This is a genomic window from Azospirillaceae bacterium, assembly GCA_028283825.1.
In the GTDB taxonomy this organism is placed as follows: domain Bacteria; phylum Pseudomonadota; class Alphaproteobacteria; order Azospirillales; family Azospirillaceae; genus Nitrospirillum.
Genome location: JAPWJW010000005.1, coordinates 461372 through 576714, shown reverse-complemented (window position 1 = coordinate 576714; position 115343 = coordinate 461372). Strand labels below are relative to the sequence as shown.

The 115343-nt window shown below is 67.2% G+C and carries 75 protein-coding genes (2 of these 75 running past the window's edge); 26 read left to right on the top strand and 49 right to left on the bottom strand.

What is annotated here, in order from left to right; all coding sequences use genetic code 11:
* Positions 1-16: the start of a DUF3775 domain-containing protein gene (locus tag PW843_29030; protein ID MDE1150613.1), read on the bottom strand. 431 nt of this gene lie to the left of the window's left edge; 16 of the gene's 447 nt are visible here — the first part of the coding sequence; the start codon lies at positions 14-16; the stop codon falls past the left edge of the window.
* Positions 17-82: 66 nt separating this feature from the next.
* Positions 83-925, bottom strand: a complete 843-nt coding sequence (locus tag PW843_29025; protein MDE1150612.1) for an oxidoreductase — start codon at positions 923-925, stop codon at positions 83-85.
* Positions 926-1199: 274 nt separating this feature from the next.
* Between PW843_29025 and PW843_29020 the strand changes: the two genes are divergently transcribed.
* On the top strand, positions 1200-2114 hold the full coding sequence (locus PW843_29020; protein MDE1150611.1) for a LysR family transcriptional regulator: 915 nt from the start codon (positions 1200-1202) through the stop codon (positions 2112-2114).
* A 105-nt stretch (positions 2115-2219) separates the two neighbouring features.
* Entirely contained in the window at positions 2220-2801 is a 582-nt protein-coding gene (locus PW843_29015) for a DUF4865 family protein (protein MDE1150610.1), read from the top strand.
* Positions 2802-2804: 3 nt separating this feature from the next.
* Here the strand turns inward: PW843_29015 and PW843_29010 are convergent, their stop codons facing one another.
* The 23 genes from PW843_29010 to PW843_28900 form a co-directional block, all read right to left on the bottom strand.
* Positions 2805-3230: a hypothetical protein gene (locus tag PW843_29010; GenBank protein MDE1150609.1), complete on the bottom strand. Its 426-nt coding sequence runs from the start codon at positions 3228-3230 to the stop codon at positions 2805-2807.
* Positions 3227-4177, bottom strand: coding sequence for a hypothetical protein (locus PW843_29005; GenBank protein ID MDE1150608.1), 951 nt, complete (start codon positions 4175-4177; stop codon positions 3227-3229). Before PW843_29005 ends, PW843_29010 begins: the two co-directional genes overlap by 4 nt.
* 226 nt (positions 4178-4403) lie before the next feature.
* Positions 4404-4850 (bottom strand): hypothetical protein, encoded by a 447-nt coding sequence (locus PW843_29000; GenBank protein MDE1150607.1) that lies wholly within the window; start codon positions 4848-4850, stop codon positions 4404-4406.
* Positions 4843-5307: a hypothetical protein gene (locus tag PW843_28995; GenBank protein ID MDE1150606.1), complete on the bottom strand. Its 465-nt coding sequence runs from the start codon at positions 5305-5307 to the stop codon at positions 4843-4845. The genes PW843_29000 and PW843_28995 overlap by 8 nt, the downstream gene beginning before the upstream one ends.
* 108 nt (positions 5308-5415) lie before the next feature.
* Entirely contained in the window at positions 5416-5892 is a 477-nt protein-coding gene (locus PW843_28990) for a type VI secretion system tube protein Hcp (protein MDE1150605.1), read from the bottom strand.
* 117 nt (positions 5893-6009) lie between these two features.
* Positions 6010-8664 (bottom strand): type VI secretion system ATPase TssH, encoded by a 2655-nt coding sequence (gene tssH, locus PW843_28985; protein ID MDE1150604.1) that lies wholly within the window; start codon positions 8662-8664, stop codon positions 6010-6012.
* Positions 8665-8878: 214 nt separating this feature from the next.
* Positions 8879-9970 (bottom strand): type VI secretion system baseplate subunit TssG, encoded by a 1092-nt coding sequence (tssG, locus tag PW843_28980; protein MDE1150603.1) that lies wholly within the window; start codon positions 9968-9970, stop codon positions 8879-8881.
* Entirely contained in the window at positions 9967-11790 is a 1824-nt protein-coding gene (gene tssF, locus PW843_28975) for a type VI secretion system baseplate subunit TssF (protein ID MDE1150602.1), read from the bottom strand. The genes tssG and tssF overlap by 4 nt, the downstream gene beginning before the upstream one ends.
* Positions 11783-12274 carry a type VI secretion system baseplate subunit TssE gene (tssE, locus tag PW843_28970; GenBank protein MDE1150601.1) on the bottom strand — a complete coding sequence of 164 codons (492 nt, stop codon included), beginning with the start codon at positions 12272-12274 and terminating at the stop codon, positions 11783-11785. Before tssE ends, tssF begins: the two co-directional genes overlap by 8 nt.
* Before the next feature lie 3 nt (positions 12275-12277).
* Complete coding sequence (locus PW843_28965) at positions 12278-13096, bottom strand: type VI secretion system accessory protein TagJ (GenBank protein MDE1150600.1); 819 nt, start codon at positions 13094-13096, stop codon at positions 12278-12280.
* Positions 13097-13112: 16 nt separating this feature from the next.
* Positions 13113-14564, bottom strand: a complete 1452-nt coding sequence (gene tssC / locus PW843_28960; GenBank protein ID MDE1150599.1) for a type VI secretion system contractile sheath large subunit — start codon at positions 14562-14564, stop codon at positions 13113-13115.
* Positions 14564-16051 carry a type VI secretion system contractile sheath large subunit gene (gene tssC, locus PW843_28955; protein MDE1150598.1) on the bottom strand — a complete coding sequence of 496 codons (1488 nt, stop codon included), beginning with the start codon at positions 16049-16051 and terminating at the stop codon, positions 14564-14566. The genes tssC (PW843_28960) and tssC (PW843_28955) overlap by 1 nt, the downstream gene beginning before the upstream one ends.
* Complete coding sequence (tssB, locus tag PW843_28950) at positions 16051-16560, bottom strand: type VI secretion system contractile sheath small subunit (protein MDE1150597.1); 510 nt, start codon at positions 16558-16560, stop codon at positions 16051-16053. Before tssB ends, tssC (PW843_28955) begins: the two co-directional genes overlap by 1 nt.
* A 77-nt stretch (positions 16561-16637) precedes the next feature.
* Positions 16638-17774 (bottom strand): type VI secretion system protein TssA, encoded by a 1137-nt coding sequence (gene tssA / locus PW843_28945; protein MDE1150596.1) that lies wholly within the window; start codon positions 17772-17774, stop codon positions 16638-16640.
* On the bottom strand, positions 17774-19075 hold the full coding sequence (locus tag PW843_28940; protein ID MDE1150595.1) for a serine/threonine-protein kinase: 1302 nt from the start codon (positions 19073-19075) through the stop codon (positions 17774-17776). The genes tssA and PW843_28940 overlap by 1 nt, the downstream gene beginning before the upstream one ends.
* Positions 19072-20676, bottom strand: coding sequence for a type VI secretion system-associated protein TagF (tagF, locus tag PW843_28935; protein ID MDE1150594.1), 1605 nt, complete (start codon positions 20674-20676; stop codon positions 19072-19074). Before tagF ends, PW843_28940 begins: the two co-directional genes overlap by 4 nt.
* On the bottom strand, positions 20658-24203 hold the full coding sequence (gene tssM / locus PW843_28930) for a type VI secretion system membrane subunit TssM (GenBank protein MDE1150593.1): 3546 nt from the start codon (positions 24201-24203) through the stop codon (positions 20658-20660). Before tssM ends, tagF begins: the two co-directional genes overlap by 19 nt.
* Positions 24200-25141, bottom strand: coding sequence for a type VI secretion system protein TssL, long form (tssL, locus tag PW843_28925; GenBank protein ID MDE1150592.1), 942 nt, complete (start codon positions 25139-25141; stop codon positions 24200-24202). The genes tssM and tssL overlap by 4 nt, the downstream gene beginning before the upstream one ends.
* A complete protein-coding gene (gene icmH, locus PW843_28920; GenBank protein ID MDE1150591.1) occupies positions 25032-25568 on the bottom strand; it encodes a type IVB secretion system protein IcmH/DotU in 537 nt (178 codons plus the stop codon). Before icmH ends, tssL begins: the two co-directional genes overlap by 110 nt.
* The gene (gene tssK, locus PW843_28915; GenBank protein ID MDE1150590.1) at positions 25568-26911 is read right to left on the bottom strand and encodes a type VI secretion system baseplate subunit TssK; all 1344 of its coding nucleotides are present in this window, start codon (positions 26909-26911) and stop codon (positions 25568-25570) included. Before tssK ends, icmH begins: the two co-directional genes overlap by 1 nt.
* Before the next feature lie 10 nt (positions 26912-26921).
* Positions 26922-27467 (bottom strand): type VI secretion system lipoprotein TssJ, encoded by a 546-nt coding sequence (gene tssJ, locus PW843_28910; GenBank protein MDE1150589.1) that lies wholly within the window; start codon positions 27465-27467, stop codon positions 26922-26924.
* Between the two features lie 78 nt (positions 27468-27545).
* Positions 27546-28157, bottom strand: a complete 612-nt coding sequence (gene tagH, locus PW843_28905) for a type VI secretion system-associated FHA domain protein TagH (GenBank protein ID MDE1150588.1) — start codon at positions 28155-28157, stop codon at positions 27546-27548.
* Complete coding sequence (locus tag PW843_28900; GenBank protein MDE1150587.1) at positions 28099-29148, bottom strand: FHA domain-containing protein; 1050 nt, start codon at positions 29146-29148, stop codon at positions 28099-28101. Before PW843_28900 ends, tagH begins: the two co-directional genes overlap by 59 nt.
* Before the next feature lie 976 nt (positions 29149-30124).
* On the opposite strand from PW843_28900, the gene tssI (PW843_28895) reads away from it, so the two are divergent.
* The 7 genes from tssI (PW843_28895) to PW843_28865 all read left to right on the top strand — a co-directional run bounded on the left by tssI (PW843_28895) (position 30125) and on the right by PW843_28865 (position 41940).
* On the top strand, positions 30125-32584 hold the full coding sequence (gene tssI, locus PW843_28895) for a type VI secretion system tip protein TssI/VgrG (GenBank protein MDE1150586.1): 2460 nt from the start codon (positions 30125-30127) through the stop codon (positions 32582-32584).
* A 77-nt stretch (positions 32585-32661) separates the two neighbouring features.
* Entirely contained in the window at positions 32662-34140 is a 1479-nt protein-coding gene (locus tag PW843_28890; GenBank protein ID MDE1150585.1) for a hypothetical protein, read from the top strand.
* A gap of 50 nt (positions 34141-34190) precedes the next feature.
* Positions 34191-35909: a type VI secretion system tip protein TssI/VgrG gene (gene tssI, locus PW843_28885; GenBank protein MDE1150584.1), complete on the top strand. Its 1719-nt coding sequence runs from the start codon at positions 34191-34193 to the stop codon at positions 35907-35909.
* 46 nt (positions 35910-35955) lie between these two features.
* Complete coding sequence (locus PW843_28880; GenBank protein ID MDE1150583.1) at positions 35956-36636, top strand: hypothetical protein; 681 nt, start codon at positions 35956-35958, stop codon at positions 36634-36636.
* 12 nt (positions 36637-36648) lie between these two features.
* A complete protein-coding gene (locus PW843_28875; protein ID MDE1150582.1) occupies positions 36649-37095 on the top strand; it encodes a DcrB-related protein in 447 nt (148 codons plus the stop codon).
* Between the two features lie 77 nt (positions 37096-37172).
* Positions 37173-41516: a DUF6531 domain-containing protein gene (locus tag PW843_28870; protein MDE1150581.1), complete on the top strand. Its 4344-nt coding sequence runs from the start codon at positions 37173-37175 to the stop codon at positions 41514-41516.
* A gap of 4 nt (positions 41517-41520) precedes the next feature.
* Positions 41521-41940 (top strand): hypothetical protein, encoded by a 420-nt coding sequence (locus PW843_28865; GenBank protein ID MDE1150580.1) that lies wholly within the window; start codon positions 41521-41523, stop codon positions 41938-41940.
* A gap of 166 nt (positions 41941-42106) precedes the next feature.
* Here the strand turns inward: PW843_28865 and PW843_28860 are convergent, their stop codons facing one another.
* Positions 42107-42928 carry an IS5 family transposase gene (locus PW843_28860; GenBank protein MDE1150579.1) on the bottom strand — a complete coding sequence of 274 codons (822 nt, stop codon included), beginning with the start codon at positions 42926-42928 and terminating at the stop codon, positions 42107-42109.
* 45 nt (positions 42929-42973) lie between these two features.
* On the opposite strand from PW843_28860, the gene PW843_28855 reads away from it, so the two are divergent.
* Entirely contained in the window at positions 42974-44605 is a 1632-nt protein-coding gene (locus PW843_28855; GenBank protein ID MDE1150578.1) for an RHS domain-containing protein, read from the top strand.
* Positions 44606-45799: 1194 nt separating this feature from the next.
* Positions 45800-46138: a hypothetical protein gene (locus tag PW843_28850; GenBank protein ID MDE1150577.1), complete on the top strand. Its 339-nt coding sequence runs from the start codon at positions 45800-45802 to the stop codon at positions 46136-46138.
* Between the two features lie 3 nt (positions 46139-46141).
* Here PW843_28850 and PW843_28845 read toward each other — a convergent pair whose 3' ends face one another.
* Positions 46142-47287 carry a crosslink repair DNA glycosylase YcaQ family protein gene (locus PW843_28845; protein ID MDE1150576.1) on the bottom strand — a complete coding sequence of 382 codons (1146 nt, stop codon included), beginning with the start codon at positions 47285-47287 and terminating at the stop codon, positions 46142-46144.
* 76 nt (positions 47288-47363) lie between these two features.
* On the bottom strand, positions 47364-47870 hold the full coding sequence (locus PW843_28840) for a flavin reductase family protein (protein MDE1150575.1): 507 nt from the start codon (positions 47868-47870) through the stop codon (positions 47364-47366).
* 626 nt (positions 47871-48496) lie between these two features.
* Here PW843_28840 and PW843_28835 point away from each other — a divergent pair.
* The 4 genes from PW843_28835 (at position 48497) to PW843_28820 (ending at position 71707) form a co-directional block, all read left to right on the top strand.
* On the top strand, positions 48497-69157 hold the full coding sequence (locus PW843_28835) for a hypothetical protein (protein MDE1150574.1): 20661 nt from the start codon (positions 48497-48499) through the stop codon (positions 69155-69157).
* Positions 69158-69336: 179 nt separating this feature from the next.
* The gene (locus PW843_28830; GenBank protein MDE1150573.1) at positions 69337-70332 is read left to right on the top strand and encodes an aldo/keto reductase; all 996 of its coding nucleotides are present in this window, start codon (positions 69337-69339) and stop codon (positions 70330-70332) included.
* Positions 70333-70463: 131 nt separating this feature from the next.
* Positions 70464-71102 (top strand): MFS transporter, encoded by a 639-nt coding sequence (locus tag PW843_28825; protein MDE1150572.1) that lies wholly within the window; start codon positions 70464-70466, stop codon positions 71100-71102.
* The gene (locus PW843_28820) at positions 70985-71707 is read left to right on the top strand and encodes a hypothetical protein (protein MDE1150571.1); all 723 of its coding nucleotides are present in this window, start codon (positions 70985-70987) and stop codon (positions 71705-71707) included. The genes PW843_28825 and PW843_28820 overlap by 118 nt, the downstream gene beginning before the upstream one ends.
* Here PW843_28820 and PW843_28815 read toward each other — a convergent pair.
* Both PW843_28815 and PW843_28810 read right to left on the bottom strand, forming a co-directional pair.
* Positions 71698-72687 (bottom strand): aldo/keto reductase, encoded by a 990-nt coding sequence (locus PW843_28815; protein ID MDE1150570.1) that lies wholly within the window; start codon positions 72685-72687, stop codon positions 71698-71700. The two genes, PW843_28820 and PW843_28815, sit on opposite strands and share 10 nt — an antisense overlap.
* A gap of 12 nt (positions 72688-72699) precedes the next feature.
* Positions 72700-73089: a cupin domain-containing protein gene (locus tag PW843_28810; GenBank protein MDE1150569.1), complete on the bottom strand. Its 390-nt coding sequence runs from the start codon at positions 73087-73089 to the stop codon at positions 72700-72702.
* Positions 73090-73213: 124 nt separating this feature from the next.
* On the opposite strand from PW843_28810, the gene PW843_28805 reads away from it, so the two are divergent.
* Positions 73214-74107, top strand: coding sequence for a LysR family transcriptional regulator (locus PW843_28805; GenBank protein ID MDE1150568.1), 894 nt, complete (start codon positions 73214-73216; stop codon positions 74105-74107).
* 14 nt (positions 74108-74121) lie between these two features.
* Here PW843_28805 and PW843_28800 read toward each other — a convergent pair whose 3' ends face one another.
* The 11 genes from PW843_28800 to PW843_28750 form a co-directional block, all read right to left on the bottom strand.
* Positions 74122-74580, bottom strand: a complete 459-nt coding sequence (locus PW843_28800; GenBank protein MDE1150567.1) for a VOC family protein — start codon at positions 74578-74580, stop codon at positions 74122-74124.
* 68 nt (positions 74581-74648) lie between these two features.
* Entirely contained in the window at positions 74649-74987 is a 339-nt protein-coding gene (locus PW843_28795) for an L-rhamnose mutarotase (protein MDE1150566.1), read from the bottom strand.
* A 10-nt stretch (positions 74988-74997) separates the two neighbouring features.
* Positions 74998-77304, bottom strand: a complete 2307-nt coding sequence (locus PW843_28790; protein ID MDE1150565.1) for a GH92 family glycosyl hydrolase — start codon at positions 77302-77304, stop codon at positions 74998-75000.
* Between the two features lie 154 nt (positions 77305-77458).
* Positions 77459-78895, bottom strand: a complete 1437-nt coding sequence (locus PW843_28785; GenBank protein MDE1150564.1) for a glycoside hydrolase family 125 protein — start codon at positions 78893-78895, stop codon at positions 77459-77461.
* An 8-nt stretch (positions 78896-78903) separates the two neighbouring features.
* Positions 78904-81516: a glycoside hydrolase family 3 C-terminal domain-containing protein gene (locus PW843_28780; protein MDE1150563.1), complete on the bottom strand. Its 2613-nt coding sequence runs from the start codon at positions 81514-81516 to the stop codon at positions 78904-78906.
* Positions 81513-84152: a glycoside hydrolase family 2 protein gene (locus PW843_28775; GenBank protein MDE1150562.1), complete on the bottom strand. Its 2640-nt coding sequence runs from the start codon at positions 84150-84152 to the stop codon at positions 81513-81515. Before PW843_28775 ends, PW843_28780 begins: the two co-directional genes overlap by 4 nt.
* Before the next feature lie 32 nt (positions 84153-84184).
* Positions 84185-86485: a family 20 glycosylhydrolase gene (locus PW843_28770; GenBank protein ID MDE1150561.1), complete on the bottom strand. Its 2301-nt coding sequence runs from the start codon at positions 86483-86485 to the stop codon at positions 84185-84187.
* A 116-nt stretch (positions 86486-86601) separates the two neighbouring features.
* Positions 86602-87669 carry a glycosyl hydrolase family 18 protein gene (locus PW843_28765; protein MDE1150560.1) on the bottom strand — a complete coding sequence of 356 codons (1068 nt, stop codon included), beginning with the start codon at positions 87667-87669 and terminating at the stop codon, positions 86602-86604.
* Between the two features lie 71 nt (positions 87670-87740).
* Complete coding sequence (locus PW843_28760; GenBank protein ID MDE1150559.1) at positions 87741-89387, bottom strand: alpha-L-fucosidase; 1647 nt, start codon at positions 89385-89387, stop codon at positions 87741-87743.
* Entirely contained in the window at positions 89384-91564 is a 2181-nt protein-coding gene (locus PW843_28755; GenBank protein MDE1150558.1) for a glycoside hydrolase family 2 TIM barrel-domain containing protein, read from the bottom strand. The genes PW843_28760 and PW843_28755 overlap by 4 nt, the downstream gene beginning before the upstream one ends.
* Positions 91565-91673: 109 nt before the next feature.
* Positions 91674-94238 (bottom strand): TonB-dependent receptor, encoded by a 2565-nt coding sequence (locus PW843_28750; GenBank protein MDE1150557.1) that lies wholly within the window; start codon positions 94236-94238, stop codon positions 91674-91676.
* Between the two features lie 344 nt (positions 94239-94582).
* Here PW843_28750 and PW843_28745 point away from each other — a divergent pair, with 344 nt between their 5' ends.
* From PW843_28745 to PW843_28720, 6 genes are all read left to right on the top strand, one after another.
* On the top strand, positions 94583-95887 hold the full coding sequence (locus PW843_28745; protein ID MDE1150556.1) for a sugar MFS transporter: 1305 nt from the start codon (positions 94583-94585) through the stop codon (positions 95885-95887).
* Positions 95884-96210: a BadF/BadG/BcrA/BcrD ATPase family protein gene (locus tag PW843_28740; protein ID MDE1150555.1), complete on the top strand. Its 327-nt coding sequence runs from the start codon at positions 95884-95886 to the stop codon at positions 96208-96210. Before PW843_28745 ends, PW843_28740 begins: the two co-directional genes overlap by 4 nt.
* The gene (locus PW843_28735) at positions 96176-96874 is read left to right on the top strand and encodes a BadF/BadG/BcrA/BcrD ATPase family protein (protein MDE1150554.1); all 699 of its coding nucleotides are present in this window, start codon (positions 96176-96178) and stop codon (positions 96872-96874) included. Before PW843_28740 ends, PW843_28735 begins: the two co-directional genes overlap by 35 nt.
* A 127-nt stretch (positions 96875-97001) precedes the next feature.
* A complete protein-coding gene (locus tag PW843_28730; protein MDE1150553.1) occupies positions 97002-98258 on the top strand; it encodes an ROK family transcriptional regulator in 1257 nt (418 codons plus the stop codon).
* A 214-nt stretch (positions 98259-98472) separates the two neighbouring features.
* On the top strand, positions 98473-99369 hold the full coding sequence (locus tag PW843_28725) for an ROK family protein (GenBank protein ID MDE1150552.1): 897 nt from the start codon (positions 98473-98475) through the stop codon (positions 99367-99369).
* A gap of 7 nt (positions 99370-99376) precedes the next feature.
* Positions 99377-101755, top strand: a complete 2379-nt coding sequence (locus tag PW843_28720) for a hypothetical protein (GenBank protein ID MDE1150551.1) — start codon at positions 99377-99379, stop codon at positions 101753-101755.
* A gap of 12 nt (positions 101756-101767) precedes the next feature.
* Here PW843_28720 and PW843_28715 read toward each other — a convergent pair whose 3' ends face one another.
* The 8 genes from PW843_28715 to PW843_28680 all read right to left on the bottom strand — a co-directional run bounded on the left by PW843_28715 (position 101768) and on the right by PW843_28680 (position 110908).
* Positions 101768-103882, bottom strand: coding sequence for an alpha-L-fucosidase (locus PW843_28715; GenBank protein ID MDE1150550.1), 2115 nt, complete (start codon positions 103880-103882; stop codon positions 101768-101770).
* Between the two features lie 69 nt (positions 103883-103951).
* Positions 103952-105412, bottom strand: a complete 1461-nt coding sequence (locus tag PW843_28710; GenBank protein MDE1150549.1) for a peptidase S10 — start codon at positions 105410-105412, stop codon at positions 103952-103954.
* Positions 105413-105543: 131 nt separating this feature from the next.
* The gene (locus PW843_28705; GenBank protein MDE1150548.1) at positions 105544-106215 is read right to left on the bottom strand and encodes a DUF3313 domain-containing protein; all 672 of its coding nucleotides are present in this window, start codon (positions 106213-106215) and stop codon (positions 105544-105546) included.
* Positions 106216-106417: 202 nt separating this feature from the next.
* The gene (locus PW843_28700) at positions 106418-107011 is read right to left on the bottom strand and encodes a TetR/AcrR family transcriptional regulator (protein MDE1150547.1); all 594 of its coding nucleotides are present in this window, start codon (positions 107009-107011) and stop codon (positions 106418-106420) included.
* Positions 107012-107208: 197 nt separating this feature from the next.
* A complete protein-coding gene (locus tag PW843_28695; protein ID MDE1150546.1) occupies positions 107209-108246 on the bottom strand; it encodes an amidohydrolase family protein in 1038 nt (345 codons plus the stop codon).
* On the bottom strand, positions 108243-109133 hold the full coding sequence (locus tag PW843_28690) for a DUF1932 domain-containing protein (protein MDE1150545.1): 891 nt from the start codon (positions 109131-109133) through the stop codon (positions 108243-108245). The genes PW843_28695 and PW843_28690 overlap by 4 nt, the downstream gene beginning before the upstream one ends.
* Positions 109130-110218 carry a 4-oxalomesaconate tautomerase gene (locus PW843_28685; protein MDE1150544.1) on the bottom strand — a complete coding sequence of 363 codons (1089 nt, stop codon included), beginning with the start codon at positions 110216-110218 and terminating at the stop codon, positions 109130-109132. Before PW843_28685 ends, PW843_28690 begins: the two co-directional genes overlap by 4 nt.
* Before the next feature lie 3 nt (positions 110219-110221).
* Entirely contained in the window at positions 110222-110908 is a 687-nt protein-coding gene (locus PW843_28680) for a 4-carboxy-4-hydroxy-2-oxoadipate aldolase/oxaloacetate decarboxylase (GenBank protein MDE1150543.1), read from the bottom strand.
* 107 nt (positions 110909-111015) lie between these two features.
* On the opposite strand from PW843_28680, the gene PW843_28675 reads away from it, so the two are divergent.
* The 4 genes from PW843_28675 to PW843_28660 all read left to right on the top strand — a co-directional run.
* The gene (locus PW843_28675; protein MDE1150542.1) at positions 111016-112236 is read left to right on the top strand and encodes a LysR family transcriptional regulator; all 1221 of its coding nucleotides are present in this window, start codon (positions 111016-111018) and stop codon (positions 112234-112236) included.
* Positions 112237-112391: 155 nt separating this feature from the next.
* Positions 112392-112709, top strand: coding sequence for a 2Fe-2S iron-sulfur cluster-binding protein (locus PW843_28670; GenBank protein MDE1150541.1), 318 nt, complete (start codon positions 112392-112394; stop codon positions 112707-112709).
* A 223-nt stretch (positions 112710-112932) separates the two neighbouring features.
* A complete protein-coding gene (locus PW843_28665; GenBank protein MDE1150540.1) occupies positions 112933-113823 on the top strand; it encodes an amidohydrolase family protein in 891 nt (296 codons plus the stop codon).
* A 151-nt stretch (positions 113824-113974) separates the two neighbouring features.
* Positions 113975-115343, top strand: partial view of a thiamine pyrophosphate-binding protein gene (locus tag PW843_28660; GenBank protein MDE1150539.1) — the 5' portion only. Its footprint extends 347 nt past the window's final position; only the first 1369 of its 1716 coding nucleotides appear in the window; it begins with the start codon at positions 113975-113977; its stop codon lies beyond the right edge, outside the window.

Here is a 115343-nt window from a genome sequence, read left to right as displayed (position 1 = left end):
CCTGGGTGTTGGACATCTGGACACACCTTTTTGATAAAGACAGGTCCAGGGGAAACCAAGGCCTTCCGGCCAAAGTTCCGCTTCAGGAAAAGTCGGTCGAGCGGGTCAGATCCTCCCACGCGTCGATTTCCGCCTGCATGTCCGCCAGCTTGGCCCGCACCAGACCCAGGGCGTCGGTGCCTAACAGCAGGTGCACGGGCGGGGCATCGGCCGCCACCAGCGTTAGCAGCGCCTGCGCCGCCTTGGCCGGATCGCCCGCCTGGCGGCCGCTCTTGTCCTGCCGCGCCTGGCGGATGGGATCGAACAGGCTGTCATAGTCGGGAATGCTGCGGTCGGATCGCACCATGGAACGGCCGGCCCAATCGGTGCGGAACGATCCGGGCGCCACCGCCGTCACGCGTATGCCCAGGTGCCGCACCTCCTTGGCCAGCACCTCGGTGATGCCTTCCAGCGCGAACTTGCTACCGCAGTAATAGGCGATGCCCGGCATGGTGATGAAACCGCCCATGGAGGTGATGGTGACGATGTGGCCAGCGCGACGCTGCCGCATGAAGGGCAGCACGGCCTTGATGGTGGCGACCGCGCCGAAGACGTTGACCTCGAACTGCTGGCGCATCTCCGCCAACGGCGATTCCTCAAGGAGGCCTTCGTGCCCGTAGCCGGCGTTGACCACCAGCACGTCGACGGCGCCGATATCGCGCTCGATGGCGGCCACCGCCGGCGCGATGGCGTCGGTCTCGGTCACATCCAGCAGCACGGCGTGCGCCCGGCTGGGATGGAGATCACGGAAGGCGGCCTGCGCGGCGGGATCGCGCACCGTGCCCACCACGGTGTGGCCGGCGGTCAGGGCGGCCTCGGCGAAGGCCCGGCCGAAACCGGAACTGGTGCCGGTGATCAGGAAAGTTTTTTGTTTGCTGTCGGTCATGGCTTTGGAAACCTCGATTGCGGTTGCCCTCATCTAGCCACCATCTGCCGTTCTGCACTATGCTACATAAATCGGATACGTCTGTTAGATTTAAGGGCATAATCTCGGCGGCATGAGAAGCGGCTCGTGCCGCCCTAGACCCCGACCGGGGGCGCCGGAAGTTTTCGGGGAACGAAGTGGACTGGAAACTGAGGACAAGCCAAGCCGGTGGATACCGGCGCCCGGCGATTGAGGGACGGCATTTGATCGGTCACGATCAGATGCCGCGCGTATGATGCGAGGCCATGAATTCGCTGACCTGCGGGCATTCGCCATGATCGCGGAACACGGCAACTTCTCCCGCGCCGCCGCCCAGTTGCGGGTGACGCCCTCGGCCCTCAGCCAGACCATCCGCGACCTGGAGGAAAGGCTGGGCGTCAGCCTGTTCCACCGCACCACCCGCAGCACCGCCCTGACCGAGGCCGGCGCCCGCCTGCTGGCGGGGTTCAAGCCGGCGATGGACCAGATGCAGGCGGCGGTGGAGGATGTCAGCAGCCTGCGCGCCACGCCGGCCGGCACGGTGCGCCTGCACCTGCCCCGCCTGGCGGCCGCCAGCCTGGTGGAACCGGTGCTGGGCCGCTTCCATGCCGCATACCCCGACATCATCCTGGAACTGGCGATCAACGACGCGGTGGTGGACATCGTCGGCGCCGGCTTCGACGTGGGCATCACCCTGGGCGAATTGCTGGACCAGGACATGGTGGCGGTGAAGCTGGGCCCCGACCTGCACCAGGTGGCCGTGGCCTCCCCCGACTATATCGCCCGCCATGGCCGGCCCCAGGTGCCGGCCGACCTGCACGGCCACCGCTGCATCAACTGGCGCAAGCCCGGCAGCGGCAAGCTGTACAATTGGGAATTCCAGACCGACGGCCGCTGGTTTTCCGTGGCGGTGGAAGGACCGCTGGTGGTGTCCCATCGCGACACCGCCTTGCAGGCGGCGGCACAGGGCGTGGGCATCGCCTTCGCCTATTGGTCGGACCGCTGGATGCGACCGCTGATCGACCAGGGCGCCCTGGTGCCGCTGCTGCAGGAATTCTCCCCACCCTTCCCCGGCTGGTTCCTCTATTACCCCAAGCAGCGCTATACCCCGCCGGCGGTGCGCGCCCTGGCGGACTTCCTGCGGCGGACCGCGAATGATGGCATCGGTTGACCACCATCATTGCAATCTGAAATCTCTGAAATATTCATTCAGCTGATTATGAAATCATAGGCGCGCCGCTATCCTCCGGGCATCCCCACCTCGGAGAACCGCGTCATGCTGATCGCCCATTACACCCACCGCCTTCCGGCCGATTACGACCTGGAAATCCTGCGCCGGCGCGCGGCCCAGCGCGGCCCGCTCTGGGACAACAAGGCGGAGCTTTACTTCAAGGCCTTCGTCCTGCGGGCCGCCGGGCAGGACGGCGCCATCGCCAACAGCTATTCCGCCTTCTATCTGTGGCGCCAGGCGGCGGCCCTGCACGACTTCATCGCGGACGGCACCTTCCGGTCGGTCACCGACAGCTTCGGCCGGCCCGTCCTGAACCTGCGCATCGCGGTGGACGCGCGCAAGGGGCCCGCGGCCGGGGCACCGGCCCGGTTCCTGGCGGTGGAGCATGTCGCCCTTCCCCTGGACGCCGACCTGCCCGCCGAATTGGCGGCGGAGACGGCACGCAACCGCCAGGCGGCCCAGGACGGTGACACTGTGGCCGCGACGTCTGGCCTGGACACCGCCGCCTGGACGCTGACCCGCCTGCGCCTGACGGCCGAAGCGCCGGCATCGGCTGGCGACACCTATCAGGTGTTGTACCTGGCGCGGCCCCTGCTGGAGACGCTGCCGCTCAGCGGCGATCGCTGACGCTCACTCCTGCCGGTGGCGGATCAGCCAGACGATGGTCGAGATCTGGCACAGCACCCCCGCCAGGGTGAACACGGTCACCAGAACGCTGCCCGGCCCGGTGAACAGCAGGGCCAGGGCGGCGACGGCGCACACGATCTCCACCGCGAAAATGCCGATGAGAACCGTGCGGACCAGGTGCTGGCCCGGCGCCGGCACCTTGCCCCAGAAAATCAGGCGGAAGCCGAACACCAGCAGCCAGCTGAACAGGAAAGCCACCAGGCCGGCGCCGTCCATGGCGTCCATGGGATCGGCGCCCGCCCGCAGTTTCAACGAACCATCCAGCCCGATGGCCAGGAAGGTGATGCCCACCGCCGCCAGCGCGAAATGGAACAGATATCCTGGCGACGGCCGGCGCCAGGCGGGGGCCGGCTGGGTGTCAGTGATCATTTATGCACCGCGACGCTGTGGACATGAAGGCGGCGGGCGATTTCATGCAGCAGGGATTCCTCGCCCAACACTTCCTCCCGTATCATCAGCACACCAGACCCGACGCCGGCGACACGGGGGGCGACCTCCAGCGTCATGCCGGCGCGGATCTGTTGCGCGCGCAATTGTGACCGCAAATGAGCCCGCTCCGCAATCTGCGCGTATCGTTCCGCGCGGGAGGCATTGGCGGTACGGGCGCCCAGCGTCTCAGCGGACCGGGCGGTCGTCATGTCCGCCTCCAGCAACTCCCTGGCCTCGGCCAATTCCTTGATGGCCTTGGGCCCGCCGACCACGATGTCGGGCAGGGTCATCACCGTGGCGATGATGCGGTACTTCTCGGTGTGCTGCTTGAAGGCCTCGGCCTGTTCGTCGTTGCCGGCCAGTTCCATGCCATAGGCGGTGCCGTCCGCGACCAGCAGGAAGGAGCCGCCCACCAGTCCCGCCACGCCCAGGACACCCAGCCCCGTGGGGATCAAGGCGATGGAGGCCGCGACGCACAGGATGTCCAGCGCCACGCCCAGGGCATCATCCTGGTGCGAGGTGAACATGCGGTTGAAGACCCGGCCCATCGCCTGGCTCATCGCCATGTCGGCCTGGCTCTGGGCGATGGCCGCCTTGCCTTCCGCCTCCATACAGCGTTCGATGAAGGACCGGACGCGATGCCAGAAGCCCGGCGCCACCGCCGCCTTGGGCGGGGGCACCGGGATGTGGTCCCACTGGAAGACGAAGATGTCACCGAACCCGCCGGCATCCCGCGTCGGTCCGCGCAAGGGATAGACGTACCCGTTGGTCGCCCAGGATATGCCGACGCCGGGCCCGCAAACCTTATCGACATAGGCGCACAGGCAGGCCGCCGCCTCGGTCTCGTTGCGATAGGGCCCCCAATCGCTGTTCAATGTTGGTGGCAAAATTCCCTCCCTTAAGCTTGCCCCATAGACCGCCCGAGGCTTGGCATTTCCGTTCCGGAAAACGCGCCAGCTTCTTCATGTACGGCGAATGTTTGGCAGAATTAGACGCGAACTGAATTCGGTAATTAGCATCAGAATTCAAATTCATTAAGAGATCGATGACCGATCAGCATGAATACATGCCACAATCCAATAAATTTATTATTCTCAACGGGCGCGACCAGTGTCACTCCGCTTTGGTGGCGGCACGCGCCAAATCATGGCACAGCGCGGCGGCATCGGCGGGGCAAGAACTCCCCGAAAGAGCCTTGATCTTTTCCAGATCAGCCGTATCCAGGGTGCCATCGATATGATGGATGACGAAGGTTTTCAGGGTGGGGCTGCCTTTGATCAGCGCATTAAGTTGGGGCAACGTATTCCACTGATCCACCAGCAACCGTGCCACCGCCTCCGAGTTTCCTTCCGCGATTTCACCATCATCACAGTGACCATACTTCTTATAAGCGATATTGACTTGAGCCCAGCTGTCCAGATGATCGACCATTTCGTCGGCTTTGGCCGCTTCATCGGGCGTACAGACTTTGGCACTCGCCAGCGATGCCCAGAGCACCATCGAGATGACAAGCGCACCCGTCCCAAACAAGCGCGCCCGCTTGGTTTCAGCGTTAAGCATATTTACGCCCCTGAAGGCTTTCATAAAAATTCCGTTCGGATGCAACGTGGGCGCCCACGCCATCATTGTTGAATACTTCAATTGTCGTCAGTGCGTCTTGGCCCATCACTCCCACGATGGAACCCATCGCCTCATCCGATGTCCTGATACAGCCCATGGTCGGGTGTTCAGGCCCAGGCAAATGCCGCGCTGCCGCCCGGCCAGAATGCACACCGATCCCAGGATGTCCCGGAACATTGAAACGAATGATGCCATGCAATCCATACGGCCCGTTCGCGGAAGCCGCGTGCGGATGCGGCGCCCTCGTATCCAGGATAATGTAAGTGCCGTTTTGGACGTGCCGAATTGTCGCATGACTATCGACATTATTATAGGCTGCCCACGTTCCCACCGAAGTTCCGGCCGCGTTGACAAGCGTGATTTGGTGCGCCTGCCCGTCGAATTGCAGCTTTGACATCGCCCGTACCCCTATTTCAAGAGACAAAGAAGATACCGATGAAGCCGTGGAGTAAATGAAGGGAGATCCGTGGGGCGCACCGAAGCGCGCCCCACGCACCGCATGGCATCAAGCCGACTTGGTGGTGGCCAAATCGTAGGACGCAATGATCGGGGACTGCGGGTTGTGCTGGCTGTCGTACGGGGTGTACTTCATCTCCACCTTCGTGAAGTTCAGCACGACCTGCTCTTCCGGGCGGTCGGCGGAAGCGGAGATGTTGTAGGACGAGATCAGGGTGTTGGTCAGGTTGAACTCGATATAGGTGTCACCGGGGTTGCCGCTGGTGACGATATGGATCTTGGCGTTCACGCCGGAACGGCCGCTGCAGGCCTGCGAGAACAGCTTCACCGACGAACTGTCGCTGGTCTTGGTCAGGATCACTTCGCGGATGCTGGGCTCCGACCCTTCGCGGTTGGCGGTGGCGCCCGCCAGGGTATTCATGGAGCGGCTGACACCCCATTGCAGGGTCTTGATGTCCGTCCACTGGGTGTGGTTCTGCTGGGTGGCGTCACCGGCGATGCCGTCGATCTGCAGGTAGATGGGCATGATAACTCCTTGGTTACGTTGACGTTGCGTTTGGTTGGGTGGTTGTGGAAAGCATGCGCGGGCGGGGTGACTCTGCGGCCGGCCCTTCCGCCCTCGCCTTGGGAACGGCGCCCTTCGTCAGTCGGCTGCGGACTCCACGGCCGTTTCAGGGATCGGCCTTTCGGCCAAGGGCACCGTTTGGATGTCGATCCGGAAGTCCCCGGCCTCGTCATCCCAATCGACGGTCGCGGCGGCGACGGTGCGCCGGGCGGCCAAAACTTCCAGAAGGCGGCGCGACAGGGCCGGCATCAGGCCACGCGACAGCACGTGGTCGATGGCCCGGGCACCCATGTCGCCCTCGTCACAGCGCGCCACCAGCCGGTCCACCACCGCCGGCGACACCGACAATGCCGCGCCATAGGTCTGGTCCACCCGCTGGCGCAGGCGGCCCAGTTGCAGGCCCACGATGTCGCGCAGGCGGTCCGCCGTCAGCGGCAGGTAGGGCACCACCGTGATACGACCCAGGAAGGCCGCCTTGTAGTGTTTCAGCAGTTCCGGGTGCAGCGCCGCCGCCAGCCCGGCCATGTCCGGCAGCGTCTCCCGGTCCGCGCCCAGGGCGGTCAGCAGGTCCGACCCGGCGTTGGACGCCATCAGGATGGTGGTGTTGCGGAAGTCGATGTCGCGGCCTTCGCCGTCGCGCAGCACGCCCTTGTCGAACACCTGGTAGAAGATGTCCTGCACGCCGGGGTGCGCCTTTTCCATCTCATCCAACAGCAGCACGCCGTAGGGCCGGCGGCGCACCGCCTCGGTCAGCACCCCGCCCTCGCCATAACCGACATAACCGGGCGGTGAGCCCATGAGGAGGGAGACCTTATGCTCCTCCTTGAACTCCGACATGTTGATGACCGTCAGGCTCTGCTCGCCGCCATACATCAGCTCGGCCAGCGACAGCGCCGTCTCGGTCTTGCCCACGCCGCTGGGGCCCGCCAGCAGGAAGATGGCCGGCGGCTTGCGCGGGTCGGCAATGCCGGCGCGGGCCGTGTGCAGCACGTCGGCGATCAGGTGCAGGGCGCCGTCCTGGCCCACCACCCGCTGGCCCAGCCGCCATTCCAGGCCCAGCACGGTGTCGATCTCGCTGGACAGCATGCGGCCCACCGGGATGCCGGTCCAGCGCGCCACCACCTCCGCCACCGCCTGGGCGGTGACGTCCTGGTGCAGCATGGGCCGCTCGCCCTGGAAATCCGTCAGGTCCTGGTGCAGGCGGACATGGCGGCCCCGCAGGGCCGCGGCATCGGTATCGCCGACCGCCGTCGCCAGCCCGTCGCGCACGCCCACGATCTCATCGACCAGGCGGCGTTCCTCGCCCCAGCGCCAGTTGATCTCATCCTGGCGGCGCTGGGCGTCGGCCAGCTTGTCCTCCAGCACCGCCAGCGCCGCATCGTGGTCGGCGCCCAGCGCCGCCTCCCGCAGCAGGCCGGCCTTCTCCGCCTCCAGCGTGCGGGTCTCCTGCGCCACGGCGTCCAGCGCCTCCGGCCGGCCGGCATGGCTCATGGCCACCATGGCGGCGGCGGTGTCCAGCAGGCTGACGCACTTGTCAGGCAGCTGGCGGCCGCTGATGTAGCGGTGGGACAGGCGCACCGACGCCCGCACCGCCTCATCCAGGATGCGCACGCCGTGGTGCTTTTCCAGGGTGGGCACCAGGCCGCGCATCATGGCGATGGCCGTCGCCTCATCCGGTTCGTCCACCTTCACCGTCTGGAAGCGGCGGACCAGGGCCGCGTCACGTTCCACATAGCGCTTGTATTCCGCCCAGGTGGTGGCGGCCACCATGCGCAGGGCGCCGCGGGCCAGGTCGGGCTTCAGCAGGTTGGCGGCGTCGCCCTGTCCCGCCTGCCCGCCGGCGCCGATCAGGGTGTGCGCCTCATCCACGAACAGGATGACGGGCTTGGGTGAGGCCTTGACCTCATCGATCACGCCCTTCAGGCGGTTCTCGAACTCCCCCTTCACGCCGGCGCCGGCCTGCAACAGGCCCAGATCCAGGGTGCGGATGGAAACGTCCTTCAGGGCCGGGGGCACCTCCCCCGCCGCGACGCGCAGGGCCAGGCTTTCCACCACCGCCGTTTTGCCCACGCCGGCCTCGCCCACCAGGATGGGGTTGTTCTGGCGGCGGCGGGTCAGGATGTCGATCACCTGCCGCACCTCGGCATCACGGCCGATGATGGGGTCGATGCGCCCGCTGGCGGCCTCCGCCGTCAGGTCGATGGTGTAGGCGTCCAGGTTGGGCGTGCGGCCGCCGACCTTGCGGGCGCCTTGCGCGGCCGGTCCGGCTTCGGCCGATGGCGCTTCCGCCTCGATGGCGGTGTCCAGCGCGGCCTCGTCGATGTTCTCCAGCGCTGCCGCCAAGTCGGCGAAGGCCAGCGCGCCGTTCTTGTCGCGCACCAGGGCCGCCAGCAGGTGCAGCGGCGAAACCTTGCCCGCCTTGAAACGCAGGGTGGCCAGGAACCAGGCCTCACGCATCAGCGAGACGACGCGGGGGGAGAAGGCCGGCGCCCGGCTGCTGCCGGTGCGGCAGCGGGCCAGCGCGCGATCCAGCGCCCGTTCCAGCGTCTCCGGCGCCAGGCCCAGGGGGCCCAAGGCCGTGCGCAAGCCCACCTCCGGCCGGTCAGCCAAGGCCAGCAGCCAGTGTTCGATCTCGATCTCATAATGCGTCTTGGCCATGGCGCTGCCGGCCGCGGCTTCCAGCGCCCGCCGGGCCACGGCATCCAGCCCATCGACCAGCGTCCTTAGATCCATCGAGTCCATCGTCATGACCTGCGCTTCGGGTTGACATCGCCCTGCCAACGGCCACGTCCCACATGGGCGTGACAGGAGTGCAAAATAATCCTGGAAATCAAAATGGAACTTGCCCAATAGTTATAGAGTCTAATTTGCCATCTGTTATTATGATGTTCACGTAACAATACATTAACACAAAGTCGCTTTTGATATTTTATATTGTAAATATACTCTAATCAATACCTTTTATATCAATAATGGTGTCTTTAGGGTCGTTCAGCATGGGTAGCGCCGCCAGCCAGGTGTCATACCCCAGCCGCGGACCGCACTCGGCATGGCTGTCCAGCACGCAGCCCGGCACCTCTTCCCGGTGCAGCACCAGCTGGATATCGAATCCGAACTCCGGCCCCACATACAGGCGGGCCAGTTCCACCAGGCGTTTCAGCGCCGGCCGGCCCGGCAAATGGTCCAGGAACTGCCGTCGCGTCAGGGGCCCCAGCACGATGCGGAACTGCCCCTGCACGTCCCACATGCGGGCCCCCACCACCGTATCCACGCCCAGGCGATTATAGGCCGGCGCCTTGCCACCGACACGCAAACAGCTTTGCTCCTCCGCCGGGATGGCGATCCAGCGGCCGGCGAACTGCTCCACCCGCGCCGGCAGGCCGGCGGCATCGGCCAGCATGCGTTCCAGCGAGATGGCCGCCCGCGGCTGCTGGCTGAACAGCCCGGCGTAGAACAGCATGACCTCATCGGGCATCGACAGCCGCCCGCGCAGATGGCCGGTGCCGAAACCGGCGATGCCGAACAGGGCCGCCGTGGCGCTATCGCCCCCCGCCAGGCCGCGCAGTTCATACAGCGCCGGCAGGCGATAGCGCCGCCACGCCCGGAACAGCAGGGTGGCGATGCGGTCGTTGAAGATGTCCAGGAAGGCGGCGAAGCCTGGCGTGCGGTCGCGCAGGCTGCGGATGGCCGTCTCGGTATAGGCCTGGGGCAGCGCCGACAGGGGCCCGGTCAGGGTCAGGACGTTCAGATCGACGCGCGCCAGGACGGACGCCCCGTCCCCTGGCCCGTCCGGTTCGTCCTCGACCGGGGCGCCGGGCAGGTGCGGCAGATCCAGGCGTTGGATCTCATGCGCCGGGAAGGACAGCGACTGATTGGCGGCGAAGCGGAGCGGCAGATCATCGTCCCCCACCTCGCCCCCGAACTGCCGCTCCAGCAACTGGATGGCGCGGAACAGGTCGAAGCGGAACGGCTCAAACCGCAGCAGGTCGATCAGGGCATTCGGCATGGTGATCGTCGCGGCCGGGGCGATGGCGTTCATGCCGTCACCTTCTCGCCGATGCGGGCACCCCAGCGCACCAGCGCCTCCTTCCGCCCCTTGGCCCGCAGGGTCAGGCGGGTGAAGGAATTGATGGAGGCGTAGAGCGCGAAGAAGCGTTCCAGCACCGCCGCCGGCAGGAAGATGCCCATGGCGCCCGCCCGTTCCGGATCCAGCACCAGATCGATGTCCACGCCCCGGCACAGGGCGGCGAAGTCGGCATGCGGCGCCCGGGCCGTGGCGCGGCGGTTGTCGACGCTGGTCACCGCCTCGATGATGGCGCGGGTCTCCGGCGTGTCCTTCAGGTCGTACAGCTTCAGCAGTTCACGCAAGGCCGCCGCCCCACTGCCGTCAGCACCGTCGATCAGCGACAGGTGGTTGAGGTTGAGGTGGGAGATCAGGCGCCAGCGGGCCCCATCCCCCATCTGCGGCCGCACCACCGCCGTGGGCGGCGTCAGACAGGCCACACCGGACACCGGGCCGCCGTCGGTCAGGTGGAAGCGGGGATGGCCGCCGCCGAAGGGCAGTTGCGCCGGCAGGTCGCGGTTGAAGCACACCGTCTCAATGCTGACGGTCCAGTCCGGCGGGGCGTTGGGGTTCAGGCCCAGATCGACCAGGGAGATGAACAACTCGCTGCTGCGATCCCGCGCCCCGCGCTGGCGCCGCATGGTGTGCCAGAAATGCTGATGGCGGGCCGGATCGGTGCCATGGTGGTTGCCGTAGAGCGGCAGGAATTCCACCTTCTCCCCCCGGGGGGAAGAAGCGCGCACCCGTTCGATGGCGTAGATCTCACGCGCCTCCGGCCGGCGGGCGTCGGCCTGCACCAAGTACTCGGTGGCGTCATGGCCCAGGATGATGGGCTCCGCCGACTGACGGAACAGATTGACCACCGGGGCGCAGCCCAGGGCGAACACCTGGGGCCGCACCAGGCGCTCCCCCTCCGGCCAGGCGCGGTCCAGGTAGATGTAGATTTCGGCATGCTGGCCCACGCCGCGCAGCGTGCGGGCGCTGAGGCCGTGCAGGTCCACGAACAGGAACTTTTCCGGAAAGGCGAACAGCTCGCTCAGCAGGCGATAGCCCACGAAGGACTGGGCGCCGTAGGGCACCATGCCGTCCTCGGGCTCGAAACCCACGGATTTCAGATGGTCGGGCCCCAGTTCCACCGGATGGGGGTCGTTCACATCCTCCACCACCGCCATGCCGACCACGTTGTTCAGCAGCAGCTCATGCAGGGTGTAGGACAGCTCCGGCGGACCGGACAGGAAGAAACGCAGGCGGTCCACGCCCAGATCGGTCAGGCCCATGCCTTGCGCGGTGGAACTGATCTTCAGCCGCAGGACGGCCTTGGCGGTGCGCGCCGCGTTGACCAGCGGGGCCGCCGCCGGTAGGGCGGCCAGGCTGGCGGCCGTCACCTCCACCGGCCAAACCTCCGCCGGCATGGTGGTCTGGAAGCGGCAGGGCTCTCCCCGCACGGCTTCCGTCTCCAGCGCCGCCCCGCGCGGCACGGTGAAACAGCCGGTCAGCTCGGGGGCCGCCTTCATCTGCACGATGGACATGGACGGCAGCGGCGTCATCAGGTGGGGGTACAGCACCCCCAGCATGGCGTCGGTCAGTTCCGGGAAATCGTCATCCAGCTTCTGCCGCACCCGCGCCGTCAGATAGGCGAAGGATTCGATCAGGCGGGCGACGTGGGGGTCGTCCACCGTCGTCGGGCTGATGCGCAGATGGCCCGCCACCTTGGGATGCTCACCCGCGAAGCGCGTCGCCGCCCGCCGGATGGCCGCCAGTTCCTGGTTGTAAAGGGACAGGAAGGTATCAGGCATGGACATCGCCCTTGATGGAGAAGGTCTGGCTGACGGGGTCCAGCACGGATTCGAAGACGATGGGCTCGGGCGACGGCTCGACCCGGATCACCGCCTCCACCCGGAAACGCAGGGTGCGGTCCAGGCCGCTGTCGCTGTTCAGCAGGGTCACGGCCACGCCGCTGAGGCGCGGTTCGAAATCACGGATGGCGGTTTCCAGCGCCTGGCCGAAGGCGGCCTGCCGTTCCTTGGCCGCCATGTTCAGGGCGGTGAAGTCGGGGATGCCGTACCGCAAGGGCGACCGCAGCAGTTCCGCCACGTCCCGGCCCAGCTTGCCCGGCCGCCGGCGGGTGTTCAGCATCGCCTCCAGATCCCGGCGGATGGACTGCTTCAGCTGGGTGACGGCAGCGTTCCAGCCGGGCTGGCGCGCGCTAGGCCCCTCCACCGGCTGCAACAGCCGGTCCAGCACGGACGGGACGATGGTGGCGGGCGACGGGGCCGGCATGGCTTACGCGGCCTCCTCATCCGACAGCGCCTCGGTGAAGCGCAGGCTGGTCAGGTCCAAGAGCCCAACGGCCTCATCCCCCACCAGGAAGCAGCGCTGCCCCCGGCCCAGGACGGCACCGTCGCGTTCCACCCAGTCGGTGACGCGGCCCAGACGCTCCTGGTCCGTCTCCGGCGTCACGCCGGCATAGACCAGGGGCACGTAGACGGTGCCGGCGGTGCCATCGCGCAGGGTCAGGCGCGCCGGCCGCCACAGCAGTTCCGACAAACGCTTGGGTGGCTGGAAGTCCAGGCCGCCGACATCGTCCAGTGCCACCCAGAAATACTTGCCATCGGCGCTAAGCACCTCCAGCAGGCCGCCGCAGGCATCGTCCAGGTCGCGGAAGTCGGCGAAGACGGCATCCTTGTGCCGGCCGGCGTGCGGACGGCGCAGGCTTTCGGCCTCGCCCCAAGACTGTGCCGCCCCCTGCCCGTCGCCGTCCCGGGCCTTCACCCCGGCCTCCAGGTGCAGGCGGGCGGCGGGCGGCACCTCCGTCAGGAATTCCGGCGGGCGGCCGGCGCGGTGCCAATCCTGGCGCGCCGTCTCCGCCCGAATCAACTGGCGGAGCAGCGACACCGGCACCATGGAACCGGGATCCTGGTTCAGCACCACGGTCAGCTGGGTGTCGGCGCGTTCCAGCTGCCCCGCCGCGCACAGCAATTCCGCCAGCAGATAACGGGCGCCGGTGTCGGTGGGCGCCTTCTGCACCTGGGCGGTGGCGGCGGCGATGGCGCCCGTCAGGTCACCGGCCTCGAGAAGGTTGGAAACGGCGTCTTGGCTCATGATCGGGACCCTTCCCTCAGACCTGGGGGCCGACGAGTTCCGTGACCAGGCGGAAGCTGGTCTGGACATCGTCGAGCTGGAAATGCGGTTTCAGGTGGATGACGCAGCCGAAGGCGCCCGGCCGGCCAACAATGTCGCGGACCTGCACCTCGGCCTCACGCAGCGGATAGCGCGCCTTGAAGCTGTTGCTGGCGTCGTCGTTGCCCAGGCAATAGCCGCGCAGCCAATCGCGCAAATGCGCCTCGAAATCCTGCGCCGTGGCGAAGGAGCCGATCTTGTCCCGACCGATCATCTTGATGTAGTGCGCGAAGCGCGAGGCGCAGAGCACGTACTGCAGCATGGCCGACAGCCGCGCGTTGGACGAGGCGGTGGCGCGGTCATAGACCTTGGGCGCGTGCAGCGACTGGCTGCTGTAGAAGACGCAGGCGTCCAGGTAGCTGACCCGTGACATGGGCACGATGCCCAGGTCGCTCAGCTGCTTTTCCTGCCGGTCGGACAGGTAGACGTCCATGGGGGCCGCCGCCGGCGACGCCCGTCCCATACTGGCGAAGGCATGGCCGGGGAAGTCGTCCACTAGGCCGCCACCGCCCAGATCGTCCGGCGCGCCGCGGATGTCGGCGAACCAACCGTACTGCTGGAAGGCGCGCATCACCACGGTGGCGAAGGCGAAGGCGGCGTTGCCCCACAGGTAATCAGCAGCACCCGGCCGCCCCGCCCGCTCGGCGAAGCGGAAACCGTCCACCCGGTTGGGGTCGCGGCCATAGGGCTGGCGCATCAGCACGTGCGGCAGGGCGATGCCGACGAAACGGGCGTCGTCCGCCTCCCGCAGGGCCCGCCAGCGGATGAACTCATGCCCCTCGAACGAGCGGCCGAGGTCCACCGTGTTGGACAGGTCGGCGAAGCTGTCCAGGCCGAACAGGGCCGGCGAACAGCTGGTGACGAAGGGGCAGAAGGCGGCGGCCGCCACCGCCGCGATGGCCTTCAGCGTGCCCACGTCGTCGGTGGGGTGGTCGGCGGCCCGCTGGTGCTGGACGTAATAGTCGCCGATCAACAGCCCGAAGGGCTCCCCGCCCGGCGTGCCGAACTCATCGCTGTAGACCTTGCCGAACAGCTGGCTCTGGTCGAACTCGATGGCGCGTTCGAAGTCGCGGCACAGTTCGCGCCAGGACACGTCCAGCACGCGGATCTTGACGGCGCGGGTGGTCGCCGACGCTTCGGTGAGCTGAAGCAGCCCGCGCCACGACGCTTCCAATTGCTGGAAGCGTGGATGGTGCAGGATCGCGTTGACCTGGGCCGTGAGCAGGGCATCGATCGACGCGATCAGCTGGTCGATGACCAGGCGCTTGTCCGGGTGGCGGCTGAGGTCCAGCCGCCAAACCCGGGGCGCTTCGGGCCGGACGGGCCGGCCTTCCACGACGTCGATCTTACGCTCCACCCCCGGGGCTGCCGCCTCAAGGGTCTGCTGCATCAGAGCTTGCTCGGTATCCGCGCCACCATGCGCAGGGAGGTCGTCAGCTCTTCCATCTGCAGCCAGGGCCGCAGCCAGGCGATGGCGTTGTATGAGCCGGGCTTGCCCGGGATCTCCTTCACCGTGATCTTGGCCTCACGCAAGGGATAGGCGGCCTTCATTTCCTGGCCCGCCCCTTCGTTGGCGTTCACGTAGTTGTTGATCCAGCGGTTCAGCCAGGCCTCGCAATCCTCGACCTCCAGGAAGGAACCGATCTTGTCGCGCGCCATCACCTTCAGGTAATGGGCGAAACGCGAGGTCGCCATCATGTAGGGCAGACGGGCGGAGATGGCGGCGTTGGCCGTGGCGTCCGGGCGGTCGTACTTCTTGGGCTTCTGCGCCGTCTGGGCCCCGAAGAACACGGCGTAGTCGGTGTTCTTGTAATGGCACAGCGGCAGGAAACCCATCTTGCCCAGTTCGGCGTCGCGGCGGTCGGTGATGCCGATCTCCGTCGGGCACTTCTGGTCGGGATCGCCGTCATCGCTGACGAAGACGTGGGTGGGCAGGTTCTCCACCTTGCCGCCCCCTTCGGCGCCACGGATGGCGGTGCACCAGCCGTATTTGGAGAAGGCCTCGGTGGCGCGCGCGCCCAGGACGTAGGAGGCGTTCATCCAGCAATATTCGGAATGGTCCAGGGCCTGGGCCTTGCCGGCGCCATCCATCGGACCTTCCTCGTAATTGAAGTCGTCCACCGTCAGGGTGCCGCTGCCGTAGGGCAGACGGGCCAGGACGCGCGGCAAGGTCAGGGTGACGAAACGGCTGTCCTCGCTGTCGCGGAAGCCGCGCCACTGGGTGTATTCGGCGGAATCGAAAATCTTCTCCAGGTCGCGGGGCTTGGCCAGTTCCTGATAGTCCTGGAAGCCGAACAGCTTGGGGCTGGCCGCGGTGACGAAGGGGGCGAACGCCGCCGCCGAGATGCTGGAGATGCTGGTCAGCATCTGCACATCCTCGGGGTGGTTGGTGAACTCATAGTCGCCGATCAGCATGCCGTAAGGCTCACCGCCCGGCGTGCCGAACTCGTTCTCGTACAGCTTCTTGAACAGTTCGCTCTGGTCGAACTCCACCGCCTTGGACAGGTCCTTCATCAGTTCGCGCTTGCGCACGTTCAGGACGCGGACCTTCAGATTGGCGCTGGTTTCGGTGTTCATCACCAGGTGGTGCAGGCCCCGCCAGCTGCCTTCCAGCTTCAGGAACTCCGGGTGGTGCATGATGGCCGCCAGCTGCTTGGACAGCTTGGCGTCGATGGCCTTCACCGCCTCCGTCAGGGTCAGCGTCAGGTTGCGGCTGTAGGTCACCGTGCCGGACAGCGCCTCTTCCGTCAGGGTGCGCAGCAGTTCCTGCACCCGGGCCGGCTCCGTCTGCTTGGTGGCGCCGATGGCCTGGTCCAGCAGCGAGACGCTGTCGAGGGTGGCGGCTTCGTCGCGGGATACGGTCAGCGTGTCGGTCATCACTTCACCTCCTCGGTGGCGACACCCAACTGCTGCGACAGTTTGCGCAGCTGGGCGTCATCCTGAAGAATGGATTCCAGCAGGTCTTCCAGCTGGGTCGAGCGGTCGGCCTTGGTCAGCAGGTCGCGCAGCTGGTTGCGCGTCTCCAACAGCTTGCGCAGGGCCGGCACCTGGCGGACGATCTGGCCGGGCTCCATGTCCTCCAGGGAGGAGAAGCTCAACTCCACCGCCATCTCGCTGTCGTCGTCCTCCAGCTCATTGCGCACCCGCAAGGCCAGGGACGGCTTCATGCGCGCCAGGATCTCGTTGAAGTTGTCGCGGTCGATCTGGATGAACTTGCGGTCCTTCAGCGGCTTCAAATCCTCCGTCGGATCGCCGGAGAAGTCGCCCAGGACGCCGACCACGAAGGGCAGCTCCTTCTCGACCATCGCGCCATCGGTCTCGACCTCGTACTTGATGTGCACGCGCGGCTTGCGAACCCGCTCGAGCTTGTCATGAACACTGGCCATTTTAAGTTCTCCTACCCACGGGTTGCTTGGTGTCGTACGCGGTTCGCAGCGACGAAAAGTGATTTGGTTTCAATCGTCTATTGTCCTGAATTCTGGACCGGCCGGATGCCGGCGGCGGTCAGCAGGCTGTTGCGGGCGCCGGCGTCCTGCAGCAGTTCCGCCAGCAGGTCGGGCAAGGGCATGCGCCCGCGCCGGACCAGGTCCGCGATGGTGTAGGACAGCGGCGAATGCGGTTCCGTCCGCCGGAAATACTGTCCGATCTCATCCAGCAGGCTCAGCGCCTCTTCCCGGCTGGTGATGCCCTTGGCCGGGCGGCGGGGGCCGTCATGCCCCTGATCCTCGGCGGCAGCGTCGGCCTTGGGAGTGGCGGCGGCCTCGGCGGCCGGCGCCGCCTCCTCCTCGGCCAAGCCGGTCAGGAACACGACGGCATCCTCCACCTCCTCCAGGATGTTGGCGATGGTGGAGGTGGGCGGCGCCTCGCCGCCGCAGCGCTCCGTCAACAGCCGGTCCAGGTCGCGGAAGGCCTGGCGGCAGGCGCGCACCTCGGTCAGGGTGCGGCGCTTGGCGGCCACCGGCGCCTGGGCCGCGCGCTGGCGCAACTCGTCCAGCGTGGGCGGCGGCTTGCGGCCCGGGCGGTTGCGGGTGTCCGGCGTCTGGCTGGCCCGCTGCGCCAGGGCGTAGTGCCAATAGGCGAAGCCGGCGTCGCCGTCCTCCGGCACCAGCGGCACCTTGCGGATGGGCTGGATCAGGGTGCCTTCCGCCCCATGGCCGTTCAGGCCGCCGATGGGGGACAGGCGCACGGCGATGCCGTCCTCATCCGGCTGGGGGAAGACGCCGTCCCAATAGCGCTCCACCAGGCCGGCGATCAGGCGGAAGCCATCGCGCAGGCCGCCGAAGCCGTCCAGGCGCACGGCGGCCTCGGTCATCCACACCGCGATTTCCAGATCCTTGGTGCGGTCGCGCAGGGCGACCGTGCCCAACTGGTGGATGCGCTGCCATTCCGCCAGCGAGGACTGGGCCTCATCATCGGAATCCGCCCGCCGCTCGATGGCGCGGGCGGCGGCGCGCAAATCCTTCAGCTGGAAATAGACGGCATCGCCGCCGGCATGCTCGCGCAGATCCAGCCCGCAGGGAGCATCGCCCGGCAGCGGCGCCAGCAGCGCGTCCAGATCCAGGATGGAGGTGGCGGCAGGCGCCACGGTCACGGTATCCATCACGCCCCCTTTCCCAGGATGGGACGCAGCCAGCCCATGAATCCACCCTTGCGGGCGGGGGCGCTGGCGGTGTCCAGGGCGCGCAGCAACTGGGCCAGGTCGGCCGGGCGGCGCTTCGGGTCGGGTTGCAGCATGGCCTGCACCAGGCCGCGCAGGCGGTCGGGCACGGCGTCCAGCGCCGGCACGTGCCGGCGGGCCGCCGTCGCCTCCTCCACCGTCTGGCCCATGGGCAGCTTTTCCCCCCGCGCGGCGGCGAGGATGACCAGGCCCAGGCTGTAGATGTCGGACGCCACGCCGATGGCGCCGCCGTGCATGCCCAACTGTTCCGGCGAGGCGAAGGAGAACTTGCCGGCGAAGTCCAGGCCATCGCGCGGCGTGGCGCCGTTGCGCATCTCCCGTGCCACGCCGAAATCGATGATCTTGGCGGCGGCCGGGTTGTCGCCCGGCAGCAGGATGTTGTCCGGCGACACGTCGCGATGCACCAGGCCGACGGCGTGGATGGCCGCCAGCCCGGCGCCCAGGCGGCGCAGCAAGGCCTCCAGCGCCGTCAGGCCCAGGGGGCCACGCCGCAGGAAATAGGACAGCGACGGCCCGTCGACATATTCCAGCACCAGCATGGACCGGCCGTCGGCGTCGCGGAACAGGCCGCCGCAGCTGACCACGGCGTCATGGCGCACCCGTTGCAACAGGCGGCCTTCCTCATGGAACAGGCTCACGATCTTCGCGTCGTCGCGATATTCGGGGATGATGACCTTGACCGCGTGGTCGGTCTTCAGGTCGCGATGGCGGACCCGGTAGATCTCCCCCATGCCGCCACGGGCCAGCAGGGTGCGCACGACGAAGGTGTTCAGCAAGGTGGCGCCCGGCACCACCGAGGACGCGGTGGGGTTGGCCTTGGGCGCCTCCGGCTCATCCTCCCACGGGCGCTGGGCCGACTGGATATAGCGATCCAGCATGCCACGGGCGTTGCCCAGCAGGTCCATGGACCCGACCTCGTCCAGGCCGGCGCGGCGCGCCTCCGCCAGGACGTTGGCGATCAGGCCGGCCATCTGGGTTTCGACCACGTCACGGGTCGGCACCTTCGGCAGGGCCGGGGCCGGGGCCACCTCGGGCAACGCCTCTTCCTCGGCCGACAGCATCAGCTCGGTCAGTTCGGCCGGGGCGAAGCGCGTCAGCTCATCCGGCGTCTGCGGACTCATGAGCAGCGAGGTCATCTCGTCCGGCTGCAAGGGCGCCTCCTGCCCCAACTCTGGCGGCGGCGGAACAGTGGAGGCGGTGGGGGTCAAGACGGCCTGGCTCATTCGGCACCCCCCGGCGGCACATCCTCAATCAGCACCGGCGCGCCGGCCTGCGGCGCCGCCACCGGCGGAACGTATGGCGCGGTCGGGGCAGTCGACTGGGCCACGCTGGGCACATCGACCACGATGGCGGTCAGATTGTCGGGAGCACCACTGACCAGGATGTTCTCGATCAGGGCGTCCACCGCCTCACGCGGGGGCATACCTTTCAGCAGGGCCGCGATCTCCGGATCGTCCAGCACCTTGGTGACGCCGTCGCTGCACAGCAGGAAACGGTCGCCCGCCTGCACCACGTCCTGGACCATGTCGATCTCCAGCGTGTCGGCGGCCCCGACGGCGCGGGTGACCAGCATGGTGGCGCGCTGCTGGTTGTTGATGCCGGCGGCGACGTGGTCCGCCGTCAGCTGGCGCAGATGGCCGTCGCGCAGCAGGTAGATGCGGCTGTCGCCCACCCACAGGCAGTTGAAGCGGTTGGCGTAGATCAGCAGCACCACGGCGGTGGACGCGATCAGCGCCTGGTCGCCCAGCAAGGCCGCCTGGTCGCGCAGCATGTCGTTGGCGTCCAGCAGCGCCTCGCGCACCTCTTCCACGAAACCCCCGTAGGACAGGGGCGGCAGCACGCTGGACAGCGACTTGACCGTCAGCGCGCTGGCGACCTCGCCCGCCGAATGGCCGCCCAGCCCGTCGGCCACGCACCACAGGCCCAGATCGGGGCGCAGCAGCAGGGCGTCCTGGTTGATGGTACGGCGGGTGCCGGCATGGGTGCGGCCATGGCCCGGCAGTTCCACCACCGGCCGCAGCAGCAGGATGGGCAGATCCTCATCCGCCAGGTGCAGCGAGGTGTCGGCCGGCCGTTCCCAGCCCCAGCGTTCCCAGCGGCCGTCCATGAAGGCCGCGTAGTTCTGCGGCGCCGGCAGGCCGGGGGAGATCAGCAGGGATGAGGCGACCTTGTCCGAGCCCGAGGTCCACCACAGGCTGAAGCTGTTGTTGAAGCCGATCAGCACCTGGTCCAGCAACTGGCCATAGGCGGCGGCCATGGGCGCCTGGCCGTTCACCGCCCCGTTCAGCGTGCCGCTGTTGAGCCCCACGCGGAAGGCGTTGCTTTCGGCCGGCCCGCGCGTGGTGTCATAGGGCGGCAGGCCCAGATTGCGGGCGGCGGCGTCGAAGCCGTCAAAGTCGAAGCTGTCGTCCAGCGAGGTCAGGGCCAGATCCTCGACCTTGTCGAACCACGCCCGGCCGCTTTCGATCAGGCGGGTGGGTGCCATGCACCCTGGCAGCGGGACGGCCAGCACCAGGGGGAAGTAGCGCCCCACCCGGTCGACGCTGGGCATCAGCACCCCGGCGATGGTGGTGTCGCCACAGACCCCCGGCCCCAGGACGAAACGCCAGACCGGCGTGTCCAGGTAGCTGGGCAGCCACCCCTCGCCCATCTGCCGCTGGCTGGTGGCCAGCGAGGCCTGCAGCCATTCGTCCAGCGGACGCACGACCGACGGGTCCAGACGGCGCGAGACGAAGTCGCCCCTGGCCGGGATCTTGCCGAAGAAGCCAGGCTCCCGGGTTGAGACGGCGGCGACGGCGGCGGTGTTTAGAAGGACACTGGACAACGGAACGCCCTCAGTTCGCGGAGGATGAAGGGGTTAAGCGAGGTGCTGGACTTCATCTCGAAGCCCGCGTTGTGGGCACCGGAGGTGAAGTTGACACGCAGGTTGTCACTGCCCAGCGCCGTCACCGTGCCCTGGTCGACCAGGTGGAACAGCGACCAGGGGCCGGTTTTCATCAGGCTTTGCGGCATGCCGTCGGTCACCTCGAACACCACGCGGCTGACGCCGTTGGGGTCGTTGTCCGGCCATTGCAGGCTGGCCGGCCACTGCGGCCCGTGCTGGTATTCGATCTGCTGGCCGCCGCTGGCGAACAGCACGCCGGTGCTCTTCGGGTCCAGGGTCACCGGCGTCACCTGCAAGGCCACGCGCGGGGTCTGGCCGCCATCGGGGAAGAAGGCGTCGCGGATTTGCGCCGCGTTCTGGAAGGAGGCGAGCACGCCGTCCGGGATGCCCATGCCGGTGTCGCCCACCTTGCTCCACCGCCACTTGTTGCCCGAGATGTCGACCAGGGTCTTCAGGTGGTTGTTGAAGAAGGCGTCCAGCATGCCGTTGGGGGCGAACAGCCGGGTGAAGTCACCGACGGAGATTTCCTTGGTGCCGTCCTTGGCGAAGGGATAGCGGCCGGTGACGGCGCGAGTGCAGAACCCGCCGATCTCCGCCCCCCACATGTTGGTCAGCTGGGCGCGGGCGCCGCCGACCGACTGTTCCGACACGCTGCCGGTGATGGTGGCGACCCAGCCGGACACCGGGCGCGGCAGTTGCGGCGCCTGGCTGGCCAGCTGCTGCACCGGACCGCCGCCCGCCCCGTGCGAGGTGCGGGTGTACATGGCCAGGCGGCCGTTGCCGGGACCGCTGGCGACGTTGCTAAGCTCCTGGTACGCCTCGCCCAGCAGGCGGATCAGATCCTCCACCCGGGCCGGCGCGCCGTTGGCGGAGGTGACGAAGTCCTGCAGGGCCTGGAAGTGCTGCGACACCGCCACCGCACCGGCCGGGGCATCCGGCGTGGGCACGGCCGCAGGCGTGGTTCCCGGCTTGGGCAGCGGCACGATCTGGGTCTGCGCCGCCACGTCGCGCAGCAGCTTCAGCAGCGGCATGTCGGGACTGGACAGCAGGTTCAGCACGGCGATGGTCTGCTGCATGTCACCCAGCGGGATGATGCGCAGGTCGCCCAGCATGCCGTCCCACTGCTGGATATAGTCGGCGTAGTACAGCTGCATCACCCGGTTGCGCAGGTCATCGGCCTGGGCGGCCTGATTGGCGTTGGCGGCGTTCCTGTTGTCGCCCATCACCCAGCTCTGCCCCTGCACCTCGGCGATCACCGAGGTCAGGGCCGCCTGGAAGGCCTTGAAGCCATCGGGCGTGTAGACACCGGGGATGCCCTCGGTCAGCGGCTTGCCCGAGGCGCGGGTGAAGATGTTGTCGGCGGTGGCGCCGGCATGGTCGATGGGGCGCCACTGCGGCAGCTGGCTGACGCCCTCATGCTGGCGCGCCATGGCGTAGACCCGTTCCGCCGGCGACAGCTTCTCCAGGCTCTGGCGCGACTGGGCGATCAGGGTGGCGTCCAGCGGGATGGGCGTCAGGTTGCCGCCCAGCAGGGCGTCCAGGTGACGGGCCAGGTCGTCGCGCAGCGGCTTGTTGGTGTCACCGGGCCAGGTGGCGGCCCACTCGGCCTGCATCCACTGGCGCACGGCGGCGGCATCCAGCGGCCCCCGGCTGCCCAGCATCAGGTAGATCTTCAGGGCGCCGGCCACGAAATCGTCGTCATCGGCGTGGGCGCGCATCTGGTTCTGCAGATGGACCAGCAGGCGGGGCAGCATCAGGCCGTTCAGCGCGCGGTTATAGACGGCCGCGTGCACCGACTTCAGCTTGTCGCCCTGGTACAGGCCGAAGGTCAGCCAGTGGCTGGCCACGCCCTCGTTGTTCTCCAACCCCGTGGGCAAGTTGCGCAGGATGTTCAGCGGCTTCACGACCCGGGGCAGATCCTCGTCCGTGACGTCGTAGCTGGGGATGCCGGCCGCCGCCTTGTCATAGGCGGCCAGGCCGTCGTCGATCAGGGCCACCTGGCGCTTGTTGGCCTCATACCCCGTGCTCCAGGCGTAGGCCAGCACGGCCAGCACCACAGCCGACAGGGCGTATGTGGCGATGCGCATGCGGCGGCGGCGCTGTTCCACCTTGGGGTTCAGGCTGACCACCGCGGCCTCCGCGAAGATCACCTCGCGGAACAGGCGGGTCAGGAAGTAGCTGCGGCCCTGGCGGTTGTTGACGGACGGGCGCACCGGGTCCAGCCCGAAGGTGGCGGCGATGGTGGCCATGGTCCGGTCGATGGGCATGCCCACCTGGACGCTGCTGGTGAAGTAGCTGCCGCGCAGCAGGGGCCGCGTCTCGTAATAGCTGGATCGGAAGATCTCGTTCAGGATCTCCATCAGCGCGTCGCTGAGGCTGGCCACCTGGTTGGGGAAGTTGAACACCAGGCCGCGCCGCTCGATGTCGGCCTCCTGCTGCACACGTTCCAGCAACTGTTCGTTCAGGCGGACGACCAGGCCTTCCAGCTGGTTGGGGAACTGGTCGACCACGCCGTTGCTTTCCGGCGCGCCGTTGTCCAACGGATAGGTCATGCCCCAGACCTGCTCGCGCTCCGTCTTGCCCAGGCCGTCGAAGAACTCGACGAAGCCCGGCACCAGGTCGACCTTGGTGAACAGCATGTAGACCGGGAAACGGATGCCGAAGCGATCGTACAGCTCATTCAGGCGCTGGCGGATGGCGCGGGCGTGGTTCAGGCGCTCCGTCGGGTCGGGGGCCATCAGGTCGGCCAGGCTCATCACCACGATGGCGCCGTTCACCGGCTGGCGCGGGCGATAGCTTTTCAGCAGGTCCAGGAAACCCAGCCAGGCGGCCTGGTCGTGGTGCGGATCGCTGTCCTGGGTGGTGTAGCGGCCGGCCGTGTCCAGCAGGATGGCCTCATCCGTGAACCACCAGTCGCAGTTGCGGGTGCCGCCGATGCCCTTCAAGGGGTCGCGGCCGATGGTGGTGGACAGCGGGAAGTTCAGGCCGGAGGTCAGCAATGCCGAGGTTTTGCCCGAGCCCGGCGGGCCCACCATGATGTACCAGGGCAGCTGGTACAGGTAGCCGCGGCCCATGCCCTTGCGTCCAGCCTTCTTGCGCAGCTGGTTCAGCGCTTCCTGCAAGCGGTCGCGCAGCAGGCGCAATTCCTCGGCCGAGGCGGCGTCGGACCCGCGGCGCTTCTCCTCCTCGCTGGGATCGGTCAGGTCGTGGACCATGCGGCGGTCGGTCTGGCGCGCCTTCAGGTTGACCTGCAGGTTGAAGGCGGCCCAGGTGGCGAACACGGCGCAGCACGCGACCAGCCGCACCACGTCGGCCTCCAGCGGCCGGTGGGTCCCGACCGACACCAGGGCGCCGAAGAACCAGATGACCAGCGCGAAACCGACGGCCCAGATCAGGGACCAAGCCCAGCGGGCGCGGAAGGGGGTGGCGATGGCGGAGATGAAGGGTTGGGCGACGATGGCGTTCATTGGGCCGGATCCCCGTTAGGCGCGGCGGCGGGCGTAGCGGCGTCCGGGGACGGCGCCGGCGGCGCGCTCAGGATGATGTCGATGCGGCGGTTGGCCTCGCGGCCGGAATCCTGGTCGTTGCTGGCGATGGGCTGGGTATCGGCCATGCCCTGGGCCTTGACCCGGGACTTGTCGGTCAGGTGGGTGGCGACAACGGCGGCCACCGCGTCGGCCCGGGCCTGTGACAAATGCCAGTTCGATGGGAACCGAATGGTGCGGATGGGAATATTGTCGGTATGACCGGTGATCAGCACAGCGCCAGGGCGGGTGTTCAGCGCCTGACCGATGCGGTTCAGCAGGGCGGCGTAGCTGTCGTTGACCTCGCTGCTGCCCGACGCGAACATGCCGACGTTGCGGATGCGCACAACGGTGTTCATGCCCTGGGGCACCACGGTCACCAGCCCTTGCGCGATTTCCGGCGCCAGGAAGGCGCGGAACTGGTCCAGGTCGCGCGACTTGGGCTGCACCGGTGCCGTGGGGGCGGCGATGCTGACGCTGGGCTGGCCCACCGGCGGCAGGCCGGCCATCTTTTCCAGGGTGGTGTCGGAACTGCCGTTGAGGGCGAAGCTGAAGCCCGTGGCCATCACCGTGATGATGATCAGGGTCACCGCCATGACGGTCCAGAATTCGATGCTGGGCAGCAGCGGGCGATAGGGCGCCTCCACCCCGCGCCAGGACGGCGACAATTCGCGTTCCACGTCGCCCCGGCGCTGCATCAGCGTGCGGTAGAGGTTGTCGCGGATGCGGGCATGCTCCAGCGAGCCCTGGGGCAGGATGCGCAAGCGCCCCTCAAAACCCAGCGACAGGCACAGGTACATCAGTTCCAGCACCTGGATGTTGGCGCCCGGATCCTTCAGCAAATGGTTCAGCAGGTCGTAGAACCGCTCCCCCCCCGTCACATCGATATGGAAGGAGATGACCATGCCGGCCCGCGACCAGGCGCTGCCCGCCCCCCCAGGGGGTGTTCAGCACCACGTCATCGACGGTGGCGCACAGGGCGTAATGGGCGGCGCGCGCGGCCTCGCTGGACACGCCCGTGGCCTGGGCGCGCTTCTCGAAGGTCTTGATCTCGCTGGCGACGCGTTCGCGCAGTTCCTCGATGTTGGACTGCCCGGCGGAAACGCGCAGGCGGCGGATCAGCGTCAGGATGGGGCCGGCGGCCGCCACCAGCGGGTTCAGGCCGCCGAGCGTCAGGTCCACCGTGTCTTCGGGCGCGAAATCGGTGGGCGGCGCCACGATCTGCACCGGCGCCGAACGTCGGCCGCCCGGCGTGGGCTTGACGATCGTCGGCTCATGCGCCGACTGGCCGTAGCTGGGATAGGACATCACGAACCCCCCTTGATGGCCCACAACTCCATTTCGATCTGCGCGAAATCACCCGCCAGGTGCAGGGCGATGCCGCCGGACTTCTGGAGCTGCTTGAAATGCTGACTGCTGCGGTCCAGCTCGAAATAGACCTGGCCGTTGCGATAGGGCAGTTGGCGGGGCGCCACCGGCAGGGCCCGGACGGCGATGCCGGGCAGCGCCACGTTCACCAACTGCGCGATCTGTTCCACCGGGCCGATCTTCACCTGGTTGGGGAAGACGCGACGCAGATGCTCCACCGGCATGTCGGCCGTCACCGCCAGCACGAAGGTGGCGTTGAACAGCAGGGCGCGGTCGACGATGACGCCGACCTTGATGCCGTGGCGGCGCGCCTGCAGCGGGATGGCCACCGCCGACTGTTCCAGCACCGCGCTGAGGGAGGAGCGCAGGTCTGCGAACACCGGGCGGAAACTGTTCTGCAAGTCCTCATGCCGGTATTCCGGGAAGACGGCGGCGCGCTTGGCCTCAGTGGTGAAGGTCGCCAGTTCGCCGGCGATCTCCACGCACAGGCGGTAGAGCCGTTCCGGATGCAGCATGGCCGCGGTGGCGGCGTAGTGGCGCAGCAGCGGCTCATACCGGTTGACCGTCTGCAACAGCAGGAAGTCGGCGATCTCCGCCGCACCCTTGGCCGAGGGGCCCGCCATGCGGCCGGCCAAGGCCTCCGCCCGGTGCTGGATCAGGGCCTGCAACTCGGTGAGGTAGGCGGCCAGCGGCGGCTGGGCCGCGACACTGGTGACCGGGGCGATGAACTGTTCGTCCAGGATGACGGCGCGGTCGGAGCGCACCTCCACCACCCGGGCGATGGCGATCTTCTCATACCCCGCCAGCGGTTGGGTCTCCGGCGCCAGGCGCAGCCGCAGGCGGGCCACGTCCATGGGGGCGGCATGGTCGCTGCCCAGATTGGCGTCCGACGCCTCGTACCGCGAGGGCACGAAACGGGTGATGGCGTCGTCGCTGTTGACCAGGCCGACCTCGGCCCCACCCGGCTGGCGCACCGGCAGCGTCAGATAGATGACGCAGTTCTTGGTGGTGTCGAACAGTTCCAGCGGCGGCGGGTGGTCCGCCTCATCCGGGATGGAAAAGGGCGTGCCGTCCGGCAGGATGCCGCGGGCGGAAACGATGGCGAACTTGCCGATGCCCAGCAGTTCCCGGTTGATGGTCAACTCGCTCAGGCCCCAGGCGAAGGGCGCCAGCGTCTCGGTGCGGGCGTGCAGCTGGCGTTCCATATGCCGGTCGGCTTGCTGGAAATGCTGGACCCGCAGGAACATGCCCTCGGTCCAGACCACACGGTTGGCGGACATCATGGCCGTATCCTCACTTCATCGCCGTGTCGCGCTTGCCGCTGCCCGGCGGCTGGGCCGGTGCGGCGGCGGCGGACGTGTCGGGCTTCACCACCAGGCCCTTGGCGCCGACGGTGATGTTCAAGGTGACGGAGCCGGTGTCCGGCAGGGCCACGACCTCGCGCCAGTCGGCCTGGTCGATGGCGCGGTAGGCGGCGACGACGCCGACATAGTGAACCTTGTCGTTCTGCGGCAGGGTGATCTCGCGCTTGTCGCCCGGCTGCAGGACGAATTCGTCCCGGCCCAGCTGGTCCGGGCCCAGGGCCTGGGCGTCGTGCTGGATCAGCTGGATGGGGGCGGCGATGGTGAACTTGTCCTTCGACGCCAGCTGATAGACCCGGGTGACGATGGGCGACGGCCGGCCCTGGCTGTCCGGGTTGACATCGGCGCCGACGTTGATGGCGACGGGCACCGTCGTGCGGACGGGCGGTGGCGGCGGCGGTTCGTGGGAACAGCCGGCCAGCAGCAGGGTGGCGGCCGCCAGGATGAGGCGCCAGGACGTGAGGGTTGGGAAGCGCATCGTCGGTTGGACCCTAATGTCGGTTGCCCTGCGTGGGATCACGGGGGGCGGTGGGGTTCGAAAAGGCAGGCCGTCGGCTCAGAGGTTTCTGAACTGCTTGGTGTAGGCGGCGGAGAACTGGGCACCCAGCGGCGGACCGGACGATTGCTCGCCCACCAGGCGCTGATGCACCTGCTCGTACTTTTCCCAGCAGCGGGCCTTGTGGACCTGTGGCAGCATGGAGGCGCCGACGTCGGCCTTGACCGTCTCGGGCGCCAACTGCTCCAGCACGTCGCTGACCACGGTCTTCATGCCGGAGATCAGGGCGACCTCATGCGCCTTGATGTCCCGCAGGCTTTCACGCACGGCCTCCGGCGCGTCCATGAAGCCCGTGACCCGCCGCCCGATCAGCACGGCCAGCGTGCCGTCCAGGTTGGCGGAGAATTTCAGGGGGTTGTTCTCCTTGGCGCGCAGCAGCGTGTGCTCGATCCGGAATTCGGACTTCAGGAAAGCCCGCAGTTCCAGCAACTCACGCAAGCCGCCCACCGCCTCGCGGAAGGCCAAGCCCATCTTGTGCATCATGGCGGCCGCGTCGGCGGCGTCCACCGCGTCCGCCGGCAGGCCGACGCCGGCCAGGAAAGCCTGGAACGGATCAGTGGGAACCGGGGCCGCCGGCGTGGCGGTCGCGGTCGGCGCGGGGGCCGGCTGCACAGGTGCCGGCGCCGCCGCCTGGACCGGCGGCACGGCAACCGGCGGCCGGTGGCGGCATCGGTGCGGCCGGCCGGACCGGCTGCGGGGCTGCCTGCACGGGTGCCGGCGCGACGGCCGCGGCGGCGACGCTGGAATTGATGGGCAGAACGTTGGCGCCGCCCCCTCCCCCGCTGATGGACCCCAGCGACGGGCGGGAAGCGCCACGGCCACCACCCGTACGCGCCACCGGCGCCCGGGCCTCCTGGATTTCGGCCTGGGCCTCGACGAAGCCGTCGCCCACGGCTGTTTCAAGCACGCCCAGTTCGCCGCGGCCGTCCGACCCTTCCACCTGCCAATCCATGGGAATGACGGGGTGCTTGACCTCCGGTGCCTGGAAATAGGCGCTGGTGGCGGGGAAACCCACGGCGTTGGCCTCGGGATCGAAGCCGCCGAAGCCGGGCTCCTCCGCCTCATGCTCACCCAGCATGTCGGTCAGTTGAAGCTCACCGACACGGTCGCCTGCAAGCACCTGGGAGATGGAGGTCGCATGCTGGGCCCGGGCACCAGCCTCACCCAGATTATAATCCAGGGCGCTGTCGGCGTGGTCGAACGCCGCCGCGCGGAAACCGCCGGCCGCCGGCGACAAGGGGGCCAACGAGGCGGGCGTCAAGGACGCGGCGTCATTGGCCTCCTCCGCGATCTCGGCCTTGAAGGCGCAGGGCCCCAGGTTGATCACGTCGCCGTCATTCAGCGGCTGGGAATTGCCGCGACCCAGGGGGGCGCCGCCGTTGCCGACATAGACGCCGTTGGTGCTGGTATCGACCACATGATAGGCTTGGCCGCGCAACTCCACGCGGCAATGCTGCTTGGACAGGTGCCGTTGGGGATCCAGCACCACCCAGTCATTCTCAGGCCCCCGGCCGATGGTGAAGCTGCCGCCGTCACAGACGCGGGTTTCACCTTCGGCAATGGAGCAGTCACCAGCCACAAGAACCCGTAAGACTAGGGCCATCGTATCCTCGCTGGGGCCAGGACTACGCCGTCGACTTGAGAGAGGTCGACGCCGTGTCCAATCTTTTAACGGTAAATTTACCAATCAATGCACGCTGATATAATTCGAAGGGTGGATTCGTCGAGACCCCAGAATCGGTTTTCGGCGGCGTATGCTTTTTGAGGTAGGTGACCGTTGGTATAGGACACCCTCCAGTCAAACGTCATAGTCGCGAAGTAGATTCGCAAATGTCTTGTTGAAGGTGACTGAATGCCACAGGCCTTGGTTTTCCTTAATAAACCGAAAAAACCTATCCACTTGACATAGGATAGGTTGGGTACTGGATGAATGGGGATAAATCGACAAAATTGTCATTAAATATGGGCTTTTAAAAATCCGTCCGACGGGCATTTTTTCAGCTTCAGAACCCTTGGGCACATCAATAACGTGTTAATACGGAGGCACTAGAGAGCCAGACGACGCTTCCAACGCTCTTTCCAGCGCGAATCGGCACAAACAATCGCCACGTAACATAACGTTAACAACTTGGCATCGTCGGTATAGATCGAAATTATTTCCTATACCAAAAGAACGTAAACCATACGCCCAAGAATAATTTTGATCACTTCAAGTTCGTGTCGGAGGCTGTATATCCATATCCTTGGATATGGCCCGCCAACCGGCAAAAATCCTGACATCCTGAAGGGCTATTCATCTACGATTAAAGGGAACATCATCAAAATGTTCAGAAATCGCACCTTTTAAAAGGTGGTATTATCGGCATCGGGCGGCCTTGAAACCGCGCTGCCGCCCCTTAGTTTCCTGTCGCGCGCAAGCTTCAAAAGCACCCAAGGAAACGCATTCAAAAGAGGCTGCGCAAACGGCTGATTAACAATCAGTGACAGTAAACATGCCGATAGATCGGCGGAAAATGAGTATTCCCCGTGGGCTCCCGCCTTCCAGGCATAGTTGAAGATGGGCGCGGTTGAGGAGTTGAATGGACGGCTACACGCAAACGGACCGGCTGCTGTCGATCACCAGCCCCCTGGGCGCCGACCAGCTGCTGCTGGAGGCGCTGAAGGGCGGCGAGGGCGTGTCGGCGCTGTTCGAGTTCAACGCCACCGTGCGCGCCCTGGACGACAACCTGGATCCCAGCGTCCTGGTCGCCCAGGGCGTGGATCTGAACCTGCGCCTGCAGGACGGCGGCTACCGCACCTTCAACGGCGTCGTCGCCTCCTTGACCGGCGGGCACGCCGCCGCGCGCGGGCAGCGCCACTACAATTTGCGTGTCGTCCCCTGGCTCTGGTTCCTCACCCGCACCAGCGACTGCCGCATCTTCCAGAACAAGACCACCCTGGACATCCTGGGCACCATCTTCAGTGAGATGGGCTACACCAACGTCGATTTCTCCGGCGTCACCCCGCCCCCGCCGCGCGAGTATTGCGTCCAGTACCGCGAGACCGACTTCGCCTTCGTCTCCCGCCTGATGGAGGAGGACGGCCTCTATTATTTCTTCCGCCATGAGCCCGGACGCCACACCCTGGTCCTGGGCCAGCAGACCTCCGCCTATCTGGCGGGCGATGAGCCGATGATCCAGTTCAGCGCCGCCTCGGCCCAGACCAACCACATCACCGAATGGCACCGCAGCCACGCCTACCAGGCCAGTTCATGGGCCACCACCGACTACAACTTCCAGACCGCCAAGGCCAACCTGCACCAGACGGTCCCCACCGTCTCAACCTTCCGCCAAGACCCCCAGCACGAGTTTTTCGACTATCCCGGCCTGCACGACACCCCCGGCGACGGCGAGCGCCGCACCAAGCTGGCCATGCAGGCCGAGGAGGTCGAGCGCGAGACCGTGCAGGCCGCCGGCGATTGCCGATCGCTCGCCCCCTGCGGCCGCTTCCAGCTGACCGGCCATCCCGTGGCATCCGAAAACGGCGCCTATGTCGTCCTGTCCGTCAGCCACCGCGCCAGCGACATGAGTTACGAGAGCGGCGGCGCCAGCCGCAGCGGCTACAGCAACCGCCTCACCTGCATGCCGGCGGCCACCCCCTACGCCCCCCGCCGCACCACCCCCCGGCCCACCGTCGCAGGATTGCAGACCGCAACCGTCGTCGGCCCCAAGGGCCAGGAGATCCACAGCGACGCCTTCGGCCGCATCAAGGTCCAGTTCTTCTGGGACCGTCGCGGCCAGTCGGACGAGGGCAGCTCCTGCTGGGTCCGCGTCGCCCAGGGCTGGGCCGGTCGCGGCTTCGGTGCCCAGACCATCCCCCGCATGGGCATGGAGGTCGTCGTCGCCTTCCTGGAAGGCAACCCCGACCGCCCCCTGGTCATCGGCAGCGTCCCCAACTCCGACACCCCCGTCCCCTTAGGCCTGCCGGGCCAGCAGACCCAGACCACCTTCCGCACCGCCAGCAGCCCGGGTGGCGCCGGCTTCAACCTGTTCACCCTGGAAGACAAGGCCGGCGCGGAAGAGATCGCCTTCCACTCCCAGAAAGACCTCTCCATGGTCGTCCAGAACAACATGCTCGAGACGGTGACCAAGGCGGCGGTCCGCCAGGCCAAGCAGCTGATCGCGCTGAAGGTCGGCAACAGCACCATCCAGTTCACGCCCGACAACATCATCCTGACCAGCAACGGCAGCACCGCCGTGCTGGACAAGACCGGCATCCGCTACAAGGCCGGCAAGATCTGGCTGAACATGAAGGCGCCAGCGCAGGCCGATGCGCCCAAACCAGCGGCCGCGGCCCAAGGTGGGACCGCCACGGCATCCGGCGAAGCCTGGGCCGCCAACAAGACGACCGGCCCGGTCACGGCCAAGGTCATGGGCCTGGAAGGCTCCATCACCGCCCACGCCGACCCGACCAAGGCCACGGTGGACGCCAAGGGCGAAATCGCCGCCGCCCGCATTTCCGCCAAAGGCAAGAACGGCTGGGGCGAAATATCGGGCGGCATGGACGTCTTCGCCGCCGAGGGCACCGGTCATGCGGGCGTGACCAACTACGGCGCTGGTGCCGCCGGGGAGGCGAAGGCCGCTGTCCAGCGCGTCCAGGGCGAAGGCGTTCTCGGCGACCTGAACACGGGGGGCGCTGGCCTGAAGGGCACAGGCGAAATCTTCTCCGCTGATGCCAAGGGCCAGGCGCTGCTGGGCGACGACGGACGGTATGTTGGCGCGGCGCTGGGTGGCAAAGCCGGCGCCCGCGTGGCCCAGGCCAGTGCCGAGGAAAACGTCACCATCCCCATCGGATGGATACCCGGGGTGCCCGATGACTGGACCATCGCCCTGAAAGGGGAACAGAGCGGTTCCGCCGGCAGCGCCGGCGTCGGTGCCGGCGGCTATGGCTATTACGATCGGGTGGACCAGCGTGTGCACGGTGGCATTTTCGGTGATCTGGAGGTCGGTCTTGGCATCGAAACCGGCATCGATGCCAGTATAGGGCCCGCCCCGAAATGAGTACGCCACACATGCCCCCCATTTCCGACACGCCTCCGTCGACCGGTCCTGTCCCTGGGCTACCCGGGGACGACGCATTGGGTTTCCCCGCCAGCGTGGCCGCACGGCTGCCACCCCGGGGCCGCACGGCCCGGGTCTTCCTGGGCCTGCTGGCGACCCTGGCCATACTTCTCAGCATCGCCGCCATCGGCGGCAAGTCGATGAGCCCGGTATTCGCCGTTCCCCTGGTGACCGCGATGGCGATCATCGGCTTCATGATTTTCGCCCTGGTGGGCCTACTGCAATGGCGGCAGGTCGCCAACAATTGGAACCGCCGGGCCGGGGCGGATGGACGCAATCCGGATTCAATCCCAGGGCTGTGGCGCCTGTTCCTGGCACCCTACCGCCGATCCGACATCGCCCACATGGTGGCAACGGGGCGCCTGGCGGAACTCATGGCCCTATCGACGCTCGCCATCGTCCTGCTGGGCTTTCTTCTCATCGCCATCATCGGAATACCGCCGGCACACGCGAAGGTAAATGGAATGACCGACCTGCGAACCACCGTCAAAGCCAGCCGTGCCGAGGTGGAGTTGCACTATCTCCGCCAGGACTTCCCCAGCCCCTATCCCGCCTTCGCCTTTGAAGTGATGATCCCGAAGGATTGGCTGTGGTTCGAGAAGGACGGCCGGCCGGCCGCCCCCAATGGTGGTTTGCAGTTGCTGGGCCGTTATGGCGACAAGTCCCAGACCAGCATCACCGAGATCTACGCCCAGCGGCTGGAACGCGAGCTGGCACCGGAAGATTGGCTGGACGGGTGGCTGCCCGCCAACCACTACACCGTGCTGGCACGGCGCAGCATTCCGTCGGAAGCCGGCCGCAACGCCGATGTCCTGGCCTCCCGCACCGTGGAGGGGCGCCCCTATCTCTATCGCATCCGCACCTTCAAGAACGGCCCCTTCCTCTATGTGCTGCACAGCTTCGCCGAGGAGGCACGCTACGCCGATGCGGAGGATAGTTTCCTGGTGGCCGACGCCACCTTCAAGCTGACCGCCGCCAAGCAGCAATCCTATGTGGAAAACCTGCAGAGTGTCGCCCTGAACAAGGTTTTCCAGCTGGGTTTCAAGGTGCCGGCGTCCTGGACGGCACGGGCCGACGAAAGCGTCGATGCCGATTGCCAGGCCTGGAGCCTGTCGAACGGCTCTGGAAGCGAGCGTGTCGGCATGATGACCGTCTATACGGCGCCGCGCGGACGTTTCAAGGATGCCGTCCAGGTCGCGCACCTGGCGGCGGAGGGCATGCGCAAGTTGGGCACCAGTTTCCCCGACGGCACGCTACAGGCTGTGACAACCGATCTGCCCGACATTCATCTGGCGACCGCCGACAGCACCGGCACGATCAACGGCCGCCAGGCGCTGGTGCGCCAGACCGTGATCGTCACCTCCAAGGGCTGGGCCGTTTTCACGCTGCTGACACCAGCCCCCAAGCCCGATCCCTATCTGCTGGCCGCCATCAACAAGCGCGGCCTCGACATTGCCATCACCACGTTGCTGAGCGCCCTGGCGCCTGCGGGCTGATCAACTTCGTAACGACATGAGACGGCCCATCACCGGGCAATGAGGACCCCATGGACGGCTACACGCAAACGGACCGGCTGCTGTCGATCACCAGCCCCTTGGGTGCCGACCAGCTGCTGCTGGAGGCGCTGAAGGGTGGCGAGGGCGTGTCGGCGCTGTTCGAGTTCAACGCCACCGTGCGCGCCCTGGACGACAACCTGGATCCCAGCGTCCTGGTCGCCCAGGGCGTGGATCTGAACCTGCGCCTGCAGGACGGCGTCTACCGCACCTTCAACGGCGTCGTCGCCTCCTTGACCGGCGGGCACGCCGCCGCGCGCGGACAGCGCCACTACAACCTGCGCGTCGTCCCCTGGCTCTGGTTCCTCACCCGCACCAGCGACTGCCGAATCTTCCAGAACAAGACCACCCTGGACATTCTCGCCACCATCTTCGGCGAGATGGGCTACACCAACGTCGATTTCTCCGGCGTCACCCCGCCCCCGCCGCGCGAGTACTGCGTCCAGTACCGCGAGACCGACTTCGCCTTCGTCTCCCGCCTGATGGAAGAGGACGGCCTCTATTATTTCTTCCGCCATGAGCCGGGACGCCACACCCTGGTCCTGGGCCACCAGACCTCCGCCTACCTGGCGGGGGATGAGCCGATGATCCAGTTCAGCGCCGCCTCCGCCCAGACCAACCACATCACCGAATGGCACCGCAGCCACGCCTACCAGGCCAGCTCATGGGCCACCACCGACTACAACTTCCAGACCGCCAAGGCCAACCTGCACCAGACGGTCCCCACCGTCTCAACCTTCCGCCAAGACCCCCAGCACGAGTTTTTCGACTATCCCGGCCTGCACGACACCCCCGGCGACGGCGAGCGCCGCACCAAGCTGGCCATGCAGGCCGAGGAGGTGGAGCGTGAGACCGTACAGGCCGCCGGCGATTGCCGATCGCTCGCCCCCTGCGGCCGCTTCCAGCTGACCGGCCATCCCGTGGCATCCGAAAACGGCGCCTATGTCGTCCTCTCCGTCAGCCACAGCGCCAGCGACATGAGTTACGAGAGCGGCGGCGCCAGCCGCAGCGGCTACAGCAACCGCCTCACCTGCATGCCGGCGGCCACCCCCTACGCCCCCCGCCGCATCACGCCCCGGCCCACCGTCGGCGGATTGCAGACCGCCATGGTCGTCGGTCCCAAGGGCCAGGAGATCCACAGCGACGCTTTCGGCCGCATCAAGGTCCAGTTCTTCTGGGACCGCCGCGGCCAGTCCGACGAGGGCAGTTCCTGCTGGGTCCGTGTCGCCCAGGGCTGGGCCGGTCGAGGCTTCGGTGCCCAGACCATCCCCCGCATGGGCATGGAGGTCGTCGTCGCCTTCCTGGAGGGCAATCCTGACCGCCCCCTGGTCATCGGCAGCGTCCCCAACTCCGACACCCCCGTCCCCTTAGGGTTGCCGGGCCAGCAGACGCAAACCACCTTCCGCACCGCCAGCAGCCCGGGCGGTGGTGGCTTCAACCTGTTCACCCTGGAAGACAAGGCCGGCGCGGAAGAGATCGCCTTCCACTCCCAGAAAGACCTCTCCATGGTCGTCCAGAACAACATGTTCGAGACCATCGGCAAGAACCTGGTGATCACCGCCGGCGAGTTACTGGTGCTGCAAGTCGGCAAAAGCCTGATCCAGATGACCACCGACCACATCATCGTCACCAGCAACGGCAGCACGGTGGTGATGGACAAGGACGGCATCAGCCAGGACGGCCAGAAAATCTGGCTGAACTGCAGCAGCTGACGCCCCGTTTCCCCCAATTTTCGCCCCCGCACCGGGAGAGTTCCGGATGACCACCGTCCCCCTCGCCACCGTCCAGCCCGGCGCCATCGGCGCCAGCCTCGGCATCCAGCCCTACACGCCGCTGTCCGCGTCCGCGGCACCGCCGGGCTTTGGTTCGGCGAGCGCGCTGGGCAGCGGCGCCACCTCGGCCCTGCCGTCCGCCACCTCGGGTTCCAGCCTGGGCACGGCGGCGCAGGCGCTCGGCGGCGGTGCGGGCAACAGCGGCACCGCCGGCACCGTGGCCTCCACCCTGGCCGGCGGCAGCCCATCCTTGACGGCGCCGTCCACCTCATCTTTGGGCACGGGGGCTCTGCCCAGTGTCTCGGCAAATGGCATCCCGGGTGCCACCTCCGCAGGGTCCCTGAGCGGCGGCGCGCTGCCGGGCACCTCCGCCCTGCCCACGGCGGCCAGTGCTTCCGGCCTGCCTTCCACCAGCGGCCTGGCCGGCACACTGCCGTCAGCGCCTTCTTATTCGGCGCCGTCGGTCTCAACGCCCTCGCTCAGCGCGCCGTCGCTGTCGAGTCCGTCGATCACCAGCCCGTCGCTGTCGGCCCCGTCCCTGTCCGGCGGCGCGCTGCCGCAGACCTCCTCGCTCGGCAGCACCGCCCAGGCCGCCCCGCTGCCCAGCACGGGCAGCACCGACGCGGACAGCGCGCTGGCCGTCGCCCGCATCCTGGGCAAAGTGTAAAGGAAACGTTCCATGCCCCAGACCTGCCGCACCCAAGATTTCTCCATCCAGCTGCCCGACAGCTGGGTGGACCGCTCCATGATCGCCTGGTCCGCCCCGCCCAGCGGCAGCCCGGTGGTGCCCAACATCATGGTCGCCTACGACCGGCCCCAGGCGGACGAGACCCTGGGCGGCTATGTCAACCGACAGCTGAAGGACTTGATCGCGCGGGCGCGCAGCTTCCAGCTGATCACCCGGCAGGATGTCATGCTGGCCGGCCGGGCGGCGGTGGAACTGGTGTTCCAGTGGGACGCCGGCGCCGGCCCCATCAAGCAGCGCCAGATCTACAGCCTGCTGCCCGACGGCCGCAACATCACCATCGTCAACACCGCCCGGCTGCCGGAATTCCCCGATGCCGACGCGCAGTTCATGCAGATCCTGAACAGCTTCGCCTGGCCGGCGGCACCCGCCAGCACCTGACGCCCCCTCCCGCCCGGAACGCCCCCATGTCCCTGATCCCCTCTTTGCCGGCCGCCCCCGGCCACCGGAGCTGACCCATGCCGGACAGCGCACCGCAGTATGGGGCTGCCCGGCTGGAGGACCCCATCCAGCACACCAGCGCCTTGAGCGGCTTCCTGGTCGGCGCCGCCATCGGCCTGGGCGCCGCCCTGGCCGTCATCGCCGTGGTGGGCACGGGCGGAGCGGCGCTGGGCGTGATCGCGGCGGTGGGCGGGGCCATGGCGGCCACCGGCGGCGGCGCCCTGCTGGGCGAAGCGCTGGGCAGCACCTTCGCCGACCAGACGGGCGTGATCGCGCCCGAATGCTCCGACAACGTGCTGATCAACGACAAGCCCGCCGCCCGCGCCGTCCAGGACGCGGCGGCGTGCTCACGCGACGGCCCGCCGGACCAGCACATCGCCCAGGGCAGCAAGACCGTCTTCATCAACGGCAAGCCGGCCGCCCGCATCGGCGACAAGCTGGAATGCGACGGGTCCATCATGGACGGCTCGCACGACGTCTTCATCGGGCGCGAGCCCGAAACCTACATGCCCATCCATGGCGAGGTGCCGGCCTGGGCCAACACCCTGGCCCAGGTGCTGATGATCGGCGGGTCGCTGCTAGCCCTGGGGGCGGGTGCGGCCGGCGCTTTCATGGCCGAGGGCATGTGCGGCCTGCTGGGCTTCGGCGAAAGCACGGTCGCCAGCCTGGCGCTGGGGGCGGTGGGCGCCAAGGTGGGCGGCGCCATCGGCCAGGCCGTGGGTGGCGAGCGCGGGCGCATCATCGGCGAGGCGCTGGGCGGCGCGCTGGGCGGCTATGCCGGCGCCAAGGGCGCCAGCCGCCTCACCGCCGGCCATCCGGTGGACGTGGCGACGGGTGAACTGTTCACCGAAGCCGCGGATTTCGGGGTGCCGGGCCCCCTGCCCCTCGCCTGGTCGCGCGTCTGGTTCTCAAGCTCCACCCACCAGGGCGACCTGGGTTCCGGCTGGCATCACCCTTATGACATGGCGCTGTATCGCTGGGTCAACGGCGGCGGCTGGGCAGCGCGGCTGGCGGATGGCCGCCTGGCCTTTTTCAGCGACCCCGCGCCCGGCCGGCCCACCCTGAACCTGGTGGAGCGGCTGGTCCTGCACACCGACGGGCAACGCTATTGGCTGAGCACCTACGCCGGCATGGTCTACCTGTTCGGGGACCGCGACACCGACAGCGGCCTGCGCCGCCTGGTCCATATCGTCGATCCCAACGACAACGCCATCACCCTGCATCGCGGCGCCAACGGCCGGCTGACCGGCATCCAGGACGCCGCCGGCCGCGCCTATGCCATGACCACGGACGAAGCCGGACGCATCACCGCCGTGGACGGCCCCGCCCCAGATGCCGGGGGCACCCTGCGCCTGGTCAGCTATGTCTATGACGACGCCGGCGACCTGGTGCAGGCGACCGACGCGCGCGGCAACGCCTGGCACTATCGCTACGACAACCATCTGCTGGTGGAGGAGACGCGGCGCGGCGGCCTGGCCTTCCACTTCGTCTGGGATGATGTGGCGCTGGGTCGGCGGGCGCGTTGCGTCGACACCTGGGGCGTGACGCTGGACGGCGAGCCCGGGCTTTACCGGGCGCAACTGTCCTACGATACCGAGGCCCACACCACGGTGGTCACCACCGGCCGGGGTGCTGTCACCCGCTATCGCTGGAACAGTCTGGGCCTGGTGGATGAAGAGGTGGATCCGCTGGGCGGCATCACCCGTCGCCGCTATGACGAGGCCGGCAACCTGCTGGCCGTCGTCGGGCCGGACGGCACCACCAGCCAGGCCATCTATGACGATCTGGGCCGCCTGGTCGAACGGATGGGCCCGGACGGCGGCACCCTCACCCTGGCCTACGGCGCCGCTGGCCTGACCGACCCCACCCTGGGACGGCCTGTCCAGGTGACCTCGGTCGATGGCGCCGTGTACCGCTACGCCTATGACCGGCGCGGCAACCTGGCCAGCCACACCGACCCGCTGGGCCACACCGTGCGTTATCTGCGCGACACGCGCGGCCAGCCGCTGGCCGTGCAGGACGGCCTGGGCGTGATACGGCGCTATACTTGGTCGACCGCCGGCGACCTGCTGGCGGAAGGGACCGACAAGGCCATCTCGCGGCGTTATGGCCATGACGCCCTGGGCCGTGTGGTCGAGGTGCGGCGGGCCAATGACGCGCCCGTGCGGATGGTCCGCGACGCCAACGGCAACATCACCGCCGTCCATCGTCCCGACGGCGGCACCGTCACGCTGGAATACGACGCGGAGGACCACGTCACCCGCCACACCGACCCGCTGGGCCGGGCGACGCGCTGGCGCTATGACGGCCTGCCCTATCCGCTGGAGCGGACATCGGCCGACGGTTCCGTCTTCCGCTACGCCTATGACAGCGACCTGAACCTGGTGGGCCTGACCAACCAGAAGGGCGAGCATTACGCCCTGGATTACGATCTGGTCGGGCGGCTGGTGGGCGAGACCGGGTTCGATGGCCGCCGGCTGGATTATCAGCGCGATGGCGCCGGCCACGTCATGGCGGTGGAGGACCAGGGACGGACCACGCGCTATGCCCGCGACATCGTGGGCCGGCTGCTGGAAACCCAGTATGCCGACGGCCGCGTCAACCGCTTCGCTTATGACGGCGCCGGCCGGCTGGTCACAGCCGATACCCCGGATACCCACGTCGGCTTCGCCTATGACCCCATCGGCCGCCTGCTGGCCGAAACGCAGGGCGGGCTTGAGATACGGCACGTGCGCGACCAGCGGGGCCGGCGCATCGCGACATTGCTGCCCGATGGGCGGCGCATTGATGTGGCCTGGACGCCCGAGAACCGGCCGGCGGCGGTCGGCCTGGACGGCACGGCGCTGGCCCGCTTCGCCCATGACGCGGCGGGGCGTGAGGTGGAACGCCTGGCCGGCGGCATCCACCAGGTCCAGGCCTTCGACCCGCAAGGCCGCCTGGTGCGCCAGGAAGGCCGCCGGCGGGCGGCGGGCGGTGTGGGCGATCCCGTCTACGCCCGCGCCTACGGCTACGACGCCGCCGACACCCTGACCCTGCTGGAGGATGCGCGTCGCGGCGTGAAGCAGTACCGCTATGACGCCTGCGACCGGCTGCTGGCGGTGGACGGCACCAATCCGGAGCAGTTCGTCACCGACCCCGCCGGTAACATCCTGGCCGCCGGCCCGGATGCGGAGTTCTGGGGCGGCGAGGCCAGGGGTGACCGCCTGCTGGTGCACGGCGACGCCAAGTTCCAGTACGATTCCTGGGGCAACCGGGTGAAGGAATGGCGGGCCGCCGGCGGCGCCGTGACGGTGGATTACCGCTACGACGCCGGCAACCGCCTGGCCGAGGTGGAGGAGAACAGCCGCAAGGGCCGCACCCTCACCCGTTTCGCCTACGACGCCCTGGGCCGCCGCGTGTGGAAGGAAAGCGCCCACACCCCGCCCGCCGCCGCCAACGACGCGGCAACGGCAGCGGCTCCGGCCTGGCAGCGCACCAGCTTCCTATGGGACGGCGACACCCTGCTGGCCGAAAGCGGCCAGACGCCGGAGAACGCCGCCGATCCGCTGGCCACGCTCTACATCTACGAACCCGGCAGCTTCCGTCCCCTGGCCCAGCTACGCCGCGCCAACGCCGACGCGCCCACCCAGGCCTATCACTATCACCTGGACCATCTGGGCACGCCGCAGGAACTGACCAACGACAACGGCGAGGTGGTCTGGGCCGCCGACCACAAGGCCTGGGGCCAGCTGGCCCGCACCTATGTCGCCACCGTGCCCAACCCGCTGCGGTTCCAGGGCCAGTACCATGACGCCGAAACCGGCCTGCACTATAACCGCCACCGCTATTACGCCCCGGCCCAGGGCCGCTTCATCAACCAGGACCCTATCCGCCTGAGGGGCGGCAGCAACATTGCCGCCTATGCGCCCAATCCGGTACAGTGGGTCGATCCGATGGGACTGGCGTGCGGGTTGGAGGGAGAGGCACTCACCCCCGCTGAACAGGCCAAGGCTTGGCAGGGAAATGAACGATATCCTGGCGTCGATGACTATAAGGACATCACCCTGCAAAAAGGACAGATTGTGGTGGGCGCGTCGCCCGGCCCCTCCGAATACTACACCACGATGGAAGCATACGAGGCGACCGGAGGCACAGCGGAGGGTTATTATAACAATCTCCAAATTAGACCGAATATAGATAATCCAGACTTCCCAAAATACCGTAGCGGCGTAACCGTTTATGAGGTAGCGGAGGAAGCGCCTGCGGCAACGGGCCAGACGCTTGCCAACCCGCAATATGGAACCGGCGGCGCAACGCAGGTATTCATCCCTAGTTACAAGACGTCTCTAAAGCCATTATACTCAATTCCATTCGGGAACTAAAAATATGAAAGCAAATATAAACGCAATTTTAGGATTAATTTATCTAGGAAATCAAATAATATTGCAAAAAGGATTGAATATTTCTACTGCAAGATCTTCTGGCATTAACATACTTAGAGAAGATGATATGAAAACCGGTTGGATATACATTCTAACTGGCCCATATGATTTTGATGGAGATCGCGGCCATGTCTCCTTATCTTTTTTCAATGGAAATTTGAATAAGATAAGCATTTCTCTTACCCGAAAAAATGTGTCCATGGAAGATTTGGCTGAGGTCCATAAGCAATATCTTGAGCAGAAGCTCGGCCCCCCAGATACTCAAGACCGAACGGCGGTAAGATATCTCTTTCAGTGGGGCAGTATAGCATCGAGCTACGATCCCCGTGGCGGTTCCAGCAGCATCATAATTTCCTGGAGTTAGCCATACGCACGACACATGACCGTATACGCATCTGCGGCGCGCAATCTTAAGCCACGTTCCACGCCCCCCAGCGGGGCGTGACATAAGAGTCCGTTTAGGAATCAGAGATGAGCGTTTCGTCGTAGATCATGGCCTGAGAGTCCGGCCCGGAATCGGATAGGTAGTTTTATGTCCTTGCCAATCTCCTGGTGAGGAGCTTGACGCTGGCAGTGAAGATCCAAGCCGTTGCGGTGTCGGTTCCCCGTTCGAAGTCCTTGGCGAGGCGGCGATTCCGGCCCAACCAGGCGAAGGTCCGTTCCACCACCCAGCGCTTGGGCAGGACGACGAAGCCCTGGGCGGTGTCGGATCGCTTGATGATCTCCAGGGTCCAATTACCCATGGTGGCCAGGGCGGTCTCCAACTTGTCGCCCGCGTAGCCGCCATCGGCGAAGACATGCCGCAGCCACGGGAACGCGGCGCGGATCGAAGCCAGTACCGAAGGAGCGCCATCGCGGTCCTGGATATCGGCGCCATGAACAACCGCACCAACCAGTAACCCATTGGTATCCGTGATGATATGGCGTTTGCGGCCTTTCACCTTCTTGCCTGCGTCATACCCACGCACGCCACCGGCCTCCGTGGTCTTGGCCGATTGGCTGTCGATCACCCCGGCGCTGGGGCTGGCCTCGCGGCCCATCCTTTCCCGCGCACGCATCAGCAGCAGATGGTTCACCCGCTTCCACGTCCCGTCGTTCCGCCAAGTGTAGAAGTAACGCTGTACCGTTGTCCGCGGCGGAAAGCTGTCCGGCAGCATCCGCCACGCGCATCCGCCCTCCAGCACGTAGAAAATCGCCTCCACCACCGACCGTAGCTCCACCTCACGCGGACGGCCCCGCCGGTACGCGACAGGAAGCGCCGGGCACAGGACGTCCCATTCTTCGTTCGTCAGATCGCTTGCATACTTCAGATGATCCCGCCGATACTGACGACGGGTGGTATCAGTCCACATAATCTTGGGATCCATTCTCGTCTTCGCAAACAGAACGAATCACAAGTGACTGATATCACTCCACTTATTTATGGGCCAGGCTCTGAGAGGCATCGGTTCCTGGACGGCACGGCGCTGGCCCGCTTCGCCCATGACGCGGCGGGGCGTGAGGTGGAACGCCTGGCCGGCGGCATCCACCAGGTGCAGGCCTTCGACCCGCAAGGCCGCCTGGTGCGCCAGGAAGGCCGGCGCCGGGCAACGGGCGGCGTGGGCGCTCCCGTCTACGCCCGCACCTACGGCTACGACGCCGCCGACACCCTGACCCTGCTGGAGGATGCGCGGCGCGGCGTGAAGCAGTACCGCTATGACGCCTGCGACCGGCTGCTGGCGGTGGACGGCACCAATCCGGAGCAGTTCGTCACCGACCCCGCCGGTAACATCCTGGCCGCCGGCCCGGATGCGGAGTTCTGGGGCGGCGAGGCCAGGGGTGACCGCCTGCTGGTGCACGGCGACGCCAAGTTCCAGTACGATGCCTGGGGTAACCGGGTGAAGGAATGGCGGGCCGCCGGCGGCGCCGTGGCGGTGGATTACCGCTACGACGCCGGCAACCGCCTGGCGGAGGTGGAGGAGAACAGCCGTAAGGGCCGCACGCTCACCCGCTTCGGCTACGACGCCCTGGGCCGCCGCGTGTGGAAGGAAAGCGCCCACACCCCGCCCGCCGCCGCCAACGACGCGGCAACGGCAGCGGCTCCGGCCTGGCAGCGCACCAGCTTCCTGTGGGACGGCGACACCCTGCTGGCCGAAAGCGGCCAGACGCCGGAGAACGCCGCCGATCCGCTGGCCACGCTCTACATCTACGAACCCGGCAGCTTCCGTCCCCTGGCCCAGCTACGCCGCGCCAACGCCGACGCGCCCACCCAGGCCTATCACTATCACCTGGACCATCTGGGCACGCCGCAGGAACTGACCAACGACAACGGCGAGGTGGTCTGGGCCGCCGACCACAAGGCCTGGGGCCAGCTGGCCCGCACCTATGTCGCCACCGTGCCCAACCCGCTGCGGTTCCAGGGCCAGTACCACGATACCGAAACCGGCCTGCACTACAACCGCCACCGCTATTACGCCCCGGCCCAGGGGCGCTTCATCAACCAGGACCCCATCCGCCTGAGGGGCGGCAGCAACATTGCCGCCTATGCGCCCAATCCCATACAGTGGGTGGACCCGCTGGGGCTGGCTTGTGGGTTGGAACTCAGTGAAGCGCAACAGGCCGAGATCCTTGGAACACCCAAAGGATCACGCCCCAATCCATCGACCTACTTCTCACAAGAAGCGATCGACGCCCACCTGGAGCCTTTCCAGGGAGGCGTGACAAAAATAACCTCTTACACCCCCACTGAGAATCTTGGACCACCAGGCGGCACTTTCGTGATGCCCAAGTCTGTGGCCGACGACTTGATTACAAATGCGGGAGGAAGCGTCACCGAGCTTGAGCAGAGCCTCAGCCTGGAGCCCGGTACCTTGGGCGATAATCCCATGCGGGTTGACGTTCCCAATCCGCAAGGTCTACGCATGTCGGACGGAAACGAGCTGGGGGCGAATTCGCAATGGGTGCCGGGCGGCCGCACAGCCGGCGGCATTCCGGAAGCGACCATCGACCCAGCCCCGCCTGGCACGTATTTCGCCACCCCGATATTTTGAGAGGGATCATGATCATAGCTTCCGCATTCGGTGTTAAAATCATAAGAAAGGACGGTTCCCTGTATGCCCGATATGATCGGGGAGAAATTGTCCCTGATTTTGTTGATGTCGAGATCACTCAAGATGAGTGCGAAAGAATACAGAAGAGCGAAAATGATGCATACTCTGTTCTTCTCGAAACACAGAATCAGAATAGGAAGGTATTTAAGGCAACGCCATAACCAACAATATTTGCATGGTATTATTCACAAAATCATTGAGTTGAGTTTGATTATACCCACAAGAATTTTGCGTGCAGGCTGAGGGGCGGCAGCAACATTGCCGCCTACGCGCCCAATCCCATACAGTGGGTGAACCCGCTGGGGTTGGCTTGTGGGTTACTCCCAGCGCCTGGGGGGTATGACCCGTGGATGCCTGAAACTCCGATGAATTCTTATCCTGTACCGAAGGGGGGCAATGCCAGAACAGATATACAGATAAACTGCATGTACAGAGATGGAGTATGCCCCTGAGGGCTTGGCCCACAAATCGTGATTGCCGTCTAGAGTGGTATCTTGGCAACGCCCCTTCTGGCCATGATTTGACTAAAACGGCGCCGATCGCGACCAAGAGAAGGATATGCTCCATGATATTAAGAATATCGGAACTCCATACGGATGGGATTTCGACGCTGGGTTGGATTTTTGATCGAAACCCCATAAATATTTCGCTCGACGGAGTAAATTTCATACAAGCAGATCAGGAAAGATGCTTAATATTCGTGCTGAAAAATAAGGACAACGAAAATATACCGTGCAAATTAAACATATTTAATGAAGAAGGAGACATTGTAGCCGAACTCAATCCCCCAGAGGGTTTTAAATTCTATTATTTAATACCATACCCAAAATTAGGCGTATCTGTCGTATGTTCCACGGACAATCCCATTAATGGATGGCCGGATTGGCACTTCGGCTACGATGACCAAAAAAGAGAACTGTATCGTCACGCCCCTTCCTATTGAAGGGGAATGCCGGGCCCGCCACCACGATGATCGGCTGATCATGCGACCCGGCAGTGACCGGGGGTGACCCGATTTGAGCGAGAACATGGGTGATATCGGTCGCAATTGGACTCCTCACGAACGGCCAATTGGGCCGCCGACCGGATGGGGAAGCGCTGGCGGGCCTTCAGTTACTGGTGGAAGTGAACACCATGGCGGCTGACCCGCTGAACCATATCCTTGTCACCGACATCGCCGGCGGACGTGCGGTGGCCCGCGCCGCCACGACGGCGCAGCGGCAGGCGCTGATGGATTTGGGCTTCACGGCCTCCGGTGCCGATGACACCCTGTCGCGCGCCCTCCCCGACGCCGCCGACCGGCTGGCGCTGGTCCAGCGGCTGATCGCCTTGGACGCGCTGTTTTCCGATGGCCGCGACTGGTGTCCCGCCGCATTGGTCGGGCATCTCAAGGATTTGGGGCTGATCAAGACATCCTACCGCGTTATCGCATGGTCGGGCCCCGGCGCCTTCACCATCCGCACGGAGCGATAGCGCTCACGCCAGCTGAAACCGCTCGAACCGCGCCAGCGCGTCCTCGATGGCGGCCTTCAGGTCCGGGCGTTCCGGCACCATCCAGGTCCATTGCTGCATCAGCAGGCGACGATTGGCGCGGTCGGTCTTGAGGTCCAATGCCGCCACGACCTGATCGCCCACCAGCACCGGCAGGGCGAAATAGCCCAGCACCCGCTTGGGCGGCGGCACGTAGGCCTCGAAACGGTGGACATAGCCGAACAGCATCTCCAGCCGCTTGCGCTGGATGACCAGCGGGTCGAAAGGCGACAGGATGTGCACCAGGGGTGCGGTGCCATCCCCGGCCGTGGCCAGCGCCGCGGGTGTCGCCCAGTGCACCACCTTCTCAAAGCTTTGCACCTGCACGGGCACCAATTCCCGGCGGCGCACCAAGCGGTCGATCAGTGGCGCCACCTGCGCCTTCAGGGGCAGGCTGCCATAGCAGATGGAATCCAGGCTGACCAATCCCTGCGCCGTCAGCGCGCGGCGCAGCGTGTACTCCGCGATCTGCGCGTCCGTGGCGGGGCGCGGCCGTGTTTCCCAGCCGAAATGGCGGTCGGCCAGGTCATAGGCCTTCAGCATGCCGGTGCGCCGGGCGATGGCCAGGTCGCCGTTGTAGAAACCGAACCGCATCAGGCGCTTGGACGGCTTGCGGCTGGCCCAGGGGTGGGTCTTTTCCTCCAGCACCTCGTCCTCGATATCGCGGATGCTGAGCGCCCCCTCCTCCCGGATGCGGCGCAGCAGGGCGCGGTATTCCGCAGGCTCGATGGCGGCATAGCTGGCCGGCGGATCGGTGCGGACCCGCCGCATCGCCGGCATGAAATAGCGATAGTCGCGCGTGGGCACATAGGCCAGCGCGTGGGTCCAGTATTCGAACACCGAGCGGTCGGTGGACTGCGCCTGTTCCAGATCCGCGCGGGCATAGTCGGGGATGCGCGTGAACAGGATGTGGTGGTGGCTGCGCTCGATGACGTTGATGGTGTCGATCTGGACATAGCCCAGATGTTCCACCGCCGCCCGCGTCGCGTCCGCCCCCGCGCCGAAGGGCGCCGGTTCCACCAGACGCTGGGCGTTCAGCCAGATGGCGCGCGCCTGCGCGGGCGTAAGCGTGACGGAAGATGCAGGCGCCATGTCCTTGAGCCCCGGTAACCTTGGTGTCGCCCGAGCTTATACCGGCATGCCGCCACGGTTGCCTGTGACGGAAGCCTCAACCCAGCCGGCGATAACCGCCGTCGGCGTACAGCAACGGGTTCACTTCATCCAGGTTGCGGGTCCACAGCACCTCACCCACGATGACACGGTGGCTGCCGTGCGGCAGTTCGGCGGCGCGGCGGCAGACCAGCACCGACTGGGCGCCGATCAGGACCGGCGCGCCCATCACGTCTTCCCACGCGCCTTCCTCGAACCGGTCCTCCTTGCGCTGGGAGGAACCGAAGGCCTGGGAGATGGCGTGCTGGTCGGCATGCAGGATGTTGATGGCGTAGGTGTCCGCCGCCAGCAGCCGGTCGTGCATGCTGGCCGACCGGTTCAGGGCGATCAGCACCGACGGCGGATCGAAGCTGAGCGAGCACAGCGCGCTGACCGTGGTGCCGGCGGGCCCCTGCGCATCCCGCAACGTCACCACTGAAACGGTGGCGGCCAGGCGGCGCATGGCCAGGCGCAGGCCATCCACCAGGGTGGCATCGGGGGCGGCGGAGAGGGACGTGGACGACATGGGGCCTCTGGCAAGGAACGGCGCGGTAGCGAAGGTTTCGGCGCCCACACCTTACCCGTCCGCACCATAGATGCCAGCCCCTTGTTTGGCGCCTGACCGCAGGCTGGAATGCCCAGGCGCCATCGCGGGGGCCGGGCCGGTGGCGACGACGGGGCACCCACATCGGCTTAAGCCGTCCGAGGCCGCCGCCCCTTGCCACCCAAAGTTTCCGGACGGCTTGGCGTCCCCATGACCACATCGGCGGTTTCCCGCATGACGGGTAGCGGCCGGGACAGCGGGATATGGTGGTCGACTGCGCAGCCTAGCGAGGGATGTGCAGGGGTATCATTGGTTTATTTGCAACCCGCATTTATAATGCTATACAATATTCCGAAAATTGCTTGAATCCATACCGGGGTAAGCCAGGTCGGTTTCAGCGAGAATCACAACAGCAACGTGTGCTTAAAGACCGCAGCCTGGGGCTGGACAGTGCGGGCGTTTAAGAGGCGGCTTGGGGAAGAGGGTTGGGGGATTTCATGGTTAAGCAGGATAACAGCACGGCCGCTACCCACCCGAAAGTGGTAGATGGCGGACGCCGGTCCCGGCGGCCCTTGTCCCGGCGGATCCTGCTGGCCGGATCATCCCTGATGGTGGTCGCCACGGGCATGGCGGCCCCCCGCCCCGCCCGCGCCCTGGACGCCTACACCACCTACAGCGGCAACTTTTTGTCCGGCGGCGTGACCCTGACCGGCAACACGGTGATCAGCGCCGGCACCATCGCCGCCCTGTTCAGCGGCGCCCAGGTCAACCCGCTGGTGATCACCGCCGGCGGCACCATCAAGACCGGCCTGGGCGGCATCGCGCTGATCCTCGGACCGTCATTCCCCAGCATCACCAGCATCACCAGCATCGTCAACAGCGGCGTGATCGGCGGGTCCAGCTTCGCCATATCCATTTCCAGCCAGAGCACCCTGGGCGCGCTGCGCAACAACGGCACCATCCTGGGCGCCATCATCAACGACGGCACCAGCAACCTGACGCTGGGCGGCGGTACCGCGGTGGGCACCTACACCGGCATGAGCGGCCAGGGCACCATCAGCAACACGCTCAGCAACCTGATCCTGACCGGCGCCTTCCTGCTGAACGACGCCATCAACGTCAGCGGCCACACCCTGATCAACAGCGGCGCCACCGTCTCGCTGACCAGCATCGTCAACGTCACTGGCGACTATACCCAGACGTCGGGCACCTTGGCGCTGAGCGGGGCCGGCGAACTGGTGGTCAGCGGCAGCGCCAGCCTGACCGGCGGCCGGGTGACCGCCAACCTGTCCACCCTGGCGTCAAACGCCACCTATCTTGTGGGCGACACGGTGGCCACCCTGGTGGCCGCCGGCAGCGGCAATTACAGCGGCGTGACCGGCAGCATCACCACCGCCCTCACCCGCTTCGCCGCCGGCATCGGCACGGACGGCGACAACCTGCTGGCGCTGGCCAACAACGACTATATCGGCGCCAGCACGCCCAGCCTGACGCTGACCGGCACGGTCGATACCGGCGGCACCGCGATCGCCGCCGCCTATGTGGCGGCCGGCGTCAGCCTGGGCACCCTGGTCAACGCCAGCGTCGGGCACCTGACCGCCGACACCGTCGGCATCAGCGTCGGCACCGCCGCCGCCATCGGCACCCTGGTCAACGCCGGCCTGATCGATACCCACATTTCGACCAGTGGCATCGCACAGAGCGGCATCGCCACCGCGTTGCGCGCCACCGTCGGCACCCTGTCCAACACCGGCACCATCCAAGCTCAATATGGCATCGTGGCCGCCAGCAGCACCATTGGCGTCCTGTCCAACACCGGCCTGATCAAACCCCTCTCCACTATTGCCATAGGCATCTACCTATCCGGGGTCGGCGGCTCGCTCAACACCGTCGGCACCCTGATCAACGCCGGCACCATCGACGTCACCAGCGGCGCGGGCAATGCCGCCGGCATCCTCAACACGGGTAGCATAGGCACACTGGTCAATAGCGGCACCATCCTCGCGGGCGGCGGCAACGGAACCTCCACCTACAACTACGGCATCGCGCAACGCACCACCACCCTTGGCACGCTGATCAACAGCGGCCTGATCTCGGCCGCGCGGGCCCTGGTCATGGAAGTCAACGGCGCGCTCCTGACCCTCGTGAACTCCGGCACCATCGCCGGCAGCATCACCAACGGCACCGTCGGCGCCAGCCAGCCCAACCTGACCATCCTGGGCGGCAGCGGCGCCACCATCGGCACCCTGACCGGCTATCCCGGCGGCACCACCGCCGTGGGCGTGCTCACCAACGGCGCCAGCGACCTGTATTTCACCGGCGGCAACCTGCTGCTGAACGACCGCATCAACGCCACCGGTCATACCGTCTATGATACCGGCGCCGCCCTGACCCTGGTCAATTCCATCGGCATCACCGGCGCCTATGTCCAGACGGGCGGCAGCCTGGTCCTGACCAACAGCGGCGCGCTGTCGGTCAGCGGCAGCGCCAGCCTGACCAACGCCAACGTCACCGTCACTCCCGGTACCGGCAACAATTACGTCGTGGGCAGCCCTGCCACCCTGGTGGGCGGCGGCACGGGGTCCGATTTCACCGGCGTCTCCGTCGTCATCAACCCGACAACCCATGTCAGCGTCACCAGCGACACGGTGGGCAACGCCCTGGTGCTGCTGGCCAGCACCGACTACATCGGCGGCACGCTGGCCACCCTGACCAACAGCGACAGCCTGTCCGCCACCACAGCCGTCTACATCGCCGCCAGCGGCAGCCTGGGGCAACTGGTCAACACCGGCACGCTGTCAGGCAACATCCAGAATCTGTCCGCCGTGGACCTGTCCATCACCGGCGGGTCGGCCGGCACGGTAGGCGTGCTGACCGGCGGCACCATCACCAACACGCTCAGCAACGTGGTACTGGGCGGCAACCTGCTGCTGGCAGATGCCGTCAACGCCGCCGGCCATGCCCTGGTGAACAACGGCGCCTCGGTCACGTTGGCCAGCATCATCAGCGTCACCGGCGGCTACAGCCAGGCGTCCGGCACCCTGGGGCTGGGCAATAGCGGTGAACTGGTGGTCAGCGGCAACGCCACCATCACCGGCGGCACGGTCAACGCCTCGGTATCCACCCTGTCGGCCGGCGGCACCTATCTGGTGGGCGACGCGCTAAGCACCCTGGTGGCCGCCGCGGGCGGCACCTACACGGGGCTGAGCGGCACGGTCGCCATCGGCCTGGCCCCCCTCACCGCCACGCTAGGCACCAGCGGCGGCAACCTGGTGGCCATGGCCACCAACGATTACATCGGCGCCAACGCCGCCAGCCTGACACTGACCGGCACGGTCGACGCGGAAACGGTCGCCGTTTCCATCGGCAACGGCGCCACCGTCGGCACCCTGGTCAACGCCGGCGTCGGCCACCTGACCACGGGCGGCATCGGCATCGAGGTGGGTACGGCCACCATCGGCACCCTGGTCAACGCCGGCCTGATCGACACCGGCGCCACCGTGTCGGCGCCCACCGTGGTGGGCATCCATCTTTCGGGCAACGCCGCCGTCGGCACCGTGTCCAACACCGGCACCATCCTGGCCCAACAGGGCATCCGGGATGAAAGCGGCACCGTTTCCGTCATGGCCAACAGCGGCTTGATCAGCGGCGCCACCGCCCTCCTGCTGACCTCCGGCGCTACCATCGGCAGCCTGGTCAACTCGGGCGTGATCGCCGGCAACGTCATCAACGGTAATGACGGAAGCTCGTACGCCGACCTGTCCATCCAGGGCGGCAGTGCCGGCACGGTGGGCACCTTCACCGGCCTTGCCGGCACCCAGGGCACGATCAGCAACACCCACAGCAATCTGGTCTTCGCCGGCGGCGCCCTGCTGCTGAACGACAGCATCAACGCCAGCGGCCATACGGTGCTGAACAACGGCGCCGGCATCACGCTGACCAACACCGTTTCCATCACCGGCGCCTACACCCAGACCAGCGGCACCCTGGCCCTGGCCGGGGCCGGCACGCAACTGGTGGTCAGCGGCAGCGCCAGCCTGAGTGGCCAGGTCAGCGTGACCGGCCTGTCGGCAGCCGCCAATTACGTCCTGGGCGCCCCCACCACCGTGGTGGCCGGCGGCACCGGGTCCGACTACACCGGCGTTTCCGTGTCGATCGCGACATTGACCGGCGCCAGCCTGGTCGGCGGCACGGACGGCACCAACCTGGTCCTGCTGGCGCAGAACGACTATGTCGGCGGCACACTGGCCACCCTGACCAACAGCGGCAACCTGTCGTCCGCCACCGCGGTCTACATCGCCGCGACCGGCAGCCTGGGCCAACTGGTCAACACCGGCACGCTCAACGGCAACATCCGCAACCTGTCCGCCGTCGACCTGTCCATCACCGGCGGCAGCGCCGGCACGGTCGGCACCCTGAGCGGCGGCACCATCATCAACACGCTCAGCAACGTGGTGCTGAACGGCGGCCTGCTGCTGGCCGAATCCGCCAACGTCAGCGGCCACACCCTGGTCAACAACGGCGGCACCCTGGCCGCGGCCACCAACATCACCGTGACGGGCGACTACATCCAGACAGGGGGCGCGCTGACCGTCGCCGCCGGCGGCACGCTGGCCGTCAGCGGGGCCGCCAGCATCAGCAACGCCACGGTCACCGGCACCGTCGCGGTCAACAGTGGCGCCACCTATATGCTGGGCGACACCCTGGGCACCCTGGTGAGTGCGGCCAGCGGCAGCTACAGCAGCCTGACCGGTTCCCTGGCCGCCTCGTACAACAAGGTGACGGCCAACCTTGGAACGGACGGCACCAACGTGCTGGCCGTGGCCGGCAATTATTACATCATGAGCAACTTCGCCAGCATCGGCAACACCGGCAACGCCACCGGCGTCACCGCCTTTTTCCTGAATGGCACGCTGGGCACCCTGAGCAACAGCGGCACCCTGAACGGCACCACCTACGGCATCGTGTCCTCCGCCAACCGGCGCATCGGCCTGCTGGACAACAGCGGTCTGATTAACGCGCAGAGCACCAGCATCGGCGCCGGCATCCTGGTCGAGAGCATCGGCACCCTGATCAACAGCGGCACCATTTCCGGCCGGATCGCCATCCTGGGTTCCAATTCGTACACCATCGGCAGCATTGACAACCAGACCCTGGGCCTGATTACCGGCAGGACGGCCCTGTCCCTTGCCAGCACCGTAGTCCCGGTCGCCACGATCAACAACAGCGGCACCATCCTGGGGCAGTCTTACGGGATCTGGAACAGCGGCAACATCAACCGACTGTCCAACAGCGGAACCATCGCGGCGACCGTCTCCTCCGGGCTCGCCCTCTTAAATAGCGGCAGCATCGGCACGTTCGACAACGGTGGCACCATCGCCGCCGTCGGGGTGGGCATGAGCAATGGCGGCACCATTGACACCCTGACCAACAGCGGCTTGATAACCGCGACCGATATCGCGGCGCCGGGTGCCGGCCTGCGCAATGACGGCGTCATCAACACCCTGTCCAACACCGGCACCATAACCGCCGCCAGCAGCAACGCGTCCGCGTTCTACAACACCGGGACCATCGGCCTGCTGGCCAATGACGGCGGCACGATCAGCGGCGCTTCATTCGCCGTCGGCGATTCAGGCACCATCGTCCGCCTGGCCAACACCGGCACCCTCAAGGGCAGCAATTACGGTATCGGCGCCTTCAACGGCGGCACCATCGGCACCATCGCCAACGCCGGACTGATCACCGGCCCCACGGCCCTGGTGGTTTTCGTGGGCAGCAAGGTGGACCTGCTGGCCAACAGCGGCACCGTCGCCGGCAACATCTACAACAACTTCGACCCGTCCAACTCCGGGCCGGGCACGCTGGCGGCCGATCTGACCATCGCCGGCGGCACCGGCGGCACCATCGGCACCCTGACCGGCGTCAACCCGGCCAACCAGGGCCAGATCACCACCCGGTACGCCAACATCGTCTTCGCCAGCGGCGACCTGGTGCTGAACGACAATATCAGCACCAACGGCTACGCCGTGCTGAACACCGGCGCCGGCGTCACGGTGGTCAGCACCATCGGTATCACCGGCAATTATTCCCAGACCGGCGGCCGGCTGGGCGTGGCCGCCGGCACGGGCGAACTGGTGGTCAGCGGCAGCGCCAGCCTGACCAACGGTGAGGTCCAGGTGGTCGCGGGTAGCGCCGGCAATTACCTGCAATCCACGCTGGGTACCCTGGTCGCCGGCGGCACCGGGTCCGACTACACCGGCGTCACCATCACCAGCGACACCGCCGGCCTGGCTTTGAGCGCCGTCACCATCGGCACCAACCTGATCGCCGTGGCGCTGAACGACTATATCGGCGGCACGGTGGGCAGCCTGGGCGTCTCCACCCCGCTGACCACCGGCGGCCAGACGGCCGCCCTTTACGTGGCGCAGGCTGGCAGCCTGGGCACCCTGACGAACACCAGCCTGATCGGCAGTGCCAGCGGCACCGGCATCGTCAACCACGGCACCATCGGCAACCTGACCAACAGCGGCACCATCCAGGGTGGCGGCGCCGGCCTGTACAACACCGGCACCATCGGCACACTGACCAACAGCGGCACCGTCAACGGCCAGGTCGACGTCCAGTCCGCCGGCCAGCTGGGCACCTTGATCAACACCATCGGCGGCCTGATCGATGGCGGCAACGGGACGGCCGTGGCGGTCGAAGGCACCCTGGGCACCCTGGCCAACACCGGCACCATCCGCAGCGATGGCGGCGGCAACGCCGTGGGCATGGGCCTGAACAGCGCCACCATCACGCTGCTGAACAACAGCGGCCTGATCAGCGGCTACGCCAGCGGTATTGACAGCAGCGGCACCATAGCCACCCTGGTCAACAGCGGCACCATCACCGGAACCAACGGCGCCGGCATCGCCGGTGGCGTCATCGGCCTGCTGTCCATCACCAGCATCGGCACGGTCAGCGGGACAACGGGCATCCAGGCCGGCGCCATCGGCACCGTCATCAACCAAGGCTTGGTCTCCGCCGACAACACCGGCCTCTACTTCAACTCCTCCATCACCACCGTGACCAACGGCGGCACCATCCTGGCCGGCAGCATCGGCGTCCAGGCCGGCAGCGGCTTTGCAACCCTGGCCAACGGCGGCCTGATCCAGGGCGCCACCATCGGCGTGCTGAGCGATGCCGGCTTCACCTGGCTGGACAACAGCGGCACCATCAGGGGCTTGGCCGCCGGCACCGACGGTTACGGCATCTTCTCCTTCGGCACCGGCGGCACGCTCAGCAACAGCGGCACCATCAGCGGCTACACGGCCATCGGCGGCCTAGGCTTCGGGGTCGATACCCTGGCCAACAGCAACCTGATCAGCGGCGTCCTGTATGGCGTCTATGCCGACAACCGCGTCGGCACGCTGGTCAACACCAGCACCGGCACCATCCAGGCCACCGGCAGCGGCGGCACCGCGCTGTACGGCACCTTCGGCACCATCCTCAACGGCGGCCTGATCAGCGGCGCCACCGCGCTTGACGCGTCCGGTCCCGTGGCCTTGCTGAACAACAGCGGCACCATCGCCGGCAATGTCCGGACCGCCTCCGGCGACCTGACCATCACCGGCGGCACGGGCACGGTGACGGGCACCTTCACCGGCTACACCAATGGCACGGTGGGCGGCCAGGGCACCATCGCCGTTACCGGCGGCGACGTGGTGCTGGCCGGCGGCAACATCCTGCTGAACGACACCATCCAGGCCACCGGCCATACGGTCCTCAACAGCGGCACCAACCTGGCCCTGGCCGGCGCCGTCACCATCGGCGGCGCCTATAGCCAGGCCACCGGTACCCTGGCTTTGGGCCTCGGCGGCCTGACCGTCAGCGACGGCGCCAGCATCACCGGCGGCACGGTCCTGGCCGCCCTGTCCGCCACTGGCAACTACCAGGCCGGCACGCTGGGCACCCTGGTGGCCGGCGGTGCCGCGTCCAGCTACACCGGCGCCACCGTGGTCTCCGGTGTCACCGGCTTTGTCGCCGGCGGCGCCACCAGCGGCAACAGCCTGCTGCTGGTGGCCGGCAACGACTATGTCGGCGGCACCCTGGCGACGCTGACCAACAGCGGCGGCCTGTCGTCCGCCACGGCCCTCTATATCGCCGCCAGCGGCAGCCTGGGGCAGTTGGCCAATACCGGCACCCTGGCCGGCAACATCCTCAACCTGTCGGCGGTGGACCTGTCCATCACCGGTGGTGCCGCCGGCACCGTCGGCACGCTGACCGGCGGCACCATCGTCAACACGCTCAGCAACGTCGACTTCGCCTCGGGCGACCTGCGCCTGGCGGACGCCATCAATGTTGCCGGCCACACCGTGGTGAACAGCGGAGCCTTCCTCACAGTCGCCGGCACCGTCGGCGTCACCGGCGCCTTCAGCCAGACGGGCGGCAGCCTGCAACTGGGTGTGGGCAGCGACCTGCTGTCCGTCACCGGGGCCGCCCAATTCACCGGTGGGGTCGCCACCGTCACCGGCGCCGCCTCCACCGCCAACTACATGGTGGGCAGCGTCCTCGGCACCCTGGTGCAGGGCGGCGCCGGGTCGGATTACAGCGGTCTCAGCGTCACCAACACGGTCACCGGCTTCGGCCTGGGCGGCACCACGGCGGGCGACGCCCTGCTGGCGGTGGCCCAGAACGACTATATCGGCGGCACCCTGGCCCTGCTGGACAACAGCATCGCCGTGTCCAGCCGCACGGCCGTCTACATCGCCACCACCGGCAGCATCGGCAGCCTGGCCAACAGCGGCACCCTCACCGGCCAGTACGCCGGCCTGTACAACACCGGCACCATCGACCAGTTCACCAACAGCGCCGGCGGCAGCATCGCCCAGGCCGGCGGCACGTTCAGCGCCATCGGCGCCTCGGTCGGCGTGCGCAACGACGGCCTGATCGGCACCCTGTCCAACAATGGCGCCATCCGCGCGGCCAATACCGGCCTGTATAACGTCGGCAGCATCAGCAGCCTGGGCAACAGCGGCATCATCGCCGCCAGCAATTTCGGCCTGCGCAACGCCAGCGCCCAGGGCGTGGGCGGCACCATCGACACCATCACGAACGATGGCACCGTCAGTGGCGGCACCGCGGCCCTGGTGGTCAATGCCGGCACCGTCGGCCTGGTGGACAACGGCGGCACCCTGACCAGCGGGCTGGACGGCCTGGCCGCCAATGGCGGCACCGTCAGCACCGTCCTGAACAACGGCCTGATCAGCGGCAACTTGGCCGTCGACATCGTCAATTTGGGGCTGGTCGGCACCCTGGCCAACGCTGGGCTGATCAGCGGCATCGCCGCCGCCCTGTCCATCGCCAGCAACGGCGCCCTGGGCCTGCTGGCCAACAGCGGCACCATAGCCGGCAATATTACCAACCTGTCGGCCAACGACCTGACCATCCAGGGCGGCACGGGCACCTTGACCGGCACCTTCACCGGCTTTGACGCCGGGACCCAGGGCCTGATCACCAACACGGCCAGCGACGTGGTGCTCGCCGGCGGCAACATCCTGCTGAACGACGCCATCGACGCCGGCAGCCACACGGTGCTGAACGCCGGCGCCACCCTGACCCTGGCCGACATCGTCAGCATCACCGGCAACTATGCCCAAACCCTGGGCAGCCTGGCGGTGACACCGGCCGGCGGCGGCCTGGCCGTCAGCGGCAGCGCCAGCCTGACGAACGTATCGGTCGTCTACAGCGACGCGGCGGCCGGCAATTACCTGCAATCCACCCTGGGCACCCTGGTGGCCGGTGGCACCGGGTCCGACTACACCGACGTCACCCTGACCAGCGATGCGACCGGCCTGACGCTGGGCGGCGCCGTCGCCGGGAACAACCTGCTGGCCGTGGCGCTGAACGACTATATCGGCGGCACCCTGGGCAGCCTGGTCAACAGCGGCACCCTGAGTGTCGCCGGCACCGCCGCCATGATCTACGTGGCCGCCACCGGCAGCCTGGGCAGCCTGGCCAACAGCGGCCTGATCACCAGCACTAGCGGCACGGGCGTGGTCAACCACGGCGTCATCGCCACGCTGTCCAACAGCGGCACCATCACCGGCGGCAACCGTGGCCTCTACAGCGACGGCACCATCGCCACCCTGTCCAACACCGGCACCATCGCCGGCCTGATCCTCGACGGGCGGGTCGATACCCTGGCCAACACCCGCCTGATCAATGATGAGCTTGACCTGCGCGGCACCCTGGGCCTGCTGGACAACAGCGGCACCATCGATACCGGCATCTATGCGGAGCAGTCCGCCAGCATCGGCACGCTGGTGAACAGCATCGGCGGGCGCATCGACGGCGGCACCCAGGGCGCCCTGCTGCTGGAAGGCAGCATCGCCACCCTGGCCAACGCCGGCACCATCGTGGGTTCGGATTACGCCGTGCGCGTGCGCTGGAACACCAGCAGCATCACCTCGCTGACCAACAGCGGGCTGATCGCCGGCGCCAGCAGCGGCATCGAGAACGCCGGCTATATCGGGACCCTGGTCAACAGCGGCACCATCACCGGCACGAGCTACGCCGGCATCGGCGGTGGCGGTAACATCGACCTGCTGTCCATCACCACCATCGGCGTGGTCAGCGGCGGCACGTTCGGCATCAATTTGGGCGCCATCGGCACCTTCATCAACGCGGGCACGGTCACCGGCGGCCATACCGGCCTGAACCTTGCCTCCGCCTCCGGCACCATCCGCAACAGCGGCCTGATCCAGGGCGGCGGCATCGGCGTGGACGCGTTCAGCGGCTATACCTGGCTGGACAACAGCGGTGTCATCCAGGCCACGGGCGCCACCGGTGCCGGCGTCTTCGCCTTCAACGGCGGCACGCTCAGCAACAGCGGCACCATCAGCGGCCATACCGGTATCGGCGGCGGTGGTGCCGACACCCTGACCAACAGCGGCCTGATCAGCGGCGTCCAGTACGGCGTCTATTCCAGCAACGGCACCGGCACGCTGAACAACGACGGCGGCACCATCCAGGCCACCGGCGCCACCGGCAGCGCGCTGCGCGGCGCATTCACCACCATCCTGAACAGCGGCCTGATCAGCGGTGCGATCGCCCTCTATGAGACCGGCGTCCTGGACCTGTTGAACAACAGCGGCACCATCGCCGGCAACGTCCAGTTCAACAACGGCGACGCCACCATCACCGGCGGCAGCGGCACGGTGACCGGTACTTTCACCGGCCAGCCCAGCGGCACGGTCGCCACCCAAGGCACCATCACCGCCGCCGGCAACGTTGTGCTGACCGCCGGCAACATCCTGCTGAACGACAGCATCCAGGCCGCCGGCCACACCGTGTCCAACACCGGCGCCAACCTGTCGTTGGCCGGCATCGTCTCCATCGATGGCGTCTACAGCCAGACGGCGGGCACGCTGGGCATCACCCCCGGCACCGACGGCCTGAGGGTCAGCGGCGCCGCCAGCATCAGCGGCGGCACCGTGCTGGCCTCCCTCAGCGGTGCAGCCAACTACCTGGCCGGCACGCTGGGTGCTCTGATCGCGGGCGGCGCCGGGTCCGACTACAGCGGCGCCACCGTGACCGCCGCCCTCACCGGCCTGATCGACAGCGGCGTCATCGCCGGCGACATCCTGCTGCTGGTGGCCAACAACGACTATATCGGCGGCACGCTGGCCACGCTGACCAACAGCGGCAGCCTGTCGGCCGCCACGGCGATCTACATCGCCGCCAGCGGCAGCCTGGGCCAACTGGCCAACACCGGCACGCTGACCGGCGACATCCGCAACCTGTCAGCCATCGACCTGTCCATCAGTGGCGGCACCGCGGGCACAGTCGGCACGCTGACCGGCGGCACCATCGTCAACACCCTGTCCAACGTGGTCTTCACCAGCGGCGACCTGCTGCTGGCCGACGCCATCGACGCCACCGGCCACACGGTGGCGAACAGCGGCGCCAATCTTCACTTGGCCAGTCTGGTCAGCATCACCGGCGCCTACAGCCAGACGGGCGGCACCCTGCGCATCGACCCCGGCAGCGGCGACCTGGTGGTCAGCGGCGCCGTCAACATCAGCGGCGGCGCCGTCGTGGCCACCCTGGAGGCCGGCGGCAACTACCTCTACGGCAACAACTACACCCTGATGCAGGCTGGCGGCGGCATCGACCTGACCGGCGCCAACCTCATCACCTCGCTGGCCGGGTTCAGCGGCAACACCACCATCGTGACGACCGCCGGCAGCAGCAGCCTGCTGCTGCAGTTCGCCAACGACTATATCGGCGGCACCGTCGCCAGCGCCGCCAACAGCGGTACCGTCACCAATGTGCAGACCGCCGGCTATGTCGCGGCCAGCGGCAGCGTCGGCACCCTGTCCAACAGCGGCCTGCTGCTGGGCAGCGTGGCGGGCGTGGCCAACAACGGCGTGGTCGGCACGCTGGTCAACAGCGGCGGCATCGCCGGTGTCAGCACCGGTATCGGCAACGCCGGCGCCCTGGGCACACTGTCCAACAGCGGCACCGTCACCGGCGGCTATGCCGGTGTCTACAACGTGGGCGTCGTAAGCCTGGTCGATAACGCCGCCGCCGGCCTGATCAGCGCCACCACGCACGCCGGCGTCCTGAACGCCGGCAGCATCGCCAGCCTCTCCAACGCCGGCACCATCATCGGCGCGCATTTCGCGGTGGAGAACGACGGCGGTGTCCTGGACACGCTGGCCAACACTGGCCTGCTGGCCACCAGCGGCACCGGCGCCGCCGCCGTCTACAACGGCCAGGGTAGCCTGGGCCTGCTGAACAACAGCGGCATCATCACCAGCGAGATCGGCGTCTACAATGCCGCCACCGGCACCCTGGACACCCTGGTCAACAGCGGCACCATCACCGCCAGCCAGCAGGCCGTCGCCAACAGCGGCACGCTGGGCACCCTGGTGAACGCCACCGGCGGCACCCTGGCCGGCGCCACGGCGCTGTACAACGACGGTGTCCTGGGCACGGTCGCCAACAGCGGCGTCATTCGCGGCAGCATCCTGAACGATGCGGCACAGGATCTGGTGTTCACCGGCGCCGGCGGCACCCTGGCCGGCCTGCTGACCGGCCTGTCCGGCATGGGCACGCTGACCAACACCCTGGGCAACGTCGTCTTCGCCAGCGGCACCATGGTGCTGGACGACAATGTCGTCGTCACCGGCCACACCCTGGTGAACAGCGGGGCCACGCTGGCCCTGGTCCATGCCGTGAACGTCACCGGGGACTACACCCAGACGGCCGGCAACCTGATGCTGCTGGTGGACGGGAATGGCACCGGCGAACTGTCGGTCAGCGGCAACGCCGTCCTCACCGGCGGCACGGTCCTGGCCAGCCTGTCCTCCACCATCAACCATCTTGCCGGCACGACCACCCTGCTGCAGGCCGTGGGCGGCGCCAGCATCACGGCACAGCTACAGGTCAACAGCATCACCGGCCTGGAAACCGGCGCATTGACCAGCATCGCCGGCGGCCTGACCCTGACGGTGGACAACGATTACATCGGCGGCGCGCTGGCCACCCTGACCAACACCGGCACCCTGTCGGCAGGCACCGCGGTCCATGTCGCGGCCAGCGGCACGCTGGGCACCCTGGTCAACAGCGGCCTGTTGACCGGCACCACCTACGCCGTCGCCAACGTCGGCGGCCTGGGCACCATCGCCGACAGCGGCACCATCGCCGGCGACATCCTGAACAGCGGGGCCGGCACGCTGGTGATCACCGGCGGCAACGGCGCCGTGACCGGCACGCTGACCGGCCTTTCCGGCATCGGCACGCTGGCCAGCACGGGCGGCGACGTGGTCTTCGCCGGCGGCAACCTGCTGCTGAACGACATGATCACGGCGACCGGCCACACCGTGTCCAACACCGGCGCCACCCTGCATCTGGCCAACAGCCTGACCATCACGGGTGACTATCGCCAGACGGCGGGTTCCCTGGTGCTGGACGCCAACGAACTGGTGGTCACCGGCACCGCCAGCCTGACCGGCGGCACAGTCGCGGCGGCCTTCGCCCTGTCGACCGTGAACCTGCAGCCGGGCGCCGTGCTGGAAACCCTGGTGGTGGGTGGTGCGGGTTCCAGCTACACCGGCCTTCAGGCTTTCATCAGCGTGACCGGCATCAGCGCGTCGCTCAGCACCCAGACCATCGGCGGCAACATCGACCTGGTCGCCGTGGTCGCCAACGCCTATGTCGGTGACACGGTGGGCAGCCTGGGCAACAGCGGGGTGATCAGCGCCCCGACGGCCGTCTATGTCGGCACCACCGGCACGGTGGGCAGCCTGTCCAACACCGGCACCCTGCTGGGCACCATCGGCGTCGCCAATCTGGGCCAGATCGGCACCCTCAGCAACGACGGGACCGTCAACGCCACCATAACCGGCATCGCCAACCAGTCCGGCGCCAGCATCGGCACCCTGACCAACAACGGCCAGGTGACGGGGCAGATCGCCCTTTTCAACGCCGGCACCATCGAACTGCTGGTGAACAACGGCGGCCTGGTCGACGCGGGCGCCCCCACCGCCGCCGGCCTCTACAATACCGGCAACATCAGCACCGTGCTGAACAACGGCACCATCCTGGGCGCCACCTATGGCGTCTATAACGCCGGCACCATCGGCACCCTGGTCAACAGCGGGCTGATCACCGCCCCCACCGCGATCTACATCGACACCGGGGCGCGCCTGGGCCTGCTGGCCAACACCGGCACCGTCACCGGCGACATCATCAACCTGTCGTCCAATGTGCTCAGCATCACCGGCGGCACCGGCACGACGGTGGGCACCCTGACCGGCTACACCGCCGGCAGCCAGGGCACCATCACCAACACCCTCAGCAACGTGGTGCTGGCATCGGGCAACCTGTTGCTGAACGACACCGTCAACGTCGGCGGCAACACCCTGGTCAACACCGGCGCGTCGGTGCTGCTGGAAAGCGTGGTCAGCGTCACCGGCAACTACAGCCAGACCGCCGGCATCCTGGTGCTGAACCCCAACGGGGGCGGCCTGGCGGTCAGCGGGTCGGCCAGCCTGACCGGCGGCACCGTGCTGGCGGACTTCGCGGCCACGGGCAACTACCTGGTCGGGACGGCGACGCTGGTCAGCGCGGGTGCCGCCTCCAGCTACAGCGGCGTCGCGGTGCAGGGCACCCTGACCGGCCTGCTGGTGGGGGAAGGCACGGTCGGCAACGACCTGCTGGCCGTCATCGGCAACGACTACATCGGCGGCACCTTGGCCACCCTGACCAACACCGGCACGCTGGCCGCCGCCACCGCGATCTACATCGCGGCCAGCGGCAACCTGGGCACCCTGGCCAACAGCGGCACCATCAACGGCAACCTGCTCAACACCAGCGCCAATGACCTGGTGATCGTGGGCGGGACCGGCGGCACCGTCGGCGTCTTCAGCGGCGGCACCATCGGCAACGCCAACAGCAACCTGGTCTTCGCCGGCGGAAGCCTCAGCCTGGGTGACGCCATCGATGTCACGGGGCATACCGTCAGCAACACCGGCGCCAGCCTGACGCTGGCGTCCGACATCGCGGTCACCGGCGCCTACGGCCAGACGGCCGGGACCTTGGATGTGGCCGGCCATGTGCTGACCGTCAGCGATGCCGCCAGCATCACCGGCGGCACGGTCGCCGCCGGCCTGACCAGCACGATCAACTACCTGGTGGGTGACAGCGTCACCCTGGTCAGCGGTGGCGCAGGCTCCAACTACGCAGGATCCACCGTCACCAGCGGCGTGACGGGCCTCAGCAGCAACGGCGCCACCAGCGGCACCAGCCTGCTGGCCGTGGCCGCCAACGACTACATCGGCGGCACGCTCGCCAGCCTGGCGGTCACCGGCACGCTCACCAACACCGCCGGCGGCGCCACGGCACTGTACGTGGCCAGCACCGGCACGCTGGGCACCCTGGCCAACAGCGGCACCATCAGCGGCAACGTGGTCAACAACGGTGCCACCGCCCTGACCGTCACCGGCGGTTCGGGCACGGTGACGGGCACCTTCACCGGCGGCACCATCAGCAGCACCGGCACCGACGTCGTGTTGGCCAGCGGCAACCTCCTGCTGAACGACGCGGTGAATGTCGGCACCGGCACCCTGGTCAACAGCGGCGCATCGGTGCTGCTGACCAGCATCGTCAGCGTGACGGGCAACTACAGCCAGACCGACGGCACCCTGACGGCCGCCATCGGCGGCGGCACCGCCGGCGAACTGGTGGTCAGCGGCGATGCCGACCTGACGGGCGGCACCGTGGCAGTGACGGCCCTGACCGGCAGCAACCTGCTGGCCGGCGACAGCTACACCATCGTAGCAGCCGGCGGCAGCCTGTCGGCCAGCGGCCTGACCACCTGGGCCGACGGCTTCACCGCCACCCTGGGCACAACCCCGGCCGGCAGCGCCACCGACCTGGTCCTGACCCTGGTCAGCGACTACATCAGCGGTACCCTGGGCACCCTGACCAACACCGGCACGCTGAACGCCGTCACGGCAGTGAACATCACCAGCGCCGGCAGCCTGGGCACGCTGGCCAACAGCGGTACCATCATCGGCAATGTGCTGAACAGCAGCGCCAACGACCTGGTGGTCGTGGGCGGGTTCGGCGGCACGGTGGGCGTCTTCACCGGCGGCACCATCACCAACGCGCAAGCCAACCTCACCTTCGCCGCCGGCGCCGTCAGCCTGGGCGATGCCATCGACGTGGGCGGCCATACGGTCAGCAACACCGGCGCCAGCCTGACGCTGGCGTCCGACATCGCAGTCACCGGCGCCTACAGCCAGAGCGCTGGCACGCTGGATGTGGCCGGCCATGTGCTGACCGTCAGCGATGCCGCCAGCATCACCGGCGGCACGGTCGCCGCCGGCCTGGCCAGCACGGTCAACTACCTGGTGGGTGACAGCGTCACCCTGGTCAGCGGTGGCGCAGGCTCCAACTACGCAGGATCCACCGTTACCAGCGGCGTGACGGGCCTCAGCAGCAACGGCGCCACCAGCGGCACCAGCCTGCTGGCCGTGGCCGCCAACGATTACATCGGCGGCACGCTCGCCAGCCTGGCGGTTACCGGCACGCTCGCCAACACCGCCGGCGGCGCCACGGCACTGTTTGTCGCCGGCACAGGCACGCTGGGCACCCTGGCCAACAGCGGCACCATCAGCGGCAACGTGGTCAACAACGGTGCCAACGCCCTGACCGTCACCGGCGGTTCGGGCACGGTGACGGGCACCTTCACCGGCGGCACCATCAGCAGCACCGGCACCGACGTCGTGTTGGCCAGCGGCAACCTCCTGCTGAACGACGCGGTGAATGTCGGCACCGGCACCCTGGTCAACAGCGGCGCATCGGTGCTGCTGACCAGCATCGTCAGCGTGACGGGCAACTACAGCCAGACCGACGGTACCCTGACGGCCGCCATCGGCGGCGGCACCGCCGGCGAACTGGTGGTCAGCGGCGATGCCGGCCTGACGGGCGGCACCGTGGCAGTGACGGCCCTGACCGGCAGCAACCTGCTGGCCGGCGACAGCTACACCATCGTGGCGGCGGGTGGCAGTCTGTCGGCCAGCGGCCTGACCACCTGGGCCGACGGCTTCACCGCCACCCTGGGCACAACCCCCGATGGCAGTGCCACGGATCTGGTCCTGACGCTGGTCAGCGACTACATCAGCGGCACCCTGGGCACCCTGACCAACACCGGCACCATCAACGCCGCCACGGCGGTGATGATCACCAGCGCCGGCAGCCTGGGCACCCTGGCCAACAGCGGCACCATCATCGGCAACGTGGTCAACAGCAGCGCCAACAATCTGGTGGTCGTCGGCGGGTCCGGCGGCACGGTGGGCGTCTTCACCGGCGGCACCATCACCAACGCTAACGCCAACCTCACCTTCGCCTCCGGCGCCGTCAGCCTGGGCGATGCCATCGACGTGGGCGGCCATACGGTCAGCAACACCGGCGCCAGCATCAGCCTGGCCACCGACGTCAGCGTCACCGGCAATTATGGCCAGAGCGCCGGCACGCTGGATGTGGACGGCCATGTGCTGAGTGTCAGCGGGGCCGCCAGCATCACCGGCGGCACGGTTTCCGCCGGCCTGTCGGGCACGGCCAACTACTTCGTCGGCGACGACGTCACCCTGGTCCAGGGTGGGGCCGGTTCCAGCTATACCGGCGCCACCGTCACCTCCGGCCTCACCGGCCTGGATGCGACGGGCACCGCCAGCGGCACCAGCCTGTTGGCCGTGGCGGCCAACGACTATATCGGCGGCAGCCTGTCCAGCCTGGCCGTTATCGGCACCCTGGCCAACGTGGCCGGGGGCGCCACGGCGCTGTACATCGCCTCGACCGGCACGCTGGGCACCCTGGCCAACAGCGGTACCATCGTCGGCAATGTCGTGAACGTCAGCGCCAACGATCTGGTGGTGACCGGCGGTTCCAACGGCACCATCGGCGTCTTCACCGGCGGCACCATCAGTAACGCCAACGCCAACCTGACCTTCGCGTCGGGCGCCGTCAGCCTGGGCGACGCCATCGATGTCGGCAGCCACACGGTCACCAATGCCGGCGCCAACCTGACCGTGGCCAGCGATTTGGCCATCACCGGCAACTACAGCCAGGCGGCCGGCACCCTGGGTGTGGCCGGCCATGTGCTGAGTGTCAGCGGGGCCGCTGTCATCGGCGGCGGCGTGGTCGATGCCGGCCTGTCCGCCACGGCCAACTACTTCGTCGGCGACGGCGCCACCCTGGTCCAGGGTGGGGCGGGCTCCAGCTACAGCGGCGCCACCGTCACCAGCGGCCTCACCGGCCTGGATGCCACCGGTAGCACCAGCGGCACCAGTCTGCTGGCCGTGGCCGCCAACGACTACATCGGCGGCAGCCTGTCCAGGCTGGCGATCACCGGCACCCTGGCCAACGTCGCAGGCGGCGCCACGGCGCTATACGTGGCCGGCACGGGTACGCTGGGCACACTCGCCAACAGCGGCACCATCGTCGGCAATGTGGTGAACGTCAGCGCCAATGACCTAGTGGTGACCGGCGGCGACACCGGCACGGTGGGCGTCTTCACCGGCGGCACCATCAGCAACGCGCAGGCCAATCTCACCTTCGCGTCCGGCAATCTCAGGCTGGGCGATGCCATCGATGTCGGCAGCCACACGGTGACCAACGCCGGGGCCACCCTGGCCCTGGCCGGCGACATCAGCGTCACCGGCAACTACAGCCAGTCCGCCGGCACGCTGGGTGCTAACGGCCATGTGCTGTCGGTCAGCGGGGCCGCCAGCATCACCGGCGGCACGGTTTCCGCCGGCCTGGCCGCCACCGCCAACTACCTGGTGGGCGACAGCACGACGCTGGTCCAGGGTGGCGAAGGGTCCAGCTATGCGGGCTCCACCGTCACCAGCGGTCTCACCGGTCTGGCGGAAACCGGCAGCGTCAGCGGCAACACCCTGCTGGCGGTCGCCACCAACGACTATGTCGGCGGCACCTTGGCCAGCCTGAACGTCAGCGGCACCCTGTCCTCCCCCACCGCGCTCTACATCGCGGCCACGGGTGCCCTGGGCACGTTGGCGAACAGCGGCGTCATCGCCGGTAACATCACCAACCTGTCGTCCAACGACCTGGTGGTCAGCGGCGGCACGGACGCGGCGCCCGGCACGTTGACAGGTTACGCCAACGCCAAGGGCACCATCACCAGCAGTCTCGCCAACCTGCGCTTCGTGTCCGGCACCCTGCTGCTGAACGACACCATCAATGTCGGCAGCCATGCCGTGGTGAACAGCGGGGCCACGCTGCTGGTCAACAGTGCCATCAACATCGCCGGCAGTTACAGCCAGACCGGCGGCGGCCTGGTGATCGGCGTGGCCAGCACCAGCAGCTACGGCAGCCTGGTGATCAGCGGGTCGGCCAGCCTGACGGGTGGCAGCATCACCCTGACGGCCACCGGCGGCACGTCGCTGTCGGCCGGCAGCTACACCATCGTCTCGGCCGGTGCCGGCCTGACGACCAGCGGCCTGACCCTCACGGCGACGGGCTATAGTGTCACCAGTTCCACCATCACCAGCAATGGCACCACCGACCTGGTGCTGACACTGTCCAATGGCAGCGGCACGATCACGCCGCCCAGCACCCGCTACACCGCGGCGGGCGCGGCCACGGGTGGTGCGGCGGTCGGCATGGGCATCGCCCTGGACGCCATCGCCAACAGCACCGGTGCCACGGCGGCCCCCGTCCAGAAGGCGGTGCTGGAACCCCTGTCCAAGCTCAGCGGCGGCGCCCTGAAGACGGCCCTGAACCAGCTGGCGCCCAGCCAGCTGACACCCCAGGTCACCACCCTGACCCTGACCACCACGGCCATCAGCCAGCACCAGCGGACGGTGGCCGGCCTTATGGAAGGGGGCGACAAGGGTTCCTCGGCCGGCGACGGCACCCTGGGCGGCGTGCTGTGGGGCGAGGTGCTGGGTGGCGGGACCTTACGCGGTACGACGACCGACGCAGCGGGCTATCGCGCCTCCACCGCCGGCCTGGTGCTGGGTGCCGACTGGTACGCCAGTCCGGAGATCATGGCCGGCATCGCCTTCAGCTGGCTGAACGGCAGCGCCGACGGCCAGGATTATGCCGCCGGCAGCCGTACCCAGGTGGGCAGCTACCAGCTGACGGCCTACAGCGTCTGGCGGCCGGATTGGGCGGACCAGCGGCTGTCGGTCGAGGGCCAGGTGGGCTTCGGCTACAACCATTACGACCAGCGCCGCTGGATCGACTTCCTGCGCACCCGTGCCAACGCCAACTATGGTGGGGAGCAGTATCTGGGCAAGGTCACGGTGGGTTACACCCTGCCGGTGGCGACCGCCCTTACCCTGACCCCGCAATGGAGCCTGCAGGCCACCCGCCTGACCAACCATGCCTATGAGGAGCATGACGGCGGCGCGGCCGACCTGGCTGTCGGCGCGCTGACCACCAACAGCCTGACGCAGGAACTGGGTGCACGCCTGAACGCCCAGTTGGACACCGGCATGGGCAAGTTGCTGCCGGACCTGAAGCTGGCCTGGGTGCACGATTACCTGAACGGCCCCATCGCCACCACCGGCGTGCTGGGCGGGGTCAACTTCGTCAGCACCACCGGCCGGCCGGAGGCCGACGGTGTCGCCATCGGTGTCGGCGCCACCCTGGACCAGGGCAAGGGCGTGACCCTGCGGCTCGAGTATAACGGCGAACTGCGCCGCAGCTATCAGAGCCACGCCGGGGTGCTGCGGGCCACCTGGGACTTCTGACGGTTCCACGGGTGCGGAAGATCGAAGGGCGGGGACGCACGTTCCCGCCCTTTTTTCATCCACTCATGAACCAGCGACATGACGTCATGCCATTTCCCCCCGCTTATCGATAAACCCAATCGCTTCCATTTTCTCAACCATGCCAGGGGCACCCCGCCCTCACTTGGCAGGAGGACAGAATGGAAAAGCGTCTGCTTGGTAAAAGTGGCCTGGAGGTCTCGGCCCTGGGCTTCGGCTGCATGGGCCTGAACTTCAGCTACGGCCATGCCCTGTCGAACGATGAATCCATCGCGCTGATCCGGGCGGCGGTGGACCGGGGCGTCACCTTCTTCGACACGGCCGAGGTCTACGGCCCCTTCACCAATGAAGAGATCGTGGGTACCGCCCTGCGGCCGGTGCGCGACCGGGTGGTGATCGCCACCAAGTTCGGTTTCGACATCGACCGCACCACCGGCAAGATGCTGGGCATGAACAGCCGCCCCGACAACATCCGCGCGGCGGCCGAGGCCTCGCTGAAGCGGTTGGGCGTGGAGGTCATCGACCTGCTGTACCAGCACCGCGTTGACCCCAACGTGCCGATCGAGGATGTGGCCGGCACCGTCAAGGACCTGATCACCGAGGGCAAGGTCCTGCACTTCGGCCTGTCGGAACCGGGCGCCCAGACGGTGCGCCGGGCGCACGCGGTGCAGCCGGTGACGGCCCTGCAGAACGAATACTCGCTGTGGACCCGGGGACCGGAGACCAACGGCATCCTGGAGGCGTGCGAGGAACTGGGCATCGGCCTGGTGGCCTACAGCCCCCTGGGCAAGGGTTTCCTGACCGGCGCCATGTCCAAGGACACCGCCCTGGGCGAAGGCGACTTCCGCAAGATCCTGCCGCGCTTCACGCCGGAAGCGATGGAGAAGAACCAGGCGCTGGTCGACCTGCTGAAGCGCATCGCCACCGACAAGGGCGCCACCCCGGCCCAGGTCGCCCTGGCCTGGCTGCTGGCGCAGAAGCCCTGGATCGTGCCCATTCCCGGCACCACCAAGCTGCATCGGCTGGAGGAGAATTTGGGCGCCGCCGACCTGGTGCTGAGCGCCACGGACCTGGCGGACATCCAGAAGGCCGCCGCCGAGATCGAGGTGGAAGGCGCCCGTTACCCCGAACACCTGATGGCGACCACCGGCCGCTGATACCGCCGACGGACCGATCCGACTGCTGGTCCGGCGGCGGGGCCCGCGCGCCCGGAGCAAGAAGCGATTTCCCGTGATCGCATTCTGCTCTGGGCGTGCGGGCCTTCTCTTTTGCAAGACAGGATAAACCGATGCCCGACAGCATCACGGGCGCCACGACCGCCCCGCCCGCCGCGGCGGAGGAGGCCGCGCGCCACGGCTGGCGCGTCCTGGCCATCCTCAGCGCCCTGATGGGGTTCGCCTCCATCTCCACCGACCTGTACCTGCCGGCCATGCCCGCCATGGGCCGGGCCCTGAACACCGATACCGGCACCGTGGAACTGACGGTCTCCGGTTATCTGATCGGTTTCAGTCTGGGGCAACTGGTCTGGGGACCGATCGGCGACCGGTACGGCCGGCGCCTGCCGGTCGCCATCGGCCTGGTGCTGTTCATCATCGGGTCCGCCGGTTGCGCCCTGGCCCCGACCGCCGGGGCCATGATCGGCTGGCGTGTCGTCCAGGCGGTGGGCGCCTGTGCCGGCGTGGTGCTGGCCCGCGCCATGGTGCGTGACCTGTACGCGGGCCATCGCGCCGCACAGATGATGTCCACCCTGATGACGGTGATGGCATCGCCCCATTGCTGGGCCCCATCGTGGGCGGCCAAATCCTGGAGGTGGCCAGTTGGCGCGCCATCTTCTGGACGCTGGTGGGCGTGGGTTTCGCCACCCTGGCGGCCCTGGCCACCCTGCCCGAGACGCTGCCAGCCTCCCGGCGCAGTGTGGAACCGCTGAGCCGGGCGCTGTTGACTTACGGCACGCTGCTGCGCGACCGCCGGTTGCTGGGTTATGCCGGCGCCGGTGGTTTCTTCTATGCCGCCATGTATGCCTACGTCGCGGGCACGCCCTTCGCCTACATCACCTTTTACCACGTGCCGGCGCGCCTCTACGGCGTGCTGTTCGGTGTCGGCATCGTCGGGATCATGGCGACCAACATGATCAACGCCCGTCTGGTGGCCCGGCTGGGCAGCGAGTGGCTGCTGATCCGCGGCACCCTGGCCGCCGCGGTGTCCGGCCTCCTGCTGGCCGTAATGGCCCGCACCGGTTGGGGCGGCCTATGGGGATTGGTGTTGCCGCTGTTCCTGTTCGTGTCGGCGACGGGTTTCATCGTCGCCAATTCCATCGCCGGCGCGCTGAGCGGCTTTCCCCACCGCGCCGGCGCCGTTTCGGCCCTGGTGGGGGCCATACACTATGGCAGCGGCATCCTGGGCTCCGCCCTGGTCGGCGCCTGTGCCGACGGCATGCCCTGGCCGCTGGGCTGGGTGATCGCGGCTACCGGATTGGGTAGCCTGCTCTGCGCCAGCCTGTTGCGGACCAGGGTGCCGGCCGATCAGCGGTAGGAATATTGCAGGACGGCGGCGGGCAGACGGGCGCCCTGGATATCGATGCCGGCGACCACGGCCTCGATCTCACCCAGGTCCTCGGGCGACAGGGCCACCTCGGCGGCACCCAGGTTCTCCTCAACCCGGTCCAGCCGCCGGGTGCCGAAGATGGGCACGATGAACGGGGCCCGCGCCAGCAGCCAGGCCAGGGCGATCTGCGCCGGCGTCGCCCCCTTGGCCTTGGCGATCCGCGTGAGCAGATCGACCAGCCCCTGGTTGGCCACCCGCGCCTCCGGCGTGAAGCGGGGCGACATCGACCGGAAATCACCGCTTCCGATCACCGTGCCCGCGTCGATCTTGCCGGTGAGGTAACCGGCACCCAGGGGGCTCCACGGCACGAAACCGATGCCCAGTTCCGCACACAGTGGCAGAACCTCGGGCTCAGGCTCGCGGGTCCAGAGGGAATATTCGCTCTGGATCGCGGTCACCGGCTGCACCGCGTGGGCGCGGCGGATGGAGGCGGCACTCGCCTCCGACAGGCCGAAATGCTTGACCTTGCCCGCCGCGATCAGGTCCTTGACCGTCCCGGCGACCTCTTCCATGGGCACATCGGGATCGACGCGGTGCTGGTACAGCAGGTCGATGCTGTCCATGCCCAGCCGGCCCAGCATGGCATCGACCACGCCCTTGATATGGTCGGGCCGGCTGTTCAGGCCGGGCCCGCGCTGGCCGGTCTTCGGGTCGATGTTGAAGCCGAACTTGGTGGCGATCACGACCTGATCGCGCACCGGGCGCAGCGCCTCACCCACCAGCACCTCATTGGTCCACGGACCATAGGCCTCGGCCGTGTCGAAGAAGGTGACGCCGCGATCATAGGCGCCGCGGATGACGCGGATTGATTCCGCCTGGTCCGGCGCCTGTCCATAGGTGGACGCGAAACTCATGGTGCCGAAACCGATCTCGGTGACGGCAAGCTTTCCCAGCAGGCGGTTTTTCATGCGTGTGCTCCTTCAGGCACCGTACTGCGCGTCGGAAACCTGTTCCATCCAATCGACGGCCTTGCCGTCCTTCATCTCCGCGATGGCGACATGCGTCATGGCGCAATGGGGGGCGGCGCCGTGCCAGTGCTTTTCCCCCGGTGGGATCCAGACGATGTCGCCCGGGCGTATCTCCTCGATCGGGCCGCCATCGCGCTGCACCCGGCCCAGGCCGGCGGTGACCAGCAGGGTCTGGCCCAGGGGATGGGTGTGCCAGGCGGTGCGGGCGCCCGGCTCGAACGTCACCGTGGCGGCGCTGAGGTTGCCGCTGCCGTTGAACGGCGCGTCCACCCGGACGGTGCCGGTGAAATAGTCCGCAGGCCCCTTGTTCGATGCCTGGGAACCGCTGCGCTTGATGTCCATCGTCACCTCCATGCCATCGATACCGGCGGGCGGATGGCCCGTCGGCGGCAGTGGAAATTTAAACCCGCCGCTTTCCCACAATTAGTCGCTATAAATGGCATGAAATTATATGTGAGGATCATGAATGCAGCGTGATGAGCTGGTGGACCTCAACGCCTTCCTGACGGTGGCGGAGGAACGAAGCTTCACCCGTGCCGCGGCGAAGCTGGGCACCTCGCAATCAGCGCTCAGCCATACCGTCCGCCGGCTGGAAACACGGCTGGGCGTGCGCCTGCTGACCCGCACCACCCGCAACGTGGCACCGACGGAGGCGGGGGAGCGGCTGCTGGCCACCCTGCGCCCGGCGCTGGACAGTATCGGGGCCGAGTTGGCCTCGATCGGTGAGTTGCGCGACAAGCCGGCGGGCACCATCCGCATCACCACCTCCCGGCACGCAGCGGACACGATCCTGTGGCCAGCCTTGGAAAAGCTGCTGCCCCAATACCCCGATATCCATGTGGAATTGAGCCTTGATTCCGGCTTCGTCGACATCGTCGCCGACCGGTTCGATGCCGGCGTGCGCCTGGGTGAAGGGGTGGCCAAGGACATGATCGCCACCCGCATCGGGCCGGACCAGCGCCTGGTCATCATCGGCGCGCCCGGTTATTTCAAGGATCGGCCCGTTCCCCGCACGCCGCAGGATCTGGCCGATCACCAATGCATCAACCTACGCCTGATCTCATCGGGCAGCCTATACGCCTGGGAGTTGGAGAAGGATGGGCAGGAGGTGCGGGTGCGGGTCGAAGGACAGTTGGCCTTCAACGACGCCGACATGATCATCAAGGCCGCCATCAACGGCTTCGGCCTGGGTTTCGTCATGGAGAACCGGGTGACAGAGCATGTGGCGGCCGGCCGCCTGGTGACGGTACTGGACGACTGGTGCCCGCCCTTCTCCGGCTATCACCTGTATTACCCCAGCCGGCGCCAGCCCACCGCCGCCTTCGCCCTGCTGGTGGACGCGTTGCGCTATCGCAGCTGACGGCGGCCGTTCCGTCAGGGGGCCGTGGGCTTGGGTTGCCATAGTTCGATCTTGTTGCCTTCCGGATCCAGCAGCCAGGCGAAACGGCCGCTGGAATCATCGGTTCGCTTCAGGATCGCCACCCCCTTGGCGTTCAGCCGGGCGACGAAGGCGTCCATGTCATCGACCGCGTAGTCGATCATGAAGTCGCCGGTCGAGGGCGCGAAGTAGTCCGTCGCGGCCGGAAAGGCGCTCCACGTCATCACCGGCGGATGCCCCGGCGCATCGTAGCGCAGCATCGCGCCGCCCCAGGGTTGCAGCGGCAGGCCCAGCACATCGCGGTACCACGCCGCCAGCGCCTTCGGACCCTTCGCCTTGAAAAACACCCCGCCGACGCCGGTGATATGCCCCGCCGTCTCATCCGCCCTGGCCGGAACAGCCGCCACCAGCAGCCCCAGGCACAAGACCATCACCGCCCGTACCGGCATCGCCATGCTCCGCCCCCCCTCAAGAACACGCGGACGTCAGCTTGCGGGGCGCGGGTCTGGCGGGCAAGACGCTTTTACGGGATCGTGAAAATCTGATCCGCCGGCACCCATTTCTGCCCCGGCTTGGCCCAAGGCAAGGCCTGCTGGAAGGTCCACATCAACGCTTCCCACGCCTGGACGTCCGGGTTGGCGGCATCGGCCGCCGCTTTGGCCGCGGGCGAGAAATCGTCCCCTACCTCCATGATCATCACCAGGCGGTTGCCGCAGAGATGGATGTCGAGATCCAGGATGCCGGCGTCCCGGATGGATTGGACGATGGGTGCCGGTACCCGCCCCGGCGCATGCCAATCCCGATAACGATCAATCAGTTCCGGATCGTCCTTCAGGTCCAGCATGAGCACATGGCGGGGCATGAGCGCTTCCTCAGACAATGGGCTGGAACGACGGCGGCCGGTCGGCCGGGTCGGCACCGAAGTGCGGGTTGGGCGTCGAGCCCATCTTGAACACCAGATGGCCGCCCTTGGCCACGTCGGCGTGGCTGATCCAGCTTTTGCCATGCGGCTTGCCGTTCCAGGTGACGGATTGGATATAGGGCGCGTCCGGCCCGTTGCCCGGCGCCTCGATCACCAGTTGGCGCCCCGCCCCCACGGCCAATTCCACCTTGCGGAACAGGGGGGAACCGAAGACGTAGATGGGCGTCACCGGATCGACGGCGTACAGGCCCATGGCACTCATCAGGTACCAGGCGCTCATCTGGCCGCAATCCTCATTGCCAGCCAGCCCGTCGGGCTTGTCCTGGTGCATGGTCTTCAGCAGCATGCGCACCCGCGCCTGGGTCTTATGATGAGCACCGGTGTAGGCGTAGAGGTAGGCCACGTGGTGGCTGGGCTCATTGCCGTGGGCGTACTGGCCCACCAGGCCAGCGATGTCCGGCGGCGCGTCGGCCGGCATCTCCGAACTGGTGGTGAACAGCTCATCCAGCTTGGCCTCGAACCGGTCCGGCCCGCCGAACAGGCCCATATAGCCATAGACGTCGTGCTGGTTCAGGAAGGTGGCTTCCCAGGAATTGGTTTCGGTGTAGTCGCGCCACTTTTTCATGTGGCCCATGGCGCGGGGGTCGAACGGCTCGATCCATTTGCCGGCGCTGTCGCGGGCACGCACGAAATTGACGCCCCCGTCGAAGACGTTGCGGTAGTTGCGGGAGCGTTCGGCCAGCGCCTTGGCCTCATCCTTGGCGCCCAGGCCGGCCGCCAAGTGGGCCAGCGCCCAGTCGTCGTAGGCGTATTCCAGCGTCTTGCTGACCGCCTCGTCCACCGTGTCGCTGGGGATGTAGCCCTTGGCCCGGTATTCACCCATGCCCAGGCTTTCGTCCTGGAAGGCGCGCTTGTGGAAGGCGGGCCAGGCGGCCTTGTAGTCGATGCCGGTGAAGCCCTTGGCCTGCGCCTCCGCCAACACCACGGCCGAGTGCCAGCCGATCATGCAGCCCGTCTCCCGCCCCTGCAGCGGCCAGACCGGTGGGCCGGCAGGGCTTTCCACCGCCATGCGTACCAGGGCGTCCACCAGGTCGGGCACGCGGTCGGCCTGCGCCAGGGTGAACAGGGGATGCAGGGCGCGGTAGGTGTCCCACAGCGAATAGGTCGTGTAGGTCTTGCGGCCGGCCGGCATCTGGTGCACGGCGTCGTCCATGCCGCGATAACGCCCATCCACGTCGCTGAACAGGGTGGGCGCCACCAGGGCGTGGTACAGGGCGGAATAGAAAATGCGCCGGTCGGTGTCGCTGTCGGCCTCAATGCGGATGCGGGACAGCTCCGCCTGCCAGGCGTCACGCGCAGCCCCGCGCACCCGGTCGAAATCGAAGTCCGGGATGTCGGAATCCAGGTTGCGCAACGCGCCGTCGATGTCCACCGCCGACACGCCCACCTTGACCAGCAGCGGGGCGGTGCTGGCGTCCGGGAAATGCAGCGCGCACTTCAGGTTGGTGCCGGCGACGCCGTCACCGGTCACCGGCTTGTCATCCGAATAAAGCTCCGCCTTGGCGAAGGGGCGCGACAGCTTCAGCGCGAAATAGATGTGGCGGCCGTCGGCCCACTGGAACACCCGGCGCCCGCCGACCAGCGTGTCGTTGCCCACCAGCTTCAGGGTGGCATCCTTCACCCGGGTGGTCACGCCGTGCTTGTCCTGCATGCCGTGGTGGAAATCGATCAGCAGGTGGGCGCCGTCCTTCCCCGCCGGGAAGTGATAGCGGTGCAGGCCGGCACGGGCGGCGGCGGTCAATTCCGCCTCGATCCCGCTGTCCTTCAGCAGCACGCGGTAATAACCGGGGGTGGCGTGCTCATCAGCATGGTCATAGCGGGCGCGGTAGCCGCCCTCGGGATGGTCCAGGTCGCCGGGCGTCAGCAGCACGGGGCCCACCGCCGGCACCACCAGCACATCCAGCAAATCGCCCACGCCGGTGCCACTGAGATGGGTGTGGGAGAAACCCATGATCGTGCCATCGTCCTGGTGATAGCCCGAGCAAGAGTCCCAACGCTCGTTGTCGGTGTCGGGGCTCAATTGCACCATGCCGAACGGGACGGTGGCGCCAGGAAAGGTGTGGCCGTGGCCGCCGGTGCCGATGAAGGGATCGACCCAGCGGGTCAGATCTTCATTGCCGCCCGCCCAAGCAGGACGTCCCGCCATCAAAGCCAGACCAGCGGCGGTCCCGCCCAACAGTTCACGACGCGTCAACATGTGTATGTCCTTTCCCAATTCCCTCAGGCGGCGGGCGCCGCCATCCGGCGGCTTGCCTCATCCTCGATTTCCGGTCCGCCTACGGCTCCCCGTAAATCTCCGGCGGCCCCCGCCTACAGCCGCATGAATGCGGCTGGTTTTCCCGTATGTCGCCTTACGGCAGCGGCGACCGCAACAGCGCCGGCTTGCGCGCCAAAAGGTCGATGATCAGTTCCCCGAACAGGGTGTTGGCCCAGGCGAACCAGGGCCGGGTGAAATGCGCCGGGTCGTCCTGGTCGAAGGCCTCATGCATGAAGCCGGTGCCGGCGTGGGTGGTCTTCAGCCAGGACAGGCACTGGCGGATCTCCGCGTCATCATCGCTGGTCAGGGCCCGCACGATGATGGACATGGGCCAGATCATGCGCAGCCCCTCATGCGGGCCGCCGATACCCTGCCCCGCAGCACCCTGGAAGAAATAGGGGTTGGCGTCGCTCCACACCCGCGCGCGGGTGCGGCGATACAGCGGGTCATCCGCCGCGCAAGCGCCCAGGTAGGGCAGGCCCAGCAGGCTGGGCACGTTGGCGTCGTCCATGAACAGGCGGTTGCCGTAGCCGTCGACCTCATAGGCCCAGGTCTCATCGCCATCGGCATGCGTCATGCGGCCATGGGTGCGCAAGGCGCCCTCAACCTCATCGGCCAGGGCCAGCGCATCGCGGGCCACATCCTCTTCACCACCCACGGCCCGCCAAAGCGGCGCCAACTGGCGCAGGGCGGTCACGGCGAACAGGTTGCCGGGGATGTTGAAGGGGTAAAGGCAGGCATCGTCCGACGGGCGGAACATGCCATGGATCAGGCCCACCTTGCGCGTTGGCGCGCCATAGCCGTCCAGCGTCAGGCTTTCGGTCGGCACCTCGGACTTGCGCTGGAAACGATAGGGCCCGGGCCCATCCTTGCGTTGTTGCGCCCGGAAGGTGGCGACCACCAGGCGCATGGCGGCCCGCCATTCCTCATCGAACGGCGCCAGGTCAAGCGTCGCCCGCCAGTAACCGTGGGCCAGGCGGATGGGATAACACAGGCTGTCGACCTCCCACTTCCGTTCCGCCACGCCGGGCTTCATCTCCGTCAGGTCGCCGGCGGCCCATTTGGTGGGGGTGGTGCCCTTGGGGTCGGGCTGGAAGGCGTTGGCGTAGGGGTCGATCAGGATGCACCGCGCCTGGCGGTGGATCAGTCCCTGGAACACCTGGCGCAGGATGGCGTCATCCTTGGCCAGCGGCAGATAGGGCCAGACCTGGGCCGAACTGTCGCGCAGCCACAGGCATTCGATGTCACCGGTGATGACGAAGCTGTCGGCCTTGCCGTCCAGCCGCCCCAGTTCCACCGTGGTGTCCAGGGTGTTGGGGAAGCAGTTCTCGAACAGCCAGGCCAGTTCCGGATCCGCCACCTTGGCCTTCACCTGGGCCAACAGGCGTTCCACCGCCGGGCTGGACACCTTGCGCTGCGCTGGCGGCGGCCGGCGGCTGGGCCGGGCACCAGCGAGGACACGGGTCGGCAGGGCGCCGGCCAGCGCCAGGGCGGCACCGCCCAGGAAGACCTCACGGCGGCTGGTCGGCATCACCTTCCTCATTTCGGCAGCGCCTGGCGGCTATGGATTTCCAGCGTCTTGTCCACGCCGGCGGCGTAGTCGGGCTGGCCGCCGCCGACAAACACCTGATAGCGCCCCTCCTCCACCGCGCGGTTGCCGGCGGCGTCCACGCCGCTGAGGTCGCGCGGATCGACCTGGAAGGTCACCTGTCGGCTTTCCCCGGCCTCCAGATGCACCCGCTGGAAACCCGCCAGGGCGCGGCGCGGCGCCAGGGGGCCGGCTGGTGGCGTCAGGTACAGTTGCGCCACCTCATCACCCGCCTTATCCCCCACGTTGCGCACGGTGGCGGTGACGGTCAGCGGCTGGCCGGCATCCAGGTTGGCGGTGGACAGGGCCAGGCCGTCATAGGCGAAGCGGGTGTAGCTGAGGCCGAAACCGAAGGGGTACAGCGGCGCGCCCTCGAAATAGCGATAGGTGCGGCCGGTCATGGCGTAATCGACGAAGGCCGGCAGGTCGCGGACGCTGCGGTAGAAGGTGACCGGCAGGCGGCCCGACGGGTTGTTGACGCCGAACAGCGTCTCCGCGATCGCCCGCCCACCGCGTTCCCCCGGATACCAGGCGGCCAGGATGGCGTCGGCATGCTCCTGCGCCCAGTTCAGGGCCACGGCACTGCCCGACATCAGCACCACCACCAACGGCCTGCCGGTGGCGGCCACGGCCTCCAGCAACTGTTGCTGGGTCTGGGGCAAGCCCAGGTCGGTGCGATCACCGCCGTCGAAACCGGGCACGACGATGCCCAACTCCTCCCCCTCCACATCGGGGGACAGGCCGACGAAGGCGACGATGGCGCCAGCCTTGCGGGCCACGGCCACCGCTTCGTCCCGCTGGGCGTCGGCGGGGGCCTGCCACATCAGGCGGATGCCCTGGTCCTGGCCACCGTGCACCATCTCCAGCCGGATGCGGTGGGGTGATTTGCCGTCCACATGCAGGGGCACGGTCAGGTCGGCGTCCTTGCCGGTGCCGGGATCGTCCAGCACCAGGCGCCCATCCACGTACAGGCGCACGGCGTCATGGCCCAGGCAGTCGAAACAGCGGTCGAAGCGCAGCGCGAGGCTGTAGTCGCCCGCCCCCGGCGGCACCAGCAGGCCGGTCCAGCGCACGGCGTACTTGTGGGCGTCCATGCCCGGCGCCGGCGGCACCTTGTCCCAATCGAAATCGACGGTGCGGTCGGTGCGGGTCAGCTTCGGTTCCCCGCTGAAGTCCAGATTGTCAAAATAATCGCCGGTCAGGCCGGGTTCGGCACCGGACCCGGCCCCTGTGCGCAGCGCCGTTTCCGGCACCAGCACAGGCACGCCCTCCGCCAGCGCGGAGCCCTGGGCGTAGCTGATCAGGCCGATGCCCGGCGCCATGCGCAGCGCCGCCAGGGGCGTGAATGCCTGGACGGCGGTGCCATGGTAGTTGGCCTCCAGCACGTTCAGCGCGTCGGCGTTGGGGCCGATGACCGCTAGGCCGGTGCCGGGCGCCAGCGGCAACAGGTTGTTGCGGTTCTTCAGCAGCACGATGGATTTGCGCGCCGCCTCCAGCGCCAGGGCGCGGGCGGCGGGATCGTCGATGCGCTCGTTCCCGATGTCGGCGTAGGGGTCGTTGGCGGTGAAGGCGCCCATGCGGGCCCGCGCGGCGATCACCCGACGGGCCGCCTGGTCCACCGCCCCTTCGCTGACCAGGTGCTGCGCCACCGCATTGCCCAGATCGGCGTAGGCGTAGCGACCGCCGCCACCGCAGTTCAAATCCGTGCCCGCCTGCACCGCCGCGGCGGCGGAGGCGGCATTATCGGCGCGGTAATGGTGGAAACGGGTCATGTCGTCCACCGCGTCGCAGTCGGACACGACGTAACCCTTGAAGCCCCAATCCCGGCGCAGCCTGCCATTCAGCAGGTCGCCATCGGCGCAGACCGGCGTGCCGTGCAGCGCGTTGTAGGAACACATGACGCTGCCCACCTGCCCCGCCGTCACCGCCAGGCGGAAGGCCGGGGTGTAGGTGGCCTCAAGGTCATAGGGCGACACATCGACGTCAAAGGAATGGCGCCCGGCCTCCGGCCCGCTGTGCACGACGAAATGCTTGGCGGTGGCGATGGCCTTGGGATGGGCGGGGTCGGGACCCTGGATGCCCTGGATGAAGGCCACGCCCATGTGGCCCGTCAGGTACGGATCCTCGCCATAGGTTTCCTGCCCCCGGCCCCAGCGCGGGTCGCGGAAGATGTTGATGTTGGGCGACCAAATGCTGAGGCCCATGTAGCGGTCGTGGTCCGCCTTGGGACCCGCCGCGTTGAACTTGGCCCGCGCCTCGGTGGAGATGGTGTCACCCACCCGGTGCAGCAGGTCGGTATCCCAGGTGGCGGCCAGGCCGATGGCCTGGGGGAACACGGTGGCATAGCCGGCACGGGCGACACCGTGCAGCCCCTCGTTCCACCATTCATAGGCGGGCCAGTTCAGGCGGGGGATAGCGGGGGCGGCACTTTGCACCTGTCCCACCTTTTCGGCCAAGGTCATGTGGTTGACCAGGGCGTCGGCATCGGCGGTGGGGGTGTTTTGCGCGAAGGCCGCCACCGGCAGCAGCGACAGAACCGTCGTCAGAAGCAATCGCAGCTTCATTCCATGCTTTCCTTGGTGGCGCCCGCGAGCGAGCGCACGGTCAACGCCTTTTGCAGGGCGTTGATATCGGCCTTGGACCGCACCGTCAGCGTGACGCTTTGCCCCGGCAGCAGGTCGAAGGCGTTATCCGACAGGGTGGCGTCGATGTCGCCGAAATCCACCCACACCTCACGCGCCAGGCGCTGGGCCGTCACCGTCAGGGCGTAACCATCGGCGGCCGGCTTCACCTCCGCCGCCAGGACGGGGTCCGGCAGGGCTAGGGCGATGGTGTCGTTGAAATAGACCAGCGTCCGCGACACCGGCTGGCCGTCCACCAGCAGTTCCACCGATGCCACGGTGCGCTTCGGGTCCGCCCCCTTCAACAGGGCCGCGTCGTCGAAAGTGCCCACGTCGGTGCTGGCCAGCGGCACCAGGGTGACGGGGGTCGTCTTCTCCTGCCGCACGGTACCGTCCATGTCCAGGACCCGCAGGCGCCATTGCGCCGGGGTGGGGTTGGTCAGATCCGACACCAGCCGCACCTCCGTCTTGCCGTTGTGGCGCAGGGCCGACGCCAGCAGGGGCGCGTAGAAGCGGCGGGCGTGGAACTGCAGCGCCTTCCACCGGCCGAAATAATCGATGCTGGACCAGGAGGCCCCGGGCCAGACGTCGTTCAACTGCCAGTACAGCGACCCCATGCTGTGCGGCCGGGACGCGCGCAGATGGCTGGCCGCCAGCTCTATCCCCTCCGCCTGCATCACCTGGCTGAGATAGATGAAGGAGGCGAAGTCCTTGGGCTCGCCATAATATTTACGGATGTAGAACAGCAGGCGGTCATTGCCGTTGCCGTTCGCGAACTTCTGGTGCGCCCGCATCACCGGGGAATTGGGGCTTTCCATGTCCTGCGGATCGGCGAAGGCCTTGACCGTCGCCATGACCGGGAAGGATTGCAGGCCGTATTCCGACTGGAAGCGCGGCGTGGTGTCCAGATAATCCTCCAGCGGGGCGGAACCGGACCACACCTTCCAGTAATGCTTGTCGCCGTCGTCCATCTGGTCGGCGGGGCCGTCGAAATCCGTGCTGGGTGTGCTGGCCCAATAAGGCACGCCATCGCCGTACTTGGTCACCACGTTGCGCAGCACGTCGCCGAACAGCACGGTCATGCCGGTGACGATGCGCTCACGCTCCGCCGGCGGAATGCTGTCCTTGAAGGTCTGGCGGTCGGGCCAGGATTCCCAGCCGGTCTGCACCTCATTATTGCCGCACCACAGCACGATGCTGGGGTGGTCGCGCAGGCGCTTCACCTGCTCCACCGCCTCTTGCCGGCTGTTCTCGCGGAACGCGACGTCATAAGGGGTGATGGCGCCGCCGAACATGAAGTCCTGCCACACCATCAGGCCCATCTCGTCCGCCATGTCGTAGAAGGCGTCGCTCTGGTAGTGGCCGCCGCCCCACATGCGCAGCATGTTCATGTTGGCATCGCGGGCGGATTGCAGCATGGCGCGCACGCTTTCCACCGGCACGCGGCTGGGGAAGGCATCAAACGGGATCAGGTTGGCGCCCTTGGCGAACACCGGGATGCCGTTGACCACGAATTCGAAGCTTTTGCCCCATTGGTCCGGCGTGCGGCGCAGTTCCACGTTGCGCAAGCCCGTGCGGCGCTCCACCTTCGCCACCACATCGTTGCCGTCGGCCACCGTGGCGTGAAAGGTGTAAAGGTCCGGTGCGCCATAGCCCACCGGGTACCACAGGCGCGGATGCTCGATCCGGATGGGCAGGCTGACATGGTTGGCGCCGGCGTCCACCGCAACCGTGCGCGTCACCGCCGGCAGGTCCGTGCCGCCCGGCGTGGTGGGCGTCACCGTCACCTGCAGGGTGCCGGCGCGGTCGGCCTGGATGTCGAACTCCGCCGTCACCTCCGCCGCGTCCGCCGTCACCTTCCGCTGCGCGACGTGGAAGTCGTCCAGCCGCGGGCCGTCCCAGGCCTCCAGCCGCACCGGCTGCCAGATGCCCAGGGTGACGTAGCGGGGACCCCAATCCCAGCCGTACTGGTAGTTGGCCTTGCGCACATAGTTGGAAGTCTGCTTGCCCGCCGGCTCATCACCGAAGGCGCTGTCGAACTCACCCGGCAGGGCGTAGGGCTGCTTCAGCAGCCAGGGCTGAAGCTTGGCGATGGGCGAATGCAGCGCCACCGTCAGGGTGTTGGCGCCCTTGTGCAGCAGCGCCTTCACCGGCACCCGCCACTGGCGGAACATGTTGTCGGCCGACACCAGCCGGGTGCCGTTCAGCGCCACGTCGGCGAAGGTGTCCAGGCCGTCGAACACCAGGTCGACATGGCCGCGCTTCAGCGTCGCCTCATCCACCTGGATGTCGGTGCGGTATTCCCAATCCGACAGGCCGATCCATTGCAGGCCCGCCTCCGCATCGCGGCGGAAGGGGTCGCCGATGCGGCCCAGGGCCAGCAGGTCGGTCTGCACCGTGCCCGGCACCTTGGCCGCCCGCCACGACGTTTCCCCGCCATGGGCCTTGGCCGCCGGGTCCTTGGGATCCAGGCGGAAGGTCCAGCCCTGGTCCAGGGTGCGGACGGTGGGCTCTGCCGCCAGGACGGGCGCGGTCAGGGCCAGTACCAATGCCAGGGACGTGAGGGGCAAGCGGGTCATGGGTGTTTTCCTCCGGTTTGGCATCAGCTTACTCAATGACCTAGTCCCAAGCCGACACTTCCGATGGCATACAGCGGCCCGGTGATGGGGGCGGTGTACATCAGGCAGATGTCATGCTCCCCACTCGCCGCCGGCAGCGCCGCCGTCAGCGGGAATTGCAAGGGTGCTGTCTTGGGCGAGGGCAGGGGCACGGTGGCGGCCACCGGGCCGTCGCAGCTGTCCAGCCGCACCACCAGTTCGCCGTTGGGCGTGGTGGCCGGATGGCTGCGCACCTTCGCCGCGTCATGCGCCAGGCCGTAGTTGCGGGCCAGGCGGGCGGCCCGCACCGTCAGGGACGTCACGCCGTCCATCCGCGCCTTGGGATAGACCCAGCAGGCGTCGAACAGGTTGACGTTGTAGACCGGCGCCGTCTTGTCCGCATCCGCCCGCAGCGGGATGCGTAGGCCCATCTCCCCCTGCGGGCAGGCGATAAGCTCCCCGCTCTGGCGGGTGCGCAGGGCGTCGGGCGTCAGGTCATAGGTGCGGGGGGCTGCCAGCGGCAGGCCGGCGTCGCTGAACACCGCCGCCTGGATGGTGGCCGGCAGGGGCAAGCTCAGCGGCATCTCATAGCGGGGCGAGGCGGTGGTGGGTGCGCTGCCGTCGGTGGTGTAGCGGATGGTGCCGAAATTGGCCTGGTTGGACAGGGTCAGGGTGGCGGATCCTGCGGCAAGCGCGGCGTTGGCCCCGTCTTCAATATGGAAGTCCACGGCGAAGGCGCTGTCGGCCGCCTCCACGCCCAACTGGCGATAACGCGCCATCTGGGCCGGCAGCCGTGTCAGGAAACCTATCCAGTCCCGCTTGTCCTTGGGCGACCACAGGCCTTCCGCCAGGGCGTCGATGCGGGGAAAGGCGGCATGGGTCACGTGCCACGGCGTCATCATGTATTCGGTGAACAGGTTGCCCTGGGCACCCAGCACGTGGTGTGCCTGGGCGGCATCCACCCCCACCGGCATGGCGTCGTAGGCGTAGATGTCGGCCAGGCTGACGATGGCCAGGCGGCCCGATGGCTCATCATTCCGGCGGCTTTGCAGGCTGTCCAGGTACAGGGTGGGGGCCGGCGACAGGATGACGTCATGGTCCAGGCGGGCGGCGTCCACCGCCCCCTTGGTGCCGCGCCACGACATGATGGTGGCGGTGGAGGGGATGCCGCCCTCCAGGATCTCATCCCAGCCGATCATGCGGCGGCCATGGTCGGCGAGGTAACGGCCCACGCGCTCGATGAACCAGGATTGCAGCGCGTTCTCATCCTTCAGGCCCAACTCGCGCATGCGCGCCTGCACCTTGGGCGACTGCTTCCATTCATCCTTCAGCGCCTCATCCCCACCGACATGGATGTAGGTGGACGGGAACAGGGCCATCACCTCATCCAGCACGGTCTGGATGAAGGTGAAGTTGGCCTCATTCACATTGTAGAGATAAGGGTTCACGCCCCAGTCCACCGCCACCTTGGGCCGGGCGCCGGTGACGCCGATCTTGGGGTATGAGGCCATGACCGCCTGGGCGTGGCCGGGCATGTCGATTTCCGGCACGACAGTGATGTGCCGGGCGGCGGCATAGGCCACCAGGTCGCGGATCTGATCCTGGGTGTAGAAACCGCCGTAACGTTCCGGTACCGGCTTGCCATCCGCCGCAGGCGGCGTGCGCCAGGCGCCGATGCGCGTCAGGTCGGGGTAATGCTTGATCTCCAGGCGCCAGCCCTGGTCGTCGCTCAGATGCAGGTGCAGGCGGTTCAGCTTGTGCGCCGCCATCTCATCGACCAGGGCCTTGACGCTGTCCATGGGCTGGAAGTGGCGGGCCACGTCCAGCATCATGCCGCGCCAGGGGAAACGCGGCCAATCGCGGATCTGCTGCACCGGTACGGTAACGTCCCCCTGCCCGCCTTCTGGCGTCAGCAGCTGGGCCACCGTCATGGCGCCGTAATAAAGACCAGCCTCATCCCGTGCCGTGACGCGGATGCCACTGGGCGCCACGTCCAGCACATAGCCCTCGGCCTCATCCACCGGTGCATCCGGCGCCAGCGCCAGGGTGACGGCGGCATCGCCCTGCCCTTCACGCACACTCAGGGACACGCCCCGCACCCGTTGCACAAAGTCAACCAGTTGCGACGCCGCAAACCGGGCCTGGGCATCGCCCGCCGGCACGGTGATGATAGCGCCTGCAGGCAAGGTAAAGCTACCTTGTCCAATCTGCATCTCCGCCGGCAAGGGAATGGGGCCCACCGTTGGAAGCGACGCGGCCAGGGCGGTGCTTCCCATCAAGGCCGCCAATCCGATCACCGCCAACGCGGTTTTCATTCCCAATCCCATCACCCTGCCGTCCTTCATTATTCAACTTCCCGGCGGCCCCTTCCCCGGTGTTCAAGAGACGGGGCCTACGGCGGCATGGGGCCCCCTCATGCCGCCGCCCTTCTTTAACGCTGCGCCTTGGGCAACTCGTCCCAGACCTTGGGGTCTTCCGAACCCAGTACCCAGGAGCAGAAGCCTTCCAGGCCGTATTCCTTCACCACGGCGTAACGGTCGTGGAAGGCGCGGGCGTCGGGCATGGACACCCATTCCCGCATCTGGTCGCGGTAGAAGTAATAGAAGGACTCATGTTCCACCGGGTCCCACTGCACCTTGGCATCGTACTGCTTGGCCAGAGGGAAGGATTCATCGGCGTCGAAATAGGCGCCGGCGATGTTGGACGCCTCCGTCCCGTCGGCACGGACCGGGTTGTCGGTGTACCAGCGGTAACCGTAGAGGGCGATGCCCAGCGACAGCTTTTCCTTAGGGACGAACTGCAGCGCGTACTTCAGGTGTTCCATCACCCAGGGCATGCCGCCCACCGGACCCGGCACGGTCCAGCGGGTATGCTGGTCGTAGGTCATCAGGCAGAACAGGTCGACCGCGTCGGCCAGGGCCTTGTAATCGAAGGCGCCGCGCCAGTATTCCCACATCCACTTCGAAAACGGCCCCTTGCCGGCATGGCCCGGCGCGTTGGGCACCACGGCAATGGACAGCTTCAGGCCGGCGGCGTGCAGGGCATCGGCCGTCTGCTTGGTGATCAGGGTGAAGGCATCGCGGTCGGTCCAGGCGATGTTCTCAAAATCGAACTGATAGCCGATCAGGCCGTGTTCCTTGGCCTGCTGGATCAGCGACGCGATCATGGCCTTCTTGGCCGTCTCATTCATCATCAGCTCGTGGAACTTGTCCTTGTTCACGGGCGAGAGGATGGGCATGACCGGCACCTTGTTCTGGTGCGCCAGCTTCAGCACATAGGGGTTGGGCGCGCCGGACACCAGGCCGTTCTGGTCCACGCCGTACCAGGTGGGCACCAGCAGGTCGATCTTGTCGACGTGTTCTTCGAACGAGTTGATCGATTTCTGGGTTTCCATCATATAGAACAACGCGGTAGGCGCCTTGGCCTCGGCCGCGAAGCTGCCCAGCGTGGCCGTCAGCGCGGTCACCGCGACGGCCAGGGTTCCCAACAGGCTCTTCATGCTTTCTCCTTCCGGGGGTGACCTTGGCGTCACCCGAGGGGAGCCGCGACCGCCAAGGCGGCCGCAGCGATTCAGTTGGTCTCGATACGGAAAACGTAGGCGTACTGACCCACCGGCTGGTGGGGCAGCGTCAGGTGCAGGCCGTCGGTCGCCTGACGGAATTCGATGGTCACACCACCGGCGGCGCTGTCGCTCAGCAGGGTGACGCCCTTCACATGGTCATCGGCCTTCAGCGCATGGATGACGGCCTCACCGCCGACGGGCCAGCCCAGTTCGATGGCGTACAGGCCGCCGGTCTTGCCCACGGTGAAGCGGAAGTCGTCGGCCGTGTAGGGCTTGGTCTTGGTTTCCTGGAAGGAACCGGACGCCACCTCCGTCGGGCCCTCGCCGAACTGGCGCCAGGGTTTGGTGCCGTAGATGGCGGCACCGTTGACCTTCAGCCAGCCGCCCATGGCCAGCAGCGTATCCTGGGCGCCCTGCGGGATGCTGCCATCGGCGCGTGGGCCGATGTTCAGCAGCAAATTGCCGTTCTTGGACACTACGTCGGCCAGCAGGTGGATCAGCGCCTGCGGCTGCTTGTAGGTGTCGTTCTCGACATAGCCCCAGCTGTCATTGCTGATGGAGGTGCAGGTCTGCCAGGTCCGCGGCTGGATGCCCGGCAGCTGCCCACGTTCGATGTCCAGCACGCCGGCGCCCTCGGCGAAGGCACCGATCTTGTAATTGACGACGGCGCCGGCGCCCCGCTTGGCCTGGGCGTTGTAATAATAGGCCAGGAATTTGGGCAGCGTGCCGCGGAAGGTGGGGTGGCCGATCCACCAGTCGAAATAGACGAGGTCGGGATGATACAGGTCGATCAGTTCGGCCGAGCGCGCCAGCCAATCGTCCAGCCAGGCCTGCGAGGCGGGGGTGAAGTCACCGAACACGTCGGCGTCCTCCGTCCCCTTCTCCTTCACCCGCAACTGGGCCGGGCCATAGAAATCGGCGTTGCGCGGATCGTTGACGTCAGAGGGAATCTTCCGCCCCTCATCAAAGAAGAAGTCGTGCTCGGCCCGGTGGGACGACAGGCCGAAGTGCAGGCCTTGCGCCCGCACGGCTTTCGCCAAATCGCCGATCAGGTCGCGCTTCGGCCCCATGTGCACCGCCGACCAGTCCGACAGCTTGGTGTCGTACATGGCGAAGCCGTCATGATGTTCGGCCACCGGCACCACGTACTGGGCGCCGGCCGCACGGAACAGCGCCGCCCAGGCCTGGGGGTCGTACTTCGCCGCCTTGAACAGGGGGATGAAATCCTTGTAGCCGAACTTGTCCTGCGGGCCGTATGTCGCGATGTGGTGCTGATATTCCTTGGTGCCGGCGGTGTACATGTTGCGCGAGTACCACTCGCTGCCAAAGGCCGGCACGGAGTAGAGGCCCCAGTGGATGAAGACGCCGAACTTGGCGTCCGCATACCATTGCGGCACCTGATAGGCCTTCAACGAGGCCCAGTCGGGGCGGAACGGCCCCTGGGCATCACCCTCCGCCACCCGCTTCAGTTCCGCCGCCTGCTGCGGCGCGTGGGCCGCCGTCGCCTTGCGCCATTGGGCGTCGGCCTGTTCCGGCGAGATCGTATCGGCGGTGGGTGCGGTGGGAACGGCCGCCGCATGGGCCATCACCGGCATGACGGCCATGGCCGCCACCAGCAGGCCAGCCCGGAAACGCTGATGGGAAGAGCGGGTCATGGCTTGGCCTCTTTGGGCAATTGCTTGGGATCGGGCAAGAAATGGGCGGCGCCCAGACGCAGCGGCGCATAGTCCAGGGTGGTGCCGCCGGCCCGCACGCCGGTGGGGGTCAGGACATCCAGGGTCAGGGTGGCGCCAGTCAGGCCCGGCTTGGATGGCCAATGGCCAGCCAGGGTGGTCACGTGGTCCAAATCCTCCAGCGGCGCCTGCCCCTCGCCCAACACGGCGCCGCCATCGGCCACCATGCGCCAGTGCGCGCGGTAGCCCAGCAACGGGTATGACGGGATGGTGCCCAGGCCGTTGCGCATCAGCTGGGCGTGGAAGCCATCCAGCCCGTCCTTGTCCACCTGCCACCCGGCGGTGACGGTCAGCGGCTCATTCCGCTTTTCCCAGACATAGTAGGACGGCTTGCGCTGGCGGAATTCATCCACCAGGCCGTGGTCGACATACCCCTCGACCTGGCCGGGCCACAGGTTGCGGCTGGATTTGTAGTCCTGGTAGCTCCAGAAGATGGCGCCGCCGATGAAGTCACGCTTCTCGAACGCCGCCAGCTGGCCTTGCAAATTCTCCGCCCGCGCCTTGTCCGCCTCGGCCGGGTTGCGGGAGAAGGGACCCGGCCAGCCGAATTCGGAGATGATGACCATCTTGTCCGGATAGGTGCGGTCGACATGGTCCAGCCAGGGCTCCACCTCTTCCGGCGCACCGCTCCAGGTGCCGAAATAGGCGTTGGCCATGATGAAGTCGACATTGCGCATCACCGCCTCGTCCCGCCACGGCTTGATGGCGATGTCGGCGTCGGCGAAGGTCACCAGGCGGCCGGGATCGATGGTGTTGAGCAGCGACTTCATGGCGGTGACATAAGCCTCCCCGCCGGGGGTGGAGGCGTCGCTCTCGTTACACACACTCCAGGCGAAGATGCTGGGGTGGTTGCCGGATTCCTCGACCACCTCCGTCAGCATGCGCTTGGCCAGATCCTGGACGCGCGGGTCGCGCAGCTGCGCCTGGCTGAACTGCCAGACGGGGATTTCGGGCACCAGCAGGATGCCGTCGCGGTCGGCCGCGTCCAGCACCGCCTGGCTTTGCGGATAATGCACCGGCCGGGTCAGGGTGGTGTGCAGCGCCGCCAGATCGTTCCAGTCGTACTTGATGGTACCGGCGGTTTCCGCCAGCCCTTCCCAGGGGGATTCCTCATGCCGGGTGATGCCGCTGAGGCGCACGCGCTGGCCGTTCACATACAGATGGCGGTCGCGCACCTCCACGTTCCGCAGGCCGATGCTGTCCTCATGCTGGTCCAGCAGGCGCCCTTGGCCGTCGCGCAGTTCGGTGACGACGCGGTACAGCTGGGCGGCGCCCACGTTCCACAGCTTGGGCTGGATGATGGGCAAGTCCAGGACCGGTGCATCCTTGGCACCAGCCGCAACGGTATCGTGCCCCTCGGCACGGGCGGCAACGCTGCCATCGGGCGCGTAGGCCACCGTATTGATGCGGAAATCCTGCGCGGCCGTGCCGACGTTTTCCACGAAGATCTGGGTGTGGACCCGCGCCTGGGCCGGCGCCGGGCCGGCGGGTAGCGTGCTGGTGACGCGCTGCCGGCGGATCAGGCCTTCATCTCCCACACTCAGCCAGACGTCACGGACGATGCCGCCGAAGCGCCACCAGTCGTACCAGGCGTTGCCCGATCCGGCCTGCCGCATGGCGTAGCCGGGGATGGTGGCGAAACCGGGCCGGTTGTCGATGGCGACCGCGATGCGGTTCTCACCCGGATGCACCAAGGCGCTGACATCGAACCAATAGGCGGTGAACCCGCCCTCATGTCCGCCGACCTCCACGCCGTTCACCCAGACACGGGCCTTGTAGAAGGTGGCGCCGAAGTGCAGTTCGATGTGGCTGCCGGCCATCGCGGCCGGCAAGGCCAGGGTTTTGAAATACCAACCGATGCCATCGTAATCGTGATTGAGGCCCAGGTTCCAGGTATGGGGGACACTGACCGGCCGGGTCAGTTCCGGCGTCTTGGCGGGCCAGCCCAACTGGGCGCCCTCGCCTTTCAGGTCGGTACGGAACTGCCAGTCGGCATCCAGATCCACCCGCGTCGCGGCCACGGCCGGCATCACGGCGAGAAACGCCCCCGCCACGGCGGCCAGGCGCAGCCACGCCTTTATCGTCGTTGTGAATACCACCCCGCCCGTCTCCCGTTTGTCAGCCCCACGGACCCACTGCCTTGATTATTTTAATATTAAAAAAAATGGGGCGCCGCCATGGCTGACGACGCCCCAGGGGGAGGGAGACTTACATCTTGTAGGACATGCTGACCGAGTAGACGGAGCCGTTGCGGTAGTAACCGATGGGCGCCGACTTGACGTTGTTGTAGGTGTAGTACAGTTCGTCCAGCAGGTTGGTGCCGCCGACCGTGATCTGCATGTTGTCGTTCACGGAGTACGAAGCCGAGAAGTCCAGTTCCATGTAGCTGTCGGTCATGTTGGTGGAATTCAGGCGACCGATGCTGGTGAAGTAGTTGGACCGCCAGCCCAGGCTGACACGCGCCTGGAAGGGACCGTCTTCGTAGTAAGGAATGACGTTGTAGGTGTGCCGGGACAGGTACGGCATGTTGTAGCCGTTGCTGGTGTCGGCAATGGCGTAGGTATAGTTGGTCTGGATGCCGAAGCCATACATCAGATTGGTCTGATACATGGCCGAGAAGCCCTTCACGTTCGCGTTCGTGTAGTTCACGGGCGTGGACACGTCATAGGTGGCGGTGCCGCCATGCGTGTTGTCGGGCAGGACCTCTTCCACCGACGTGGTGACGATGTAGGACGAAATCTGGCGGAAGAAGAATTCGCCGGACAGGATCGAGTCCTTGTTCGGGTACCACTCGGCCGAAACGTCGTAGTTGTTGGATTCGTAGGGCTTCAGGTTCGGGTTGCCGCCGCTGGCGGTGTGCTGGGTGTCGTCCTTGGAGAAGGCGCCCGCCATGTCGGCGTAACGGGGACGGGCGATCACCTCGGCAGCACCGGCGCGCAGCACGACATCATCGGAAACGTCATAGGCGAAGTTGGCGGCCGGCAGGAAACGGCCGTAACGGCTGTTCTGCGTCGTGGCGTCGTAGGTGGTGCCGCCGTCGGGCGAGTTCCAATACTTGATGTCGTCGTCGGTGTGCACGTAACGGACACCGATGTTGCCGCGATACCGGTCACCCTTGAAGTTCGCCTGGATGTAGGAGTCCGCGTTCTTCTCCGTCACCTTATACTCGGAACCATAGTCCGTGTAGTAGGTGGTGGGCAGCGAGTCGATGTAGCTGACGACCGCGGCCTTGCTGATGGTGGAGAAGTTCACCAGGTCGCCGCTGGCGTTCAGGCCATTGAACAGGCCGTTGGGAATGGCGGTGGCCCCCAGCGACGCCAGCGAAACGGAGCCCTCGGAGTAGGTCTTGCTACCGTAGGCCTGAACCTGGTTGGTGTGGTCGGTGTACTTGAAACCGGCCTGGATGGTGGTCAGCGGGCCCCAGTTGACATCGTGGGTGATGTCGGTCTGGGCATAGGCTTCCGCGTCGGCGTTCAACTGGGCCGCGATGCCGCCCACCTGGCTGCCGGTGCCGTTGGTGGACAGCGCGTTGCCCGAAGCGGAACCGTTGGTGTAGGTGACGTTGGTCTTCGACCCGTCGTAGCTGAAGCTGTACGGCGCCGAGGAATAGAACGACAGCAGGTATTCCGGATCCTTGCCGCCGTAGGCGCGGGTGTAACCGACGTCGGTCGCGACCTTCCAGTCGTTGGTCGGCGTCCAGGTGCCGGCCAAGTTGACCCGGGCGGTCTGCACCGTGGTCTTGCGGTAGTTGGTGTCCAACTCGGTATAGGCGCCGTTGCCCAGCGTGGCGCCGGTGATCAGGCCATTGTTCAGCGTCACCGCCTGGAAGGCGCCGGTGCTGGCCGCCGGGTAGATGAAGCGCGACTGGCTGTAGTTGTTGTAGTTGCCGTGGATGTAGATGCCCGACAGGTTCAGGTCGATGGTGTCGGTCGGCTGGTACTGCACGGCGGCCTGCAGGCCCTCGCGCTCACGCGTCTGTTCGAAGTAGGCGGCGTTGATGCCGGCCGGATACGTGGCGGTCGCCAGGCTGCCGGTGCCCGTCACCGTCGGGTTGGAGGTGATGGTGCTGCCCTTGTTGTAACCGAAGAACTCGATACCGGCGCGCGACAGGTCTTCCTTGTCATAGGTGCCGGCGACCAGGACACCGAAGTTGCTGGCCGCGTTCTTCCAGCTGTACATCAGGGAGCCCTTGGGGTTCCCCTCCTCCGAACGGGTGTTGTACGAGTAGCCGAGGGAGGCGCGCATGGTATTCGCGTCCAGGTCCAACGGCTTGCGGGTGTGGATGATGACCGTGCCACCCAGGCTGCCTTCGTCGATGCGGGCTTCGGTCGATTTGTAGACTTCGGCCTGGTCGATGATTTCCGGCGACAGCAGCGAGTAGTTGAAGGTGCGGCTGTTCGGGTCGTTGGGGTTGCCGCCCCAGTCGGCCGAGCCGATGGTCTGGCCATCCACCAATACGCGATTCAGCGCCGGGTCGGTGCCCAGGATGCTGATCTTCTCACCTTCACCGAACTGATGGTCGACGTTGATGCCCGGCAGGTGCGACAAGGATTCCGCGACATTGGTGTCCGGGAACTTGCCCACGCCTTCGGCGGAAATCACGTCGACGATAGCATTCGCCTCGCGCTTCACTTCAATCGAGCGTTCAAGGCTCTTGCGAATGCTGGTAACGACCACCTCTTGCAGGTCATCGTCCGTATTCGCGGTCTGCGCGGTGGTCTGCGCCAAGGCCTGGGCCCCCAAGCCCATGGTGGCCAGTATGGTCGTCGCCAATGCGTATTTCTTGATTCCCATGAGTCAATCCCCGTTCCGACTTTGTTTCTTGCAGCCCTGCGCGGATTATTTTCAATCCGCCCCACATCGGTGTTCCGAATAGGGTCTCAGCGATCCCCAGGCTGTCGGATATCCCACCCCCTCGTCAATACTTTTTTAATTTGATTTTATAATTGGCGTCTGGCCAGGATCCGGGCATTGTGGGACCAAGGAAGGAAAAGGCTTCCGCCAGTCCACTGGCCCCTCAGGGGTGCCGGACATGCGCCCGGACGGGCGTATATAAGAGGGACAGGCACATCCCCCAAGGGAAAACGAAAGGCAGGACGGGCATGGGATCTGAAGGCATGGGCGCGCACCCTCAAGGCAAGACGCCGATGATCGTGATCGGAGTTCTTTTTTTTGTTTTCGGATTCGTGACCTGGCTGAACGGGCCATTGATCACGTTTGTGAAACTGGCCTTCAACCTGGATGACGTGAACGCCTTCCTGGTCCCTATGGTGTTTTACCTGTCCTACTTCTTCCTGTCCCTGCCCTCCTCCGTCCTGCTGCGATTCACCGGCATGAAGAAGGGCATGGGGGCCGGCCTGCTGATCATGGCGGTCGGCGCCTTCATCTTCGGGGAATTCGCCACCAACCGCGTCTTCGGTGGCGCGCTGGTCGGCCTGTTCATCATCGGTGCCGGCCTGTCGCTGCTGCAAACCGCCGCCAACCCCTACATCAGCATCCTCGGCCCCATCGAAAGTGCGGCCCAGCGCATCGCCGTCATGGGCATCTGCAACAAGATCGCCGGCATGCTGGCGCCCGTTGCCATCGGCGCCGTGGTGCTGAACGGGATCGGCGACCTGGACCAGCGGGTGCAGGCGGCCGGCAGCCCTGAGGCGAAGGAGCAGATCCTGGACGCGTTCGCCGCCAAGATCCACGCGCCCTACCTGGCGATGGCCGGCCTGCTGGCCCTGCTGGCCGTGTGGGTCATCCGCTCGCCCCTGCCGGAAATCAGCGCCGGCACGGCCAACGCCGCCCCGGAAGACCAGGCCCAGGGCCGCACCCAGGGCCCCGGCATCCTGCATTTCCCGCACCTGTGGCTGGGCGTGCTGTGCCTGTTCCTGTATGTCGGTGTGGAGGTCATGGCCGGCGATGCCATCGGCACCTACGGCCATGGCTTCGACCTGCCGCTGGATGAGACCAAGTTCTTCACCTCCTTCACCCTGGCGGCCATGCTGGCGGGATACCTGGGCGGCCTGGCGCTGATTCCCCGGGTGCTGTCGCAGGAACGCTATCTCGCCTTCTCCGCCGCCCTGGGCGCGGTGCTGACGGTGGCCGCCTATGCGACCCAAGGTTATGCCTCGGTCGCCTGCGTGGCGGCCCTGGGCTTCGCCAACGCCATGATGTGGCCGGCCATCTTCCCGCTGGGCATCCGCGGCCTGGGCCGCCACACCGAGACCGGGTCGGCCCTGATGATCATGGGCATCGCCGGCGGCGCCATCCTTCCCCAACTGTTCGTCCACCTGAAGCAGGAGCACGACTTCCAGGCCGTATTCCTGGCCCTGATGGCGCCGGCCTACCTCTACATCCTGTTCTACGCGCTGTGGGGCCATCGCATCGGCCCGAAGGCGGCCAAGCCCGAATCCCTGGATTCGGCCATCGCGTGATCGTCGGCCTCCTTCCCAACACCGGCAGGTGTTTCGACCGCCTGAGCGTCCCCTATCCCAAAAGCGTGGCAATGACTTCGACACCCCTTTATTTCCTTGGAATCGACGGTGGCGGCACCAAGTGCCGCGCCCGGTTGCGCGACGCCCGTGGTGCGCTGTTGGGGGAGGGCCTGGGCGGCCCCGCCAACATCCGCCTGGGCCTGGATCTGGCCTGGGGCAGCATCCTGGATGCCGCCGACGGCGCCCTGGCACAGGCGGGCCTGGACCGCGACGCGCTGGACCAAACCCATGCCGGCCTGGGCCTGGCCGGCCGTGACCAATGACGACGACCGGCTCCGCACCCGCGCCGCCGGCCCCCGCTTCGCCGGCCTGACCCTGGAAACCGACGCCCATACCGCCTGCCTGGGTGCCTTTTCCGGCCGCGACGGCGCCATCCTGATCACCGGCACCGGCAGTGCGGGTTATGCCCTGGTGCAGGGCCGGCCGCACATCGTCGGCGGCTGGGGCTTCGAGGTGTCGGACGAGGGCAGCGGCGCCAGTATCGGCCGCGACGCCGTCCGCGCCGCCCTGCGCGGCCATGACGGGCTGGTGGCGGAAACCGCCCTGACCCGTCACGTACGGGCGGCCCTGGGCCCCACGCCGGCCGCCATCGTCGCCTGGGCCGACCGGGCCAAGCCCGCCGACTACGGCAAGCTGGCGCCTGAGGTTCTGGCCTTCGCGGCCCAGGGCGACCTTGTCGCCATCGCCATCATCGGCCAGGCGGTGGCCAACCTGGAATCCTACATGCACCGGCTGGTGGCCTTGGGCGCGCCGCGCCTGTGCCTGATGGGCGGCCTAGCCCAGCCCCTGACCCCCTGGCTCAGCCCCTGGGCACAGTCGCTGCTGGTGGAACCCGAGGGTGACGCGCTGGAGGGCAGCCTGCTGCTGGCCCGCTTTGGCGCCGGAACCACCCCCTCGCCGCGCGATAACCCGAACATCTCGCGTTGACAACGCTGTCGGGAGAGATATCACTATCGTTGCATTTCCTGCAAAAAATGCCGCGTCATAGAGCTGCTTCGAACGTCGCCGCCGGGCGCACGGCGGCGTTCCCTGAAACCTGAAAAGGACTGGTTGGATGACGCCGCCCACCCGCCAGAATCGGGCGACCCTGCATGCGACGGTCAGCGCCAGCCTGTCGGGCACGAACATTGAGCGTGCCGGCGATTACAACCAGCGCATCGTGTTGCAGGCCATCCGGGTCAGCGGGCCCATCACCCGGACGGAACTGGGCAACCTGACGGGGCTGACACCACCCGCCATCACCAACATCACCAAGCGCCTGCTGAACGACGGCCTGATCATCGAGGTGGAACGGCTGCACGGTGGCCGGGGGCAGCCGGCCATTCCCCTGGCCATTAATCCGGACGGCTGCTTTTCCATCGGCGTCAACGTCGACCGCGACCACGTCACCCTGGTGGTGCTGGACCTGCTGGGCCATGTGCGCCGCCGGGCGACGCTGGAGGTGGCGTTCGCCTCGCCAGCCATCGTCGCCGACTTTTTCCAGGAACAGATCGACACCCTGAAGGCCGACGGCGACCTGCCCATGGACCGGCTGACCGGCATCGGCGTCGCCATGCCCAACGACCTGGTGCGGAACGATTTGCTGCGGAGCGACCTGCTGCGCGGCGACGCGACCGGCGCCCCGCCGGAGTATGAGGTGTGGAAGGCCATCCACGTGCCATCCTTGTTCGCCGAACCGCTGGCCCTGCCCGTCTATGTCGAGAACGACGCCACCGCGGCCGCCCTGGGCGAACTGCAGTTTGGCCACGGCATGCGCGACCCCAGCTTCTTCTACATCCTGATCAGCCATGGCCTGGGTGGCGGCCTGGTGATCAACGGCAACGCCATCATCGGCGCCAATGGCCGCAGCGGCGAGATCGGCTTCCTGCCGGTGCGCACCGGCAACCCCTATCCCCAGCCCCTGCAGAACGTGGTGTCCCTGTCCGCCCTCTATTCGCTGCTGGCCGCCAACGGCCACGCGGTCAGCCGGCCCGGGCAGTTGCGCACCCTGAACGCCGCCGGCAAGGACATCCTGGGCCGCTGGTTGGACATGGCCAGCGACCTGCTGCTGGATCCGCTGATTTCCATGAGTTGCCTGATCAACCCGGAGTCCGTCTTCCTGGGTGGGCGGTTGCCGCTGGAGTTGCTGGACAGCCTGGCGCACCGCATCAACCGCAAACTGCGCACCCGGGGCGATCTGGTGCCGGTGATGATCCCCGTGCACCGCGCCGCCATGGCCCAGGACGCCCCCGCCATCGGCGCCGCCATCCTGCCCTTCAACGACCGCCTGTTGCCCACCCGCATGACCCTGATGAAAACGGCGGCGGGATGAGGAAATGGGCGGATGGGGAATGGTCGATCGCAGGATTCGCGTGCACGTCAACGTCGAACAGGCGGCAGCCGATTAATATTTTAATTTTCATATATAATATCTCCACTATCATGCCCCCGCGCGTTTCGGCCTCAGGGCAAGATGGCGGCGGGCCGCCGACAGCAAGAACACACGCAAAGCAAAGCGCACAGGGAACAGGGTTGGAGCATCCGTCATGATCCAGATCGGCATAGATTTCGGCGGCACGAAGATCGAGGCGGCCGCCCTGGGTCCGGACGGTGAATTCCTGTCCCGCATCCGCGTGCCCAACCCCGGCAGCTATGACGGCGCCATCGCCGCCATCCGCGACCTGGTCCACCGGGTGGAGGCGGAGGCCGGGGCCAAGGGCACGGTGGGCATCGGCCTGCCCGGTTCCATCTCCCCCCAGACGGGGCTGATGCGCAACGCCAACTCCGTCTGGCTGAACGGCCGGCTGTTCCATGACGACATCAGCGCCGCTCTGGGTCGCGATGTCCGCGTCGCCAACGACGCCAACTGCCTGGCGCTGTCGGAATCGATGGACGGCGCCGCCGTGGGTGCGCGCATCGCCTTCGCCGTCATCCTGGGCACGGGCTGCGGCAGCGGCCTGGTGGTCAACGGCCGCCTGGTGGAGGGCGCCAACGCCCTGGCGGGGGAGTTGGGCCACATCGCCCTGCCCTGGCCCAAGGCCAATGAGGTGCCGGGCCCCATCTGCTGGTGCGGCAAAGAAGGCTGCCTGGAGACCTGGGTGTCGGGCAGCGGCCTGCAACGCGATTACCAGGCCGTGTCCGGCCGCAAGAACGACGCCGAGACCATCATCGCCGACATGCGCCGGGGCGTGCCCGAGGCCGAGGCCGCCTTCGACCGTTTCATCAGCCGCCTAGGCCGGGGCATGGCCGTGGTCTGCAACATGGTGGACCCGGATGTCTTCGTGCTGGGCGGCGGCCTGTCCAACGTGCAGGAAATCTATGACCGCCTGCCCGAGGCGATCCTGCCCTACCTGTTCACCGACACCTGGGAAGCCAAGATCCTGAAGGCGCGCTGGGGTGATTCCTCCGGCGTGCGGGGTGCCGCCCGCCTCTGGGCCTCCTGACGCCCCCATGCGCCGCGTCCATTTTTTCGGTCCGCTGCTGGCGGTCCTGCTGGCGGGCACCGCGCACGCGGCCCCGCTGGACCTGACCCACGCCACCCTGGTCACCGCCGCCGACCGCACGGGGCCGGAGGCCGCCGCCGCGGCCCTGCTGGTGGATGAGGTCGCCAAACGCACGGGCGTGTCATGGGGCCCAGGGGCACCGGATGCGCCCCGCATCGTCATTGGCCGCGTCGACCAGATCGCCCGCCTGCTGCCCCATGGTCTGCATTGGGCACCACCGCAGGGGGCGAGACCGGCCGAAGGCTATACCCTGCGCACGCTGGACGACCACGGCCACGCCCTGCTGGTCATCGCCGGCAACGACAGCCGGGGCATTCTCTACGGCGTGGGCCACCTGCTGCGAACCCTGGACATGCGCTCAGGTTCCACGACGCTGGACCAGGCGCTGAACCTGTCCACCAGCCCGCGCTATCCCGTGCGCGGCCACCAGATCGGCTATCGTTTCAAGAACAACACCTATGACGCCTGGACCCTGGCACAGTTCGAACAGCAGATCCGCGACCTGGCGGTATTCGGCGCCAATGCCGTGCAACTGATCGCGCCGGCGTCGGACGACGATCCCGTCAGCCCGCTGTTCCCGGCCCCGGCGCTGGATACCGATATCGGCATCGCGCGGATCCTGGCCAAGTACGGCCTGGACTGCGACCTGTTCTATCCGGAGATGGCTAAGGACTACGCCGCCCCCGGCGCCGTGGCGGCGGAGTTGGCGGCGTTCGAGGATCTGGTGCAGCACTTCCCCGCCATCCACGCCCTGTACGTGCCGGGTGGTGACCCCGGCCACACGCCGCCCCGCCTGCTGTTCCCCCTGCTGGCGCAGGAGGCGGCGATCCTGCGCCGCTATCACCCGGGTGCCGAGGTCTGGGTGTCGGGCCAGGGGTTCGACCAGGCGACGTATGAGGAATTCTACGCCCTGCTGGCGGAGAAGCCCGCCTGGCTGACCGGCGTGTTTTTCGGGCCGCAGTCACGCGACCCCATGCCGGTGCAACGTGCCCGCATCCCGGCCATTTATCCCATCCAGTTCTATCCCGACATCGGCCACGCCCTGCACGCCCAGTTCCCCGTGCCCAATTGGGATCTGGCCTTCGCCCTGCTGGAGGGGCGGGAGCCCATCAATCCCCGCCCGCAGGATGAGACGGCCATTTTTCGCCATTTATCACCCTTGACCAACGGTTTCGTGACCTATTCCGAGGGCGTGAACGACGACGTCAACAAGGTGCTGTGGACCCGCCTGGGCTGGGACCCGGATACCGCCCCGCAGGACACGCTGCGCGACTACGCCCGCTATTTCATCGGCGGCGATGCGGCCGATACCCTGCCCCCCCTGATCCAGGGGCTGGAGGACAACTGGCGCGGCCCCATCCGGGCCAACGCCGGTATCGACGCCACATGCCAAGGCTTCCAGCGGCTGGAGGCGGCGGACCAGCGGCGCAACTGGCGCCTGGAATCGCTGTTGTACCGCGCCCATTACGACGCCTATGCCCGCGCCCGGGCGGTGGCGGAGGCGGACCGTGAGGCCCAGGCGCTGACGGCCCTGGCCCATGCCCCCGCCACCGGCAGCGCCGCCGCAATGACCGCCGCGGCCCAGGCGCTGTCCGCCGGCGACAGCGCCGAGACGCTGGCCCTGCGCGACCGCCTGTTCGACCTGGCCGGCCGGCTGTTCCAGGACGTAGGCCTGCAATTGAGCGTCAAGCTGTACGGCGCGTCGGGGGTGGAGCGCGGCGCCAACCTGGATCGCATCGACACCAGCCTGAACGACCGCGTCTGGCTGACCCGCCAGTTCGCCACCATCGGCGCCCTGCCGACGGAGGCGGCGCGGCAACGGCGCCTGGCGGAAATCGTGGACTGGGCGCATCCCGTCCCCGGCAGCCGTTATGATGATCTGGGCGACCCGGACAATTCCCCGCACCTGGTGCGGGGGACCGGGTTCGACCAGGACCCGGAACTGTACGACACTGCCATCGACGGCATCGCCGACACCACGCCGGATGACGGCTGGCGCCTGTCCTGGGTCACCTATGCGGAGACGTTGTACGACCGGCCCATCACCCTGCGCTACCAGCACCTGGACCCGGCGCGCCGCTATCGGTTGCGCGTAACCTACGCCGGCGAAGGGTATGCCCTGCCCATGCGCCTGGTGGCCGGTGGCGGCATCGAAATCCACCCCGCCCGCCCCCGGACGCAAAACCCGGAAACGGTGGAGTTCGACATCCCAGCGGCCGCCGTGAAGGACGGCCAACTGGAACTGGCCTGGACCCGGCCGCCCGGCATGGGCGGCAGCGGCCGGGGGCACCAAGTCGCGGAAGCCTGGCTGATCCCCCAGCCCTGACCGGCCGACGGCTCAGCGGGTGATGACACCCACCTCGGCAAAGGCCACCTGACCTTCACCGCCGGCCGCCCGGGTGATGACCAGCCGCAGGTAGCGGCCACTGGCCGACCGGTCGAACAGCACGCGTTGCAAGCCGGTGTTGGCGGCGATGTTGGAAAATTCCCCGGTCACCGGCTGGCCCCAATCCTTGCCATCGAGCCCCACCTGTACCGCGTAGCCCGCCGGCGCGCCGACACCGTCCGGCCGGTGCTGGGTCGGCAGCAGGGTGAAACCCTTCAGCGTGCGCGACATGCCCAGATCGATCACCACCTCCTGCGGCAAGGCACCGGCGGTGGTCCAGAGGGTGGCGCCGTCGTCATCAATCAGAACCTCCGCCCCCGGTGTGCTGGCGGACACCACCCGCCAGCCGGCCTTGGACACCTCCACCGGCCGGCCGGCGACGCTGCTGAGCGCGCCGGTGCGCGGCTGGCGGCACAGCGCCTTGATCACGCCCGCATCGGGGAAGGCGAACGGCCCGGCATAAAGGGGAGAGGATGCGGTGGGCGCACTGCCGTCCACGGTGTAGCGGATCTCCACCCCCGGCTCAGCACTGGACAGGGTGACCCGGCCCGCGCGGTCACGGGCGATGACGGGTTCGTCCAGCACCTCGGGCAAACGGAACAGGCCGACCTCCCGGATGGCGGGGCAGGCACTGGCATCCAGGATGCGCAGCCGCACGCGGGTGGTGGTCAGGGGGGCGGCCAGGCGCACCAGGCGCTGGCTGCCGATGGCCTGGTGCCGGGCGAATTCGACCCAGTCCTTCCGCGTCGCATCCCAAGTGTCCAAGGCGAAGGTGCCCACGCGCTGACCCAGGGGGATGTATTCGCGCAAGGAGACGACGTCGAAGGTACGCGCGCCGGGCAGATCCAGGATCAGGTGGGCCGCGCGCACCTCGTCCCTGGGCGCCCAATAGGTGTCGGCGCGCCCGTCCATCACCCTGTCGGGACCGAAGGCGGGCCCGCGCGCGTCGCTGGCCATCAGCCGGGCGCCCGCCGCCAGGTCATGGCCGAAGGTGGCATGCAGGATGTCGCCCAGGGCCCGCAGATTGGCGGCGTCATGGTCGGGAATGCGGCCGCGCCGGTCGGGCGGCAGGTTCAGGATCAGATTGGCGCCGCGGCCCACGGATTCGAAATAGAGGCGCAGCAGACGGGCGGTCGACTTGACATCGCCATCCTCGCGCTCGTGCCAGAACCAGCCGGGGCGGATGGACACGTCCACCTCCGCCGGGCGCCAGTTGGCGCCGCCGCGCACCCCGTTCTGGCCGATGGCCTGGGTATAAGGCGCATCGCCCACCGTGGCCCAGCACGGATCGCCGGCGTACCCTTCCTCATTACCCACCCAGCGGGCGTCCGACGCCCAGGGGCCGTGCGGATCCTCGCCCCATTCGCCGAAGATCACGGCCTGGGGCTGCAGGTCCCGCACCAGCTTCCAGGTGTTGGACCAGTCGTAGAAGGTCCGGGCATCGATGGTGCGCTTCTCCCGCGCGCCGCCGTAATAGCCGTCGCCGCCGTTGGCGCCGTCAAACCACACCTCGAACAGCGGGCCGTAGCCGGTCAGCAATTCGCGCAACTGGTTGCGGTAATAGGTCAGGTAGGTCGGCCGGCCATAGTCCGCGTGGTTGCGGTCCCAGGGGGAGAGATAGAGGCCAAAGGCAAGGCCCTGGCGGCGGCAGGCGTCCGACATCTCCCGCACGATATCGCCCTGGCCGCCCTTGTAGGGGCTGTTCCTGACGCTGTGGTCGGTATAGGCGCTGGGCCACAGGCAGAAGCCGTCATGATGCTTGGCCGTCAGGATCAGGCCACGCAGGCCCGCCGCCTTGGCCGTGGCCGCGATCTGGTCGGCATCGAAGTCGGACGGGTTGAACAGGGCCGGCGATTCATCGCCGTAGCCCCATTCCCGGTCGGTAAAGGTGTTGATGCTGAAATGCACGAAGGCGTAGGCCGCCAGCGCGTGCCAGTTCAGTTGCCGCGCCGACGGCACCGCCCCTTCCGGGGTCGGCGCCTGTGCCGCCCGGGCCCCCCGCCCCACCACGCTCAACACCGGCGTCACCGCCGCCAGGGTCAACAGGGAACGGCGGCGGAGCATCATGGCAGGCATCCTCAGGGCTTCTGTGGGCCCGACGATGATACCCGAGACGATAAAGGAAAGTTAATTAATTTAATTTGCAGTGACCACGCGCCGCACATCGTCCATGAAAGCCTTCAGGCTGGCCTCCACCGTATAGAACATGTGGCCGCCGGCGAAGTCCGCCGTCCGCACCCGGTCGCGCGGCAGGCCCGACTGCGACGCCAGGTAGTCCATGGCGCCGATGGTGGTCTGGGTGTCGAAATAGCCGTTGGCGACGTACAGCCGCATCTTCGGGTTCTTGTCCATCATCGCCTTCAACTGGCCGACATAGGGCCAGTCGAAGAAAGGCGTCTTGTTTTTCGCCCATTCCCAGCTTTCGAACGCGGCTTCCGCCGGGTTGGCCAGGGAATAGGTACCGGCGGCGGCAGGCACCTTCAGGAAGGATTGGAAATAACCCACCATCTCCGGCTCAAAGCGGGAGGCGTAGAGCGCCATGGGCTGTCCGGCCGGCACGGTGTAGCGGGCGTCGTAGCTGTCCAGCGTCTGGCCGGGGACCAGCAGGCGCAGGAAGTCGTTCTTGGTCAGCTTCAGCCGGCGCTTCAGGAACTCCGCGGCCGGCACGCCGGTGAAGTCCTGCAACTTGGCCGCCACCGCCGCCATGCGCTCTGGTGCGGCCGTATCGCCCTGGAACAGCACCGTGAGGTATTCGCCGGCGCCATAGGCCTGCGCCTCTTTCACAAAGCCCTCAAAGGTGCGCCCTTGGCGCGCCACCTTGTCATGGCTCCACGCCACCGCCGCCAGCGTGGGCAGCGAGACGGCGTAGCTGATGATGTTGTTGGGGCGCTGCGCGTATTCGATGATGTTCACCGCCTGGCCCAAAAGGAAGATGCCGGCCACCGGGTCGCCCGCCGCCTGCAACTGGTCCGCCGCCTCCACCGCCCGCATGGTGCCGTAGCTTTCGCCCACCAGATAGACGGGCGCCTCGGGGCGGCCGTGGATGCGGCGCCAGGCCAGGACCAACTGGGCCAGTTGGCGGGCGTCCGCGACGTTGGAGAACTGGGTTTCAGGTGCGACACCCGGCAGCGTGCGGCTGTAGCCGGTATTGGCGGGATCGAACACCACCACGTCGGCCACGTCCAGCGGGGTATAGACATTGTCCACCAGCCTGAAGGTGGACGGATCGGCATTGATGTCGTCCGGCACCGCCACGCGCTTGGGGCCAAAGGCGCCCATATGCAGCGGCGCGCTGGCGCCGATGGGGCCGCCGTTGAAGACGAACAGCACCGGCCGCCTGGCGTCCATGCCCCCTTTGGCGATGTAGGAGGTGGCGACCAGCCGCGCGTCCGGTTTGCCCGCCCCGTCGTTCACGTCGATGGCCTCCACCACCGACTGATAAGCCACCTTCCTGCCACCGAAGGTCCCGCTGTGATCCACCGTGACCGGGCCCGGCAAGGTGACGGGGCTCAGCACCGGCGCATCCTGGGCGAATGCGGGCGCCGCAATGCCCAAGGTGATGGCCAGAGCCAGCAAGGGAAGACGGGAGACGCGCATCGAAGGTCCTTCCGTAGCAAGTTCGGGACGGACTCTACCTTCGGCGCACCGGCATATTTTTTCTGGATGGTCTGGTTTCGACGGGCCCGCGGTCAAGTTATGCAGCGGGCCCACCAAATCCAAAGCCGCCCTTAAGTCTGCCCACCTAGTTGTTCCAGCAGGGAGTCCGCCCCCTTCTCTATGCCGGTCTTGGCGGCGCCCAAGGAACCGAAGCTGGCGCCGATGTTCATGGCGCCGGGATATTGCTTGGTGATGTAGGCGGACAGCAGTCGGGATGTCGCCGCATCATAGATCTCCACGGCGTACACGACGGAACCGCTGATCATCCCCTCCCCGCCCCGCACGGCCTGCACGCCGTTGTACAGGCCACCGGCGATGTCGAAGTGCGACAGCGGGCCCAGGACGGGCGTGGTGGCGGCGGCCCCGGTCAGGGTCAGCTTGACGCGCAGGGTCCCGGGCTCCAGCGCCCCGCTGATCTGGAAATGGGTCGCCAGCTTCTTGCGGAACTCCGCCTGCATATAGTCCGCCAGTTCGACCTTGTCCTTTTCGTCCATGTCGCCGAACTGACTGTCGGCGCCGTAATAGATGGCGACGGGATCGACGATCACCTTGGAATAGGCCCGCCAGTCCACCGGCGTGGAATAACGATAGGGGACGTGCCCGGTGTCATCCTTCGGATCCGGCCGCAGGTATGAGGCGGACGGCAGGTCGCGGTACGCCACCGGCTCCACACTGCCGCACCCCGCCAACAAGGCGCACGCCGCCAGCGCCGCCCAATAGGGCGGCTTGATCACCTTCAACATCTGGATACTCCATCAAGGGTCGGTTTCAGTGGGGTGTCACGGCAGCCGATCCCGGCGCCGGTTCATCCCCATCCGATGTCCGTACAGTGCCATCCTAAAAACAAACCGTCTAGTCGGTTTTTAAGAAGCCCGAGAAAAGCTGCCATGTCCGGTGCGCAATGACCGGCAAGGGCTCATCCAGGTAATCGGTCTTGGAAGGCGCCTAGGCCGCACCTTTGGCCGGGGACGTCCCCTTTCCCAAAGGCGCCCACTGCCGGCCGTCCATCAACCGGTCGAACAGGCGCCGCTGTTCCTCCGCCGGCAAAGGATTCATGCCGAACAGCGATGTCAGCGCCAGCCCCATGGACGCGGCCCAGCGCAGCACGGCCAGGTCGGGATCGGCAGCCTCCTCCCGAACGGCGTCGAGTTTGAGCGCGCTGGACTCACGACTGGGGGCCAGCAAGCCAGGATCCTCGGCCAGCGCCCCGATGATGGCGAAGGCGATGGGACTGTTGTTGGCGGCCACCTCACGGGAAACGGCGATCTGGGTCAGCAGACTGGCCTCAGGCTGATCCGGACCGAGTGTCTGGTGGAACGCCCGCCCAACCGCATCGAAATGGGACATCTGGTGTTCCACCAGGGCCTCAAGCACCGCCTGCTTGGTGCGGAACTGGTGCATCAGCCCGCCCTTGCTGATGCCGCTTTCCCGCGCGATGGCGTCCAGTGTCAGCCGCCCCGGCCCGTCGCGCGCAATGATCGCCAGCGCCGACTGGATGGCGGCGGCACGGGTGCGTTCCGAACGGGTGGCGTTGTCCATGTGTGTTCCCAAAAGCCCTGTTTCCCGCCAGCCGGCGGCCCTGTCGGGCGGCAGAGTAGCGGGATGGCAACAAACAATCCAGCCGGTCTGTTTTGGAACAAGCTCCACGGCATGAAGTGGGCGGCGCAACTGCTCCGCCGCCCACCGCCGTCCTTATTGCCACCGGGCAATGATCCTCCGGCGACAACCTCCCAAGGTCACAGGCCCCGGCTGTTCAGGAAGGCGCCCAGCCGGGGATAGACCCGCCGGGCGTTGCCTTCGTAGATGGCGTAGCGGTCCTCGGCCGACAGGCCCAGCGCGTCGATGTAGCGCTTGGTGTCGTCGAAGTGGAAACCCGTCTCGGGATCGATGCCGCGCACGGCACCGACCATTTCCGATCCGAATAGGATGTTCTTCAGCTCGATCACCTCGAACAGCAGGTCGATGCCGGGCTGGTGGTAGACGCAGGTGTCGAAGTAGACGTTCTTCATCACATGGTCGGCCAGCAAGGGCCTCTTCAGCATGTCGGCCAGGCCGCGATACCGGCCCCAGTGATAGGGCACCGCCCCGCCGCCGTGCGGGATGATCAGGCGCAGCCCGGGGAAGTCACGGAACAGGTCACCTTCGATGAACTGCATGAAGGCGGTGGTGTCGGCGCTGATGTAATAGGCGCCGGTGGCGTGGAAGGCATGGTTGCACGACCCCGACACGTGGATCATGGCCGGCACGTCCAGTTCCACCATCTTCTCAAAGAAGGGGTACCAGTATTTGTCGTACAGCGGCGGGGCGTTGAAGTGCCCCCCCGACGGATCCGGGTTCAGGTTGCAGCCGACGAAACCCATGGCGACACAGCGCTCAAGCTCCGCGATGGAGGACTTCAGGTCGGTGCCCGGCGACTGCGGCAGCTGGCAGACGCCGATGAAGTTTTCCGGGTACAGGTCGACCACGCGCTTGATCAGGTCGTTGCATTCCACCGTCCAGCGCATGGACACCCCGCCATCGCCCACATGGTGCGCCATGGCAGAGGCGCGCGGGCTGAAGATGGTCATGTCGGCACCACGGTCGCGCAGCAGCTTCAGTTGGTTGGTCTCGATGGTCTCGCGGATTTCATCGTCGCTGACTGTCACGCCCGCCGGGGCCGGCAGGGTCGGGTCCTTGAAATGGGCCAATTGCGTGTCACGGAAGCGATTCAACGCTGCGGGTGCGGTGGTGTAATGGCCGTGGCAATCGATGATCAGGGGCTTTTCTACGCTCATCCCGCATGCTCCTCGGGGTCGATATCGCGCCGGACGCTGTCCAGCATGGTGTGCAGGTCGGTATCGGATGCCGCGTGGCCGAAACCGGCGGCCCAGCGCTGGACGCCCACCGTGGCGCTGGCCATGCGCGGTTCCAGGCCGGCGGCGGCGACGGTGGCCGCCGCCTCTTCCATCTCTTCCGCCCGGCGCGCGCCATGCTGCAGGGCGCGCGACAGCATGTAGCGTGCATGCGCCGGCCAGTCGGGGTGGGGCAGCAGGTTGCCCAGGCTTTTCAAGATGGTGTCCTCCACCCCGTAATGGCGGGCGGCCAGGAAGGCCTCAGCCACCAGCGCCTCCATGCCCTTGATCAGGACGCTGCGGCACAGCTTGGTGGCCGCCGCCTGGCCGGGCACGGCACTGTAGAAGCGAGCGCCGGCGAAACCCAACACATGGGCCACCGGCTCGAAGGCTTGCGCGAACGGGCCGCCCAGCAGCATGGGTGAAGTGATGCCCTGCGGGTCGATGGGCGACATCACCGCCACCTCGACATACCGCCCGCCCACGGCGGCGATGGCGTCGGCCGCCACGATCTTTTGCGTGGGCGAAGCGGAGTTCAGGTCCATGAACCAGGCACCGGGCGCCAAGGTGGCGGCCACCTGCCCCGCTACCAGGCTGGTCTGCGCCGCCGTGACGGCGGAGATCACCAAATCAGCGCCATCCAGCGCCGCCGCCAGGGTGGCACAGGGGACGACGGGCAGACGGTCGGCGGCCAGGCGGCAGGGCGCCTGGGGATCGTCGAACAGCCGATCGTAGACCCTCACTTCGCGGGCCCCGCCACCGTTCAGGGCCGGCGCCAGGGCCTGGCCGACCTCGCCAAAGCCGATCAGGGCGATACGCGACACGGTCATGGCAGTAGCCCTCCTTGCGGCACGTAAACCTCGCCGGACATCAGCTTGCGCGCCGTGCGCAGCAGGGCGGAGCGCTGGATGCGGCGTTCCGCCCCCTCGTCCGCCACGTCCATGCAAACGGTGAAGAAACCGGTGGGGTGCTCGACCTCCAGATTGACGGTGCCCGACACCGTGGCGGACAGCAGGTCGCTGGCCACCGTGCCGTCCAGCACAGCGGCGGTGGCGACGCTGACGGCACCGAACACGCCGATGGCCTCATGCACCCGGTGGGGGATGAAGGTGCGGGTACACAAGGTGCCGCCGTCGCGCGCCGGCGCCACCAGGGAGATCTTGGGCACCGACTTGGGCCCCACGTCGCCCAGGTTCATCAGCGGGCCGGCGGCCAGGCGGATGCGTTCCACCAGCGCCACCAAGTCCCCATCGGCCTCAAGTTCTGCCGGGCTTTCGTACCCCGTCTTGCCCAAATCGGACGCCTTGACGACGATGACCGGCATGCCGTTGTCGATCAGGGTGACCGGCACGCCGTCGATGACGTCCAGCGGCCGGCCGGTGGGCAGCAGGGCGCCGCAGCTGGACCCGGCAACGTCCAGGAAATCGATGGGGATGGGGGCGGCGGTGCCGGGCACGCCATCGATGCGGGCGTCGCCCTCATACTCCACCACCCCGCCGGGGGTCTGGACATAGGCGACGGCGCTGCTGCTGGTGTTGACCAGATGGATGCGGACGCTGGTGACATCGCCCTGTGGCGCCATCAGGCCTTGCTCTATGGCGAAGGGACCGACGGCCGCCAGGATGTTGCCGCAGTTCTGCTGGTCAGTCACGATGGACTTGTCCGGGAAGATCTGCAGGAACAGGTAATCCACGTCCGTGTCCGGCCGGTTGGAGCGTCCGACCACCGCGACCTTGGAGGTCAGGGGATGGGCGCCGCCCATGCCGTCGATCTGGCGCGGGTCGGGCGACCCCAGCGCGCGCAGCAGGATCGCGTCGCGCGCGGTGGTGTCGGCCGGCAGGTCATCCGCCAGGAAGAACAGCCCCTTGGACGTGCCGCCGCGATAGACGCCGCACCGGATGGCTTTCAGCGGCATGGCTCACAAATCCTTCTGGTCGACATAGACCAGGCCCTTGGCGCGCAGGGTCTCGCGCATGTCATAGATGTCCAGGCCCAGCTCGCCGTTCTGGAACCGCAGGCGCCGCGCCTCCTCCGACGCGGCACGGGCGGCGGCCTTTTCCGCCACGGCGGCGGCCTGGTCGCGCGGCACGACGCAGACGCCGTCATCATCGGCGACGATGACATCGCCCGGGTGCACCAGCTGGTCGGCGCAGACCACCGCCATATTGACGTTGCCCAGGTTGGCGCGCACGCAGCCGCGGGCGTAGATGGCCTTGGACCAGGCGGGGAAACCCATGGCGGTCAGGGTCGCGACGTCGCGGATGCCGGCATTGATGATCAGCCCCTTCACCCCCCGCGCCTTCAGTGAGGTGGCCAGCAGGTCGCCGAAATAACCATCGATGCTGGGCGAGGTGGGGGAGACGACCAGCACGTCGCCCGGCTGGCATTGTTCCACCGCCACATGGATCATCCAGTTGTCGCCGGGCGGCAGTTCCACGGTGACGGCGGGGCCGGCGATGCAGGCGGGGCGGTAGATGGGGCGCAAGGCGGCGTCCATCAGGCCGGTGCGGCCCTGCGCCTCATGAATGGTGGCCACGCCATGACTTTCCAGGGCGGCGCAAACCTCGGCGGCGGGGCGTTTGATGTTGGTGACGACGACAGGCATGGGGGCTCTCCCTTTCGAACTTTGACCGAACCTTAGCCCCGGGGCGGCGGCGGGCGTTACGGCGATTGGCGCGCCACGCCATAGATCTGTGTTATAGGTTCATCGCCATGCTGAAGTTCCGCCTGCTCCACGCCGCCCTGGCCGTCCATCGTTCCGGCAGCGCCACCCGCGCCAGTGCCGAGGGTGGCGCCACCCAGCCGGCCCTGACCGCCGCCATCGCCTCGCTGGAGCGGACGGTGGGCGTGCCGCTGTTCCACCGATCCAGCCGCGGCATGCACGCCACCGACGCCGGCGCCCTGTTCTGCCAGCGGGTGGAGGTGGCCTTCGCCCACATCGACGGGGCGGAGGCGACGCTGCGCCGGCGCCGGGCCCACCCTGACCTGCCGCCCAACTTCCGCCGGCTGATCACCGAACGGCAGCTGGCGGCGCTGTCGGCCCTGCTGACGGCCGGCAGTTTCATGGCCGCCGCCCGGTCGCTGGGCGTGTCGCAACCCAACGTCCACCGCCTGGTGCGCGACCTGGAAACGGTGACGGGCCTCAGCCTGTGGCGCCAGGGGGCGGCGAGCGGTGAGGCCACGCCGGACGGCCGGCTGCTGGCCCGCGCCGGTGACGTCTGCCGCCGCGAGATCGGCCTGGCGGTGGACGCCGCGCGCGAGTTGGAGGGCCGGGTGGACGGCGCCCTGCTGATCGGCGCCCTGCCCCTGTCCCGTTCCGGCTGGGTGCCGGACGGCATCGTCGCCACGCTGGCGCGGTATCCGGAGGCCCAGGTGCGGGTGATCGACGGCCCCTATGCCGAACAGCTGCGAGCCCTGCTGCACGGCCAGGTGGACATCATCGTCGGCGCACTGCGCAGCCCGGCGCCAGTGGACGACATCGTGCAGGTGCCGGCCTTCCAGGACCCACTGGCCATCGCCGTGCGGCCGGGCCACCCCCTGCTGGGTCCCGGCGGCCGGCCCCGCCCCTTGCGTGACCTGCCGGCCGACCTGACCTGGGTGCTGGCAGGCAAGGGCGCCCCCGGGCGGGAAACATTCGAGCGCCACCTGGCCGCCCAGGGCTGCCCGCCGCCGGCGCGGGTGGTGGAATGCGGATCGCTGGTCGCCACCCGCGCCCTGCTGCTGGGCAGTGATTTCGTCGCCCCCATCTCCCCCCGGCAGATCAAGCTGGAACTGGATCTGGGCATCCTGGCCCTGCTGTGCGAGGCGCAGGCCGACACCTCACGCGCCATCGGCCTGACCTTGCGCAAAGGGTTCCGGCCCACCCGGCTGTACCAGGCACTGATCGATCAGTTGATGGCCGGGCCACCGCCCGGACCCGCGATAAAGTTATGATATAGGCGTCGCGGGGGCAGCCTGTCGGGCGACGATCAGCCTTTGAACATTAGGTTGCGCACGATCCGGCTTCCGCCCCGGCCGCCGCCGCGCCAGGATTACCCTGCCGGCCCCATAACCCAGGGTGCGCCGCACAATAATCGGGGGAACCATTCATGCCTGGACTGACGGTCATCCATCGCGACGGCAGCATGGGCACGGTCGAGGTGCCGGCCGGCACCACCGCGCTGGATGCCATCCGCCTGCGCGAACCGGATGACTTTTTCGGCCTGTGCGGCGGCGGCCTGTCGTGCGGCACCTGCCACGTCTATGTGGATGGGCGCCATTTCAAGGACTTGGCACCGCCGAGCCCGCAGGAGGACCGCCTGTTGGGCCTGTCCCAGCACCGCCAGCCGACCTCGCGCCTGTCCTGCCAGATACGGCTGACCGACGCGCTGGACGGCATTCGCGCCACGCTGGCGCCAGATGACTGAAGTTTTCGTTGTGCATCGCACAAAACCGGCAAATCGAAACGGCCGCTAAGCCGCTGTTTTTATAGGGCCGGCGCGCCTTCGATCTTCCCCGCGCCCCGGCGGCATTGTTCACTTATCAGCACCAATATTTCAACGAGAAGCCGCCTCGACCCCCTTGGCCCCCTCGACTACCAATGAACGGGAGCGATGTCACCACTGCCATAACAACGAAACGGATGAGACTATGCTGATCGCCGACTCCCAAGTTCATATCTGGAAAGACGAAACTCCGGATCGCCCGTGGATCCCCGGCGCGCGCGAACGCATGCTGCTGAACGGCCACCGCCTGGAACCCTTCACCTATGAAGAGTGCCTGGAGAACATGGACAAGGCCGGCGTCGATCGCGTTGTCATCGTCCCGCCGTCGTGGGAAGGCGACCGCATCGATTACGGCCTGGAGGCGTCGGAAAAGTACCCGGACCGTTTCGGCGTCATGGCCCGCGTGCCGCAGGACAAGCCGGAGGAAGCCAAGGCGATGATGCGGGACTGGGTTTCCATCCCCGGCATCAAGGGCACGCGCCTGACCTTCCACCGTCCCCAGGACCGCAACTGGATGATCGACGGCACCTGTGACTGGTACTGGCCCTTCGCGGAAGAACTGGGTTTCCCCACCATGGTGCACGCCCCCATCTGGAAGGCGGAACTGGGCGCCATCGCCGCCCGCCACCCGGGCCTGAAGATCATCATCGACCACATGGGCATCCTGGCGCGCTCCGTCGACGACGCCATCGGCTACTGGGTCGATGAGACGGCGGACCTGCATAAGCACCCGAACATCTCCGTCAAGGTGTCGGCGCTGCCGGGTTATTCCACCCATCCCTACCCCTACACCAACCTGAACCCCTACGTACTGAACCTGATCAAGAAGATGGGTCCGGAGCGCTGCTTCTGGGGCACCGACCTGACCCGCCTGATGGATGCCAAGCACCTGACCTACAAGCAGACGGTGGAGCATTTCACCCAGCATCTGGGCCTGACCCCGGACCAGTTGGAGTGGGTGATGGGCAAGGGCCTGTGCCAGACGCTGGACTGGGACATCGGCGACCAGGTCCCGCTTTCCGAACGCGCAGCGTAAGCAAAGGGATGGTGAGTTCCGCTCACCATCCCTTTGACGGCCGCGACGGCGGCCGCGCGCGCAAGCGCGTGAGCCAAGGCGGACGGAGGTCCGCCGCCCGGCGCCTGAGGGGCGGTGATCGGTTCCGATCACCGCAAACTGAAAAGGTCACATGATGGCAGAAGGACGCGTGTATCAGGATGGTGGTGAGGGGCTGCTGGAGGCATTCCGGGCCCTGAACCTCGACTACGTGATCTGCTCCCCGGGGTCCGAATGGGCCCCGGTGTGGGAGGCGGTGGCCCGCCAGCGCAAGGTGGGCGTCGCCGGGCCGGCCTATATCGACGTCTGGCATGAGACGCTGGCCGTCGATCTGGCCATTGGGTACACGCTGGTCACCGGCCGGATGCAGGCCGTCCTTCTCCATGCCGGGCCGGGGTTGTTGCAGGGCGCCTGCGGCATCCACGCGGCCAACCTGGCCGGCCTGCCCCTGCTGGTGCTGTCGTCGGACAGCAACAGTTATGGCGAGCGCAAAAGCGTGGACCCCGGCTCGCAATGGTATCGCAACCTCAGCGTCGTCGGCGGGCCGCACGGCCTGGTGGACAACATCGTCAAATGGTCGTCCCAGGTTCCGGGCGTCGAGACGCTGTATGAATTCGTGAAGCGGGCGGGCGAAATCGCGCAGCGCAGCCCGCAGGCGCCGGTCTACCTGAACGCCCCGGTGGAGGTGCTGCTGGAACCGTGGACGCCCTCGCCCCACCCCACCCCCGTGGCGCCGGCGGGCAAGCGGGTCAGCCCGGATGCGGAGATCGAGACCCTGGTGGCCCGCCTGCGGACGGCCAATGAGCCGGTCATCATGACGGAATCCGCCGGCCGCGATCCGGATGCCTTCCACGCCCTGGTGCGCTTCGCCGAGGCCTTCGGCATCCCGGTGATCGAGCCGCAGGCCAATGTCTGCGGCAACTTCCCCAAGACCCACCCGCTGTACCGGGGCAGTGAGATCGGGGCCCTGAAGGACACGGCCGACCTGGTGCTGCTGGTCAACTGCCGCGCCCCCTGGTACCCGCCGTCCAACCGGCCGCAAAACGCCACCACCGTGGTGATCGATGAGGTGCCGCAGCGGCCAGCCGCCGTGCACCAGGTGCTGTACGCCGACCAGTATTTGGAGGGCGACGTCGCCCACACCCTGGATCTGGCCGCCGCCTTCGGGCCCACGGACAAGGCGGCAGTGGTCGCCCGCGCCGAACGGCACGCCGCCTTCCATGTCGAGTTGCGCGCCCGCATCGCCAAGGCGGAGGAACAGGCGGCCAAGGCGGAGCGGCTGAGCGCCGTGCACGCCATCGCCAGCCTGCGAGACGCGGTGGCCAATGCTGTGGGCGACCAGGCCACCTACGTGGATGAGACCATCACCCACAGCCGGCTGATGCAGCAGCACCTGATCTGGGAAACGCCGCAGCGTTACTTCTACGTCCAGGGCGGCCTGGGCCAGGGCATCGGCGTGGCGCTGGGCGTGAAGATGGCCAAGCCCGACGATCTGGTCATCC

What these genes read in the sequence shown, in the direction of transcription:
- tssG (MDE1150603.1), bottom strand. Translation starts at nt 9,970, where the DNA reads ATGAACGCCATCGCCCCGGCCGCGACGATCACCATGCCGAATGCCCTG.
- PW843_28865 (MDE1150580.1), top strand. Translation starts at nt 41,521, where the DNA reads ATGAAAGCAAATATAAACGCAATTTTAGGATTAATTTATCTAGGAAAT.
- PW843_28845 (MDE1150576.1), bottom strand. Translation starts at nt 47,287, where the DNA reads ATGGCGCCTGCATCTTCCGTCACGCTTACGCCCGCGCAGGCGCGCGCC.
- PW843_28825 (MDE1150572.1), top strand. Translation starts at nt 70,464, where the DNA reads ATGCCCGACAGCATCACGGGCGCCACGACCGCCCCGCCCGCCGCGGCG.
- PW843_28810 (MDE1150569.1), bottom strand. Translation starts at nt 73,089, where the DNA reads ATGGACATCAAGCGCAGCGGTTCCCAGGCATCGAACAAGGGGCCTGCG.
- PW843_28795 (MDE1150566.1), bottom strand. Translation starts at nt 74,987, where the DNA reads ATGCCCCGCCATGTGCTCATGCTGGACCTGAAGGACGATCCGGAACTG.
- tssB (MDE1150597.1), bottom strand. Translation starts at nt 16,560, where the DNA reads ATGGCCAGTGTTCATGACAAGCTCGAGCGGGTTCGCAAGCCGCGCGTG.
- tssF (MDE1150602.1), bottom strand. Translation starts at nt 11,790, where the DNA reads ATGCCTGATACCTTCCTGTCCCTTTACAACCAGGAACTGGCGGCCATC.
- tssK (MDE1150590.1), bottom strand. Translation starts at nt 26,911, where the DNA reads ATGATGTCCGCCAACCGTGTGGTCTGGACCGAGGGCATGTTCCTGCGG.
- tssE (MDE1150601.1), bottom strand. Translation starts at nt 12,274, where the DNA reads ATGCCGGCCCCGTCGCCCGCCACCATCGTCCCGTCCGTGCTGGACCGG.
- PW843_28680 (MDE1150543.1), bottom strand. Translation starts at nt 110,908, where the DNA reads ATGCCTGTCGTCGTCACCAACATCAAACGCCCCGCCGCCGAGGTTTGC.
- PW843_28745 (MDE1150556.1), top strand. Translation starts at nt 94,583, where the DNA reads ATGGGCGCGCACCCTCAAGGCAAGACGCCGATGATCGTGATCGGAGTT.
- PW843_28900 (MDE1150587.1), bottom strand. Translation starts at nt 29,148, where the DNA reads ATGGCCCTAGTCTTACGGGTTCTTGTGGCTGGTGACTGCTCCATTGCC.
- icmH (MDE1150591.1), bottom strand. Translation starts at nt 25,568, where the DNA reads ATGTCCTATCCCAGCTACGGCCAGTCGGCGCATGAGCCGACGATCGTC.
- PW843_28695 (MDE1150546.1), bottom strand. Translation starts at nt 108,246, where the DNA reads ATGAGCGTAGAAAAGCCCCTGATCATCGATTGCCACGGCCATTACACC.
- PW843_29025 (MDE1150612.1), bottom strand. Translation starts at nt 925, where the DNA reads ATGACCGACAGCAAACAAAAAACTTTCCTGATCACCGGCACCAGTTCC.
- PW843_28705 (MDE1150548.1), bottom strand. Translation starts at nt 106,215, where the DNA reads ATGTTGAAGGTGATCAAGCCGCCCTATTGGGCGGCGCTGGCGGCGTGC.
- PW843_28835 (MDE1150574.1), top strand. Translation starts at nt 48,497, where the DNA reads ATGGTGGTCGCCACGGGCATGGCGGCCCCCCGCCCCGCCCGCGCCCTG.
- PW843_28790 (MDE1150565.1), bottom strand. Translation starts at nt 77,304, where the DNA reads ATGTTGACGCGTCGTGAACTGTTGGGCGGGACCGCCGCTGGTCTGGCT.
- PW843_29020 (MDE1150611.1), top strand. Translation starts at nt 1,200, where the DNA reads ATGCGAGGCCATGAATTCGCTGACCTGCGGGCATTCGCCATGATCGCG.
- PW843_28765 (MDE1150560.1), bottom strand. Translation starts at nt 87,669, where the DNA reads ATGAAGAGCCTGTTGGGAACCCTGGCCGTCGCGGTGACCGCGCTGACG.
- PW843_28715 (MDE1150550.1), bottom strand. Translation starts at nt 103,882, where the DNA reads ATGATGCTCCGCCGCCGTTCCCTGTTGACCCTGGCGGCGGTGACGCCG.
- PW843_28710 (MDE1150549.1), bottom strand. Translation starts at nt 105,412, where the DNA reads ATGCGCGTCTCCCGTCTTCCCTTGCTGGCTCTGGCCATCACCTTGGGC.
- PW843_28685 (MDE1150544.1), bottom strand. Translation starts at nt 110,218, where the DNA reads ATGCCGCTGAAAGCCATCCGGTGCGGCGTCTATCGCGGCGGCACGTCC.
- tssC (MDE1150599.1), bottom strand. Translation starts at nt 14,564, where the DNA reads ATGCAGCAGACCCTTGAGGCGGCAGCCCCGGGGGTGGAGCGTAAGATC.
- tssM (MDE1150593.1), bottom strand. Translation starts at nt 24,203, where the DNA reads ATGAACGCCATCGTCGCCCAACCCTTCATCTCCGCCATCGCCACCCCC.
- tssA (MDE1150596.1), bottom strand. Translation starts at nt 17,774, where the DNA reads ATGGATACCGTGACCGTGGCGCCTGCCGCCACCTCCATCCTGGATCTG.
- PW843_28995 (MDE1150606.1), bottom strand. Translation starts at nt 5,307, where the DNA reads ATGTCAAAGCTGCAATTCGACGGGCAGGCGCACCAAATCACGCTTGTC.
- PW843_29010 (MDE1150609.1), bottom strand. Translation starts at nt 3,230, where the DNA reads ATGATCACTGACACCCAGCCGGCCCCCGCCTGGCGCCGGCCGTCGCCA.
- tssC (MDE1150598.1), bottom strand. Translation starts at nt 16,051, where the DNA reads ATGACCGACACGCTGACCGTATCCCGCGACGAAGCCGCCACCCTCGAC.
- tssI (MDE1150586.1), top strand. Translation starts at nt 30,125, where the DNA reads ATGGACGGCTACACGCAAACGGACCGGCTGCTGTCGATCACCAGCCCC.
- PW843_28785 (MDE1150564.1), bottom strand. Translation starts at nt 78,895, where the DNA reads ATGCCGACCAGCCGCCGTGAGGTCTTCCTGGGCGGTGCCGCCCTGGCG.
- tssJ (MDE1150589.1), bottom strand. Translation starts at nt 27,467, where the DNA reads ATGCGCTTCCCAACCCTCACGTCCTGGCGCCTCATCCTGGCGGCCGCC.
- PW843_28775 (MDE1150562.1), bottom strand. Translation starts at nt 84,152, where the DNA reads ATGACCCGCTTGCCCCTCACGTCCCTGGCATTGGTACTGGCCCTGACC.
- PW843_28870 (MDE1150581.1), top strand. Translation starts at nt 37,173, where the DNA reads ATGCCGGACAGCGCACCGCAGTATGGGGCTGCCCGGCTGGAGGACCCC.
- PW843_28800 (MDE1150567.1), bottom strand. Translation starts at nt 74,580, where the DNA reads ATGGCGATGCCGGTACGGGCGGTGATGGTCTTGTGCCTGGGGCTGCTG.
- PW843_28720 (MDE1150551.1), top strand. Translation starts at nt 99,377, where the DNA reads ATGCGCCGCGTCCATTTTTTCGGTCCGCTGCTGGCGGTCCTGCTGGCG.
- PW843_28725 (MDE1150552.1), top strand. Translation starts at nt 98,473, where the DNA reads ATGATCCAGATCGGCATAGATTTCGGCGGCACGAAGATCGAGGCGGCC.
- PW843_28940 (MDE1150595.1), bottom strand. Translation starts at nt 19,075, where the DNA reads ATGAGCCAGGCCGTCTTGACCCCCACCGCCTCCACTGTTCCGCCGCCG.
- PW843_28780 (MDE1150563.1), bottom strand. Translation starts at nt 81,516, where the DNA reads ATGAAGCTGCGATTGCTTCTGACGACGGTTCTGTCGCTGCTGCCGGTG.
- PW843_28805 (MDE1150568.1), top strand. Translation starts at nt 73,214, where the DNA reads ATGCAGCGTGATGAGCTGGTGGACCTCAACGCCTTCCTGACGGTGGCG.
- PW843_28730 (MDE1150553.1), top strand. Translation starts at nt 97,002, where the DNA reads ATGACGCCGCCCACCCGCCAGAATCGGGCGACCCTGCATGCGACGGTC.
- PW843_28670 (MDE1150541.1), top strand. Translation starts at nt 112,392, where the DNA reads ATGCCTGGACTGACGGTCATCCATCGCGACGGCAGCATGGGCACGGTC.
- PW843_29015 (MDE1150610.1), top strand. Translation starts at nt 2,220, where the DNA reads ATGCTGATCGCCCATTACACCCACCGCCTTCCGGCCGATTACGACCTG.
- PW843_28830 (MDE1150573.1), top strand. Translation starts at nt 69,337, where the DNA reads ATGGAAAAGCGTCTGCTTGGTAAAAGTGGCCTGGAGGTCTCGGCCCTG.
- PW843_28815 (MDE1150570.1), bottom strand. Translation starts at nt 72,687, where the DNA reads ATGAAAAACCGCCTGCTGGGAAAGCTTGCCGTCACCGAGATCGGTTTC.
- PW843_28770 (MDE1150561.1), bottom strand. Translation starts at nt 86,485, where the DNA reads ATGAAAACCGCGTTGGCGGTGATCGGATTGGCGGCCTTGATGGGAAGC.
- PW843_28735 (MDE1150554.1), top strand. Translation starts at nt 96,176, where the DNA reads ATGCCGGCCTGGGCCTGGCCGGCCGTGACCAATGACGACGACCGGCTC.
- tssH (MDE1150604.1), bottom strand. Translation starts at nt 8,664, where the DNA reads ATGGATCTAAGGACGCTGGTCGATGGGCTGGATGCCGTGGCCCGGCGG.
- PW843_28700 (MDE1150547.1), bottom strand. Translation starts at nt 107,011, where the DNA reads ATGGACAACGCCACCCGTTCGGAACGCACCCGTGCCGCCGCCATCCAG.
- PW843_28675 (MDE1150542.1), top strand. Translation starts at nt 111,016, where the DNA reads ATGCTGAAGTTCCGCCTGCTCCACGCCGCCCTGGCCGTCCATCGTTCC.
- tssI (MDE1150584.1), top strand. Translation starts at nt 34,191, where the DNA reads ATGGACGGCTACACGCAAACGGACCGGCTGCTGTCGATCACCAGCCCC.
- PW843_28665 (MDE1150540.1), top strand. Translation starts at nt 112,933, where the DNA reads ATGCTGATCGCCGACTCCCAAGTTCATATCTGGAAAGACGAAACTCCG.
- PW843_28990 (MDE1150605.1), bottom strand. Translation starts at nt 5,892, where the DNA reads ATGCCCATCTACCTGCAGATCGACGGCATCGCCGGTGACGCCACCCAG.
- PW843_28690 (MDE1150545.1), bottom strand. Translation starts at nt 109,133, where the DNA reads ATGACCGTGTCGCGTATCGCCCTGATCGGCTTTGGCGAGGTCGGCCAG.
- PW843_28850 (MDE1150577.1), top strand. Translation starts at nt 45,800, where the DNA reads ATGGCGGCTGACCCGCTGAACCATATCCTTGTCACCGACATCGCCGGC.
- PW843_28840 (MDE1150575.1), bottom strand. Translation starts at nt 47,870, where the DNA reads ATGTCGTCCACGTCCCTCTCCGCCGCCCCCGATGCCACCCTGGTGGAT.
- PW843_29000 (MDE1150607.1), bottom strand. Translation starts at nt 4,850, where the DNA reads ATGCTTAACGCTGAAACCAAGCGGGCGCGCTTGTTTGGGACGGGTGCG.
- PW843_28880 (MDE1150583.1), top strand. Translation starts at nt 35,956, where the DNA reads ATGACCACCGTCCCCCTCGCCACCGTCCAGCCCGGCGCCATCGGCGCC.
- PW843_28875 (MDE1150582.1), top strand. Translation starts at nt 36,649, where the DNA reads ATGCCCCAGACCTGCCGCACCCAAGATTTCTCCATCCAGCTGCCCGAC.
- PW843_28760 (MDE1150559.1), bottom strand. Translation starts at nt 89,387, where the DNA reads ATGACCCGCTCTTCCCATCAGCGTTTCCGGGCTGGCCTGCTGGTGGCG.
- PW843_28860 (MDE1150579.1), bottom strand. Translation starts at nt 42,928, where the DNA reads ATGTGGACTGATACCACCCGTCGTCAGTATCGGCGGGATCATCTGAAG.
- PW843_28965 (MDE1150600.1), bottom strand. Translation starts at nt 13,096, where the DNA reads ATGAGCCAAGACGCCGTTTCCAACCTTCTCGAGGCCGGTGACCTGACG.